The organism is Mycobacteroides chelonae CCUG 47445 (assembly GCF_001632805.1).
GTDB lineage: Bacteria > Actinomycetota > Actinomycetes > Mycobacteriales > Mycobacteriaceae > Mycobacterium > Mycobacterium chelonae.
In genome coordinates this window covers 2,356,915-2,471,282 of record NZ_CP007220.1, presented here as the reverse complement: position 1 = coordinate 2,471,282, position 114,368 = coordinate 2,356,915, and the positions used below count along the sequence as shown (strand labels likewise).

The window sequence follows — 114,368 nt, the reverse complement described above, 5'->3', positions numbered from 1 at the left end:
TCCAGCGATGTGACTACTCGATCACCCGAACCAGGTAGGGGGCCATGTCGTTGAACCGTACCTGCGACACCTGCACCGCGGGTTCGGACGCCTCCAGCATGAGGTTGTTCCCCAGGAACATGGTCACGCTCTGGCTGCCGTTGGGGCCGTAGAAGATGAGATCCCCCGGAAGTGCCTGGGACGGAGCGATTTTCCGGCCAGCGTTGTACTGATCACCAGACCGGCGCGGAAGCTTGATGCCCGCGGCGGCGTAGGAGTACACCATCAGCCCCGAGGCGTCGAAACCGGGAACCCTGGGCGTAGGCGCGGCCACCGGAGCGGGAATCAATCCCAGCAGGCTCGTGGTCGCCTCCGGCGCGGCAGGCGTGGTGTCGGTACTGGTGGTCGGGCCGTCGGTGTTACCGCCCCCATACGTGAACGGCACGCCGCGTTGAGACAGGCCCCTGGCGATCACCGCGTTGACGAGCTTCTGGGCGTCGGCCGGACTTTTGTGGACGTCGGCCGAGGCCAAGCCCGGGGTGGCGAAGAGCAGGGCAATGCCGAGCATGACGGCGTGTGTGCGTTTCATTCGATTGTCGCTTCTCTCCGGCCGCGAATTCTCTACGCGCGGGTGGTTCCCTCCGGCCGGCGATGACCACCAAGATCCTTTGTACCTCCGCATCCCCTTCTAATCCCAATTAGGTTCTGCGACATAGCCAATGAGTTGTCGTAACGTAACCGAACGGTGATACGCGACGGGGCTTCGGCGCACGTCAACCCTTACGCTCAACGTTTCTTGAGCGCGGTTGGCCCGCCGGTCGTAGGCTGGCGCCATGACCGACCACGACCGCCTTGCCACCCGCCGCGAAATCGCCGACGCACTCACCAGCGCGTTCGAACGGCGTCACGAAGTGCTTGACCTGATTGTGGAAGCCGATGACCGAAAGAGCGCGATCGACGCGATAGCCGCACTATTGGGAACCTCGCATCTGGGCGGTGAGGCGGTCATGGGGATGTCGTTCGATCATCTGACCAAGGATGAGCGCCGCAAGAACGCAGCCGAGCTCGAGGATCTCAACAGCCAGCTCACCTTCACACTCATGGAGCGGCCCGCGAGCTCGGGAGACAGCCTCGAACTGCGCCCGTTCTCCGGGAAGGCCGATGCCGACATCTTCGCCGCACGTACCGAAGAGATCGGCCAGGCCGGCGACGGGTCCGGCGCCCCGGCCGGGGGTGTAGACGACGAGTTGAGAGCAGCTCTCGCGCGCATCGACGACGAGGAGGCGGCCTGGTTCGTCGCCGTCGAAGGGCCCAGCAAGGTCGGCATCGTCTTTGGTGAGCTGGTCGACGGTGAGGTGAACGTGCGGATCTGGGTCCATCCCGACCACCGCAAGAAGGGTTACGGCACCGCGGCTTTGCGAAAGTCCCGATCGGTGATGGCCGCCTACTTCCCCGCCGTACCCATGGTGGTACGTGCACCCGGCGCCTCCACGCATTAGAAGCGCGACAGATTTAGTGCTCATCAAGAGCATTGATCAATGTGCTTGATGCACTGATGAATTGGTGTGAATTTGCCGGACGACACGCCGCCCCTCCACAGCGCTTCGGGCGGTAGAACATTGGCGAGGTCCGCTACTGTTAGCGCGGTATGAGCACATACGAGGAATCTCCGATGGGCATTCTGGTGTCTCAGATCTACCGGGTGCTGTGGTCACGCGCTTCGGTGATCGTGCGCGACTTCGGCGTCACTGTTCCGCAGATGGAGTGCCTGGCCGTGCTCTCCGCACAGCCGGGGATCTCCAATGTTGAGATCGCCGCAGAGCTTCGAATCACCCCCCAGGCGGTAAGCCTGGTCCAGCGGTCGCTGGAGGAGGCAGGTCTTGTGCATCGTTCGCGACGGCAGGCGGACGCGAGAGTGCTGACCACCGAGTTGACCGCCAAGGGACGAAAGCTCTTCGAGCGCGCCGACGCCACGCTGCGCGAGGATGACGACGAGATTCTGGCCAATATGACGGACAAGGACCGAGCCCAGCTGCGCAGGCTGCTCGGCGGAGTGATCGAGACGATGTCGGCACGGTAGTTCGCCCCCTCCGCGTGCAAAAGTGCTCAGTGTCAACACTATTGACGACGTTTGACCATCATTGATGGCGTCTTTGCGCTGGTTGAACGGGTTCTGAACTCTTTACAACTCTTTTGCGGATTTCTTGGACTCATTCCAGATAATTCAGGCATACTGCCGTTGTGGCCTTCACACCGGACGAGTACGCGGCACTGCTGCGGACCGCCGATCTGCGCGTGACGCGGCCCCGAGTCGCCGTGCTTGAGGCCGTCGAAGCGAACCCGCACGCCGATACCGAGACCGTCTTCGGTGCGGTGCGGGCGGGTCTGCCCGAGGTGTCCCGACAGGCTGTTTACGACGTCTTGGCGGCCCTGACATCGGCCGGCCTGCTGCGCAAGATTCAGCCTTCCGGCTCCGTCGCCCGGTACGAATCTCGGGTCGGCGACAACCACCACCACGCCGTATGCCGCTCGTGCGGTGTCATCGCGGATATCGACTGCGCCATCGGTGCAGCGCCCTGTCTCACCCCGTCCGACTACAACGGATTCGTCCTCGAGGAGGCCGAGGTCATCTATTGGGGCCTATGCCCCGACTGTGCAGCACACGCTGCGTCCACACGAATTTCGGGATCACACACGTGATCACAGCCCATATCACCCCCTCCCGAAAGGATCGCTGTGCCTGAAGAACACCCGCCCATCGCTGAGGCGAACAATCAGCCCTCGAACGGTTGCCCCGTGGCCGGTGGTCGCCTGAACTACCCCGTCGAGGGTGGTAACGCCAACCGCGAATGGTGGCCAACCCAGCTCAACCTGGGCATTCTGAAGAAGAACCCGCCCGCCGCGAACCCACTTGGTGAGAGCTTCGATTACGCCAAAGCCGTACAGACAATCGATGTCGACGAGCTCAAAAAGGATGTCGAGACGGTCCTGACCGACTCGCAGGACTGGTGGCCTGCCGACTTCGGCAATTACGGCCCGATGTTCATCCGCATGTCCTGGCATGCTGCGGGCACCTACCGCGTCGCCGACGGTCGGGGCGGTGCGGGCGCTGGCATGCAGCGCTTCGCCCCGCTGAACAGCTGGCCCGATAACGTGCTGCTGGATCGCGCGCGGCGCCTGTTGTGGCCGGTCAAGAAGAAGTACGGAAACGCCCTGTCCTGGGCCGACCTCATCGTCTTTGCCGGCAACCACGCCATGGACACCATGGGGTTCAAGACCTTTGGGTTCGCATTCGGACGCGAAGACCGCTGGGAGCCCGAGCAGGACGTCTACTGGGGCCCCGAGCACACCTGGTTGGGCGATGAACGCTACACCGGGGACCGTGACCTGGAGAACCCGCTTGCCGCCGTGCAGATGGGTCTGATCTACGTCAATCCCGAAGGCCCCAACGGCAATCCGGATCCATTGGCCGCCGCGATCGATATCCGTGAGACATTCGGCCGGATGGCGATGAACGACGAGGAGACGGCGGCGCTGATCGTGGGTGGTCACACCTTCGGCAAGACACACGGTGCGGGCGATGCCGGGCTTGTCGGGCCGGTTCCCGAGGATGCGCCGCTGGAGCAGATGGGTATCGGCTGGAAGAGCTCATTCGGCTCCGGCAAGGGCAACGACGCGATCGGCAGTGGTCTGGAGGTGACCTGGACCCACACACCGACCAAGTGGGACAACAGCTTCCTGGAGATTCTTTACGGCAACGACTGGGAGCTGACCAAGAGCCCCGCGGGTGCGCATCAGTGGAAGCCCAAGGAGGGCGGCTGGGCCAACTCGGTACCCATGGCGCAGGGCGCGGGTAAGACGCATCCATCGATGCTCACCACCGACCTGTCGATGCGCTTCGATCCGATCTACGAGGCGATCACCAGACGCTGGCTCGATCACCCCGAGGAACTGGCCGACGCCTACGCAAAGGCCTGGTACAAACTGATCCATCGCGATCTCGGGCCGCTGTCCCGCTACCTCGGGCCATTGGTGCCGAAGCAAACCCTGCTCTGGCAGGACGTCATTCCCGCCTCGGATACCAATATCGGGGACGCTGACATCGCCGAGCTGAAGGCGCAGCTTCTCGCCTCCGGCCTTACCGTGCCGCAGCTGGTGTCGACCGCATGGAAGGCCGCGGCGTCGTACCGCAACAGCGACAAGCGCGGCGGCGCCAATGGCGGACGTATCCGGTTGCAACCGCAGGCCGGCTGGGAGTCCAACGAGCCCGATGAACTCGCCCAGGTGATCCGCACGCTCGAAGGCATCCAGGAGTCGTTCAACGCCGGCGCCAAGAAGGTCTCGTTCGCCGACCTTGTCGTACTCGGTGGAGCTGCCGCCGTCGAGAAGGCGGCCAAGGACGCCGGATTCAATATCACCGTGCCGTTCACTCCCGGCCGCGGCGATGCGACGCAGGAACAGACCGACGTCGATTCGTTCTCCTACCTGGAGCCGGCAGCCGATGGGTTCCGCAACTACCTGGGCAAGGGTGCGCAGATTCCGGCCGAGTACAAGCTGATCGACAAGGCCAACTTGCTGGCGCTGTCCCCGCCGGAACTGGCAGTCCTGGTGGGTGGCTTGCGCGTGCTGGGCGCGAACTACCAAGGTTCCGAGCTCGGTGTGCTGACCGACAAGCCCGGGATATTGACCAATGACTTCTTTGTCAACCTGGTCGATATGGGCACCGAGTGGACGCCGTCCTCGGCCGACGACGGTACGTATGTGGGTACCGATCGCGGCACCGGTGCGGCGAAGTGGACTGCCAGCCGGGTTGATCTGGTGTTCGGCGCGAACTCCGAACTACGAGCTCTCGCAGAGGTTTACGCACAGGACGACGCCAAGGAGAAGTTCGTCAAGGACTTCGTCGCGGCATGGGTCAAGGTGTCGAACGCGGACCGCTTCGACGTCCGCTGATACCCGCCACACGTGGATGGCCGGCTCCTTCGGGGGCCGGCCATCGCGTTATCGCCATAACTAGTCGGCGTCTTTCGTTCGCGCGGTCAGCGGCACTCCGGCTTCCTCGAAGATCTCCTCGATGGCAGCCCAATCCTTCTTCCCCACCGCGGACTTGATGCGTGTCGCGTCCTGCAGAACGAACCGGAACGGCTCGTCGTCAGGCGTGCCGAATCCACCCCGGAGGCAATCGACGAGAGCATCGAGATTGCTGCCGAAGTAGCCGCCCGGCCCATTCACCGCGCGCCCGAGTTCGGTGAAGAAGTCCGCCCGGGTACGGACGTGGGAGCCTTCGACGACATAGGTCTTCATGCGCCTTCAACCTCACAGAATGACTGGTAGTGATCGCCCGTGTAATAGACGTGTGGAGGATCGTTCAGTGGATTGCCACCGGTGATGATCCGCCGAGTGCCACGCGTCTTACTCCCCGGAGTTCGGACCGTGTACTCGTGGTAGTACCCGCGGGGCTCCGAGGGCAGGACCCTCTCGCGGTTCTGGAACACGACACCATCATTACGCGGATACGGGAACGGCCCGCCGGCATGGATCAGGTGCACCGTTCCGGAAGCCTCCGACGGCAGTTCGGACAAGTTGCACTCGGCGATGGTGGCACGAGCCGGCGAAGGCTCGGTACAACCGATGAGTGCCAGCGCGAGGACCGCGGCACCCACCACACGCAAACGCGGCGACATGCTTCGACGGTACTGCACGCCGTGGCCGCAACTTCGGTCGGCGACTCGGTTACCGCGATCTTCCGCGGAGCACCGCTAATTCGGTGCGCGCCGATGCGCGTTCGGCCCGCACCAGTGCGGCTTGTTCGTCGGCGGGGTCGGCGAACAGGAACGAGCCGGTGCCGGGTGCGCCGGCCGATCCGAGCTTGTTCATGCGCTGTGGCACTGCGGCGCCCTGGTATTCCAGGGGGATGGCGTGGCCGTGCTCGTCGACACCGGCCAGTGGCTGGTGCAGCTCGATGTATTCACCGTGCGGCAGTCGCTTGATGATGCCGGTCTCGATGCCGTGTTCGAGTACTGCGCGGTCGCTGCGTTGCAGGCCGATGGCCCAGCGGTAGGCCAGGTAGTACACGACGATCGGCAAGATGACCATGCCGATACGGCCGATCCACGTCGTCGCATTCAGCGAGATATGGAACTTCAACGCGATGATGTCGTTGATGCACGACAGTGTGAGCAATATGTAGAGCGAAAAGCCAGCTGCCCCAATGGCAGTGCGGACCGGCGCATCACGCGGACGCTGCAGCAGATTGTGATGCGCATCGTCGCCGGTGAAGCGTCTCTCGATGAATGGCCAGGCCACGATCACCACGAACGCGAGCATGATGCCCAACACTCCCCACAGCACGGCGGGGACCGTATGGCCGAAGATGTACAGCTCCCAATCCGGGACGAGCCGCAGCAGGCCGTCCGTCCACATCAGGTAGATGTCGGGCGGTGATCCGGCCGCTACCTGCGATGGCTTGTAGGGGCCCAGCAGCCATACCGGGTTGATTTGCAACAGCCCGCCCATAAGCGCGAGAACCGCCGTGACGATGGCAAAGAATGCACCAGATTTCAGGGCGAACACCGGAACAATCCTTACCCCAACAACATTGGCCTCGGTGCGCCGTGGTCCCGGAAACTGCGTGTGCTTCTGGTACCACACAAGTGCCAGGTGCACCCCGATGAGTGCGATCATGATGGCGGGAACAAGCAGGACATGCAGAACGTAAAGTCTTGGCAGCACGATATTTCCGGGGAAGTCGCCGCCGAACAACGCCCAATGCATCCAGGTACCGACAATCGGCAGTGACATCATGCCCTGCGTGACCACACGAAGCCCGGTGCCGGACAACAGATCATCGGGTAACGAATAGCCCGCGAATCCCTCTGCCATGGCCAGGATCAGCAGTAGCGATCCGATGACCCAGTTGGCCTCACGCGGACGGCGGAATGCCCCCGTGAAAAAGATGCGGGCCAGGTGTACGACGATCGAGGCCGCGAACATCAGTGCCGCCCAATGATGGACCTGGCGCACGAACAGGCCACCTCGAACCTCGAAGCTCAGATTCAACGAGCTTTCATAGGCCTTGGACATCTGCATACCGCGTAGCGGCTGGTAGACGCCATTGTAGGTGACCTCGGCCATCGAGGGGTCGAAGAACAAGGCCAGATAGATACCCGAAATCAGCAGCACCACAAAGCTGTAGAGCGCGATCTCCCCCAGCAGGAATGACCAGTGCGTCGGGAAGACCTTGTTCATCTGTCTTCGCAAGCCCGATGACGCGTGGTAGCGCGAGTCGATCGCATTGGCAAGCTCCGTTGCTTGACCCATAGCTGCTCCCTTGGGAAGAGACTTTGTGCCTACTACGGAGAGTAGTACGAAATTACTACTAGCGGTAGTAGTAATCGAGGGTCCACGGCACTCGGCGATTCCTAATAGAGCAGTTGCTCTGTTACTGTCTGTCGTGTGCCGCGCCCGCGTATCCATTCCATCGACGATCTGCTCGATGCGACTGAGCGAATCGCGGTCGATGAGGGACCATCTGCCGTGACCGTCCGGGCGGTTTCCCTGGCTACCGGGACCTCCAATGGCGCCATCTACCACGCCTTCGGGTCACGCGGCGCGATGGTCGGGCAAGCCTGGCTGCGTGCCGCGGAGAGATTCCTCGATATGCAGCGGCAAGCCGTGGATCTCGCGCTAGCGGCGGGTGAGCCTATGCACGTCGCCGCGGTGAATGCGGTCGTCGCGGCGGCCGACACCCCTGCCGCCTTCGCCGAACGCTTCCCCGCGTCCTCGCGGCTCGTGCTTGGGGTGCGGCGCGAGGATCTTCTGAGATCCGACGTACCTGAGGATGTCGCCGGCGCGATGACACGCGTGGACTCCACGCTGGTCGCGTTGTTCATCCGATTGTCGCGCGCCCTATGGGATCGGGAGGACGGCCGCGCGGTTCAAGTCATCGAGGACTGCATCGTGGGATTGCCGACCGGTCTCCTATTGCGAGGGCACCGGCTGCCCGACGCTGCCGCACGTACGCGGCTCGAGGCCGCAGTGCGCGCCATTCTTGCCCTCGATCCACCACCAACGCACCCAAAAGCTAAGGGCGCCAAAATGAAAGGAAAAACACGATGAGCCCCACCCTGGAACTTCAGGACACCATTGCGGTTCTGAACCTCGGCCCGGACGAAAACCGGTTCTCCCCGGATTGGCTCGACACCGTCAACGGGCTCCTCGACGACGCACTAGAGCACGCGAAGCCGTTGATCACCGTGGGGAGCGGGAAGTTCTATTCGAACGGGCTCGACCTGGATTGGCTGATGTCCCACGGCGATCAGACCGACTGGTATGTCGGTCGTATCCACGCGTTGTTCAGTCGAGTCCTCACCCTCCCGCTGCCAACTGTCGCGGCGGTCAACGGTCACGCGTTTGGAGCAGGGGCGATGCTCGCCGTGGCCCACGACTACCGAGTAATGCGATCCGACCGTGGATACCTGTGCTTCCCCGAGGTTGATATCAACATCCCGTTCACCCCCGGTATGGCGAGCCTCATTCAGGCCAAGGTGACCCCGCAGACGGCAGTGACCGCGATGACGACCGGGCACCGATACGGCGGAGAAGCAGCCGTGGCCGCGGGTCTTGCCGACCGGGCCGTGTCCGAGGACCAAGTACTTAGCGTCGCAGTCGATCTGATGAAACCCCTGGAGGGCAAGAACAGCGGGACGCTGGGTGCCATCAAGACGACAATGTTCGCCACGACCACCGCTGCCCTGGCCGCGTGACGCTTTCTTACTGAGGAGGAATGACCGGTGGGCGGCACACGTTGCCCACCGGGTCCCACCACCAACCGTTGTCACAGCTCAACGGGGTTGTCGCTATTGCCGGGCGGCAGGTGTTGGCCACCGGGTCCCACCATCCGTCCGGACAGTTGGGCACGACGGGATCTGCCGAGCTGACGGGCACGATGCCGGACACCGCGGCCAATGGAAATAGCGTTCCAGCAGCGACGATCGTCAGTCGACGAGCGAGCATGTTCATGTGGACCACCTCTGGGTAGTACGGCTCGTGAGAGCCTACCCGGCACGCGACGCGCCAAACCTCGGTGCCAGTACCCGTCGCGCCAGCAGGTCCAGAGCGTATCCGAGCACACCGATCACGAGAATGACCGCCATCACCTGATCGTAGGCCAGCTGGTCGCGTGCGTTGAGAATCTGATAGCCCAAACCCGATCGCACGCCTAACATTTCGGCCGGTACAAGCACTACCCATGCGATACCGAGTGCCACCCGCGCACCGGTCTGAATGTGGCCCCGCACGGCCGGAAGTATCACCGTGGTGAGGAGCTCGATGCGGGTGGCATGAAACGACCGCGCCACGTCCAGGTACCCGGGCGCTATGCCATGCACGCCGGCCGTGGTGTTGATGAGGATCGGCCAGACGGCCGCCGCGGCGATGAGAAAGATGACCGGTTGACTGCCGATACCGAACACGGCCACCGCGATGGGCGTCCAGGACAGCGGTGAAATCATCCGCAGAAACTGGACCACCGGACGTGTGGCACGTTCTGCGGTAGTGCTCACGCCGAGCAGCAGGCCCGCTGGGATGCCGATCACGGCGGCAAGACTGAGCCCGATGAGCAATCGCCACAGGCTGGTTCCGATATCGGGCAGTAAGACTCCACGGTTCAACAGTTCGATGGCCGCGGGCAGCGCTTTGTCTGGGGCCGTCTGCCTCAGCAGTGAATGGGGTTGGCTGAGTAGCGAACTGGCAACCCACCACAGGACAACACTCACCGCAATGGCCAGCGCCGGAGGCCAGATCTTGGTGAACAGCCGCGGTTTCCGCGGTGCCCCGGCACTGTCGCGGACGATCGAGGGAGTGTGCTCAAGGGTGCTCACAGCGCCTGTACCTGTTCTGTTCGGGTGAAATCGGCAGTGATTCCGAAAGCTTCGGGTCCGCCATGGGTCGCGATCGCCGCGCGCACAAAGGTGTCGTCCACCAGATCATCGTGAACCCGCGCAGGGTCCAGCCGGTTGAGGAAACCACGGTCGCCATCAACGACGGTGTCGTGCATCGACTCGACCAAACGCTGCGTGAAACTTCGGTAGGGAAACGGCTGGAAGCCCAGGCGTTGCGGATGCCAATCCGGATGCTTCAGCGGATACGGCGGATTCGGGTAGGTCAACGCCGTCTGCACCGCCGGGATGGGCTGCGGTAGATACTTGCCGGCACCGAGGGCGGATGCCGCCGCCTTTCTGTCGGCATCGATCCACAGCTGGGCGGCCACCACCGCGTCGGTGACACCCTGTACCGCTGACGCGCGGGCGGCGATCACGTCATCGCGCGTGACGAGGACACAGCAGGCATGGTCGCGCCAGACATCGCCGAGAAACGTATGAATCCGTCCGATCTTCTTGATCTGTGCGATGGCGTTGAACGGATCAGCGACCACATATCCCCCGATGGATCGATTCGCCAGCGCCGGCACCATATCTGATGGACTCATCACGACGAGCTCGACGGTCCGTTGGGACCGGGACGCGGCGCTTCGGACGACGGGCCGTAACCCCTGGCCGCGCAACAGCTCTTGCAGCACGATGTTGTGGATCGACCACCAGAATGGAATGGCGACCTGAGTGCCCGCGAGATCCTCCAGATGTTCGATGCCCGGCGCCACGGTGAGTGCCGAACCGTTGGTGTGATTCCACCCGAGCACTCGTACCCCGTGCCCCAGCACCTGGCGGAGCTGGATCGCCATGGGCATCAATAGATGCGCAACATCGATCTGCCGCGCCATGAAGGCCTCAGCCAAGGCGGCCCAGCTGCGAAACAGCACCGGCTTCACGGCGCTGACCGCTCCGTCCGGATGCATGCCCGCAGAATGGGCCAGCAGCAGCGGCGCCGCGTCGGTGATGGGTAGATATCCGATGCGCAATTGGCCGCTGATGTTCGTGACGTCCGACACCGCGGCGCGAATCAACCCGGCGCCACCGAAAAGCCCTGCTGCGGTGGTTATTCCAGCGGCGCCCGCCAGGACGGCGCGGCGCGAGGCGACACTGCTCACTCAGATCCCGTCTCTGTCGATTGGTACTGGGCAAGGATTTCCCGGCGCATCCGATCACGTTCTCCCGCGGTGTGATCGTCAAGCAACCACTGGTGACGCATTCGCCCGTTGTCGCCCAAAAGAATCACCCGGTGCGCGAGTGCCAACGCTTCATCGACGTCATGGGTCACCAGGATCACGGTGACGGCCACCTCGGCGGCCAGCGCCGCCAGCCAGGACTGCAGGTCCGCCCGCGTCACAGGGTCTAGCGCGCTGAAGGGTTCATCGAGGAGCAACAACTTCGGCCGAGTGGCCACCGCACGCAGAATCGACACGCGCTGGGCCTGTCCCCCGGACAGTTGGTCGGGATAGCGCCCGGAGAGCCCTCTGAGCCCGAAATGGTCGACCAGAGCCTGCACGTAGGCATCGTCGAATCCGCTGCGGTGTCGCGCGAATCGCTTGGCGAAGACTATGTTCTCGGCGACGGTCAACCAGGGCATCAGCAAGGCATCTTGGAAAACCACGCCCGTCCGGGGGCGGCGTTCACCGTCCGATGTCCACACGACGGTACCGGTACTGAGGTCTTCCAGACCCGCCAGCACGCGCAACAGGGTGGATTTACCACTTCCACTGGGACCCAGCACGGCCAGGAACTCGCCGGAAGTCACGTGGACATCGACCTCGCGGAGGGCCACCGCTGTCCCGAAATATTTGGTGCCGTTCGTTATTCGTACTGCGTCAGTTCCCACCGCAGCTGTCCTTCCGAGGGCGATTGGATAGGTAGGAAGGCGGCCTCGCGAAACCGCCGGTTCGCCGAGGTTCCCAGTGCGTACCCGGCGCCGCCGGCCATGGTGACCTCCAGCCGAGACGCCTGACCGGCAAGACCGGCGGCGTCGAGCCGCAACCGGAGAAGTTCGGCGGTGCCCGGTTCAGATGGTGCTGCCGCGAACGCGTAGAGACGATCGCGCAGAACGCGATTCCGCTGCGTGAGCTCAACGAGCTCGGTGGCGAACTGTCCGGTGAGCTCGCCACGCGCCGATTCTGCGCCGCGAATCGCGGCACTGCTGACCCCGGCACAGAAGGCTGTCTGGAGCAGGAGAAAGGCTGGGCGGATTCGGGCGACGAAGCCCCGTAAGTCGGTGCTGATCACGTTCTCGGTGGGGACGTGGAGATCATCGAGCTGCAGCGATGTCGAAGCCGTGGCCGTCAATGCCATCAGGTTCGGCGGTCGATCGATGCGTATTCCGTCCGCGTTGACATCGACCACCACTACAAAGGTGGCGCCATCTGCCCCTCGGGCGGGTAGCACCATCAATGAGTCGGGGAATACATTGGAAGCCCATCGAATCGGGCCGGTGATGCGTAGTCCGTCCGGGTGCGTGGTGGCACGCAGCGGCACCTCCCCCAGCCCCGCAACCTGTTTGAGGCCGGCAGCCATCGCGGTGACGCCTGGACGGCGACCCGCTCTCAGCCCGGGCAGGTGCTCGGTGCGCAGGGCTTCTGGAGCCAGACTTACATACTCGATGGTCATGCGATGTGCCCACGCCGAGAAGCCCACAGCCAGACTGCTCGTGGCAACTCGTTCGATAACCCGCACCATGGGCACTAGGTCTGCGCCGGCTAGACCCGCATCGAACAGGCCTTCCGCGCCCAGGGCGGAAATGTCTGTTCGGACATCGGTCTCATTGGAGTCCAGAGCTGATGCCCTGGCTGAAACCGCATCACCGACGCGCTCCAACACTGCCTCGATATCCCTGGTCACGGCGGCTGTCATAGCGAGATATCTCCCAGTCCGTGCAGTCTGTCGACGGGGGTGTCAACGGCCTTGCGCGCACGGAGCACCGCCTCTTCATCAGGAGCGTCGTAGAAGCACAGGCACTTGTCCATGTCTTCACGGACATACGTGCGCAGAAAGCTGACTTCTGGCACATCGGCGTACTTAGGCGCTTTGGCTTTCTTGCGCGCCAGGTACGTCTGCATGTCCAGGTCCGCAGGCAGATCCCATTCCACGAGATATCCGGCAACCGGCCGCACAGACTTCAGCTGGCCAAGATCGGCGCCGACCAGCCGAACCGAGTGCGGTCCGGAGACCGAGTCCACGCGCAGCGCATCGGAGTCCAACCGCGGGGCCTCACCCTGAAACTCGGCGATGACGAAGATCCGGCGGGCCTCACGTGTCACCTGAGCTTCGATCAATTCACCGCCATCGCGATGCACCCGCCCGTCGATCTCCTTGAGCAGTCGTGTGGCATCGGTGCTATCGGCAGGGTCAAGGGCGATTTCGTAGAGATGCAGCGTCACGTCACTGTTCCTAACTTCGGTGGACGACTTCGATATGCGACAACGTGACGGTTCCATGAACAGACAGGTCTGTCTATGAAGGTTCATTGGGTTACCCTGCTTTCATGAGTTCCACGACAGCACCCCCGGACCGCGACGCCGCTTCGGCTACTCGTGTGCTCGCTCCGTCCGACCGACTGCTTCGTACTGCCGCAGATCTCTTTGCGACGCAGGGTATTCGCGCTGTGGGAATTGATCAGATACTGCGCGAGGCAGGGGTTGCCAAGGCGAGTCTGTACAGCAGCTACGGATCAAAGGACGCGCTCATCGTTGCCTACCTCGAAGAATTGGATCAGCGTGATCGCAACCGCTGGAATGCGGCGGTGGCGACGCAACGCAATCCCAAAGCGAAAGTCCTGACGTTCTTCGATCTCGCAACCGCCGCCGCGCAAGCAAGGAATTTCCGCGGCTGTCTGTATGCCAATGCCGCTACCGAGTTCCCCGGAACGGAGTGGGAACCGGTGCGAAGGCATCGTGAGTGGTTCCGCGCGACCGTGGCCGCACTGTTGCGCGAGGCAGGGATATCGCACCCTGACAATCTCACCCGGCAGGTGCAGCTGCTCTACGACGGCGCGTTGACCGCCTCGAAGATTGAGAAATCAGTTGCGCCGATAACGCTGGCGCGCAAACTCACTCGTGAGTTGATCGGCTAGGCGGCAGGATTCTGGTTGGATGGGCTATATGACTGAGGATGTCCGAGTGGTCTCGGCGAGCCGTGTAATAGATGCACCCGCCGCGGTGCTCTTTGAACTCATCGCCGACCCCGCGCGGCAGCGAGAATGGGACGGCAACGAGAACCTTGCCGAGGCGGCCCCGGGCCAACGGGTTCATGCCGTGGGTGACGTGTTCGTGATGACCCTGACCAATACCCACGTCCGGGAAAACCGCATCGTGGAGTTCGACGAGGCGCGCCGGATCGCGTGGCTACCGTCAGAAGTGGGCAAGGAGCCGCCGGGCCATCTCTGGCGATGGGAACTGGAGCCGGTCGGCGATGGCAGCCGCACTCGGGTGACGCACACATATGACTGGACGAATCTCACCGATGAGAACAGACTGCCCCGGGCTCGTCTCACCACGCCGGAACGGCTGCAAGCATCGGTGGACAGACTCGGCGCGCTCGCCGAATCGGGCGCGTAGCCCAGGCTGACACAGCGCCGCATTTGCCCCTTGACCTCAAGTTCACTTGAGATTGAACACTGGGGTGATGACAACGAAGACATCGAATGTGCGCCAGATTCGATCAGACCTGTGGGAGACACGCACGGACAACCCCTTCCCCGGGCTGACCACTCACGCCTACCTGTGGGTCCGCCCCAAAGGAAACGTCTTGTTCTACAGCCCCGCCACCGAGGCGGACTTCGAAGCGATTGCCGAGTTGGGTGGAGTCGCCCACCAGTACCTTTCCCATCAGGACGAGGCAGGCCCCATGCTCGCCGTCGTGAAGCAGCGATTCGGATCGAAACTGCACGCATCCGCCCGCGAGGAAAGTGAGATCAGCACACACACCGACATCGATGTCCCGACTACGCAGCGTCACGTGGACGACAACGGCGTCGAAGTGATTCCCACACCGGGTCATTCCGTCGGCAGCACAAGCTATCTGGTGACGGGTACCGACGGTGAGAGATACCTCTTCACCGGGGACACCATGTTCCCGACCGAGACCGGATCGTGGTCCACCTTCCTGGTCCCAGGCCGGGGGAATACCGACGAGCTGTCAGCGAGCCTGGACCTGCTGGCAGACACCGTCCCGAATGTCGTCATCTCCAGCGCGTATGGCGGGGACACCGCGGTGTACGAGCTCGCGCCGGGCCGGTGGGGACAACTCATCGCACAGGCACGGCAGAGCCTGCAGCGCGACTAAGGGCGTACCGCCTGGGCGAACCCGAAGACTCCGTCGGGATCGTAGGTCGTGGCGATCTGTCGCAGTCGTGGCAGGTTGTCTCCGTAATACGCTGCGGCCCAATCGGGTAAACGCGGATCGATGTAGTTCACGTACGCGGCGGTACCGCAGATCTCACCGAGCCGGTCCCGCGCCTCGTCCACGCGGCGATACGCGGCCGACGGGTCGGCGCCGACACCATGGTAGATCTGGAGGGAGGCGAGCGCCGTTCGATGGGCAAAAGCTGTAGCGGCAGCGGGAATTCGGCTGACTGCACCGCCCAGGCTATCCAGGATGAACGTCAGCCCCGGCGTGCCCACGAGGATCATCTCTATTGCGGCGGTGTCGACTGCGGCGTGCGGGATCATCCGGGAGGATGCCACAAACGCCTCGCGTTGCAGTTGACCGGTACCTGCCCCCTCCCACGACGGATGACACTGGGCCACAGTCAGTGTTGAGCACCCACCCATGAACTTCATGGCGTCGATATAGGTCATGTCGGCGACGAATCGATCGGATGGACTGATGCCGATCGCGGCGCGGAGACCGTCTACGAGTGCCTGTGGATCGTCCGTTTTGGCGATGCAGCCCACGATCCGGCCATGCGGAGTAGCGCCGCCCACGGCGTGCAGCGTCGTCCACAATTCGTCCGGCGCATCGTCCATGAACGCCAGCCACCGGCGCATGATCGTAGCCAGTTCCCCCGGCGCGTAATCGAGCGTGAACACCGTAAGCTCGCTAGCTTCGGCGGTGTCAAAGGTGAACTCCGTTGCAATGCAGAAGTTTCCGCCGCCACCCCCGCGAATGGCCCAGAACAGGTCGGACTCGGATTCCGACGACAGGTCTCGGATCGCACCATCCGCGGTTACCACCCTGGCGGATGCCAGTTGGTCGCAGGTCAGCCCGAACCTGCGAGTGAGAACCCCTACCCCGCCGCCGAGGGTCAATCCCGCGATGCCCACGGTGGGACAGGAACCGCCGGCAAGCATCCGGCCGGCCCCGGACACAGCCGCATAGACATCTATCAGACGCGCCCCCGACCCGATCTTTGCCCGCGTCCCGGTCATCGAGACCGTTGCCATGCGCCCGAGATCGACCACCAGTCCGTCATTCGGAACGCAATAGCCGGCAAAGCTGTGACCACCGCTGCGTGCCGCGATCGGGATCCCAGCACCCGATGCGAACTCCACGCAGCACGCCACATCCTGCTCGGAGGCACAGAAGGCAACCGCAGCTGGATGATTCGTGTCGAAAAGAGGATTGAACGTCCGCGCTGCCGCATCAAACCCGTTCTCGCCACGCACCGTGAGCGTTCCGGATATCCTGCGGCGCAGGTCTTCCCATCCAGAAGCCGCGAGTCGATCCTTGGGGTGTGCCGGTGAGCATCCGGCGATCGACGCGGCGCCGAGCGCCATGATCGCCCCCGCGGACAGCACCGCACGCCTGGTGACCAGCGCAGGAGTTTGCGTGCGATGCGGTTGGGGGTCCAACACTGCTCCTGTCGGTCACGATCGGGTGGATACCCCATCTTGTCGCCTACGGCGGGTACGCGTGCCGCACAACGGTAGATTGGCCCACATGACGGTGAGTTCGGCACCCGACCCGGTCGCCGATATAGCGTTGCGCCCCGCTGGGCCGCAGGTGGGAGCCTTCTTCGACCTGGACGGCACCCTGGTGGCCGGATTCACCCCGACGGCTCACGCCCGTGATCGGATGCGCCGTGGTCAGGCGAGTGTCGGTGAGGTTCTCGGAGTTCTGGAGGCCACCTTCCGGTACAAGCTGGGCCGCATGGAATTCGAGCGTTTGGTGGTGCGCGCCGCCGGATATCTGCGCGGCGACTCGCTGGCCGAGCTCGAAGCCGTCGGCGAACGAATCTTCCACCAGCACAATGCCTCGATGATCTATCCACAGATGTGCGAGCGCGTACGAGCACATCAGGAGCAGGGCCACACCGTGGTACTGAGCTCCTCGGCGCTGACCATTCATGCCGAACCAGTGGCGCGCCACCTCGGAATAACCCACGTGCTGTGCAACCACTTCGACCTCGACGACAACGGACTGCTCACCGGGGGCATCCGCAAGCCCATCGTGTGGGGCCGCAACAAGGCAACCGCGGTCGCGCGCTTCTGCGAGTCCAATAATGTTGACTTGCAACGGAGTTACTTCTATGCCGACGGGGAGGAAGACATCGATCTGATGTCTCTCGTCGGCGAGCCCTGCCCGGTCAACCCGCGTGGCCGGCTCGCCACCATGGCGGCCGAGCAGGGTTGGCCGGTCTTGCGGTTGGACGATCCGAGACCACGCGGGGTGAGCTCGTCGCTACGCGCGATCGCCCGGCTGACTCGCCGATAGGCTTGGTCCATGGCGGGACGTTATGTGGCATTGGGCAGTTCTATGGCGTCGGGGCCGGGCATCCCGCCGCGTGTACCGGGCTCGCCCCGACTTGCCGGGCGGTCGGCACGCAACTATCCGCACCAGATCGCCGAACGCAAGGGATATCAGCTGGTCGATGTCACTTACTCGGGGGCGACCACGGCGCATATCCTGACCGACGCACAGCACGCCGCTGCACCCCAGATCCGCGTACTCGATGGCACCGAGGAGTTGGTGACGATCACGATCGGCGGCAATGACGTCGGTTACGTGCCGTTTCTGATCGCTACCCGCCTACCGCGCATCCTGCGCGCCCTGCCGGTCATCGGAAACGGGTTGGCCGGCATGCTCGACACCGGCAAGCAGGACGCGGCGCTGGCGGTCGTGGGTGATTCCCTGCGCACGGTGGGCGAACAGGTTCGCGCTCGTGCACCGCGCGCACGCGTGATCTTCATCGACTATCTGACGCTGTTGCCGCCCGAAAACGAGCCGGCGCCGCCGTACACCCAAGCCGAGGCCGACAACGGGCGTCGCATCGCCGCCGAACTGGCGGCGGCCACCGCGCACGCGGCCCACGCCGCCGGCTGCGAGATCATCCGCGCATCGGCAGCCAGCACCGGACATCACGCATGGTCACCGCGGCCCTGGACGAACCGCCCCGGATTCCCGTGGCCGGGGCGCCCGGCGCCGCTTCACCCCAACGAGGACGGTATGACCGCGGTGGCCGATCTGGTCGTAGCCCTATTGGACGGCGCGTCTAATCACTGAGGTTGCGGTGTGAGCGGTCCACCGCATTGCGATACTTGACCCGTGCGCACAACTTCCCTGCTGATGATTCCCGTCGTCGCCATGGCGATCGGAGTCGGATTCGCCGGCCCGGCCTCGGCCGTGGCGCCTCCGGCGGATGGGACCTACCGAATGATCGAGGAAGGTGCCGGCGAGGTCTCCTGGACGATGTCCGCGGTGTGTGTGCAGGCATCCGGCACCCGTATCCAGTCCGACTACACCGACCCCACCATCCAGGCCGACGGCTGCACCCTCACCGTCACCAGCGCGACACCCGACATCCTCAAACACAACGACAGACTCCAGAACTACTCCATCCCGGCCAAGCTGGTCGATGACCAATGGACATTCCTGCACGCCCGACCGCAGGGTATGACCTGCCCCGATGGAACCTTCGCCCCCACTCAGGAGAAGTACGTCTTCAACGACGAAACCCTGACCGGAGTGCACACCACCATCCACAGCGCCGTGTGCGGTGGTCAGCCCGGTATGACCAAGAAGCCCTTCAGCCTGCAGTTCGTCAAACCGCTCGACGTACCCGTGGACCGGTTCCCGCAATACTGCGATGGGTTCGCGCACTGCTGGTGACCGGCTAGGGCAGCAGCGGCACCCGCCACAGTGGCACACCTGGGTCAATGACCATCAGGCGCGTCATGGTCAATCGCGTGATAAGCAACGCGCCACGGATCATCACCACGGCCACCGGCAGCTCAGCCAGAACCGCTGTCAGGATCGCCCAGCGCACCTCGCTCGGTCCGGCCGTCATCACGTCGAACCAGGCGTCGCAGATCAAGAGCACACCGGTGGTGAAGGCCGTCAACACAAGTAGCTGCCGGCGCAGCAGGCCAAGTACCGCGGTGCCCAGCATGAATGTCACCAGCAGGATGTCGAAACCCACCCATGTCGCCGTCCATCGCTGCGCCACATAGTTTTCCGGCAGCGTGAACGCAAGGTAGGTGATCCAGGGAATCAGGGCGATCGCGCCGCCGATCATCAAACCGAGTCGCAGTGCACGAAACCTGGCCAGGTTCGGCGGCGCCACCTCGCTGAGCGGGCGTTCCAGCCGCTGAATGAGGTCCCTGCGCTCGGCGGTTGACAGCGCAGCGATCGTCTCATCCGACAGATAACTCTGGGTCATGTCCAGCTTCCTCCCAGGAAACCTCATCACAATGTCAGCGTGCCACCGACTACGCCGACGCCCCCTCCGGCGCCGACCCCTATCCCACAGTTGCCCGCCAACGATTTCCACCAGTACAGCCATGGGATTTCCGCTCTCGGCGGCTGGTTTCCGATCGTCGTTCAGGTGTTGGCGGTCGTGGTCTTGGTGGTGGTCATCGGATGGCGTACCCGACGGTGGCGCCTCCTCTGGGTGCCCGTGAGCGTAGCGGTCGGAGCGTTGGGCGCCGTGGCGGCGTGGATTTACATGAACTCCGAAGGGTTGGCGTCCGATCCGGCGCCTTTCAGACTATGGGTTTGGATCGGTGTCTTCGTCACCTCGGTCGCGATCGCCGTGATCGGCTTCCCCAGTGCGCAATGGTGGCGCCGTGGCGTATCGGTGGTGGCCATTCCGGTGACGCTGCTCGCGGCACTCGTCGCACTCAACACTTGGGTGGGCTACTACCCCACTGTGCAGGCAGCCTGGGGTGCGGTGTCCGCGGGCCCGCTTCCCAACGAGATCGATATGAGTGAACTTGCGGGTCTGCGTAACTCGAAGCCCGACACCGGCAAGCTCGTACAAGTGGACATCCCCGCAGATGCCAGCGGATTCAAACATCGGGGTGAGTACGTCTATCTGCCGCCGGCCTGGTTCGCCGGTGATACCCCGCCAAGGCTGCCGGTAGTGATGATGATCGCCGGCGAGTTCAACACTCCCGCCGACTGGATTCGCACGGGTAACGCCACCCAGATGATCGACGAATACGCCAAGACACACGGCGGGCAGGCGCCGATATTCGTCTTCGTGGACGTCGCGGGAAGTTTCAACAACGACACCGAATGCGTCAACGGGCCGCGCGGTAACGCCGCCGACCATCTGACCGAAGATGTTCGGCCCTATGTGGTTTCGGAGTTCGACGGATCGCCTGATCCGGCCAACTGGGCCGTGGTCGGCTGGTCGATGGGCGGCACCTGCGCTATCGACCTGACTGTCATGCACCCGGATTTGTTCTCCACCTTCGTAGACATCGCCGGCGACCACGGCCCCACCGCCGGAACCAAGCAGCAGACCATTGAGCGGCTGTACGGGGGCGACGCCTCCCGATGGGACGCATTCGACCCGCGCACCGTCATGGCAAAGCACGGGCCGTACACCGGTGTGGCCGGATGGTTCGAGGATGCGATACCACCTGCGGACAGCAAGAAACCCAGTGGCGCAAAGCGGCCCACGGCCGATACACCCACGGGTATCGGTGGGCATGATGACGTGGCCGATGATGACCGAGAGGGTGCCGCGGCAGATCTGTGCGCGGCGGCCCAGCAGGTGCAGATCTCCTGCACCATCCACCAGATGATCAGCGGACACACCTGGCAATTCGCCAGCAGAACGTTTTCCGATGCACTGCCATGGCTGGCGGCGCAGCTGCACACCCCGGGAAGTTCCTAGGCTTTACGACGCACCGAGCCGGGCCCGCAGTGATTCCAAAAGGTCCTGCCACCATTCGCCGTGGCGCCGCAGGAAAAGCCCATCGGGAAACGTATGGCGCGCAACGTGATCCTGAGGCACCGACTCCCAGCCGAGATGTTCCACCGTCACCCGGGTCTCGTCACCAACCGGCTCGAACCTCACCTCGACGGTCGTCATCTGATCGCCGGTAAAACCATCCTGGCGCCAGGTAAATCCCAGCCGACTGCCCGGTTCCCACGTGGTGACCCTGCCGATTTCGAACTCGGTGCCATCCGGATATGACTCGACGAAACGGCCCCCGAGCGCCGGTTCGATCGCGAGAGTTCCCCGTCGTCGCCTGGTGAATCGGAACAGGGTGTTGGGCCGCCACCACATTCCGATGTCATTGACAAACACCTCGAATGCACGTGCCGGCGTAGCGCCCACGCGTAGCGACACCAGTACGCGTGACGTCATCGGCCCGGCTCGCGTTCGACGTGCTCTTTGAAAGCCAAAAGCTGGGTAGCCCAGAGCTTCTCGATCTCGTCGAGCCACCCCTTCAGTTCTGCCATAGGCGCGGGCCGCAGTGTGTAGATGCGTACACGCGCGTCGAACTCCGGGTGCGACTCCTCGACCAGCTCGCTGGCCTTGAGGGTCCGCAGGTGCCTGCTGAGCGCTGCGGGACTCAGGCCAACGGCTTGCGCTATCTCCCCCGCACGACGCGGTTGATCCCGCAGCACCTCAACGATTCTTCGCCGATTGGGATCGGCAAGTGCGGTCAGCGTGCGATCGATGCTCGCGAGTTGCGGCGGGGGCCGGGTCAAACCCAACCCTCGATGTTCAGACCGCTGGCCTTCTCGGCGTCCTCACGCGATACCGCCCGCACCGACTGGCCGAAGGTCCAGACGTGCCCCTCGGGATCCTGAGCGCGGTACACCCGATCGCCGTAGAACTGGTCGGCCGGGCGCATGAGAATTTTCGCGCCGGCGGCCTCTGCCCGCTCACAATGCGTGTCGATATCGCCGTCGATCTGTACGTGGATGGTCTGGGTACACCTACCGCCCACACTCTTTGGGCTGGCGACGCTGGTATCCCACTCGGATCCGACCATGAGGTAACCGTCCCCGAAGCGCATCTCGGAGTGCTCAATCTTGCCGTCGTTGTCGGTGATGACCATGGACCGTTCAAAACCAAAGGCCTTCTCCAGCCAATCGAGCGCTGCCGACGGGTCTTGATAGACGACTGCCGAGGCCAAGCTAGGGCGTGTGCTCATAGTTGATATTTAACGCTTGCGTTGAATATCTGTCAACGGCCGCTTGCAGCGCCGAACGCTTTCCGTGAGCTGGGGGTAGCCCAGCTCACGGAAAGGGACCGTTAGGGGTTGACCTTGGCGACGACGTGCTCGGCGAAGCCCTCCAGGTTCCTGATCTTCGTCTCCAGCGGCTCGGTATCCGGCCCGACGATGTAAGGAATGCGGAAGCCGACGATGACATCGGTGACGCCCTTGTCTTCCAGGCGTTTCACCCCGTCCACGGTGAACCCGTCGACAGAGATGACGTGGACCTCAAAGGGTTTGTCGGCCGTCCCCTCTTCGTCACGGAATTTGTTGAGCTTGGCCAGCAGCTCGTCCAGGTCCTCGGTACCACCGCCATGCATCCAGCCGTCACACCGCGCTGCACGGCGCAGTGCGGCGTCGGCATGTCCACCGATGAGGATCGGGATGGGCTGCGTCGGCGCGGGACACATCTTGGTCTTGGGAATGTCGTAGAACTCGCCGTGGAACTCGAAGTAGTCACCGGTGGTCAGTCCCCGGATGATCTCGATGCATTCGTCCATGCGCTTACCGCGCTTGGCGAAGGGCACGTTCATGAGTTCGTAGTCTTCGGGCCACGGACTGGTACCGACGCCGAGCCCGAGACGGTTACCCGTCAGCGCCGCGATGGACGAGGCCTGCTTGGCCACCAGGGCGGGCGGGCGGATCGGCAGTTTGAGCACGAAGATGTTGAACCGCAACGTCGAGGTCACGGCGCCGAGCGCCGCCGTGAGCGTCAACGCCTCGATGAACGGTTTGTCCTCCAGGAATTCGCGGTTCCCATCGGGCGTGTACGGATACTTCGCATCCGACTCGTAGGGATACGCCAGGCTGTCTGCGATGGTCATACCGTGGTAGCCGGCCGCTTCGGCCGCCTGGGCCAAGGGAACGTAGTACGACGGATCGGTCATGGCCTCGGCGAAGGTGAACCGCATAGCTTCCTCCTAGAGTGCTTGAGAAACACATTGTGCTGTCGGTACTACGCACTCTAGCGGTTGCGAAATCTGAACTCGCATATTGATTTTACGAAGTCAACGAGCCTTCTCGTCTGCGCCCGCGATCACGAAAAACAGTGCGGGGATGAGGATTTCGACGGCGAGCATGACAATCCAAAATGGATGGGGCTGTCCGGAGTCGATCAGTGATGCCACCCGGCCAAGCCCGCCCACCAGCAGACCCGCGGCGAGGAACCTAATGGCAGTGCCGGGAATCGGCGATCGCCGCGCCACCCAGATCCACGCCGCGCCGTAGACGGCGAACAACCCGGAGAAGAAGCGCTCCTGACTGTCGGTGCTCGCGGTGACAGCTCCCCCGCCGATGACGGTTCCCGGGCCCCCAATGAGGTGATAGAGGCCGATGGCCACGCAGATCACGCCGGTCAGAATCGCCAGGTATTTGAGCACTTTGTCCATCTCCGCGCCCTCCGCATCGGCCGTACTTGATAGAACGTTCTAATACGGACCGTACAATGCGATGCAGTCGGATACAAGACTCCCCGAAGGACCCGCCATGCCCGCTGACACACGCGACCGCATCGTCGCCTCCACATGCGAGTTGTTCCGACGGCAGGGCATGACGGGCACTGGCCTCAAGCAGATCGCGCAGAGCGCCGGCGCACCGTTCGGGTCCATCTACCACTTCTTCCCCGGGGGCAAGGTGCAACTGGCGGACGAGGCCATTCGCACCGCCGGGGCCATGTACCGGGATCTGGTGTTGGCGATCTTCGATGACGGTGGTTCGGACCTGCCGACCACTGTTCGGATCGCGTTCGCAGCCGCGGCAGACAATCTCGTCGCAACCGACTACGCCGACGCCTGCCCCATCGCCACCATCGCCCTCGAAGTGGCGAGCACCGACGAGGCGCTCCGCCGCGCCACCGCCGACGTCTTCACGGACTGGATTGACCAGGGGGTCGAACGAATCGCCGGGTCGGGACTGGCGCCCGAGATGTGTCGACGCCTCATGCTGGGATTCATCACCAGCCTGGAAGGAGCATTCGTGCTGAGCCGGGCACTGCGCAGCACCGAGCCTCTACTAGCCGCCGGTGAAACTGTGGCGGCGGCGGTGTCGACCGCCCTCGCCACCGGAAGCCGACTTCCGGAATAAAGCGGACCGCAGTCCGGTTAGCAGGCATAGGAACTCTCACCAGGAGGTTTGCATGCCAGCTATCACTGTGTCGGCGAAGGACGCCCTGACTCTGCCGCGCATCCCCGCTCCCGAGCCTGCCGATACCGAACGGCCGGTGCGGTCCATCACGAGCGGACCGCGCGGGTACGAGGGCGAAGGCTTCCCCGTCGTGCGTGCGTTCGCCGGAGTGTCATCGGCCGAGTTGGATCCGTTCATCCACATGGATCAGATGGGCGAAGTCGAGTATGAGCCCGGCGAGCCGCGCGGGACGGATTGGCACCCTCATCGCGGCTTCGAGACCGTCACTTACATGATCGACGGCAGGTTCGCCCATCAAGACTCCCATGGCGGAGGCGGGCTCATCCACGACGGAGCCACCCAGTGGATGACGGCGGGATCGGGAATCCTACATATCGAAACTCCCCCAGCAGAATTGGTGGAGAGTGGCGGGCTATTCCATGGCATCCAGCTCTGGGTCAATCTGCCGGCGCGGGACAAGTTCCTGACGCCCGCCTACCAGGCCATCGAGGGGGCGCAAACCACACTGGTGAGCTCCCCCGACGGCGGTGCGCTGGTACGCATCATCGCCGGAGACGTCGGGCCCCATCACGGCCCGGGCAGCACACACACGCCGATCACATTGGCACACGCGACGATCCAGCCGGGTGCACAGCTGAATGTGCCCTGGAATCGGGAGTTCAACGCCCTCGTCTACGTTCTCTCCGGACGTGGCACAGTGGGCGCACTAGGGCACCCAATCGAACAGGGACAGCTCGCGGTGCTGGGCCCCGGTGACCGAATCACGGTGCAGGCCAATGCGGAACAAGACGCGAATCGCCCGGCATTGGAGGTGCTGCTACTGGGCGGGCGCCCTATCCGTGAGCGCGTCGTGGCCTATGGACCGTTCGTGATGAACACCAAGGCGGAGCTGATCCAGGCCGTGGAGGACTATCAGGCCGGTCGCTTCGGTGCCATTCCGCCCGATGCCCTGATGCCGCACGTCGTGCGCTGACCGTGATCGCCTACCGCCGGAAGGCCCGGCGGTAGGCACTCGGTGTTGTTGCGGTGACCCTGCGCAGATGTGTCCGCATGGCGGTGACACTGCCGAACCCGCACTGTGCGGCAATGGATTCCATAGTCAGATCGGTGTTCTCGAGCAATTCGCGGGCACGGGTGGCCCGCTGTACGTCGAGCCACCGCTTGGGAGTCGTACCGACTTCCTCGCCGAATCGCCGGTTGAATGTGCGCAGGCTCAAGTGTGCGTGCCGTGCCAGTGTCGATACATCGTCGATCTCGGCGAGACACTCCGATGCCCAGCTCAAGGTCGGACCGAGCCCAGCCGAATCATGAGAAATCCTTGGGGGCGGGATGAATTGGGCCTGGCCACCATCGCGGTGTGGAGCCATGACATTCCACCGCGCCATCTCCGACGCCGCGGCGGCGCCCAGTTCTCGTCGCAGCACATGCAGACACAGGTCCATCCCTGCGGAAAGCCCCGCCGAGGTGAGGATGTCCCCGTCGTCGACGTACAGCGCATCGGGCCGCAGATCGACCTGCGGGTACAGCGTGCGCATGTCCTGGCAGTACTCCCAATGCGTGGTGGCAGGGCGCCCATCCAGCAACCCGGCTGCCGCTAGGACAAACGCACCCAGGCAGATACTTAGGATCACGGCACCGCGTTCGTGTGCGGTCACCAGTGCGGTCAAGACGTCATCCGGTGGCGGATAGTCGTGTGGAGCGCGCGCGGGAACGACGACGACATCGGCGGTTTCCAGCGCATCGATACCGTGTTCCACTTCGAGATTGAAACCATCCGGTGTCCACACGCTGCCCGGGCGATGGCCGCAGGTCACCAGGTCGAAGCCGTCCGGCTGACCGGCACGCCCCGGCCCCCGGCGAAACATCTGCACGGCACATGCCAGGTCGTAGGTGATGACGCCATCGAGCGCCAGTGCCGCCACCGTCTTGGTGCCCATGGCTCACTATGGCATGAATCCGAGTATCTATGGCATTCATGCCACTGGCCTGCGGCGGCATACCCGCCTTGACTGAAGCCCATGACGACCGAATTGGATTGGCATTGGGCCACTCAGACCAGCGGGGAGATCTCGTCGGCGCAGCGGCGGGCACTGTTGGGACGCCTGTTTCGCGCGTTGCCCACGATGATCGGCGATGCCATCAAGACGCGCACCGGACGCCGCGGGCAGGGGCGAGTGGAATTCGGATCGATCTCAGTGCCCGATTCCGCGCTTGCCCTTGCCGCCGAGCAGGAGGCACGTGATTCGGTGACCCCGCACGTGCTCGAACACTCTTACCGCACCTACTTCTTCGGTAAGGCACTGGCCGCGCTCGATGGCGTAGCGGTCGATGACGAGCTCGTGTACGTGGCGAGTCTGCTGCACGATCTACAACTCGAACATCCCACGCCCGGCCGGTGCTTCGCCGTCGTAGGTGGCGAGCGTGCCGCGCAGTTCGTCCGGGATCAAGGCGTGCCGGAAGCCCGCGCGGAGGCCGTCGGCGCAGCGATCGCCGCGCACATCACTCTCGGCGCCAGCGACAACCTCGCAGATCCGGGCGGATTCGTCTCCGCCGGCGCAGGAACAGACGTCTTCGGTCTACGGCTCTCCGACCTCGATGCCACGTGGTTGGACGAGCTGCTGCAACGGCACCCTCGGCTGGAGTTCAAGCGGCACATGCTCGCGGCCTGGGCGGCCGAGGGCGCCGCGGTGCCGGCGGGCCGCGCGGCATGGCTGACCCGCTATGCGGCGTTTCCGCTGCTGATCAGGGCGGCTCCCTTCAGCGAGTAGCGCTAGCGCTGCAGCAACCGACGCAACAAATGCAGGGCGACAGTGGTCGCACGCTCACGAATCTGGTTGCGATCTCCCGGGATAACGACGCGAAGGTCGGCCTTATCCCCCGCAGAAGTCTTGACACAGAAACACACCGTGCCCACCGGCTTCTCCGCCGTACCACCGCCCGGGCCTGCCACACCCGTGGTCGACACCGCGATATCAGCGCCCAGTGCCATCAGCGCGCCCTCCGCCATGGCCTCGGCGACCTGGGGTGACACTGCGCCGTGATCTGCCAGTAGCTGCGGATCCACCTGCAGCTGAACGATTTTGACGTCATTGGCGTAACTGATGACCCCGCCCAGGAAGTACTCAGAAGAGCCCGGGACATCGGCGATGCGTGCGCCCAGAAGTCCCGCCGTGCATGACTCCGCCACCGCCAGGCGCCTCCCGTTCAGCAGCCAGGCCACCACTTCATCGACGGTCGAGCCATCAGTAGAGAACAGTGCCGCTCCATGCCGGGCCTGGATGAACTCATGCAGGCGCGTCCACAATGGGTGCGCATCGACCTCGAAGCGGGTGACCACCTCGACCTCGCTGCGTCGCAGGCAGGTGGTGATCTCCAGCGCGGCAAGGCTTCCCAACTCGCCCTCAGCAAGGCGCAGTGTCTCGGCAATATCCGGCTCGGTGATTCCGTAGAGACGCAGCGTGGTCTGCTCGATGGCGGTGACATCCTCGCCGAGGAGCGCCCGGAGAGGCGCGGCGTCGAGCGCCGACGGCCACATCCGCTGAAGCTCATGCGGCGGCCCGGGCAGGACCACGATGAGAACACCATCTGCACTCATGATCGCTCCCGGCGCGGTGCCCACCGGATCAAGCACCTCGCCCCGGGCCGGGACAAGCGCCTGTTTGGCGATGCCGACGCGCAGTGCTTCCCAGTCGACATTCTCCCAGCGATCCGCGATCGGCCGTAGCCGATTCATGATGGCCGCTTCCAGAATATTGTCGAAAATTAGTGTGGTACCGGCAAATTCAGCTACGGTCGGCAGCGTCATGTCGTCGGCCGTCGGGCCCAAACCGCCGGATGTGACGATGAGATCCACACCCTGGTCGGCGAGAAACCGCAGCTGCGCTGTCAGGTCTTCTCTGCGGTCCCCACACACGCAGATATGTGCCACATCCACGCCCACTTCCCGCAGGTGTTCGGACAGCCATGGACCGTTTGCGTCGGCAACACGCCCGGTGAGGACCTCCGTACCCGTGACGACGATTCCCGCTCGCAACATGTCAGCAGCCTAGGCCGGTAGGTTCGGTGTCATGGATGAGGGCGCCATCATCGAATACATCGTCACAACCTTTCCGGATCTGCAGCACGAGGTGGTGCGGGGCAATTGGTTCTTCTTCCAGAGCACCGAACGTCAGCTGCCGGTTATCACCCTGATGTCGAACGAGGCATTCGATACGTACTCCGACCTTGGACGACCGCACGTCTACCGGCTCAACATCGGCGTCAGCGGTGACACCTTCGTCAAGGTCGTGCCCGGTCAGGACGAAGCGATCGAGCCCGATTACACCGCGTTCGACCAGGTGCTTCCGCATCCCGAGTACGGCGGCGCCAAATGGGTGTGTGTGGTCAATCCGGGTGAGGACACGTTCGCCGAGGTGCTGCGGCCACTGCTGGCCGAGGCGTACGCACGCGGTCGTGACGACTAGTTGTCGCGGACGCTGGCCCACAACTGACGGTTCGTGGATGCATCGCCCAGGGTCGGCAGGGTGCGCCCCTCGTTGCGGAAACCGTGTACGGCGAGAGCCTCGGTCAAGCGCCGATCCTCCTCGCGCACCGCGACGACGATCCGCCTCGTGGGCGAAGGAGTGCTAATCAAGCGTCCCGCAAGATCTGCGATGGTCGCGGTGAGCTCATCCTCGGATACATCAGGACGCGGCCTGCCAATGAGCTCCGTGGTGGAGCTGCCCGGGTCGACAGCGATCTCGACAGATCCCAGAGATGTCCCCGAAACCGCCACCGCGACTGAATTATTCGTATCGGCGGCGATACGCTGTCCGCAGTTGCGCAGTTCGTAGCGCCCGCGCGCCAGCAGATCGCTCCAGGAGGCCGCCGCGCGGCGACCCGATATCCAGTTGGTGATGTTGCCGGAGAAGGCATCTCGCGTGCGGCGTAATGCGGCCACGTTCTCGACGGTGTTGCCCTGAAACCAGATCTGATGATCGGTGGGCTTTCCGTCATACACGCGCAGGCGGCGGCATGTCTGCAGCTTCGACCAGCCCACCGACTGGGCAAGTCGCTGCACCGCGATGTTCTCCACCGCAAGCGGTGCCACCGCGTGCGGAACATGGGGATCGGCCTCGAATCCAGCGATGATGAGCGATGCCTGTGCCCACCTGGTGACGCTATGTGGAACACCGGCGGTCCATGTTGATACCTCGGTGCCCCCCGTCCGCGGATGTCGTCCCGCCATGGCCAAGTGGCCGACGACGTGTTCGCGGCCTCCATCGAGATGTACGAGCAGATACGAGACCCAGCCACGCGCGGCATCGGAGAGGGCCTGCTTCCAGGTGTGAATCCACATGTAGGGCGAATGCGCTGTCGACCACGGCATATCCGGATGGCCGAACGCCGGTGCCAGCCGCTTTTCGTAGCGCAGGTTGGTTTCTCGCCACGATGAGCCATCGGAGAGCCGCGGAGTGCGCAGCATGACCGTCATACCGTCGATTTCAACCGGACCCAGGGATGTCGGAGTGGGTCGATCGCTTGCGAGCACCCCGGCAGGGTAGCGCACCCAGGCGCAGGCGTATGGCGATTAATCAGCAACTGCGAGAAGACGATTCCCGAGTACACCGTGTCTATTTAGGATGCGGGCCCGCCAACAGAGTCCACATACGCCGCGCGGCACCATCGTCCCCCAAGGTTGGCGGCGCCTCACCCTCATCGACAAAACCACGGCGGGCGAGCTGGTCAGCAAGCGTGCTATCCCCGCCGCCGACGGCAATGACCGTCCGGCGCGATCCCTCGGGGCCAGCGGCGACATGGCTTGCGAGTGCCGACAGCGCGCATGCGCCGGCATCGCGGGACACCCACTGCTCGAATCGTGGCACCAATTCCGTCGTGGACGTGCCGACGTCGACATAGACGTCAATCAAACCGGCGGTGCGCTCAGCCACCGCCACCCGGAACTGCCCGCGACCAGCCGGGGCGATATGCACCACTTCCCCATGGGTGGTGGAGGTTTCGAGTGAGGACTCAGTCGGTGCGGGCCGCAGTGTGGCACTGATCCGCTGACGGGCGCGAATCGCCGCGAATCGGACCCATGCCGCGAGGTATCCAGCGTCCGGCCTGCGGGACACGGCGGGCGCGAGATGTGTTCTCGTGACGGGAATTTCCGTGAGGCGCTGCCTCACCCAATCTCGGTACTCGGCCGTATTGGCGAGCACCCACATGTGGTGGTCTGAAACCTGCCCGTCGTATTTACGCAGAGCACGACGTGTCTGTAGCTGGGTCCAGCCCATAGATTCACAGAATCTGTTTGCGCGGATGTTCGCTACCGCCACGGGGGCCAACGCGTGTGGAATGGCAGGGTTTCCCTCGAAGGCAGAGAGCACCGTGACCAGCTGCGCCCACCCGCTGACGGCCGAGGGTACGTCGACCGCCCAACTGGAGATCTCGGCGCCCCCGGTTCGCGGATCCGTGCCGGTCATCGAGAAGTGCCCAACGACCCTCTCGGTGCCGTCATCGATCCTTACCAGCAGATATGAGACTCCGCCGGCACGCGCATCGGTAAGCGCCGAACGCCAGGTGTCCACCCAGATAAGGGGTGAATGCGCACTCTCCCAGTCCATGTCGTCACGATTGAACGCCGGTGAAAGCCGCTCGGTGAAAGCCAGCGCGGTCTCCCGCCAGGATGGCCCGTCCGCGAGCCGGGGCGGCCGCAGCAGTACCGTCACCCCGCCGATCGTGACCGGCCCAAGGTCCACGACGGGCCGGACGTCGGATTTGCTAGACACCGCGTCAGGCTACAGGAGAAACGTTCGCTCCGTGAAAGTCGTCAGCTAGCGGGCACGAGAACGAGCGGGACTCGCTTCGCACCGATGAGGCGATGCGACACCGACTGCCCGAGCAACGCATCCAGCGCGGACGCCAACCCTCCCCGGGGGCTACCCAGAATGATCATCATCGCCTCATACTGCTGCGCCACGCCCAGAAGCGCGGCGGCGGCGGGACCCTGCGCGCGGTGGTACTTCCACGCCACTTCCTGGCCCGCAAGCTGTTCGACAGCCTCGGCCTCCGCAGCGGTAACAGCGTTGCCCGCCTGAGTTTCCCAGCTGTCGGTGTCGAGGTCCATCGGCTCGTCGTCCATATCGAGGATGTGCACCACGTGCACGCACGCGCCCAGGCGGCGGGCCATATCGATCCCGAAGCGCAGCGCGGCAGTGCTCGGCGGGTGTCTGTCCCATCCGACTACCACGTGCACGCCTGGCGATTCGGTCATAGTGACATCCTCACGCTATCGACCACGCCAGCGCTAGTCCCGCGCCACAGGCACCGACGGTGCCCAGCAGCGTGCCGAACGTGTTGTACAGGGCGAGTGACCATTCGCGCCGCTCGAGAAGCCTGACCGACTCCACACTCGCGGTGCTGAAGGTCGTATAGCCGCCGCAGAACCCAGTCCCCACGACAGCCAGCAGGGCCGACGACGAATGGTGGAAGATCACTGCGCCCGCCACCACGCCGATAAGGGCCGATCCACTGAGGTTGATGAGGAGCGTCGCCCATGGGAAGCGGAAGGTCCGGCGATGCTTGATGAGGGAATCGACGACGAAGCGCGCTACCGCACCCAAAGCCCCGGCGAGAATCACGGCGATAACCGTCACGCGGAACCTCCCGAGTACCGCCCCAGGACCGCGGCGGCCGCAACTATCCCGGCCATGGCGGCGGCCAGACCGGCCGCGATGCTGACCAGTGCGTACCCCACGCCCAGTCCCGCAAATCCGTTGCGGGCGAGAGTGTTGATCTCCAGGGCGAATGCGCTGTAAGTGGTGAAAGCGCCACAGATGCCCGTGCCCACAAACAACCGGGCGCGTTGGCGCCAACCGCCGTCCGGGCCCAGCAGTGTGAGGGTTTCCAGCAGCGCCCCGAGGACGAACGCTCCGGTCAGGTTGACCGCGAAGGTCCCCCAAGGCCAGGTCGCGCCGGTGGCCGGCCACATCTTCTCGAACCAATATCGCAAGGCTGTTCCACACACGCCGCCGAGAAAAACCCACAGCAGTGCATACGGTCGCAGATGTAGGGGTCGCACGGACTCTTCGCGCTGCGCACCTGTCACATTCGGCCCCATCGTGTTACGACTCATCAACACAGGAACTATCAGCCATCAGTGGCGGTTCGGGACAGGCCCCGGCGAGATCCATCGCGCGTGATGAATATAGCGCGAGACGGGTCAGTACACGTCGCGGACGTACCGTTTCCCGGCGACGAGCTCCTTACGAAACTCAAGAGCCTCTTCGGGCGACATCCGCCCGTGCTTCTGGGCGATGGCCAGTAATGCGCTGTCCACGTCCTTGGCCATCCGGCTGGCGTCTCCACACACGTAGAGATGCGCACCGTCGGCGAGCCACCGCCACATCTGTGCCCCCTGCTCCATCATGCGGTGCTGGACATAGATGCGTTTTTGCTGGTCGCGCGAGAACGCGAGGTCAAGTCGGCGCAGGGAGCCATCACGCAGGAAGCCGTCGAGCTCGTCGCGGTAGTAGAAATGCTGGGTGCGGTGCTGGTCGCCGAAGAACAACCAGTTGGGTCCGGAGTGGCCCAGAGCGCGGCGTTCCTGCAGGAACCCGCGGAATGGGGCGATACCGGTCCCGGGACCGACCATGATCATCGGCGTGTCCGAGGAATCGGGCGGGCGGAAATGCGGCGATTTCTGCAGAAAGATCGGGACGGGCAGCCGCTGTGCACGATCGGCCAGAAAGGTCGATCCCACACCTCCACGGGCCGAACCGTCGGGCCCCTGGAACCGGACGATGGACACCGTCAATGCAATGGATTTCGGGCTGACCAAGGGGCTGGACGAGATCGAGTACTGGCGTGGGGTGAGTCGGATCAGAACCTGTTGCCACTCCTCGATACCGGCACGGACGGGGAACTCGCGCAGCACGTCGAGGGCATTACGGCCCTGTAGCCACCGCTCGCGCGTCGCGGTGTCGGGGCCGCGCAACAGCTTGATGGCCGGTTTGTCGCCGCGCCGCTCGGCGACGAAACGCAGCAGGTCATCGGTGACGCGGCAGATGTCGTAGTGGCTGGCGAGCGCGGTACCCAGGGGCAGCTCGCCCCCGTCGATCGTGATCGGCAACTCCGCATCGAAACCTGTTGCAGTGAGCCAGCGTTGGACATCTTCCTCGCGGTTCGTCGGATAGACGCCGAGAGCATCGCCCACCGAGTAGTCCACATCGTGGCCGGTCAGGTCGAACTCGATGCGCCGTACCTCCTTGCCGGAGCCCGGCGCGGAGAGGACCTCGTTGTGTGACAACGCCGCCAGGATCGGCGCGTCGCGGGTGAAAAGTTCCGGCGCGGCCGTCGGCAGCCCGTCGCTGCGCAATCGTCTGACCGCATCGACGCTGGCGTCGGTGCCATCCCCAATCGCCTCCAGCAGGTCCGCGGTCCACGCCGCGATCAGCGCTCGGTCATTCGCCTCGCCGTCTACCCGGGCCAGTACCGGGGTGGCGCCGAGCTCGTGGAGCCGGGCGTCGAGCGCCTTGGCGTGACCACAGAAATCCGCGTAAGCCCGGTCGCCGAACCCCAGCACCGCATAACGCAGGTGGTTCAAGGACCTGGTCTCTCCGGACAGTGCGGACCAGAATTGCGCGCCGTTATCGGGTGGGCCACCCTCGCCGAAACTACTGGCGATGAGTACGACTGTTCGAACCTCGCCGAGATCGACGGGGGCGCACTCGTCCATCGCGGTGAGTGTGGCGGAGATTCCCGCTGTCGTCAGCAGCCCGTGCACCGAGGTGGCCACGGTCTCGGCGTTGCCGGTTTGCGATGTCCACAGAATTGCTATGTCGCCCAATGCTTGTGCCGGCCTGTCGAGCACCTCGTGAACAACGGTCCGCCCGGTGGGACGCAGCATCACCGCGCTGACCTTGAACTCGGGCTGTAGCGAATCCGGGTCGACTGCGTCGTTGGTCACCGCGTTGATCGCCAGTCCGGGACCCTGCGCGTCGTTCCAGTGAAAGGGCGCAAAGCAGCTGCCGGGCTTGACCCTGTCGCTGATGATCGCCGGGAGTTCCGCGGTGCCGCGCCGCGAGGCGATACCGACGATATCGCCTTCGGTGATGCCGAGTGTGGCGGCATCGCGGGGGTGGATCTCCACGAAAGGGGACGGATGGAGGCGCTCGAGCGTCTTGATGCGACCGGTTTTGGTCAGGGTATGCCAATGATGTTGCAAGCGACCGGTATTCAAGACCATGGGATATCCGTCACCGGGGGTTTCCGCGGGGTCTCGGTGGGCACGGGCGTGGAACACCGCCCGCCGCGACGGGGTGGGGAATGCCAGCCGCGGAATGGTGCCGTCCTCGGCGATATGCAGGCCCTGGCTGACTCCGTCGTTGAGATAGCGAATGGGATTGCGCTCCCCCGAATCTTCGGGTGGACAAGGCCATTGCACGGGTCCTTGACGCAGTCGCGCATAGCTCGCCCCGCGCATGTCGTATCCGGTCCGCGGATTCCAGAATCCGCGGATCTCCTCGAAAATCTCCTCGCTTGACGCGTAGTCGAAACCGTCACCGAATCCCATCGCGAGGGCGACATCGCAAATCAGGCGCCAGTCGGGCTGCGCATCCCCCGGCGGGTCGGCGGCCCGGTTGGTCAGCGTTACCGTGCGCTCCGAGTTGACTGATACGCCATCTGATTCGGCCCACAGCGCGGCAGGCAAGAGCACATCGGCGTATTCATTGGTGGCCGTCGCGAGGAAGGCATCCTGGCTGATCACCAGCTCGGCCCGGCGCAGTCCGTCGATCACATTCTGCCGATTAGCCACCGAGGCAACCGGATTGGTGCAAATGATCCAGCACGCCTTGATATCACCGGCGGCCATCTGGGTAAACATATCCACGGTTCCGGTGCCGAACTCCTCGCGGATGGAACCGGGCGCCAGCCGCCAATGCCGCTCGACGAATTCTCGATCGGCGACGGATTTCACCGAGCGCTGTCCCGGCAACCCCGGGCCCATGTAACCCATTTCCCTGCCGCCCATCGCATTTGGCTGGCCAGTCAGAGAGAACGGTCCGCTACCGGGGCGGCAGATGGCACCGGTAGCCAGATGCAGGTTGCAGATCGCGTTGGTGTTCCAGGTGCCATGAGTGCTCTGGTTGAGGCCCATTGTCCACAACGTCATCCATTCGCGCGCCTCCCCGATCCACCGGGCTGCGGTACGGATATCGTCCTCGGCCAAGCCCGTGATAGCCGCGACAGCCGAAGGCGGATAACCGGCGAGGAACTCCGGCATCCCCGCCCAGCCCTGGGTGTGCTCGGCGATGAACCCGGAGTCGATATCCCCGTTCTCCACAAGCAGATGCAGCAGTCCGTTGAGCAGGGCCAGGTCGGTACCGGGGGTGATCTGCAGGAACAGATCAGCGCGTTCGGCAGTGGCGGTGCGGCGCGGGTCGACCACGATCAGCCGCGCTCCACTGCCGAGCCGATCGGCCATGCGCAGGAACAGAATCGGATGGCAGTCAGCCATGTTCGCACCCATGACGAGGAACAAATCGCTCTGCTCGATATCGGAGTACGACCCGGGCGGCCCGTCGGCTCCCAATGACTGGGTGTATCCGGTTCCCGCACTGGCCATGCAGAGCCGCGAGTTGGACTCGATCTGTGTGGTTCGGATATACCCCTTGGCGAGCTTGTTGGCGAGATACTGCGCCTCCAGGCTCATCTGGCCGGATACGTACAGGGCGATCGCATCGGGTCCATAGGTGTCGAGGATGTGACGTAATCGCCTGCCGGCCTCGGCGGTCGTCGCCGCCAACGGGGCCGGAACCGGCTCCTGCCCTCGCGCGGGACGTATGTGCGCAGTCGTCATACGTCCGTCGGCGGCCATCAGCTGGGCGTGCGTGGCACCCTTGGTGCACAGGCGTCCCTGATTGCTCGGGTGCAAGGCGTCGCCCTCGACGGTGGCGATGGTGACCGGACCCGCCGAACTCCTCTCGGCCCGCACCACAACACCACAGCCGACACCGCAATACGAGCAGGCGGCACGGCGCGCGGTGGGCGGCGCGCTGAGTTCGGTCACCCCGCCATGGTGAGCGAGTCAGATTCCCGAATTCTTCCGCCGAGGTTATCCGGCTGTCACGGCGTCCTCACCGCGCGGATCCACCGAGCGTGAGAACGACATCTCCCCGCAACGCGCCGTTAGAGCGCCGACGGGCGAACTGTTCCACTAGCATCAGCAGCGGGTCGACGCTCGTTTCCTCAGTACGCATACTCGAAGGAGCTAGACATGGTGTTGAACATCATTTGGATGATCATTCTTGGCCTGATCGTTGGCTGGATCGCCCGGTTGATCGTGCCTGGCAAGGAGAACTTCGGCTGGATCGTGACAGCGTTGCTGGGCATTGTCGGTGGTTACGTCGGCGGGACGCTGGGAAGTCTGGTGTTCGCCCCTCACAAGTTCACGGTTACCCCGCCGATCAATCACGCCTTCCTTGGAGCGCTGGTCGGCGCGGTGATTCTGCTGGTCGTCTACAAGTTCATCGCCGGGAAAACCAAAAGCTAGTCGCTGCCCATAGGCGGCACTTCCGGCGACACACAGTGCATCGGTGACGTGCGCCCACGCTGACGGCGTGGGCGCACGGAATCCGACCTTCACCGACACCTACCGTCAGCACTCACCGCGAAGTGGGTGAGCCGAACTCGCCCAAGCGCTAGACCGGAACCCCGGGTGCTGCGGGCGCCGCGGGAGGTGGCGGTGGCAGGGGCTGCCCCGGAGCGGCAGGTTCGGGCGCCGGTGCACCCGGTGCCGCGGGGGCCGCAGGAGCCGGTGGCTGGTTGGGATCGGCAGGCGCGGGCGCAGGCTGGTTCGGGTCCGCAGGCGCGGGCGCAGGCTGGTTGGGATCGGCAGGCTGCCCGGCGGGCGGCGTGGGCGGCGTCGGTGGGGTCCACGGACGAACCGAGTCGGTGAGGGCCTTAGCCACTCCCTTGTCCACCGGGGACGCCGCAGTACCGAGCCAGACGATGAACCAACGATCCTTGCCCTTGCCCACGGCAGCGGCCCAGATCTGACCGGGTTCCTTGGCGGCGTCGTCGAACTTCACCTCGTAGTACGAGGACGCCGCGGGCATGCCCGCTACCTCGAAGTTCTGATCTTCCTGATTGACGCGGTTGCCCGGGTACGGCATGAAGAACTCGCCCATGTCCGACGCGAGCCTGCGTGCGGCCTTCTGGTTGTCAGGCTCGGCGCCCGCGAACAGCTTCAGATCGAGGCGACCCAGCAGAATGCTCCCGTTTGGTGCCGCTGGGTTGGTCAGCAGCGCCGAACCGTATGTCAGCCTGCGCGCGTCCGCTTGGGCCCAGCCTTGGGGCACAACATAACTGAATCCACCCTGGTCATTGTTGACACGCCCGGCATCTGCCGGTGCTCCGGGCGCGGGCGGTGGGGTGGGTGCGGGCGTACCGGGCGGAGGTGACGCCGGAGGCGTCGTCACGGTTGTCGGAGTCTCCGGGTTGGGTGCCGGTTGGCCGGGCGCAGGCGTTGCAGGTGGCGGTGGTACATCGGTGGTCACCAGATTGATTTCCGCCGTGCGTACCGACGTCGGCGACTGATCAGCCGGTCCGGCGACAAGCGTTATCGCCCCTGCCCCCGACAGCGAGGCCACGGCGACGGCAGCTGCCATCACCCGTGCCCGTTGCACCCGCTTGGCGGCCAAAGTTGCCCGTGGTTGCTGCATGCCAATGAACGTACCGTTTTGTCCTGCACGTGCAAGCGTATCCGGCAATCGGCGCGCCCGATTTGGCAAGGGGTTTGGCTGACCAGAAGCAAACATGGGTTTCCTCTCAACGGCTACCGAAATCCCCGTCCCCAGCTACTGCGCCGCCTGAATGACGACCTCGTGAGCCTTCACGGCAAAGTACGCCGACTCCTCGGGTGCCAGCTTTAGCTCTGCCGCGGCGGCCGCGGTGATGTGTGCCGTGAATATCGTGGGCCCCGCGGTTGCCGTTACAACCACGCTGTCGCCATGAGCGCTCAGGGTCGACACGGCCACCGCGATGACGTTGCGCGGGCTGCCGCCCGGCGGGGACAGATGCACGCCCACCGCACGCGGCCCGAACACCGCGACGGCATGCTGCCCCGGCTCGGGACTGCCGGTGCCGGACCACACGCCGTGGATGACGATGCCGTCCGCGTACAGGGCTCCGTCCTCGCCCACGGTGCCGGCGATCAGGTTCACACCCGCGAACCGGGCACCAAACTTGCTGGTCGGACGGGCCAATACGGTCGCGGTATCTCCCAGCTCCGCGATGTGGCCGGAGTCCAGGACCATCACCCGATCGGCGATGGCGACGGCGTCCATGATGTCGTGCGTGACGATCAGAGCGCTCTGGCCGCCGCGGCCCAGCACCCGGCCCAGTAAGGCCCGGATGTCCGGCGCACTCGCGGCGTCGAGGCCGGCCAGCGGCTCGTCGAGCAGCACCAGGTCGGGTTCGGTGGCCAAGGCACGGGCGATCGCCACCCGCTGCGCCTGCCCCCCGGACAGTTCACCCGGCCGACGTGGGGCAAGATCGCGCGCGCCAACCGATTCCAGCCAGCGATCGCGCAGGGCAGGCACCTCGTCACGATGCCGGGCGCGCATCCCGAACTCGACGTTGCGCGCGACCGTCAGGTGCGGGAACAACAAGGCTTCTTGCAGCAGAAGCGCCGTGCGTCGCCGGTGGGTCGGGACGAAAGTGCCTGTGGCACAGTTCGTCAGCACGTGGTCGCCGAGGCCGATCTCACCGGAGTCGGGTCGCAGCAGTCCGGCGATGAGCCCGAGCAATGTGGACTTACCGGCCCCATTGGGGCCGACGATCGCCAAGGTCTCTCCGGGTGCAACGGTGAATACGGCGTGCACACCCCGACCGGAATGCCCGGCGTCGAATCGCAGCTCACTCATCGCCGCCACCCATCGCGACGCCAGGCTCGGGCCCCCACAACAGCCAGCACAACCGCCGCCACCGCAACCAGCAGTAGCGAGAGCGCCACGGCCGATTGCGCATCGGATTCGCGCTGCAGATAGATCTCCAGGGGCAGCGTGCGAGTGACCCCCTGCCGGGATCCCGCGAAGGTCAAGGTGGCCCCGAATTCACCGAGAGAACGCGCGAAGGCCAGCACCGTGCCCGAGACCAGCGCCGGCATCACCAGCGGCAGCGACACCCGCCGCAGCACTGTGGTCGGTGGTGCGCCCAGACTCGCCGCCACATGGTCGTAGCGCTCCCCCGTCGTGGCCAGCGCTCCCTCGAGGCTTATGACGAGAAATGGCAACGACACGAAGGTCTGCGCCAGCACCACCGCGGACGTGGAAAACGCTATCCGGACACCTGCGGCATCCAGGTAGTGGCCGAGCAGCCCGAGCTTGCCGAAGGCGTAGAGCAGTGCGATGCCGCCGACGACCGGCGGCAACACCAGAGGCAACAGAATCAATGGGCGCAGCAACCGGGTGAGCCATACCGGCCCGCGGGCCAGCACGATGGCCAGCGGCACACCCAGCAGCAGGCACAGCGCTGTGCTGGCCACGCATGTCCTGACGCTGAGCAACAGCGCCGCCTGTGAGGCGGGGCTGGTGATCAATGCGGGGAACTGAGGCCAGTCGACCTTCACCACGAGTGCCAGCAGCGGCAGCACGATGAGCACTGCCCCAACGGCCGCCGGCAGATACACCCAGCGCGGCAGACCGGGTGCCGGTGTCACGGCGCAGAGAACCCGGCCGCCGCCAGAATCTTGTGTCCGGCGTCCCCGGTGACCGTTTCGATGAACTGATTCGCGCGTTCGGGATTGCGCGAGTTCGCAGTTACCGCAATGGGATAGGTGTTGACGATCGACCGCGCCTCGGGGAATGCGACGGCGGTGACTTTGTCGCCGGCGGACTTGGCGTCGGTGACGTAGACCAAACCCGCATCCGCCTGCCCCGCGACCACCTTGTTCAACACGTCAGTCACCGAAGACTCTTCACTGACCGGATTCAGTTGCACCCCAGTCTCTTTGGATGCGGTCGCGGTGGCCGCACCACACGGAACCTGCGGTGCGCACACCACCACGTCCAGACCAGGACGCGCGAGGTCACCAAAGGTGGCGATGCCCTTCGGATTCCCGGGGGCGACGACGATCGTGAGCGTGTTGGCCGCGAAGTCGACGGGATTGACCACCGAGTGCGCCTTCCACGCCTTGTCCATGTTGGCCGAGTCCGCGGTGGCAAGCACGTCAGCCTGGGCGCCCTGCGTGAGCTGAGTGACCAAATCCGAGGACCCCGCAAAGGTGAATTCGACGCTCGTGCCCGCGTGGGTGGATTCGAAAGACTTCCCGATTTCGGTGAAGGCCTTGCGCAGCGACGCCGCGGCCAGCACGTGCAACTGGACCGGAGCAGAATCCGAACCCGTCGACGGGGCCGCTGTGCTGCCGTCGGGCGCCGTTCGCGAACCACAGCCGGACATGGTCAGCGAACCCGTAAGGAGTGCTGCGGCGAGAATTTTCCACCCTCTGCTGGTCACCGGCATAACCCTAGCCCCAGCCGACGCGGTACGTGGTGGTCGTGGGTATTGCTACCGTCCAGTAATATTGGCGCTCAAACCCGTGCGACCCGGCCACGAAATCCGGGGTATGAGGTCCGGGTTGTGTCACGATCAAGCTGATCAGGCCTGGCAACAGGAGCGGATCGGTAAGGCTTGCAGGAAGGTAAGGAAGGTACCGCCATGGACGTACTGGTAACCGGAGCGGTTAACGAGGTCGGCCGGGCGGTGGCTGCGGAATTCCGCAACGCCGGCCATCGGGTGGTCATCACCGGCCCCAACGCCGACGAGCTGGAAATCGCCGCCAAGGAGCTCGAGGTCGACGCCATCGTGTGCGATAACTCCGACCCGGACAGCCTGGAAGAGAACGTCGAACTGTTCCCCCAGCACCTCGACGCCATCGTGAACATCCCGAACCCCGTCTGGAGCGAGCCCGGCCCGCATCTGGGCACCCTCACCGATACCGGCGAGGCGTGGCTGTCTCGCTACGAGTCCAGCGTGCTGACCGCTGTGCTGACGGTGCAGTCCATCGGCGATCATCTGCGTTCCGGCGCGGCCATCGTCAATCTGTGCACGCTGGGCAGCCGGGACCGATCGGGCGCTACGACTGCCGCCAAGGCCGCACTGTCGGCGTGGACCGCCGAGCAGGCCGAGCGAATGGGCACCCGCGGGATCACCATCAACACCATCGCTCCCGGGCAGTCGGCCGACGCCAACTACGACGGCCTTGACCGCACCGAGGATGCCCAAGAGCTGGTCAGCGCCGAGATCGCACGGTTGGCGTTGTTCCTCACCAGCCCGCAGGCGCGTCACATCACCGGCCAAACCCTGCATGTCAGCCGCGGAGTTCCCGCCGGCGTCAGCTGACACAGCTGGAGTGCACTCCAGCTGTAGATCGCCGAATTGCATTGCGAGGCAAGACCGTACGTAGTGCCATCGCAGCAGTTCGAGCGTAGGCTCGATCGGGTGACCATTCGGCTTGGCTATCAGATCCCCAATTTCTCCTACGGCACCGGCGTCGCCGAGCTCTTTCCCACCGTCGTCAGACAGGCACGCGAGGCGGAGGCGTCGGGTTTCGACACGGTTTTCCTGATGGATCACTTCTATCAGCTGCCCATGATCGGCACCCCCGATCAGCCGATGCTCGAGGCATACACAGCCCTGGGCGCGCTGGCCAGTGCCACCAGCACCATTCAGCTCTCCACGCTGGTCACCGGCAACACCTACCGAAACCCGAGCCTGCTTGCGAAGGCCGTAACCACGCTCGACGTCGTCAGCGGCGGCCGCGCCATCCTGGGCATCGGCGCGGGGTGGTTCGAACTGGAACACCAGCAACTCGGGTTCGAGTTCGGCACGTTCACCGACCGCTTCGAGCGGCTGAGCGAGGCCCTGGAGATCATCGCCCCGATGTTGCGCGGTGAGCGGCCCACCTTCGAGGGCAAGTACTACCGCACCGAGACCGCCATGAACGAGCCCCGGATCCGGCCGAACATTCCGATCATGATCGGCGGCAGCGGTGAGAAGAAGACCTTCGGGCTGGCCGTGAAGTATGCCGATCACCTGAACCTGCTCAGCTCGCTGGACGAGATCCCGCACAAACTGTCGGTGCTGCGACAGCGTTGCGAGGAAGCAGGGCGTGACCCATCCACCCTGGAGACCTCGGCGTTCTTCTCGGTGTTCATCGACGACAACTCGGCAACAGCCTGGAAACTCGCTGGTGAGCAACTACGCAAGAATGGCATCGATCTGGAAACCCTCCCCGAGGAGGCCCGTGCGCAGGTTCTCGGACGCACCCTCGTGGGCAGCCCCGAGGAGATCGCCGAACAGGTGCAGACCCGAGTTCTCGATCAGGGAATCGACGCTGTCACGCTCAACGCGACCGCCAACGGGCATGTGCCCGGCGTAGTGGAGCTGATCGGCAACACTCTTCGCCCGCTGTTCAAGGACTAGTCGGCCGGATTCGCCCTCCATCGCGCAATCCTTCGGCAGGATGTGCGATATGGGTGCTCCATTCAGCTTGCAGCCCGCCGCGACGGCCGTGGCGGCGCTTCTTCCGGGGGTGTCGGATGAGGCGCTGGACGGCTCGACTCCGTGTACCGAACTCACGGTCCGTGCCCTGCTGAATCACCTGATGGGTTTGTCGGTGGCCTTCCAATACGTCGTCCGCCCCGAGGAGGCCGCCGCTCTCGGCATCGACCTTTCGGGCCCGTCGTTCACCGAGGACCTCGATCCGCAGTGGCGGACGTTGCTCCCGCAACGGCTCGCGGATCTGGTGGCAACCTGGGCTCAGCCCCGGTCATGGGTCGGCGAGTCGACCATCGCGGGCTCGGTCATGCCCAATGACCAGGTGGCGATGGTGGTCCTGGACGAGTTGGTGCTGCACGGATGGGATTTGGCGGCGGCCACCGGGCAGCCGTTTGACCTGCCCGAGGGCACCGATCCGGGTTTGTATGGATTCATCAGGGCGCTGGCCTCCGACGACGGGATTCCCGGTTTGTTCGGCCCGCAGCAGCCGGTTCCCACGAGTGCCCCGCAGTTCGATCACATGCTCGCCATGTCGGGACGTGATCCAGGCTGGCGCCCGCAGGGTGTGTGAGATATTTCGCTAAACTAACTGACGCGACGTACAGGGAAATCCCGACTACGGTTGGGGTGTTGCACCAAGTGTCAGACAAGGTGAATAACCCCAGTTGAGACACCATTCGACGAGGAGTGATCGATGAGCACGACACCAGACGCCGCCACCGGCGCGGCGCCTGTCGAGGCCAATCCGAAGCCCAAGATCAAGGACGCGCTGACGCCCAAGCACCGAGTCGTGATTATCGGGTCGGGATTCGGCGGTCTCACGGCCGCCAAGACGCTCAAACGTGCCAACGTCGATGTCACGCTGATCGCGCGCACCACTCATCACTTGTTCCAGCCGCTGCTGTACCAAGTGGCCACCGGGATCATCTCCGAAGGAGAGATCGCTCCCCCGACGCGGCAGATCTTGAAGGACCAGGACAACGCCCAGGTCGTTCTCGGCGATGTGACGAGCATCGACCTGGAGAATCAGGTGGTCCACTCCTCGCTGCTGGGACACGACTACTCCACGCCCTACGACAGCCTGATCGTCGCCGCCGGTGCGGGTCAGTCGTACTTCGGAAACGACCACTTCGCCGAGTGGGCGCCGGGCATGAAGTCCATTGACGACGCTCTCGAGCTGCGCGGTCGCATTCTGGGTGCCTTCGAACAGGCCGAGCGCTCCAGCGATCCCGTCCGGCGCCGCAAGCTCATGACCTTCACCGTGGTGGGTGCCGGTCCGACCGGCGTCGAAATGGCCGGGCAGATCGCCGAACTGGCCAACGAGACCCTCAAGGGCACCTTCCGGCACATCGACCCGACCGATGCGCGGGTCATCCTGCTCGATGCCGCGACAGCTGTGCTGCCGCCCTTCGGCCCGAAGCTGGGAGAGAAGGCACGCAAGCGCCTGGAGAAGCTCGGCGTTGAAATCCAGTTGGGCGCCATGGTCACCGACGTGGACCGCAATGGCCTGACCGTCAAGCATTCCGACGGCACCGTGGAGCGCATCGAATCCTGGTGCAAGGTGTGGTCTGCGGGCGTGTCCGCGAGCCCCCTGGGTAAGAACCTGGCCGAGCAGTCGGGTGTCGAACTGGACCGCGCGGGACGTGTGAAGGTCGGCCCGGACCTGTCGATTCCGGGCCACCCCAACGTCTTTGTGGTCGGCGACATGATGGCGGTCGACGGCGTACCCGGTGTCGCCCAGGGCGCCATCCAGGGTGGGCGCTACGCCGCCAAGCAGATCAAGGCCGAGTTGAAGGGGCGTAGCGCCGAGGAACGCCCGCCGTTCAAGTTCTTCGACAAGGGCTCGATGGCCACGGTGTCGCGGTACAACGCGGTCGTCAAAATCGGCAAGCTCGAATTCAGCGGATTCATCGCGTGGCTGAGCTGGCTGGCGCTGCACCTGGTCTACCTCGTCGGGTTCAAAAACCGCCTGGTGACGCTCATCCTGTGGTCCATCGCCTTCGTGACGCGCTCACGCGGCCAGATGGCGATCACCGAACAGCAGGCCTGGGCGCGAACACGCTTGGATCAGCTCGAAGAGCTGGTCGCCGAAAAGAACGGCGACGAGGGACGGGTTGCGGAGCCCGAAGAGGAAAAAGCAGCCAGCTAGTTCCGATCGATCAGTCGGACGGTAGACGCTGTCCCTGCCACGTGAGCAGGGTGGCGTCGCCGGCGAGGCGCAGCACCGTGGCGTCGGCCGGAGTTGGTGGCATGGAATCTGTTTCGGGATAGCGTAATTCACTGATCAGAGCCAGCGGGCGACCCAGTTCGTCGTCGGTTACCGATCCCGCCCCGAGTTCGATGCGGTGGCGCAGCAGGGGGCGATTGTCGATATCCGCCTCGAGCTCACCGCTCCAGAATCCGGATGACTCCCCTGCCCTGCCGATCTGCACACGTTCCCGCAGCCGCACGCTCGCATCGCCCGATCCGTGAACCGTGACATGAGAATGGTGGACGGCGTTGGCCGCCACGATGGTTGGCGCCGGGTCGAGGTCAAGCTCGCCGGCCACCGAGCAGCTCCACGCTGTCGAGGACCGCAGGGTGTTCCGGCCGGGCAGGGCCACCGCTGCCGCCACCGACCGCACGCGCAACAACACCCCGTCGCCAACCTCGATACGCACCGAAATCTCGTCGCCGCCCAGGGGGCTGGCGGCCACTCCGACGAGATGCACGGTATCGGCATCGGTGAGCCTGCCCTGCAGGCTGCCCGAACAGCGTATCCGTGGGAGACGGCCCTTCACCGCGATGATCTCGACGTCAGTGCGCATGGTCCAGGTGGCTCCGGACCCACGCCAACACCTCGGTGGCCGTCGGGTCTTCGGTCAACGAGATCATCGCAGTTGGCCGTCCTTCCCGTACGGCTGCCGCATCCCGTGCCATCACGCCCAGATCGGCGCCCACCATGGGAGCGAGGTCGGTCTTGTTGATGACCAGCAGATCCGAGAAGGTCACGCCGGGACCGCCTTTGCGCGGCACCTTGTCACCGCCGGCGACGTCGACGACGAAGATCTGCACGTCGATCAGACCTGAGGAAAACGTGGCGGTGAGATTGTCGCCACCCGACTCGACGAGGATGAGGTCAAGTGGATCATTGGTGGCGATGAGATCCTCGATGGCGTCCAGGTTCGCGGTGATGTCGTCGCGGATCGCGGTGTGCGGGCAGCCACCGGTTTGCACGGCGGTGATGCGCTCGTCGGGCAGCACCGCGTGGCGGCGCAGGAAGTCGGCATCCTCCGTCGTGTAGATGTCGTTGGTGAGCACCGCCACCGAAATCTCGTCGCGCAGCGTGCGACACAGCGCGGCGACCAGCGCAGTCTTGCCCGACCCCACGGGTCCACCGATCCCGATGCGCAGCGGCTCACCCGGCTGGCGCACCCGGCGGGGCCTGTCGATGTGTTGATGGGGCTGACCGTCGAGGAGATGCGGTGGCATGTTGATCCAATCGTGGTTGTGCGTGAAAACCGAGAACCCTAAAACTACGAAACAAAAAGCGGACGTTCACGTGTGAGATGACGCTCTGCGAGCACATCCAGCAGCGGGTCGGACAGGCATGCCAGATCGGCGGCAGCCAAGGTCGCGGTCTCCTCGCACAGGCCCGCCATGGCCAAGGTACCCACCGCCACCTCTGTGGGGTCTAACGCCAACAGCCGCTGGCCTGCGGTGGCGGACCCGGTCAGCGTGGTGTACACGACGACGAGGGCGATATCGCGGCCCGACAAACCTGTTGCCGCGCCGATGACGCCGTAGACCACGGCCAGATGCGGCTGGCGGCCGCGCGCACGCCAGTCGATGTGCGGCCAGGCGCTCCCGGCCAGGCGCTTGAGCCCCCGCCCCTGGGCGCGGGAAGCGTCCCGCGCCGCCTGCGAGGGCGTCCGCGCGTCCGTTTCGGCATCCGCACGCTCCGGATCCAGCCGTCCCGACGTGATGGCGGCGGCAATAGATGCCGCGACCAGTCCGTGAGTCCGAATACGCCGCCGCAGATAGGCATTCAAGGTCACACCGTCTCGCACCAGACCCTGGGCTATGGCCTCCTCCACCCCACCGGAGTGCACATGGGAACCGGTGGGCAACCGGGAATCAGCCAGCGACAGCAGTAGTGCCGTCGTCGCGGAAGTATCGATGCCACCCATCAGAACAGGAAATATCGTTGCGCCATGGGCAGTTCGGTGGCCGGCTGTTCCTGCCAGACCTCGCCGTCAATACGTACGGTGAAGGTATCGGGATCGACTCGGATGTCCGGCATCGCGTCATTCAGCGGCAGATCGGCCTTGCCGCGATGGCGCACATCGCGGGTGGGAACCAGCCTGCGCCGCAACGCGAGCCGGGCCGCCAGATCATCCTCGATAGCCGTCGGCGAGACAAAGTGCACGGCCAAACCGGGTGCCACGTTGGGCATGGCGCCGAACATGGGCCGTGGCAGCACGGGTTGCGGGGTGGGAATAGAAGCGTTGGCATCGCCCATGGCAGCCCACGCGATGGCGCCGCCCTTGATGACGACATGTGGCCGGACCCCGAAGAAGGCCGGTTCCCACAGCACCAGATCGGCCAGCTTGCCGACCTCTACCGAGCCCAATTCATGATCGATGCCGTGCGTGATCGCCGGACAGATCGTGTATTTCGCGACATACCGGCGGACGCGGTTGTTGTCGTTGCCGCCTGCCCCGGACGGGTCCCCCTCCAGCGCGCCCCGGCGCTTCTTCATGACATGCGCGGTCTGCCAGGTGCGCATCACCACTTCGCCGATGCGCCCCATGGCCTGACTGTCACTGCCAATCATCGAGATGGCGCCGATATCGTGCAGCAGATCCTCGGCAGCGATCGTGGACGGACGAATCCGGCTCTCGGCGAAGGCAAGATCCTCCGGCACCGCGGCGTTGAGATGGTGGCAGACCATGAGCATGTCCAGATGCTCGTCCAGGGTGTTGACGGTGTGCGGGCGCGTGGGATTGGTGGAGCTTGGCATCACGTTCGGGTGACTGGCCACGGTGATGATGTCGGGAGCATGGCCGCCCCCGGCGCCCTCTGTATGGTAAGCGTGTATCGCGCGCCCGGCGATCGCCTCCAGAGTGCCCTCGACAAAACCTGTTTCGTTGAGGGTGTCCGAATGCAGAGCGACCTGGACATCGGCCTCGTCGGCGACACGCAGGCACGCGTCGATCACCGCGGGTGTGGTGCCCCAGTCCTCATGAAGTTTGAAACCCGCTGCGCCACCGCGTAATTGTTCCCACATGGATTCGGGGTTGACGGTGTTGCCCTTGCCCAGCAGCAGCACGTTCACCGGCCACCTGTCGAGCGCCTGCAGCATGCGCCCCAGGTGCCATGCTCCGGGAGTGACTGTGGTGGCCTTGCTGCCCTCAGCGGGGCCGGTGCCCCCGCCGATCATCGTGGTGATGCCGCCGCCGATGGCCTCTTCGACCAATTGGGGACAGATGAAGTGGACGTGGCAATCGATGCCGCCCGCGGTGACGATCCGGTCATTGCCGGCGATGATCTCGGTGGACGGGCCGACGATCAGTTGGGGGTGAACCCCATCCATGATGTCCGGATTACCCGCCTTGCCGATGCCGACAATGCGTCCGTCCCGAATGCCGATGTCGGCCTTGATGATTCCCCAGTGATCGATGATGACAGCGCCCGTGATGACGGTGTCCGGCGCTCCCCCGGCGCGGGTGAGGCGGCTCTGCCCCATCGACTCGCGCAGCACCTTGCCACCGCCGAAGACTGCCTCCTCGCCCGCCAAACCGGGCCCACCACATCGATCTTCGGTGATCTCGATAAGCAAATCGGTATCCGCCAAGCGGATGCGATCACCCGTTGTCGGCCCGTACAGCTTGGCGTAGTGCTCCCGCGAGAGCCGGGTCATGCGGGTTCACCGCCGTCCAGGTGTCCCGGAGCGTCGAGCGTCAGTCCGTGTACTTCTCGGCGCCCACGCAGGGGAACCAGTCGGACCTTCTGCGCCACACCGGGTTCGAAGCGAACCGCGGTACCCGCAGGAATGTGCAGGCGGTGTCCGTGCGCGGCCTCACGATCGAAGTCAAGCGCCGGGTTCGACTGCGGGAAATGTACGTGACTGCCCACCTGCACGGGGCGGTCACCGGTGTTGACGACATCGAGCTCGATGACGGTCGCTCCCGCGTTGAGTTCGATATCGTCTGATGCGAACAGGTATTCGCCAGGAATCATGTGGCTCATCCGATCGGGTGGTGCACAGTGACGAGCTTGGTGCCGTCGGGAAAGGTTGCCTCCACCTGGACGTCCGGGATCATCTCGGGGACGCCGTCCATCACGTCATCGCGCCCCAGCACCTCGCGGCCGCTGGCCATCAATTCCGAGACGGTGCGACCATCACGCGCACCCTCGAGGAGATGATCGGTGATGATGGCGATTGCTTCTGGGTGGTTGAGGCGCAGGCCTCGGGATTGGCGTCGTCGCGCCAATTCCGCCGCATAGGAAATGAGCAGCCGTTCCTGCTCGTGCGGGGTCAATCGCATAAGGGGCGATCCTGCCATGATCCGGGCTGCCTGGCACTTTCACGGCCGTTGCGCAGACAGCGGACGGTTTTGCCCTGCGGTCGAGATGGTGAGTGCGAGAATCCACGGAGCTTGTGGGGTGTGGAGTCGATCAGGAGGGTGCGCGATGCGGTACGGGATGACGTTGTGGTGCGTGGTGTCGGCCGGAGTGCTGATATCAGGGTGCGGTCAGCCCAGCGAGGGGATAAAGCCGGTGTCGGCGCCGACCACCACCTCGGCGGATATGCCCATGACCGCGGGCACCTCAGCCCCCGCGTCCATCCCCACGACCACAAAAGCGCCTCCACCGCCGCCCCTGGTGGTCACCCCGGAGAAGATCGACTCGATCCTGGGCTCACGTTCGGATGTCGGAAAGATTCTGGGAACCACGCTCGAGTACGACGACAACACATCGACACCGCCGACCGATGCCGTAGGCGGCGCACCGGACTGCGCCAACCTGGACAACCCGCGGGCCAGCCAATTGGGATCCGAATGGACGACCTACCGCTGGAACTATTACCGCGAGACCAAGGACACCACCGCGTACATCGTGAGCCAGGTGGCCGTCCTCTATCCGTCCCGCGAGGAGGCCGCCGCGGCTTTCGCACACGCGTTTCCCAAGTCCGCAGCGAGAACATGCGCCAACGCGGAAATCTCCAAGCAGGATCAGAAGTGGAAGATCAGCAACATCGCGGAAATCAGTGATGGCGCGGCGAAATGGACCCAACTGCAGATCACACAGACCGCGACGTGGCACTGCTTCTTCGACTTCCGCAACAAGAACAACGTGCTCTTCGGGACGTACCTATGCCAGTACGGTGACGGCGTACCCGGTGTGACGACCATTACCGACCGGATCGCGGCGTGGATCCCGCAGTGAAAGGAATCGCTGTGACCAGCAAATCGGTGTACGGAAAGACTGCCGTCGCGGTGTGCGCCGCCGCCGTCCTGACGGGATGCTCAATTTTCGGAGGTGGCCAGCACCCTGCGACGTCCGGGCCGTCGGCGACCCCCGGCGCATCGAAGACGTCGACAACGACGTCGGTGGATGCGATCAGTCCCGACAGAGCCAACTCGATCATCGTCTCCAAAAAGGACGTGTCCGAGCTGGTCGGCTCCACCCTCGAATACGAGGGCAAGTCCTCGAATCCGCGATCGTCGTCGCCGATCGACGGCAGGCAATCGTGCCAGGCGCTGATGGTGCCACTGACCGTCGACGTCGGCGACAAGTGGACTACCTACCGCGACGTCTGGTATCGGGAGGGCAAGGACACGTTCACGCACTCGGTCACTCAGCGGGTGTTGCTCTACTCGTCGAAAGACGATGCGCGGGAGAACTATTCGAAGGAGTTCCCCGGCGATGTCCGCAGTTGCTCGGGTGAGGAACTGAAGGTCGACACGGCGACCTGGCGCGTGTCTGTCCGCGAGGCATCCGACGACCGCGCCCAGTGGGTGCTCGATGAGATCGCCGATGGGCGCCCGTCGGGATGGCGCTGCATGCTGGAGGCCCGCATCATCGAAAATCTGCTGCTCTCGGCGACAGTCTGTCAGGTGGCCAATGGTGGTCCGGCGCTGCGCGCGATCGTGGACAGGATGGTTACCGCCACCCAGCCGAAGTAAGAAATCGCTCGTGGCGCTCGTGTAACACTGGGCGCCAGCGATCCGATGTAGCCATGATTTGGGTCGATACGGGTCTGAAATCGGCAGGGAGGGACTTGGATGCGTCACGTGTTGGCTGTCGGATGGCTTGGCCTGGCAGCGATGCTCGCGGTGAGTTGTGGAACGGAGACCGGGGGCATCAAGCCGATACCGGTCGGTGCCACCGAGACATCGGCACCGGCCGATCATGGGCAGGACGGGGCGATCGCGAGCCCCAAGTCCAGCGCTCCACCGGTCACCACCTCGCTCGAACCACCGGCACCGGTGATCGTCACGCCCGACAAGGCGGAATCGATCATCATCTCCGCCGACGATGTGGGCAGGCTGGTCGGATCGCCGCTGACGTACGAGTTCAAGTCCACTCGGCCCAGCGATGCCTCCGCGACCGGCAAGTGTCAGGCACTCACCGGGCTGCGCAGCGAGAGCCTTGGTGATGAGTGGACCACCTACCGAGGTTCACGTCTGCAGGAAACACAGGACCGGTATGACCACATCGTGTGGCAAGCGGTCGTGTTGTTCCCTGATGCGAAGGCCGCGGCGAACCAGCTTCAGACGGCTTATCCCCCGTCGCTCGCGTCCTGCGCGGACTCGCGTCAGACCGAGGGCGATATCGAATGGCGGATCGGTCAATTCTCGAACGACGGCACCAGTGTGAAGTGGGTGCGCCAGGAGCTCAAGGACGGAAAACCCGCGGGGTGGCGGTGTTTCTACGACTACCGGGTCAAGAACAACGCGCTCTTCGGGAGCCTGTTGTGCCAGAACGGCAACGGCACCCCGATAGTCACCGCGATCGTCGACCGCATGGCCGAATGGATTCCGGCATGACCACGACGAAGAACACGGCAGGGGGCCCGATGACAGGCATAACGGCGCGGACGGTGCTGTGCGCGACGGCAATCGCCGCGCTAGCGCTGTCCGGGTGTTCCGGCCAGCGGGAGGCCGCCGGTACGTCAACGGCCGCCACCACGACGGCCTCACGCTCGGTAAACACGCCGGCTCCGGCTCCCGTGAGCAGCGGACCAGCGGGGCTCACGGGGTGGCCCGGCCAGGACAAGATCACCGAGGAAGCCATGGTGTCGGCGTTGTTCACCAACGAGGAGATTTCCAAGGTGTTCGACGCCGAAGTCGCCAAGACCAACAAGCGGGAAAAGCCCTTCACGGCCACGGAGTCTGATGACGCGAGTTGCAATGTGACGCAGGGACTCACCGTGGAGTCGGTGGGTAAGGAGTACGAGACGTTCCGCGGCACCGAGATGCTGCTCGGCGACGCCGAGAGCCCGGATGCCCAGGTCTACCAGGGCATCGCGGCGTACAAGGACAAGGACTCCGCGCAGGCGCAGTTCTCTACGGCAGCTGACGAGATCACGGAGTGTGACGGAAAGACGTACAACTTCACCGATCCCGGCGGGCGCAAGGTGCCGGTGGCGGTGTCTGTCTCGTTGTCGAACGACAAGAAGGTGAATTGGGCCCTCACATACGGGCCCAGTAAGTATCGCTGCTTCGTGTCGTACAACGGTGTCGCGAATCTGATTGTGCAGACGCAGGTTTGTGCACGAAGCAATTCAAAGCAGCTGGTGCAGAAGATGGCCGACAGGATTGTCGACAAACTGCAGCTGAGCTGACGAGCTACCCGGATCCAGTGGGGACTGGGTCCGGGCGGGGGGACGAGGATGGCGGCCCGACCATCGGGGGGCCGGCCGACATCCCTCGAAGATGAGCTCGGGTGGGCGTACGGGGGTTGCGCCCACCCGAGTCTCACAGATTCTGTAGGCGGACCTGCCCGCGTGCGATTGTGCGGTTCTGATCATCGGCGATGGTGACAAGCCACAACTGCTGACGACGGCCCCGATGTATCGGCGTGGATGTCGCGGTGAGCGTGCCGGTCGAGATGGCGCGCAGGAAATCGGTGTTGTTGTTGACGCCGACCACCGCACTCTCCTCCCCCAGCACGTTGGCACGCCAGACGTACGCGGACACGCTCGCGACGCTTTCCACCACCGAGCAGTAGACGCCACCGTGCACGATCCCATTGGGTTGCAACAGGTTTTCGGTGACCGTCAGGGTGGCGGACACCCCCTCGGGTGTCAGCGAGGTGTATTCGAGCCCTACGAGCTTGTCGAAGGGCGCGGTGGGCATCTGGCTGAGGTGCTCCGGCGTGTCTGGCATTCGATGTTCATATCAGTGCCGGATCCGATAACGAAGAAGTGCCCCACCTGCCAAGGCAGGTGGGGCACTTCCTTCGAGTGGACCGGGGGTCTCTGCAGCCCTCAGGACTCCGGCGCGGTCCGGGTGTCTGGTCGCGCGGTAGCGCGTTCGACGTTTCTAAGGATAGGCAAGGCTGCCCTAAATTGCAAGGGCCTTGTGGCGAACCGGCAATCCGAGTGTCATGAAGCGGTCCAGGATCGCCTGTCCGCGCCGCATTCCGTCGGTCTCGCTGGAGCGGGCCAGCAGCGGAACATGAGTCGCCGCACCCACCACGGTTGAGCCCACCAGTTGCCACATCTGGCCGATTTCCATTGTTCCGGAACTGATCTGAGACAGGCGCGTGAACAAAGGCGCCAGGGCGCGATGGCATCGGTGCGCCGTCCACGCGGCAAGTGCGTCCTCGCCGGGGAACACCACAACCTGCTCCCGGTCCCGGTCCGGGTCATTGGACAACACCCGCAGCGTCGGGTCCACCACACCTGCCCAGTCGATGCAGCCTTCGGAATCGAAGTACACCCACAAGTTGCCCAGGCCCGGATCCCATGCGCGTCCCTCCAGGACGACCAGGGCGACCAATCGGCCGACCACGGTATGCACAAGCGCGTCCGCGAGTTGATGGACGGCGACCGCATCGCTACCGGTCTCTTCAATGGCGCGGGCGTACATCCGCTCGAGACGGTCGGTGTTCAGAGCCCGCGCCAGCGGCCACCATCGGCGCCGGCCGACATCGGACATGACGGCGACACCATAGGCCCGAGGGCACTCGGGATACAGCTCGCGAAGCCGGGCGCTCGATTCGTGCAGCGGCAGTGATTGGCGGATAGACATGCCGGCGATCAGCGGATCGTCGGCGATGAGGCTCCTCGTCGAAGAGCATCGATCAATGGCCAGTGTCACAGTTGGCAGCCTCCCTTCACGTAGACAAGATAGGTAAGCCTAACCACATGTAGGATGACATCGCCAGGTGCGGGTGTTGTGACTGCCCTCACCAAAGCTCCTGATCATCGGGCAGTGTTCACGATTTCGGCCCACATGGTGAGACCGGATCACGCGCTGGAACAAAGACCGAGTTCTAGATCGTTGGCTGTCAGAAGTAGTACGACTGGATGTAGTACGGCATTGCGTCGGAGGTGAACGTAGAATGTTCGGAATGGCACGCCTGGGCGAACTTGAACGCGCGGTGATGGACCATCTCTGGTCGTCCCCCGAGCCCCAGACTGTGCGCCAAGTCCACGAGGCATTGTCGGCGCGGCGTGACCTCGCCTATACGACCGTGATGACCGTGTTGCAGCGTCTCGCGAAAAAAGATCTGGTGGTGCAGCACCGCGACGATCGCGCGCACCGCTACGCACCCGTGCATGGCCGCGACGAGCTTGTCGCGGGCCTGATGGTGGATGCGTTGGCGCAGGCCAACAACTCTGGTGCCCGTGAGGCCGCGTTGGTGCACTTCGTGGAGCGCGTCGGCCCCGATGAGGCCGATGCACTGCGTCGCGCACTGGCCGAGCTCGAAGCGAAAGATCCATCTGCTGGCGGTCGCCCCACTGCGTAAGGGACACTAGTTATGTGTCCGCCCTGGCGTTCGCGATACTCGCGCTGCTGCTGACCGGTCCCGTACCGGCGTTGCTTGCGCGTGCGCGCTGGCCGTACCGCGCGCCACGTGCCGCGATGGTGCTGTGGCAGGCCATTGCCGCAGCCGCCGTTCTCTCCGCATTCAGTTCCGGGCTGGCGATCGCGAGCAGACTTCTCGTCCCTGGCCCCGATGGTCATCCGACCGCCACGATCACCGGTGAAATCGACCGCCTTGGTTGGGGTTTGTGGCTGCTCTACGTCACGGTGTTCGCGATCACGATCCTTATCGGTGTCCGGCTCATGGTGTCGGTGATCCGAGTCGGGGTACGCACCCGCCGTCGGCGTGCCCGCCACCGCGCCATCGTTGATCTGCTGGACCACAAGCGGTACTGCGAGAACTGGCGCGGCGGCTACGACATCCATCGTCGGCGCGACCACGACCTGCGGGTGTTAGAAGTCGACGAGCCCTTGGCCTATTGCTTGCCGGGGGTGCGCAGCCGGGTGGTCGTCAGCGAGGGAACTCTGAGCACGCTGGGGCACAACGAGGTGACCGCGATCGTCGCGCACGAGCGTGCACACCTGCGCGCGCGCCATGACCTGGTGCTGGAAGCCTTCACCGCGGTCCACGACGCCTTCCCCGTCATCGTGCGCAGCAAGAATGCGCTGGAGGCGGTCAAGCTGCTGGTCGAGCTGCTCGCCGACGATGCCGCGGTGCGGACGGCCGGGCCGACTCCCCTGGCCCGCGCGCTCGTCGCGTGCGCCGGTGGACCGACCCCGGTCGGCGCAATGGCCGCCGGCGGCCCGACGACACTCATCCGCGTCCGCCGCCTGGGCGGGGACGGAAACAGCCTGCTGTTGTCGTGCAGCGCCTATACCGCCGCTGCCGCCATCCTCGTGGTGCCGACGCTGGCTGTGGTGATCCCGTGGTTCACCGAACTTCAGCGCCTGTTCAGCAAGTAACCTCCGAGTAGGTGACCCGCGCTCGCGGGCCGATTGTGACTACGCGAGAATCCGTGGAGCACAACACGTCAACGAAAGGATGTGCTGGTGACGGCTGCAGACGGCTCGGCGCAGGGTAAAGCTCAGATCGGCGTGACGGGCCTGGCCGTCATGGGTTCGAATATCGCGCGGAACTTCGCACGACACGGATACACCGTCGCTCTGCACAACCGATCGGTCGCCAAGACCGACGCATTGCTCGCCGAGCACGGATCCGAGGGCAGCTTCGTCCGTAGCGAGAGCATCGAGGAGTTCATCGCAGCGCTGGAGCGCCCGCGCCGCGTGCTCATCATGGTCAAGGCCGGCGATCCGACCGATGCGGTGATCAATGAGCTCGCCGACGCCATGGAGCAGGGCGACATCATCATCGACGGCGGCAATTCCCTATACACCGACACCATCCGCCGGGAGAAGGCCATGGCCGATCGCGGCTTGCACTTCGTCGGTGCGGGTATCTCCGGTGGCGAAGAGGGTGCGCTGAACGGTCCCTCAATCATGCCGGGCGGCCCGAAGAAGTCGTACGAATCCCTCGGCCCGCTGCTGGAGGAGATCTCCGCGCACGTCGACGGTGTGCCCTGCTGTACCCACATCGGCCCCGATGGCTCCGGCCATTTCGTGAAGATGGTGCACAACGGCATCGAATACTCGGACATGCAGCTGATCGGCGAGGCCTACCAGCTGCTGCGCGACGGCCTCGGCATGAGTGCACCGGATATCGCTGACGTCTTTACAGAATGGAACAAGGGCGAGCTGGAGAGCTACCTGATTGAGATCACCGCAGAGGTGCTCAAGCAGGTTGATGCGAAGACCGGCAAGCCCCTCGTCGATGTCATCGTCGATGCCGCCGAACAGAAGGGCACCGGCCGCTGGACCGTGAAGTCGGCCCTGGACCTCGGCGTGCCCGTCACCGGTATCGCCGAGGCGGTTTTCGCGCGCGCACTGTCCGGTTCCCGCCCCCAGCGCGCCGCCGCCGCCGGGTTCGCCTCCGGAGCATTGGGCGAGAAGCCAAGTGATGCAAAGCAGTTCGTCGAAGACGTACGCCAAGCGTTGTACGCGTCCAAGATCGTGGCGTACGCGCAGGGCTTCAATCAGATTGCCGCGGGTAGCGCCGAGTACGGCTGGAACGTCAACCCCGGCGACCTGGCCACCATTTGGCGGGGTGGCTGCATCATCCGCGCGCAGTTCCTCAATCGCGTCAAGGACGCCTTCGCCGACGAGCCCGACCTGGCCACGCTGATCGCCGCGCCGTACTTCCGGGCAGCCGTCGAAAACGGCATCGATAGTTGGCGTCGCGTCGTGGTGGCGGCGACGCAGTTGGGAATTCCGGTTCCCGGCTTCGCCTCGTCGCTGTCGTACTACGACGGTCTGCGCACCGATCGTCTGCCAGCGGCCCTCACTCAGGCGCAGCGGGACTTCTTCGGCGCGCACACCTATGAGCGTGTCGACTCCGACGGCAAGTTCCACACCCTCTGGAGCGGTGACCGCGGCGAGGTAGAAGCCTAAGCAGGGCACAGAAAGAGAGCGATACTGTGCGGTTTCTAGACGGGCAGCGGCCACCTTATGACCTCACCTACGACGATGTGTTCGTGGTGCCGAACCACTCGGATGTCACCTCACGGTTCGATGTCGACCTGACGACCGCCGACGGCACCGGCACCACGATCCCGATCGTGGTGGCCAACATGACGGCGGTGGCGGGGCGACGGATGGCCGAGACCGTCGCTCGCCGTGGCGGAATCACCGTGCTGCCGCAGGACCTTCCGGTGGAAGCGGTCGCACAGACCGTCGAGTTCATCAAGAGCCGTGATCTGGTCTACGACACGCCTGTGACGCTGGCTCCGGACGATTCGGCGGGTGAGGCGGTCGCCCTGATCCACAAGCGCTCGCACGGGGCCGCGGTGGTGCTCAACGACGGCAAGCCACGTGGGCTCGTCACCGAGGCCGCATGTACCGGCATCGACAGGTTCACCCGCGTACGCGACATCGCAACCACCGACTTCGTCGCGGTACCCACGGGAACCGATCCGCGGGCGATCTTCGACCGCCTGGCCGAGGCTCACGTGCCGGTGGCGGTGCTGACGCGTCCGGACGGAACCATGGCGGGGATCCTCACCCGAACCGGGGCGATCCGGGCGGGTTTGTACACGCCGGCCGTGGACGCGAGCGGACGCCTCCGGGTTGCCGGTGCCGTCGGCATCAACGGCGATGTCCGTGCCAAGGCGACCGCCCTGGCGCAGGCCGGGGTGGATCTGCTGGTCATCGACACCGCACATGGACATCAGCAGAAGATGATCGAGGTGCTGGCGTCGGTCGCGGAACTGTCGCTGGGTGTGCCGATCGCGGCGGGCAATGTGGTGTCCGCCCAGGGCACCCGAGATCTGATCGCGGCCGGAGCCGACATCGTGAAGGTGGGCGTGGGCCCGGGCGCCATGTGCACCACTCGGATGATGACCGGGGTGGGTCGTCCGCAGTTGTCGGCTGTCATCGAATGTGCGGCGGCGGCAAGGGAACTCGGTGCTCATGTGTGGGCCGACGGCGGGGTTCGGCATCCCCGGGATGTCGCGCTGGCACTCGCCGCGGGTGCCGCCAACGTGATGATTGGTTCCTGGTTCGCGGGCACTCACGAATCACCCGGGGATCTGCAGCACTCGGCCAGCGGCCGGCGCTACAAGGACAGCTTCGGGATGGCGTCCAAACGCGCCGTGGCCGCCCGCACCGCCGGGGACAGCGCCTTTGACCAGGCCCGCAAAAGCCTCTTCGAAGAGGGCATCTCCACGTCGCGGATCGAATTGGACCCGCAACGGCCCGGTGTCGAGGACCTCATCGACCACATCATCTCGGGGGTGCGCAGCACCTGCACCTATGTCGGGGCACGCACGCTGGCCGAGCTGCACGAACGGGTGGTTCTGGGTGTCCAGTCCGCCGCCGGATTTGCCGAGGGACGCCCGCTTCCCGAAGGTTGGTGACCGTCCTCCCTGTTGGTTGAGTACCTGCGGGCCATCTGCACCGTTACCATGAGCCTCACGATGGTCACACCGTGTGATCACTCAACCTAAGGGGCCAGCCAGCGGTGACGCTCTTATTCACCGGGCTGAGCTTGCTTGCGTTCGTGGCGCTGACCGCGGGGACGGCACTGTTCGTGGCGGCCGAGTTCTCCCTGACCGCGCTGGAACGAAGCTCCATCGAGGCGCGAGCCAAGACCGGTGACGGCCGGGACAGGTTGGTCAAACGGGCACACAGCACGTTGTCATTCCAGCTGTCCGGTGCACAGCTCGGCATCACCATCACCACGCTTGTCACCGGGTATTTGGCCGAACCGGTGATCGCACGGCTGCTCACGCAGGCGATCGGATACACCGGGGTGGCTGTCAGCAGCGCCGTATCGCTGGCGCTGGCACTGATCCTCGCCACCTCGATATCGATGATTTTCGGTGAGCTCGTGCCCAAGAACTTCGCGCTGGCACGTCCCACCTGGACCTCACGCGCCACGGCGGGCCCCATGGTGCTGTTCTCGGCAGTGTTCGCCTTCGCGATCCGGGCATTGAATGGCATCGCCAACTGGGTGCTGCGACGCATGGGCATTGAACCCGCCGAAGAGCTGCGCTCGGCGCGCTCGCCCCAGGAGCTGGGTTCGTTGGTGCGTACCTCGGCCCGTAGCGGTGCACTGGATGAGACCACGGCGGTGCTGGTGGACCGCTCGTTGCGATTCGGGAGCCGTACCGCCGAGGAACTCATGACCCCGCGCACCGAGATCGAATCGCTCGAAGCGACGGACACCGTTGCCGACTTGGTCGCCATCGCCGTGGACACCGGCTTCTCACGGTTCCCGATCACCGAAGGCGACCTGGACGCGACGATCGGCATCGTGCACGTAAAGCAGATCTTCGAAGTGCCACGGGACCAGCGCGCCACGACCACGCTGGCCAGTTTGGCCCGGCCCGTCGCGGTAGTACCCTCCACCCTCGACGGCGATGCCGTGATGGAGCAGGTGCGGGCCAACGGCATGCAAACCGCGCTGGTGGTTGACGAGTACGGCGGCACCGCCGGGCTGGTGACGGTCGAGGACATGATCGAAGAGATCGTGGGTGATGTCCGGGACGAGCACGATGACGCCACCCCCGACGTGGTGTCCTCCGGCGGCGGCTGGGTGGTGTCGGGTCTGCTGCGGATCGACGAGGTAGCCGCCGCGACCGGCTACCGCGCCCCCGAAGGCGAGTACGAGACGATCGGCGGCCTGGTGCTGCAAGAGCTCGGTCACATCCCGACGGTCGGCGAGACCGTCGAGTTGTCCGCGGTGGTGCCGGACCATCCGTTCGCTGAGCTGCCCCGGTGGCGGGCCCGGGTGGCAAGCATGGATGGTCGCCGCATCGACCAGATCGAGCTTGTCGAGCTGACCGACGCCGACGGTCGGGGGGAATGACCACGATGGGCAGCGACATACTTGGCGTACTCCTCACCGCCGCACTGCTTTTGGCGAACGCTTTCTTCGTCGGGGCCGAGTTCGCCCTCATCTCCGCTCGCCGGGACCGCCTCGAGGCACTGGCGGAGGCGGGCAAGAAACGCGCCGTGACGGTGATGATGGCCGGCCAGAACTTGTCTCTGATGCTCGCCGGCGCCCAGCTCGGCATCACGATCTGTTCAATCCTGTTGGGCCGCATCGGAGAACCGGCCGTAGCGCATCTTCTGGAACGACCATTCGAGCTGCTGGGTGCGCCGCCTGCTCTCACGCACACCATCGCATTCGTCGTCTCACTGTCCATCGTGGTGCTGTTGCACGTGCTACTCGGCGAAATGGTGCCCAAGAACATCGCGATCGCGGGGCCAGAATCCGCGGCCATGTTGCTGATTCCGCCGTACCTGGTCTACATCCGGCTGGCACGGCCATTGATCGCCTTCTACAACTGGTGCGCCAACACCGCGTTGCGGCTGGTCAAGGTCCCGGTGAAGGACGAGCTCGAGGTCACCGTGTCCACCGTGGAGCTTTCCGAGATGATCGCGGAGTCGCTGTCCGAGGGGCTTCTCGACGAAGAGGAACACACCCGGTTGCGCCGCGCGCTACAGATCCAGCACCGGGTGGTCGCGGACGTGGTGGTGCCCGCTAACCAGATTCGGGCGATCGCGGTATCGGGTTCGGCGCAGGCGCCCTCGGTGACCGCCGTGGAGCGTGCGGTGGCGGAAACTGGTTACTCACGTTTTCCAGTTATCGGGCCCCACGGGGATTACCTCGGCTATCTGCACATAAAGGACGTCCTGACCATGGGTGACGATCCGGAGGCGATCGTCGACCCCGCGTTCATTCGACCGCTCCCACGTCTACACGGCTCGGTTCCACTGCCGGAAGCGCTCTCGACGCTACGGCGCAGCAACAGTCATCTGGCACTCATGTCGACCACCGACGGCAGCGTAGTGGGCCTCGTCACACTCGAGGATCTGGTGGAGGATCTCGTCGGCACTGTGCGTGACGGAACTCACCGCATATAGAGGGGTTTCGGGGTACATGGCTACCAGTGAGTAGGATCAATGTTCACCGAATCGCAAGAGCATCCGGTCCCAGACCCCCTAACAACACAGAGGAGTTGCGATGAGTGATCGCGTCGATGTGGGCAACCTTCGCGTGGCGCGGGTGCTGTACGACTTCATCACCAACGAGGCCCTTCCGGGCACCGGTGTGGATGCCGACGCTTTCTGGGCCGGGGTCGACAAAGTAGTCACCGATTTGGCTCCGCGGAACCGCGAGCTTCTCGACCGTCGGGACGACCTGCAAACTCAGATCGATCGCTGGCACCGGCAGCGTGCCATCGAGCCGCTGGACCAGTCGGCGTACCGGGAGTTCCTCACCGAGATCGGGTACCTGGTCCCCGAGCCCGAAGATTTCACCATCACCACCGCCAATGTGGACGACGAGATCACCACGACTGCCGGGCCGCAGCTGGTGGTTCCGATCCTGAACGCGCGCTTCGCGCTCAACGCCGCCAACGCGCGCTGGGGCTCCCTCTACGACGCGCTGTACGGCACCGATGTCATCTCCGAAGCCGATGGCGCCGAGAAAGAGGCCGTCGGCACAGGTGGGTACAACAAGATCCGCGGCGACAAGGTCATCGCCTACGCCCGCGACGTGCTCGACGGCGCGGCCCCGCTGGCGGGCGGCTCCTGGAAGGACGCCGTCGGCCTGAAGATCGACGACGGTCAGCTGCTCATCGAGCTGGGTGACGAGCTCTCGGTGGGTCTGCGGAACCCCGATCAGTTCGTCGGCTACACCGGCAAGCTGGGCAAGCCGCAATGGTCGGTGCTGCTCATCAACCATGGCCTGCACATCGAGGTCCTCATCGACCCCGACTCCCCCATCGGATCCACCGACAAGGCCGGCATCAAGGATGTCGTGCTGGAGTCGGCGATCACCACGATCATGGATTTCGAGGACTCCGTGGCTGCCGTGGACGCCGAAGACAAGGTGCTCGGGTACCGAAACTGGCTGGGACTCAACAGGGGCGATCTGTCCGAGGATGTTTCCAAGGGCGGCAAGACGTTCACCCGGGTGCTCAACGAGGACCGCGTGTTCAACGCCCCGGACGGCAAGGGCGAGCTGACCCTGCCGGGCCGCAGCTTGCTGTTCGTCCGCAACGTCGGCCATCTGATGACCAATGACGCCATCGTGGATGCCGCAGGCAACGAGATGCCTGAGGGCATCCAGGATGCGTTGTTCACCAGCCTGATCGCGATCCACGGTCTTCGTTCCGGCAAGAAGAACGGTCCGCTGAAGAACAGCCGCACCGGGTCCATCTACATCGTGAAGCCCAAGATGCACGGGCCCGAGGAAGTGGCCTTCACCGCCGAGCTGTTTGGCCGCGTCGAAGAGGTGCTCGGACTCCCGCACGCCACTCTCAAGGTCGGCATCATGGACGAGGAGCGTCGCACCACCGTCAACCTCAAGGCCGCCATCAAGGCCGCCTCGGATCGGGTGGTCTTCATCAACACCGGCTTCCTGGATCGCACCGGCGATGAGATCCACACCTCCATGGAAGCAGGCCCGATGTGCCGCAAGGCCGTCATGAAGTCGCAGCCGTGGATCCTGGCATACGAGGACCACAACGTCGACACCGGCCTGGGCGCCGGTCTGGCGGGTAAGGCGCAGATCGGTAAGGGCATGTGGGCCATGCCCGACCTGATGGCGGACATGGTTGCGCAGAAGATCGCGCAGCCCCGCGCGGGAGCCACCACCGCCTGGGTGCCGTCCCCCACTGCCGCGACGCTGCACGCGCTGCACTATCACCAGGTCGACGTCAAGGCTGTGGACCAGGAGCTCGCCGGTAAGCACCGCGCCGAACTGGAGTCCCTGCTCACCATTCCGTTGGCCGAGTCGCGTCATGACTGGACCGCGGAGGACATCCGCGAGGAAATCGACAACAACTGCCAGTCCATCCTGGGCTACGTGGTCCGCTGGATCGATCAGGGAGTCGGCTGTTCCAAGGTTCCGGACATCCACGACGTGGCGCTCATGGAAGACCGGGCAACCTTGCGTATCTCCAGCCAGCTGCTGGCCAACTGGTTGCGTCACGACGTCATCACCGACGCCGACGTGGTCGAGGGGCTCAAGCGGATGGCACCGGTCGTCGATCGGCAGAACGCCGGTGACAAGGACTACCGCCCGATGGCTCCGGACTTCGACAGCAACATCGCCTTCGAGGCCGCCAAGGAGCTGATCCTTGAGGGTAAGGATCAGCCGAACGGATACACCGAGCCGATCCTGCACCGGCGTCGCCGCGAGTACAAGGCCGCAACGGCCAAGTAGCGGACGGCTTGGCTGACGTGCCTGGACCTCGCCGAGGGTCGTTGCCGTCCCGGTCTGTTGAGTGTCGGTTTGGCTGCGGTTTGGTGTCGCGTGCCGTAGTTCACGGGGTCTGAGACAGTAGACTCGGGCCCACGCACAGCAGGGCTCTCATGCAGCCGCTGGACAAGTACTTAGACACGATCAGAAGGGTCGCGACAACACATGGGCAGGCACAGCGCATCTGGGTCAGGTAGCCCAAACGATCGCGACGACAACGATGGTTGGGGTGCTGACGCGGCGCCGGATTACGCATCGGGCTCCGGCCCTGAGAACTCCGGCTCCGAGTTCGACACGGGTAGCTGGCAGCGGTCGCATCGCAGCGGCGGCAGCAACTGGGGTGTCAGCAAGGGGCTGATCGGAGCCCTCGCGGCCGTACTGGTGGTTGCCGTGTCTATCGGACTGTGGTGGTACTTCGACCGGCGGACCACCGACAACCAGGCAGAGGCATCCGCTACCTGTGTGCACGGCGACAACGCCATCGCCGTGGTCGCCGACCCGTCGATCGCGGACCGCATCGGTGAGCTGTCCGAACGGTTCAACAAAAAGCACGAGGTGATCGGCGACTACTGCTTCACGGTGTCGGTGCGCCCGGCGGATACGACCAACGTGATCAAGGGGCTGACGGGTCAGTGGCCCGCCGAGCTCGGGGATCAGCCGGCCTTATGGATCCCGGGCAGCTCGATCTCCTCGGCACGTCTGAAGGCCGCCTCCAAGACAAACATCGTCAATGACAGCCGGTCGCTGGTCAGCACACCCGTGGTCATCGCGACGACACCGCGGCTGCGTCAGGCCATTCCCAACGACAAGAGCTGGGCGGATGTGCCTGCGCTGCAGAATGTTCCGAACTCGCTCGATGGGGTCGGTCTGCCCGGTTGGGGTTCGTTGCGGTTGGTGTTGCCGTCGAGCGGCAATGGCGATGCGGCGCAGCTCGCCGCCGAGGCGGTAGCCGCTGCCAGCGTTCGCCCTGGCGACTCGCCCGAGCTCGGCGCGGGCGCGGCCGCATCGTTGACCGCCGCGGCTCCCAAGCTTCCCGCGAACAATTTGTCCGACGCCATCGGCGCACTACTGGACGGCGGCGAACAACCCGGTGCCGCCGTGCACGCGGTGGTGACCACCGAACAGCAGCTCTATGCCCGTACTCGCAGCAACGGCGATGCCAAGAAGGTCATTGCCGCGTGGCAGCCTGCCGGGGCGACGCCGATCGCCGACTACCCCACCGTTCAACTCGACGGGCCGTGGCTCTCCGAGGAACAGCACACCGCGGCAAGCCAATTCGCGCGTTTCCTGGGCGACAAGGACCAGCTCAAGGATTTGGCGGCCGCTGGTTTCCGTGCCGAGGGCGCGGACCTGCCCAGCAGCGATGTGGTGAGTTTCACGAAGATCGACAAGCCGCTGAGCATCGAGGACAAGGTCCGGGTCGCGCTCGCCGATGGCACCTCAACGGGCGCCGGGGCCACCACGATCATGCTGGATTCCTCGTTGTCTTCCGAAGCGGTGAAGCTGTCCGATGTGACCGGGGCGCTTGCCAACCGCGTACGCGCCCTTGCCCCGAGCTCGGGAGTCGGGCTGTGGACGTATGACGGACGGGAAGGCAACACCGTGGTACGGCTGGGTACCGCCTCCGACGACGTCGAGGGCGTGCCCAGATCGCAGAGTGTCGCCGACGCGTTGACGGCGCTGCAGCCGACCTCCAACGGCGCGGTGGCGTTCACCACGTTACGCAACGTCTACCAGGAAGCGGTCAATAGCTTCCGCCCCAACCAGGTCAACTCGGTGCTGATCGTGGCAGGCCGCTCCCATACCGATCAGAGCCTGGACAGTGCCGGCCTCATAGACACGATCAACCGTCAGAAAGATCCGGCGCGGCCGGTTCGGATCAACGTGATCGACTTCGGTAACGACTCCGATCAGCAGACCTGGCAGGCGTTAGCTCAGCAGACCGGCGGCGCCTACCAGAACCTGGCGACCTCGAACAGCCCCGAGCTGGCCGGAGCCATCACCCGCTTCGTGTCTTAACGTCATCCCTGGCGAGCAGGCCCCCGCCGTGGCGGGGGCCTGCTTCGCTAGAAATCGCTACTGGGCGAAGGCCTCGATCGGTGGGCAGGAGCACACCAGGTTGCGGTCACCGTACGCACCATCGATCCGGCGCACCGGTGGCCACACCTTGGGGCGGAAGCCCTTCCCCAGCGGATATGCGGCTTCGGACCGGCTGTAGGGGTGGTGCCACTCGTCGGCAGTGAGGGATTCGGCGGTGTGCGGCGCCCCGCGCAGCGGGTTGTCCTCCACCGGCCACAGCCCGGAGCCGACCTTGTCGATCTCGGCCTTAATCGCGATCATCGCCTCGCAGAAGGCGTCCACCTCGGCCAGGCTCTCACTTTCGGTGGGCTCCACCATGAGTGTGCCGGCCACCGGGAAGCTCATCGTTGGCGCGTGGAAACCGTAGTCGGCCAGGCGCTTAGCCACATCGTCGACGGTAACGCCGGTGTTCTTGGTGATCTCCCGCAGGTCCAGGATGCACTCGTGGGCCACCATGCCGTTATCGCCGGTGTAGAGCACCGGGTAGTACTCGTCGAGGCGGCGCGCCAGGTAGTTGGCCGAGGCGATCGCCGTGAGCGATGCGGCCCGCAGGCCGTCGGGCCCCATCATCCTGATGTAGGCCCAGGTGATCGGCAGGATCGATGCCGAACCGTAGGGCGCCGCCGAAACCGGCGGGCCAGAGGGCAGTTCCGCGGCGTACGGGTGTCCCGGCAGGTACTGCGCGAGGTGGCTGCGCACCGCGACAGGGCCGACACCTGGCCCGCCGCCGCCGTGCGGGATGCAGAACGTCTTGTGCAGGTTCAGATGACTCACATCACCGCCGAAGTGCCCGGGGCGGGCAAGTCCGACAAGGGCATTCAGGTTCGCACCGTCCACGTACACCTGTCCCCCGGCATCGTGCACGGCCGCGCAGATGTCGGCGATGTCGTGCTCGTAGACACCGTGGGTGGACGGGTAGGTGATCATGATCGCCGAGAGCGCGCTGGCATTCGCCGCGATCTTGGTGCGAAGGTCGTCCAGGTCTACGTCGCCGTTCTCGCGGCAGGCCACCACGACGACCCGCATGCCGGCCAGCGCGGCCGAGGCGGCGTTGGTGCCGTGGGCACTCGACGGGATCAGGCAGACGTCGCGGGCGCTCTCGCCGCGGTCGATGTGGTACTGCCGGATGGCCAGCAGACCCGCGTATTCGCCCTGGGATCCCGCATTGGGTTGCAAGCTCACGCTGTCATAGCCGGTGATATCGGCCAGCCAGCCCTCGAGGTCGGCGATCAGCGTGCGCAGGCCGCGGGAGTCACTTGCCGGGGCGAATGGGTGTTGTGCGGCGAACTGCGGCCAGGTGATGGGTTCCATCTCGGCGGCGGCGTTGAGTTTCATGGTGCACGAACCGAGCGGAATCATGCTGCGGTCCAACGCAATATCCTTGTCGGATAGGGCACGCAGGTAGCGCATCATCTCGGTTTCGCTGTGGTAGCGGTTGAACGCCGGGTGCGTCAGGTAATCGGAGGCGCGGGACGCGATGTCCGAGGTGTCGGATGTTCCGCCACCGAAATCGGTTCCGAACGCCCGCAGCACCGAGACCAGGTGCGGCAGCGTGGTCGCCTCATCGCAGGCGATCGAGACGTGGTCGCCGTCGGGACTCCAGATGTTGACACCCTCGGCCTTGGCGGCGGCCTGGATCTCGATGGCTTTGCCGGGAACGTGCACCAAAACGGTGTCGAAGAACTGGTCGTGCACCACGGTATGGCCACCACGAGTCAGACCGGAGGCCAACAGCTGTGCGTTGCGGTGCACCCGGGTGGCGATGGCGCGCAAGCCTTCCGGGCCGTGGTAGCTCGCGTACATGGCGGCCATCACGGCCAGCAGCACCTGCGCGGTACAGATATTGCTGGTGGCCTTGTCACGGCGGATGTGCTGTTCGCGGGTCTGCAACGAGAGCCGGTAGGCGGGTGCGCCATCGGCATCCACCGACACTCCGACGAGGCGTCCGGGCAGCTGCCGGGCATGGGCGGTGTGCACGGCCAGGTAACCGGCGTGCGGTCCACCGAATCCCATCGGCACGCCGAAGCGTTGCGTGGTGCCGAAGGCGACGTCGGCACCGATGTCGCCGGGCGGGGCGATCAGGGTCAGGGCCAGCAAGTCGGCGCCCACCGCTACCAGTGCGCCGCGCTGATGCGCCTCGGAGACGAGCGCCGACCAGTCGCGTACCACTCCGGAGGCACCGGGCAGCTGCACGATGACTCCGAAGAACTCGCCATCAGGCAATCCCTGGGCGAGATCGGCGGTCACCACCTCGATGCCGAGTGGTTGAGCGCGGGTGTCGATCACGGCGGCAGTCTGCGCGTACACATCGGCGTCGACGATCAGACGGTTGGACTTGGACTTCACGGCGCGGTGCATCAGTGTCATCGCCTCGGCGGCGGCGGTGCCCTCGTCGAGCATCGAGGCATTCGCGATGTCCAGGCCGGTGAGCTCGGAGACCATGGTCTGGAAGTTCAGCAGCGCTTCCAGGCGCCCCTGACTGATCTCCGGCTGGTACGGCGTGTAGGCCGTGTACCAGGCCGGATTCTCCAGGATATGCCGACGCAGCACGGGCGGGGTGAGCGTGTCGAAGTAGCCCTGCCCGATCATCGATACGGCAATCGTGTTGTGGCTGGCCAGTTTCCGCAGCGCATCGAGAGCTTCGTGCTCGGATGCCGCTGCCGGGAGCGCGGCCAGGCCGGTGGCCAGGCCGCCGTGCAGCTCATCCAGGATGCTGGCCGGAACCGCCTTCTCGGCGAGCTCGTCGAGGCTGGCCACACCGATGGTGGCGAGCATGGTGTCGATATCGGCGGCGGTGGGACCGATATGGCGATCGGCGAAAGACATGACACTCCCGAAGGGCCGAGTCGCGCGGCGGGCACACGACAGCATCTCCCCTCCCTCTGTCATCGACCCGGTGCGGGCGCCTGAGAGATTCGGTCGTCTCACCGGGCTGATACCCGGACGAGAGCCTTTCCCCGTCGGCGGGTGATCCGCTCACAAGATCGGATCACCGCTTTTCAGAGGCATCGGGGCCGAGAGCGGTTCGGGGGCCTGAGAGATTGACGGAGAGGTGTTGCTCCTTCGGCGGCCATGACTGGCGGTCATGACACTCTCCCGCCCACGGGCGATGCCTGACCAGCTTACGCGAGTTAACCCACGGGTCCAGACAGCCGAGTCGGTAGGGACGAATCAGCCGATCTTGCGGGCACGATCCTTGCGGCGGGAGGCCAGCTCGTCCTCGGGCGCCTCGATGGTCTCGCCACCGTCGGCGCGCTCCCCCGGGAACTCGGCGATGGCACCGGTCAGTTCGCGCATGGCACCGCTGACCGCGATGCCGAACACACCTTGTCCGCCCTGGAGCAGGTCGACGACCTCTTCGGCCGACGTGCATTCGTAGACGGTGGTGCCATCGGAGAACAGTGTGATGTTGGCGAGATCCTCGACTCCGCGCTGACGCAGGTGTTCGACGGCAACCCGGATGTTCTGCAGCGAAATCCCGGTGTCCAGCAGACGCTTGACGATCTTGAGAACCAGGATGTCCTTGAACGAGTACAGGCGCTGACTGCCGGAACCGGCGGCGCCCCGGATCGAGGGAACCACGAGCGAGGTGCGGGCCCAGTAGTCCAGCTGGCGGTAGGTGATGCCAGCAACCTGGCAGGCACTGGGTCCGCGGTAGCCGACGAGTTGGTCGGGAACGGAGTCATCCGGGAAAAGACCCGGCTGGACAGGCCCGGTAGACGCGGAGTCGACGGAACCGTTGGCGCCGTTGTCCAATGTCATCTCCAGCTGCCCCTGCTGCGGCTCTTCAACCACTTCTGCTCCCTCTCGCGATCGCTTCTCCGGCTACCGTCCTGTGGTTCTCAGTTCGCCGGTAGTGCGTTCGTCCAAGCACGAATCCTCCGAGCATACGCCCTTTGCGCTGCCCCGTGCCGGCCGCTGAGTCAAATTATGGCCCCCGTGAAATCACGGTCAATGCGACGCGCCCGGGCCGTGACTGTAAAGGTCAGGTTGAGACTTACTCGTTACTTAAGGCCCTGTTACGGGCCTTCGGTGGCCTTGAAGTCGTCGGGCGACACGCTGTCGAGGAACTCCTTGAACTTCTCCACCTCGTCTTCTCGCAGCGCTCCGCCGGAATCCTCATCGTCCTCGTCGGGAATGATCAAGCCTGCCTCGGCCAGCACGGCTTCCTCGACGTAGATCGGAACTCCCACGCGTAGCGCGATTGCCACCGAATCCGATGGGCGCGCTGACACCCGGATGTCGCTGTCGAAAACCAGGTCCGCGTAGAACGTCCCCTCCTGAAGATCCACGATCCGCACCTCCTTGAGCGAATGCCCAAGGGCGGCAATGAGATCACGGATCAGGTCATGGGTGAGTGGCCGCGCCGGTTCTACCCCCTGTTGCTCCAGGGCGATGGCCGCGGCCTCGGACTGACCGATCCATATCGGCAGGTAACGATCGCCGGCAGACTCCCGCAGCAACAACACCGGCTGGTTCTGGGGCTGTTCCACGCGGATTCCCACGACTCGAACTTCGCTCATCGTGCCTCCAACACCAGTACTTCTGTCGTACCGCGAGTCTAGTCCTCAGCGATCGAGGACGCCGCGCACCGCGGACTTGATCATCGCGCCGTGGAGCGCGATCGACAACGCCGCCACCTCCCGGATCAGGTCATCGGCGCGGTCGCGGGCTCCTGCCTTATTGGCTTTGACGGTTGGGCCCACAATTTGGGCGATGAGATCGGTCTCTCGATCGACCGCGGAGCGGAACGTGCGCAGATGCCGCGGCTCAACGCCGTAATCGGCCAGCTCAGCGGCGCACTGAACGATCAGGACCGTGTACTCGTCGAAGAAACCGCCCGGGCCTGCAGTGATGATCCCCGCCTTGATGAGCGAGGTCAGCAGCACCTCGTCCGCACCGGAACGCGACAGCAGGTCCTCACGGCTGAGCCGCGTGGGACGGGTAGATGGGATTCCTTGACGGGCAACACTGTTGGTGCTGTCGCCATCGGTGATGGCAAAGAGACGAGGGCCGCCGGTGAAACCCGCCACATCGGGCAGCGCACCGTCGGGCTGCGCGTCAAGCTGCTCCTTGATCACCTTCAGCGGCAGGTAGTGGTCACGCTGCGCGGTGAGGATGAACCGGAGCCGCTCGGCGTCATAGGCCGAAAACCGGCGATACCCCGACGCGCTACGCGACGGGGTAACCAGTCCCTCTGATTCGAGGAATCGAATCTTCGAGATCGTGACGTCCGGAAACTCCGGACGCAACAGGTCGAGTACCGACCCGATCGACATTCCGGTGAGAGCCGGCCGGTCGGGAGCTGTCACTGGCCACCCGGGGCGGTGTCATCGCCTGCCGACTTCGGCCCGGTCAGGAAGACCAGACGGAACTTTCCGATCTGCACTTCGTCGCCGTTGGCGAGCACCGCTGAATCCACCGGCTCGCGGTTGACATAGGTGCCGTTGAGGCTGCCCACGTCGACTACCTGGAATTCATCACTGTCAAGCCGGAATTCAGCGTGACGACGGCTCACCGTGACGTCATCGAGAAAAATGTCGCTGTCGGGGTGCCGTCCGGCCGACGTGGTTGCTTGATCGAGCAGAAAGCGCGATCCCGCGTTGGGTCCACGCTTGACCACCAACAGAGCCGAACCGGCGGGCAATCCCTCGACACCCGACACATCGTTACCGGCCTGCGCGGGCGCTTCCAGCTCGGTGGCGAAATCGGCGCGGAACACCGAGGTCGTCTCCGCGGTGACCTCGCCTGACGTGTCGTCCTTGTCGTTATCGGTCACCATCGCTCCTTCTTCCTCGCCCCTGGAGGATTCGATTGTCAGTGCGGATCACGCCCGAGCATGACGCCCTTCGCGACCCTCATCGCCGCTCATTTCCGACCGTACCGTCTGACTGCCCGTAACGGGCCACCTCTGCCGTATCCGCCAGTGGTCCACCCGAAATTGTGGTCATCGGACTGGTTGGAGAACTGGTGCCCTCCTAATCGGTGGCGTCACCATATCCCGATGCGTCTAAGAGGTCATTAAGAGCCGCGTCGAGATCGGCCTCGCTGGCGACCTCAAGATCGACCAACCAGCCCTCGCCGTACGGATCGGAATTGACCAGCTGCGGATTGGAATCCAAATCGCCATTCGCGGCAACAACTTTCGCGGTAATCGGTGCGAAAAGGTCCGAAACCGACTTGGTGGATTCCACCTCGCCGAACGTCGAGCCGGCACTCAGGTCCGAGCCCACATCCGGCAGCTGAACAAACACCACATCGCCGAGCTGCGACTGTGCGTAGTCGGTGATTCCGATACGCACGGTGCGCTCACCGGTGCGCCGCACCCATTCGTGTTCCTCGGTGTAGTGCAGGTCGGCAGGAATTTCGGTCACGGTGAATCATCCTTGCTCTTGGTCAGTGGTCTGCGTGGTCGGTGGCCTGGGGGGCTACTTGCCGGGCTGAGCGTATTGGCGCGGTTTCGGTTCTCGCAAGGTGGTGATGTCTACGCGTGCCGGCTGGTCGATAGTAACGCCGCCGCCAACCCGCGAGACGGTGTCGACGGCACCGCCCGGAATGTTCATCGCCGCCGCGAGGGTCGGCGGATCGCCTATCGCCAGAACCGAATACGGAGGTGTCAGGAGCACGCCGTCGACGATGAGCTGTCCCGGGGCCCCGGTGACCCAGGAATCGGCCCCGATGCGCACCGACTGACCGCCGGACTTGATCTCGATGGCCTCGGCGCCGGCCGCCCGCAGCTCGTTGATGATGTCCAATAGGGCTTCTGCGCCCATGCCCTGCCCCGGATCGTCGATGGTGAGGATCACACCGGGACCGGTGGCTCCGACTGTCCCCGCCATGATGGACAGCGCGGACAGTCGGGCCTTCGCGTCGTTGATCACGGCCTGGTTGCCGGTTCCGCTGGCGCGCATCGTGATAAGACTCTGCTGCAGATCCGCGATCTCCTTGTTCAGGTTGGCATCGCGCTGTTGCAAGGAGTCCAGCAGCACCAGCAGGTCGGCGGGTCGCGCGGTGTCCAGGCCATCGCCGGATTCGGTTTGGCGGACCTGGGTGGTGATCGCCAGGCCCAGCAGCGCGCACAGCGCCACGCCCAGCACTCCAAAGATGACCTGAGTACGCGTCGGTGGACGGCGCGTTTTGGGCATCTCGTGCTTGCCGGGGTGCGGTTCGGGTCGTGAATCCGGCTGCGCATCGGTCATCGGCTTATGCCCCAAACAACCTGCGCCGCAGGGCGGCTGCGTTTCCGAAGATCCGGATACCGAGAACGACGATGATGGCAGTGGACAGCTGCGTACCCACCCCAAGCTGGTCGCCCACGAACACGATCAACGCCGCTACCAGCACGTTGAACACGAAGGAGACCACGAACACCTTCGAGTCGAAAATCTGGTCCAGGTAGGCCCGAGCGCCGCCGAAAAGCGCGTCGAGTGCGGCGACCACCGCGATCGGCAAGTATGGGGCGACCGCGTCGGGCACGTTCGGGTGAAACACCAGCCCCAAAACCACGCCGATCGCCAGCGCGACTATGCCGATCATCGTTTACTTCCTCTCCTGTTCACCGTCCGGGTCACTTCACCGGCCTCCTGCTGGAATTTCCTTGGCGTACTTGACGTCCCGATTAACCGCGGGAGCCAGCTGAACATTCTCCTGGGTACCCAGGGTGAGTCTGATGCCGTAAGACTTCTGCAGAAGCCGCATCCTGGCCATTCCCGGGCTGCGCTCGAATGAGGATTTCATGGTGTTCGCGGGGCCGACGGCGACTATCCGGTACGGCGAGCTGATGGGCTGGTTGTCCACCAGGATCGCTCCCCCGGCCTGACGCATCGTGACATTCGGGCCTATGCGGACATCCGATACCGAAATCGCTTCTGCACCACTGTTCCACAGCGAGTTCACGACGAGCTGCATGTCGCGGTCGAGGATGACCTGCTGACTACGCGGGATGCGTTCCTTCGAGACGTCCGAGAGGTCACCTGCACTGCCTGGGTCGGCCAGCGTGACGATCAGCGCCGGTCCGCGAACCTCGGTGCTCGCCGCCGCAAGACCCAAGTGGTCCAATCGATTCAGCAGTTCCTTGCCCTGCTCGTTGCCTTCCAGCTGACTGCGCCGGGCGCCGGCCACCTCTGCCGCCAGCTGGTCTCGCGTCGACTCCAGAGCTCCGGAGTCGCGCTGTTCACTGCGGATACTCGCCAGCAGTCCCTGCTTTTCCTGCATGACGCCCGGCGCGATACGGGTGGTCTGGGCGATCGCCGCCGCGAAGACCGCGGCAATGGCGACGGCAGCGACTGCCTGCCAACTCCATTCAGCCAGGCGTGAACGCGGTGCGGCACCGTCTCGGCGTGCTGCGGCCGCCTCGGCGTATCCGGCGTCCAGGTGATCGGAGAGCAGGGTGCGCAGCAGCGACGGCACCGGGTTGCGCTTGGGCCGGTTCGCGCTGTGGTGGCCCAGACCCTCCTCGGGTTCGAAACCACCCATGAGATGCGGCCCGTTGCCGTGTATGGGGTCCTCGGCACTCATATCAGGTGCTGACCTTCGGCAGCTGCCGGACCACCATCACGATCTGGGCGACGTAGAGCACGAAAGTCCACAGATACATGCCCAGACCCCAAATCAGGAATGCCCACCCACAGGGACCGATTATCCTGCCCCACAACGAGTCCCATTCACCGACGAGAATCAGCGGAAATGCCGACATCAGCGCGAAGGTCGCGGCCTTGCCGATGTACATGACCGGCAGCGCCTCGATTCCGCGACTGCGCACGATGGGCAGTCCGAGCGTGAGGATGAGGTCGCGGGCCAGCAGGGTGAGGACGATCCACCACGGCACGATGTCCCGGATGGCGAAGGCGATCGGTGTGGTCACCATGTACAGCCGGTCGGCAGCCGGGTCCAGGAGCGTGCCCAGGTGCGACGACTGGTTCATCAGCCGCGCTATCTTGCCGTCAGCCCAGTCGGTGAAGCCGCTGAGCATCAGAATGGCGACGGCCCAGCCGTCGGCGTGTTTGACCAACAGCAGATACAGAAACAGCGGGATAAAGGCCAGCCGAATAACGCTCAGCACGTTGGGGACCGTCAGTATCCGGTCGTCTCCGGAGGGCGGTTCGGCGGTTCCCATCCGGCCACCCTCTCATATTCGCGAAGGTATACCCCGCGCAAATAGACGGTCTGTCGTCAGCTGAAGACGCCAGGCAGGTTCAAGATCGACAGGCTGTCGTTCTTGCGCGGGTCGTCGTGAATCATGTACGTCCACGTAGACGTCGGCCGGGCAAGCTTCGACAGATCCAATCCCTGTTCCTCGTCAACCAGATTCGCGGTGTCGAAGGTCTGCTGTGCCGCTTCCACGGCGTCAGCGGCCAGCGATGCGAAGGCGTCGACGGCGAGCCGGTGGAATTCGTCGATCGGGTTCTGCCGCCCGAGCGCACGCAGGTGGATGCTCTCGCGCACATCGGAGAGGTACGCCAGGTGGTCAGCCCAGCCCCGGTCGAGGTGGTACAGCATGATCTCCCGTGAGATCCGCCCCAGGCGTTCTTCGGAAAGCTCCTCGGCCAGCTCGTCGTAACGCTCAGCCGAGCGCTCCTGAAGCTCCTTGCGGGCGGTGTCGGTGCGCAGCAGGGTGTCGCGGCGCTCGGAGATGATGGCGCGCTGCTGGGCGATCAGCTGGTTGTACCGCCACGTGTTGGCGTGCAGGTCGAGCATCGCACCCTCGGCGACGCGCTGGGCATGGTCGATGAGCCCACCGGCCTTGGTGCTGACAATCTGCCCATTCTCATCTGTCCCGGTGGGCAGCTTGGCCGAATCCAGATATGCGACAACGACCTCGTCCTCCCAGCTGGAGAAGAAGACCGACGACCCGGGGTCACCCTGGCGTCCAGCACGTCCGCGCAGCTGGTTGTCGAGTCGTTCGGTGCGATGGCGCCCGGTGCCCACAACGTGCAGTCCGCCCGCTTCGACGACGGCGTCGTAGTCGGTCTCGTCGGAGCCGCCCAGGCGGATATCGGTACCGCGGCCGGCCATCTGTGTGGAGACCGTGACCGCCTTGAGCGCACCGGCCTCGGCGATGACGCGGGCTTCCTCGGCATCGTTCTTGGCGTTCAGCACGACAGCCGGAACCCCCGCACGCACCAAACGGTGATGCAGTGCCTCGGATTCGGCGACATCGTGCGTGCCCACCAGCACCGGCTGCCCGGTGGCATGGATCTCGGCGATATGCGCGACGATCGCGTCGTTCTTACTCGCCTCGGTGATGTACACGCGGTCGGGCTGATCTTCGCGAATGTTGGGGGTGTTGGGCGGGATCGGCGAGACACCCAGCTTGTAGAACTGCCGCAGCTGCTCACCGGCCGCCAGGGCGGTGCCGGTCATTCCGCTGACACGCGGGTAGCGGTTGATGAGTGCCTGCACGGTGATGGTGTCGAGAACCTCACCGGTGTCGGTGGTTTCGATTCCCTCCTTGGCTTCGACAGCTGCCTGCAGGCCATCGGGCCAGCGCTGCAGCGTGGCGATGCGTCCACGCGAGGAGTTGATGAGGTGCACGGCGCCATCACGCACGATGTAGTGCACGTCGCGCTCCAGGAGCACATGTGCGTGCAGGGCCACATTGACCTCGGTGAGGGTGGTCCCGACGTGGTGCTCGGAATACAGGTCGATGTTCCCCAGCTGCTTTTCCAGCTTCCGGGCTCCGGTATCGGTCAGGAAGATGTTGCGACGGTCGTTATCGGCCTCGTAGTCCTCGCCTGCGATCAGCTCACGGACCGCCTCGATGACCTCAGAGCTCGGCGCTTCACGGTGGCTGGTTCCAGCCAGCACCAGCGGCACCAGAGCCTCGTCGACGAGCACCGAGTCGGCCTCGTCGACGACGGCGACATCGGGGCTCGGCGAGACCAGGGCATCGACATCGATCGCCAGCTGGTCGCGCAGCACGTCGAAACCGATCTCGTTGACCGACCCGTAGGTGACGTCACAGGCGTAGGCCTCACGGCGTTCGTCAGCGGTGGATTCCTCGGTGATCCAGCCCACCGTCAGCCCCAGGCGCTCCAGGAACGGTCCCATCCACTCGGCATCACGACGGGCCAGGTAGTCGTTGACCGAGATGACGTGCACACTGCGTCCGCCCAGCGCGTAGCCGGCGGCGGTGATCGCACCGGTCAGAGTCTTACCCTCACCGGTGGCCATCTCGATGACGTCGCCGTCGAGCATGCGCAGGGCGCCCAGCAGCTGAACATCGAACGGGCGCTCGTCAATGGTCCGTTCGGCGGCCTCACGCACGATCGCCAGGAACTGGCCGATGTCCTTGGATTCGATGCCCTCAGACAGGTCGAGTTTCTTGGCCGCCTTGGTGAGTTGTTCGTCGGTGAGGTCCTTGGCCTTCTCGTCGTACTTCTTCGAGGCATCCACGAGCTCCAGCGACTGGCTCTGGTTCTTATCGGTAGCGGCACCGAGGAGCTTCCAGAACTTCCCGGTGAACCGTGAGGCGGTGTTCGACTTGCGCACATGCACACGGTACGTCAGGGAGCTAGGAGCGCCTTTCGCGACGATCGTTAAGCCCAGTGAGTGCCTTCAGGCGAATTCCACGATCACCGAATCAGTGACGGCGCGGAATCCGAGTTTGCGATAGATGGAGTTGGAGGTGGGGTTGGCCAGATCGGTGGTGAGCACAATCTCCCGCGCACCTGCTTGACGCGCCCATTCGCAGGCCGCCGCGGTCACGGCGCTGCCGTAGCCGTGGCCCCGGTGCGGCGGTGGCGTGTAGACGGGGCCTACTCGCGACACCCCTTCGATGGGGGCCCGGACGCCTGCCATCGCGACAGGGACCCCGCCATGGTCCCAACACAGGTAGACGTCCCCCAATCGGTAGGAGCCAATCAGCCAGCGCCGCGCTTCGTCGGCGGGCTTGTCGACGCCAAAGGTTTCCCTGCTGTATTCGATGCTCCACGGCACCAACGACTCGATCTCCTCTGCGGCGACCAGCAAGGGCTCGCCCACCGCGCGCGGCGTTACGAGATCTGCCAGGCGGTAGAGCCGCTCGTCAGTGGTGCCGCAGGCCGTGGCGCCGGTCCTCGACAACCAGGCGTCGGCCACCGCCAACGTCACCGCACGCGACCCCCGCACCGAAGGCAGCGGTATCGCGTTGTCGGCCAGCAGGTTCACCGCGGCAGTGATCCCAGCCGCGGGAATGGCATTGCAGACGAGCCCCTGGCTGGTCCCCAGGGCCGCTCCCACCAGATGACCCAGATCGGTAAAGGTCATCAGTGCCGCCGGGGGATCGGAATCCGGCTGCCGCAGGCGCGCCGCCAGATGGAGCTCAAAGGTGTACAGCACGGGATCGGCGGAGTACAGCGGCCCGGCCAGGGCCCAGTACTGCGCCAGATCCGCGTGAAGGTGCGCCCGCATCGCCTCAGCCTGATACATCGGCCACGTGGTGTCGAGCGATATCGGTAGCTGCCGAAAGTGATGCTGCTCTTACCGTTCCGGCTGTCTACAGGTCGACGACAAGCTCTCCGCTGCCGGAGCGATCAGCGCAGCGCGATACGCACGGCAGCATGCAGCCCGCTTCACGTTCGGGCCCGGTGAGCAAGGTGTCATGGTGCTCTACCGCACCATCGATGACCGTCACTTCACATGTCCCGCAAAAGCCCTGTTTGCACGAGTACGCCGCGTGAGGGTTGTGCCGCAGAATCGCCGACAACGCGCTCTCCTCTGCCGACACACTGATTCGCTCGCCGGTGCGGGCAAGGACAACGGTGAAGGGTGCCCCGTCCACGACCGGCGGTGCAGAGAACCTCTCGTAGTGCAGCTCCACGTCTGGGCGATCAAGCAGCGCGGTGCGCAGCAGCTCCAGCATCGGGATTGGACCACAGCAGTAAACGGCCGTCGCACCGGGAATGTCGCCGAGCAGGTCGACCGCGGAGGGAAGGCCGTGTTCGTCATCGGTACGCACGGTGATCTTGTCTCCGAAAACGCCAAGCTCATTGAGAAATGGAATCGAATCCCTGCTGCGCCCCGTGTAGACCATCGACCAGTCCAGGCCGAGGCGCTGGGCGGTCATGAGCATGGGCAGGATCGGCGTGATACCAATACCGCCTGCTACGAAACGCAGGCGGCGAGCGGCTGACCCGAAGCCAGGGACGGCCATGGGCAAGCCATTTCGTGGTCCTTTGACCCGCAGGAGGCTGCCCTCATGCAAGGTGTCATGCACCTCGATCGAGCCCCCGCCGCCATCTGGCACCCGGCGCACCGCGATCCGGTAGCTGTCACGGACCGCAGGGTCACCGCAGAGGGAGTACTCGCGCATCCGCCCCGATTCCAGGAGAAGGTCGAGATGCGCGCCGGCGGTCCATGGTTCGAGCTCACCACCGTCGGGCGCAGTCAGAGTCAGTGCGACCACGTTCTCGTCGTGGGCAACGACGTCGCGGCGGGCGACCTTCAACGTTTGTATCCGATTGACTTCGGGAGGTTCGGCTTGCGTAGAAAACGGCGCGAGGAGACTGAAGGACGCCCCGAGTATTTCGCGTACTCCACGGGCGGCCAACAGCAATGGATCGCGCACGAATCTGCCGCGGACACTGGGCGGCACCTTCGAGATCTCCGCGTCCAGCGGCAGGAACGGCGAGCTATGAGATCGCCGCGATGTGAGGTCGGTGTTCACAAGGCGGCACTCCGTGCGCCCGGCGAGGAAGCCAGGTACGCAACGGCCTGTGCCGTCGAACCGACCTCTTCCGGAAGGAAGCTGGGCCGGAAGTAAGTGAATGTCGCCGAGAACAAAGACCAAAGTCCGGGCAGGAGCCCGCGGCGTGCGGCCTTGAAGTACTCGATCCAGAATCGTGGATAGGAGTAATTGACCGTTGGATCTTCCCGCAGGATAAGAAAGATCCCGCGGGTGAGCACCGGGATCAGACCGACTGCGACCAGCGCCATGGCACGGCTGCGCTGCAAGTAGCTGGTGCTGAAGTAATTCGCGACATCATGGGCCACGTTGCGGTGTTCCATCTCCTCCGCACCGTGCCAGCGCAAGACGTCCGTCATCGCCGGGTCGGCGTTGTGCTCGACCCAGGTGGCGTTCAGCGCGAAGTCGCCAAGCACTGCCGTGTAGTGCTCGGCAGCGGCAATAAGCCATAGTCGCTGAATGAGGTGGTTGTAGCGCGCACGTGCCGACCGTGATCGCAGGGGCCCCAGCGCTTTTCGGAACAAGTATTCAGACTGACGCAGGTAGGGCCCGGTATTGATGCCGTGAGCCTCTAGGAATTCACCGACTGCACGGTCATGAACTTCAGCATGCATAGCTTCCTGGCCCACGAAACCGCGCATCTCGCGGGCGAGCTTCTCATCCTTTACATAAGGCAATGCCTCAGCAAATGTAGCGCAGAACCATCTCTCGGCCTCCGGCACCAAGATGTGTAGAACACTGAGCACATTGGAAGCAACGGGCTCATTGGGAATCCAATGCAACGGCGTATCACTCAAGTCGAATGAGACATCTCTCGCGCGTATCTCGATGTCCTGAGGTTCATGGACCGCCGTCATCAGAAACCGCCTCTCACCGCTGAAAAAGCGCCTACGAGTGATATCTTTCACTCGAATTGAACGAAAAGTAACATGGCGGCGACTAGCGGATCTACGGCTTGCCGGTCACATGACGTGACCGTATGTGTGCCATGTCACATCGATGTCGAGTGCTCACTGCACGGCGAACCAGCGTGAAGCCTCAGCAATATTACTGCGCGGTCAGGTGTGGCTCAGATGACAACCTGCCGTGACCTCGCATGGGCGAGGCCACGGCAGGCCATAAGACACGACTACCCCGCGAGCAGTCCCTTGGCGATGTGGGTGATCTGAACTTCATTGCTGCCGGCGTAGATCATGAGCGACTTGGCATCACGCGCCAGCTGTTCGACGCGATACTCGGTCATGTAGCCATTGCCGCCGAAGAGCTGCACGGCATCCATCGCCACATCGGTGGCGGCCTCAGAGCAATAGAGTTTGATAGCCGAGGCCTCCGCCAGGGACGGCGTCTTGTTCTCCGAGAGGCTCTCGATGGCGTGAAACAGCATGTTCCGCACGTTGAGCCGGGCCACTTCCATCTTGGCCAGCTTGAGCTGGATCAGTTGGAATTGGGCGATTTCCTTGCCCCACAGGGTGCGTGTCTTGGCGTAGTCCAGCGAGAGCCGCAGGCACTCCTCGATGACTCCGAGTGCGAGCGCCGCCACGCCGATACGTTCCATCGAGAAGTTGGCGCGGGCGCTGTCGCGGCCGTCGCCCTGATCGTTGGCTTCGGATTCACCGAGGAGCCGGTCCTTGCCCAGACGGACGTTCTCGAAGAACAACTGGCCGGTGCGGGAACTGTGAATACCCATCTTGCGGAAGGGTTTCGACTGCGTAAAGCCCTCCATGCCCTTGTCGAGAACGAAGGTCAGTACCGTGCGGTCTCGCTTGTCGACCGAAGGGTCCTTCTCATCCAGCTTGGCGTAGACGACGATCACATCGGCATCGGGCCCGTTCGTGATAAAGGTCTTCTGGCCGTTGAGGATGTAGTCCTCCCCGTCGCGGGTGACATACGTCTTCATGCCGCCGAATGCGTCCGAGCCCGAGTCGGGTTCGGTGATGGCCCACGCACCCACCTTCTCGTAGGTGACCAGCTCCGGCAGCCAGCGCTCCATCTGTGCGGCCGTGCCGCGGGAGGCGATGGTCGGGACGGTCAGGCCCATGCTCACGCCCATCCCTGTCACCAAACCCATACAGACACGCGAGATTTCGCTGGTGAGCACGAAACCCATACCGGCCGACCCGCCCGCGAGCCCCATGACTCCCCCGCCGTCGGACTTCTTGGAGTCCTCTAGCGGCTGACCGGCCGCCAGTGCGGCCTCCCGGGCCTTTTTCTTCTCGATCTGCTTCTGCAGCGCCTCTTTGGCAAGAGCGTCGATGCCGAAGGTTGCGAACATCTTTCGGATGATGGGGTACGGCTCCATCTCGCCGGACTCCAGCGCATCGACGTGAGGCCTGACCTCCTTGTCGATGAACTGGCGAACGGCGTCACGCACCGCAAGGTCAATGGGTGACCAGTCGAGCATGTCTCCTGCTTTCTCCTGTGAAAGTGATCGACGTCGGCAGACTCGGTTAGCCGAGTTCCTTGGCCAGCAACTCCTTGAGGCGGGCGACGGAGTTTTCGAGCTCTTCTTGCACGGCCTTGTCGATCGCCGTGCCGATTGCCCCGGTGAGCATCTGTCCGGTGAAGGACGAGTCCACGTTCACCCGGGTGTTGTCAGCATCGATTTCCTCGACACTCGACTTGATGATGGCCTCGACTCCGGCCATACCGGTCCCGCCCAGCTTGAAGGCGCCCTTCTTCGCGGACAGCACCTCGTCTGCCGGGGTGAACTCCTGCACGGTCCACTCGACCGTGTTGGCCATGCCCATGAGGGTGACGATTTCGGAGAACTTGGTGCCGACCTTGATGTCCTCGATCGCCGGGACGTCGCCCTTGAATCCGGTGTGGATGGTCATCCACTCGTCGTATTTGTTGAGGTCCGGCAACACCGACCAGAGCTTGTCGATGCTGTACGGGAGGTCGATGCTGGAGTGCAGCTCGGACATGGGCGGAAGACTCCTTTGTCAATGGTCTGGCACGGATTGGTACCAGCGGTTCCGAACGTAACATACATACCCTCGTGTATGTAAGATGCAATTACCGCTGATCTCGCACCTCCAGCCGACTAAATGCAGGTGTACTGCCGTCAAATACCGACAGACCTGTGGGCGGATGAGCCCGATTCGGCGGCTACCCGGCAGTAGCTCGGCGCACGTTACATACAACTGTGCTCGTATGTATTACAGTGGCGCTCATGACCACCCCCGAGGGCGCGGGCAACGACGCGGCGCCCCTCGCCACTGGACTGTCCGAGAGCGGGATACAACAGCCCGACCTCCCCGAATCTACCTCGGAATTCGTCGCGGCAACGGCGAATTCGCAACCGGCCAGGGGGGCGATCGATATCGAGATCACCCGCCCGCGGGTCACGTTGCATCCGCCCCCGCTAAGAGTGGAGGTCGGACGCGTCGGCATCGCCGCGTCCCGACTGGCCAGCTCGGGAGCCCGACTGCTGGTGCGGCCCCGTCGCGGGAAGTCGCTGGAGGTGCGCGCGGCACACGAGCTGCGCCGGACCTTCGCCCTGATGGGCCCCACCTACGTGAAGCTGGGGCAGCTCATCGCCTCCTCACCCGGCGTCTTTCCCGAGGCGCTGTCCAACGAATTCCGCACTCTGCTCGACAGAGTTCCGCCGGCATCATCCGAACTGATCCACCAGACCGTACGGGAGCAGTTAGGCGCCGATCCGGCAACGATATTCGCAACATTCGACGAGCACCCCTTCGCCTCTGCGTCCATAGCCCAGGTGCACCACGCCACCTTGAAGACAGGTGAACGGGTGGTGGTGAAGATACAGCGGCCGAAGATCCGCACCCGATTGGCCGCCGACATCCGAATCTGGGGCCGGCTGGCGCGGGTCGTCGTGAAAACCGATCTGGGCCGCGCCACCAATGCGACCGAGATCATCGAGGATTTCGAGCAGAACCTCAATGAGGAGCTGGATTTCGCGGCCGAGGGCCACGCCATGGAGCAGTGGATCGCCAGTTTGGCCGACACCGAGTACGGCGATAAGGTGCGAGTCCCCAAGGTGTTCTGGCAATACAGCACCGAACGGGTACTCACGATGGAGTACGTCGAGGGAATCCGCATCGACAACGTCACCGAACTCGCCGCGGCCGGTTTCGACGGGGTCGGATTGGTCAAGGCCATCGTCTACTCACTGTTCGAGACGGGATTTCACAAGGGGCTCTTTCATGGAGACCTACATGCGGGCAATCTCTTGGTGGATTCCAACGGCCGAATCGTCTTCCTGGACTTCGGGATCGTTGGCCGTATCGACGAACGCAGCCGCAAGATCTTCACCGAGATCATGGTCGATCTGTTCGTCAAGAACGATCATGCGGCAGTGGCCCGCGGCATCTACAAACTCGGCGCCATCGGCGATCGAGGCAAGCCGGCCGATTCCACAACTGCCGCCAAGACCATCTCCGATTTCACCAATCCCCTACAGCAATCCAAGCTTTCGGCGATCTCCTACGGTCAGCTGGGTAAGCAGCTGGCGATGATGGCCAAGGAATACGACGTGCGGCTCCCGCGCGAGCTGGTACTGATCTCCAAGCAGCTGCTGTATGTGGAGCGCTACATGAAGCTGCTGGCGCCCGACTGGGCCATTCTCTCGGATCCATCCTTCATCGGATATTTCGGGAACATGGTGATCCAGGCCGAGCAGTCACGCATGGAGGAAGCAGCGGCGCGCGAGTCCAGCGCTAGTCGGAAAGACTGAGCTTCCCGGTGTCGATGGTGCGTAACGCGGAATCCAGTGGCGCACCGACCGTTGGCGACTCGACGATATTCAGCAGCATCGACTTGGCGCGCGCCCAGCGTTGATCACGAGCTTCCTGCGGTGCGGTCATGCTGTTGACCAAGATCCCACGAACGGCGTCCATGGCGGTGAGCGTGATGTTGCGAATGACTCGCAGCTCTTCGTCGGTCTGACTCACCGATTGACCCAGCGTCGAGAACTGCTGCATCACAATAAATTCGAACTGGTCCATCTGAGCCGATAGTTCAGGATCGGTTCGCGCGGCAATCCATAGCTCCATGGTGGCGATGAACATCGACCCCTGGTGCATTCGCCAGAGTGCATCCAGACAACGGCTGACGAAGTCGGTTCCACTCTCACTGTCCAGCGCTATCAGCTCGGAAAGAATCTCCTGGCCTTGTTTGAACGCCAAGTGCCGCACCGATTCTCCGAGAAGCTCGGATTTCGACTGAAAATGGTGCACAAGTGCACCACGGGTGACGCCGGCGCGTTGCGCCACGCGCGTGGTGGTGGTGCCCGCGTATCCATACTTGACCAGGCAATCCACCGTGGCGTCCAGGAGCCTGCTGCGCATGGCGGCGCTGCGTTCTTCCTGGGTGCGTCGCCCGGCACGATGATCGCGGGTAGCAGGCCGTGCTGGGCTTCCGGCGGTGCGTGTCATTCTCCGACCTCGTCCTTGATTTCTTCGCGGGCCTGTTGATACTCCGATATCAAGGTGCCGAAGTAGGTGAGTATTTCCGGGTCCCCCACCGGCTGCCAGTCCGGCGCAAGCAGTTTGGTGTACCGCTCGACATAGAGCAGCTGCTTGCCCACCAGGATGAATTCCTTGGGGAGGATAGCGTCATGCTCGCGCCCCAACGCGGTGAGCTGCCGGCCGATCGTGCCGTAAGAGATCTTGCCCAATGAGGTACCCATAGGACGGGTGACCTTCCGGAGCGACTCGGCGACCTTGGCCGGGTCGGCGCCGGGATCGATGGCCCCCAATTTGATCAGGGTGCGCGCGGCCGCCTCGTCATCGGGCTCGATGATGAGCGCACCGATCAACTCGCGGAGTGTCTTGCGGGTGCGCTGATCGAGGCGGCCGACGATTCCGAAGTCCAGGAACACGATTCGCCCTTGCGGGTCCACCATCAGGTTTCCTGCATGCAAATCGCCATGAAAGGTGCCCGCGGCGAACGCCGAATCGAAAAGGGTCAGCATGAGGGTCTTGACCACCTCGGGGCCGTCGAAGCCGGCCGCACGGATCTCATCCGCGTTGTCGATCCGGACGCCCTCGACGTACTCCATGGTGAGCACCTTGTCGGTACACAGCTCCGAATAGAGTTGCGGTACTCGCACCTTCGGCGCGTACTTGGAGCCCGCGAGGCCGGCGGTCCAGTCCCGCATGGCCTGGGCTTCCAGAGTGAAGTCGAGCTCTTCGGCGAGATTCGCCTCAAAGTCCTGCATCACCTCGTAGATGTTCGACATGCGGCCCATCTCGGTGAGTTCCAGGCCCCGGGCGATCTGTTTGAGGATCTGCAGATCGGCCGCGAGTCTGGTGCGGATCGCGGGGCGCTGGATCTTGACGACGACTGCGGTGCCGTCCTTCAGTGTCGCCTTGTGCACCTGGGCGATGGACGCCGAGGCAAAGGGAACCTCATCGAAGGACCCGAACACGTCCTCGGGTGGGGCGCCGAGCTCGTCGGTGAGCATGGAACGAATGGTCTGCGGGTTCGCCGGTGGTACCTGATCGAGCAGCGACCGAAACTCCGCGGAGAGGTCCTCGGGGAACATCCCCGGCGATGACGCGATGAGCTGGCCAAACTTGACGTAGGCGGGGCCGAGCTCGGCAAATGAACGACGCATTTCCTTGGCGACCACCTGACGCAGGTCGCGTTCGGTGGGGCGTTGGCTCAGGATGCGCGATCCGGCCTTCAGGAGCTGACCGGCCGTGGCGGCCAGCCGATCGAACTGAATCTCGGCGGAAACCGGATCAAGCTTCCGGGGTCTCCGGGGCTGATCGGATGAATCGCTCATCGCGACTCCCTTCGTCCTCGTCACCTACGTCGATGAGACATTACCGACAATCCGGTATGTATGTTAATCGAACGCCGGGAGTATCCGGGGATGACCAGGGAAGGAAGCCCTACCGGTGCAGCGCGCGTTCGACTTGGGCGATCCGATCGTCGGCGAAATCCAGCACAATCTTCGTGGGGTAGAGCGCGACCTTCAGTACGCGGATGAGCGGATTGACGACGTCGATGAGGGTCTCGAGGCTCGTCATCGTGTTAGCCAGGGTCGTGGTGGTCTCGGCCAGATTGTTCAACGTGAGGTTCAGCGAGTCCAGGGAGTCGTCGAGCCGCTCCAGGCTGGAGTCCAGGTGGTCGAGCATCGAACCCACCCGATCGGTGAGGTCGTGCACCTCAACAGCCATCGATTCGATATGTCCGACGGTGCCATCGATGTTCAGTGCGACGTTGGCCAGCTTGCGGATCTTACGGGCCGGCGCGGGCCGGTTCCCGTTGCTGGTATAGACCTCCGCCATTGGAGTCACCTTTCCGTTGCGCCCAGCCTAGGCGACATGTCGATGGTCACCCACCGGCTATCCCATGGGACGACCATTTGATGCACGTTTGTGACCGGCCTCACATAGCGTGCCAGATCGGATTAGCCGGTGGATACCCCTGCTGACGCGTGCGAACCCGCGCGCCGGCCGAAGAACGACGCTTCGCCAAGCCGGGTTCCGCTGCTGTAGCCCTTCCCGTCTTGAGCAATGTTCGAAGCGCTGGCGCCCGCCGCATAGAGCCCCGATATCGGCTCCCCGGATTCGGCGAGCACGCGTCCGTCGACATCCGCGCGAAGCCCACCCAGCGTGAATCCCGCATAGATCGCCTTACCCAGGGTCAGATCGAACGCACCCCACGGACCGGTTCCCTGCGCGGCAAGGTATTTCGGGTACTTATGGAAGTCGGGGTCCTCTCCCCTGGCGGCATGTTCGTTGTACCGCTGCAAGGCCTTCTCGAGGTTTCCCGCCGGGATGCCCAGCGCCGCTTCCATTTCCGCGACGGTCTCCCAGCCATCGATGAACGGCGTCAACGGCAGGGTCGGTCGATCCATGTGCTCGGAGTCGACGATCAAGTAGGCGGCACTGTCGGGCTGATCCATCACGAACCCAGAGGTGCGGGAATGGTAGGAGTCTTCGGCGACGAATCGTTCACCGTTCTTGTTGACGATGATTCCGGTGAGCAATCCCGACGGCGGGTACACCGGAGCAGTCACGAAGATCTGGTTCATGTTGCAGGTGCCCGCACCCGCGGACACCCCGAGTCTGATGCCGAGACCGTCGTCGTAGGTACTGCCGAGCACGAAGGGTTTCTCGGCGAGCTTGGGGGTGTACTCGGCCACCATGGCGGGGTTCATGACGAATCCGCCCGCCGCGATGATCACTGACTTCGCGCGTATCGCACCGGTTTCCGCGAAACGTTTCCACGTGGCGCCCACGACCGCACCCTCCTCGTCGAGGATGAGCGCCGTGGCGCCTGTCTCATAGCGGATGGGTACACCGAGCTCGTCGGCACGCCGTGCGAGCAGGTCCACGACCATGCCCGCACCGCCGGTGTCGCCGGGCTTGGGCACCTTGTGTCCGCGTGGCGCCGGAACGGCCTGATCGCGGTACGGCCACACCAGCTCGTTGCCCGTGAACATCAACCCTTCGGTGTTGGGCTGGATGACCGCCTTCTCCGGATAGAAGCTGCGTTCGAATTGAAAGCCCAGCGCCTCAAGCCAATTGAAATGATCGACGCTTCCGTCGCAGTACAGACGGATCTTCTCCGGATCAGGATCCGGCGATACCGCCATGAGGTATTTGTACATTTCGTCGGCGCTGTCGGCGTGTCCGGTGGCCTCCTGAACCGCGGTGCCGCCGCCGAGGTAGAAATGCCCGCCCGCCATGGCAGTGGTCCCGCCCGCAGAGGCGGCACGCTCAAGCGCGAGTACGCGTGCGCCCGCCTCGGCGGCCGAGACGGCGGCACATCCGCCTCCCATGCCGAATCCGATGACCAGTACATCTACCTCGTCAGACCACTCCGTGACGTCCTGGACCGCTACGGTTTCCGGTATCGCTGCGCTCATGCCTGCTCACTCTTGATGTAGTCGTAGAACGCCCGGATTTCGGACGGGACATGGGCCAGTTCCATGTACGGCAACGCGGCCTCAGGTGCCGAGAGGTAGGCAAAGCGCATACCGCCGGGCATCACACCGTCTTGGACCACTGCCATGCCGCGTGCCGTGGCCTGTTGGACCGCAGCGTCGATGTCGGGCGGTTCCATGCATACGTGGTGCAGCCCCGGGGGATGTTGTTCCAGAAACTCCGAATAGATGCTTACACCGCTGACCGGGCGGATCAGTTCGAGTTGCATGTCGTCGAGGTAGCTCAGCGCGATGGTCGCGGTGAAGTCGGCCGGTGCACCGCGATAGGTGCATGAGTCGGGGCCGAAGTGCACATCTGGAATTCGTGTCCATTTCTTGACCCCGAATACGGCACTGAGCATGCTTTCCGTGGCATCGAGATCATCAGTAACCCAAGCAATTTGGGTGACGCGTCCAAATCCAGAAACATCCGGCGGCATTGCCGATGTGGTCATGGGCCGATAGTAGCGTCCGCTGTGGCGCCGGCCACTTCAGCCCGCGGTATAGGCCTGCGTGGTGCGATCAGCCATGCCTCGGGCCTGCGCTGGGTCCATGCCGGAGGCGACGGCCGCCTCGTACCACCGTTCGCTGGAGCCGGCCATGAATGCGCGCCCCTCATCGCCGGCCGCCCAGGCCGCTCCCTCTTCGGGAGTGATCCGATCCTCCGGTGACGCGAGGTATCCGGCCAGGCCGAGAATCCCGGAGTCCCAACCGACTCCGACGGCGCCCGGACCGAACTGCAGCCAGTGTTCGTCGTCGTCGCAGATATCGGAGATGTGTTCCAGGGTGAAGGTGGCCCGGTCGCCGGACTCGGGGGTGATCGTCACCTCGATCCAGCTGGTGGCGCCCATGGCTTCCCAGGACGCGCTGAACGAATGCGGTGCGTCGCAGGTGAGCACGGTTCCAGATGCGTTGCCCTCCAATGAGTAATGGCCTCCGACGCGCAAGTCTCCGGTGATCGGCAGGAACCATCGCGGGATGCGTTCGGAATTGGTACAGGCATCCCATAGGTCTTCGGCGCTGGTTTCGTAGGTCTGACTGACCGTCACAACGCGCGCCTCTCGGGCCTGGAATGTCCTGGTGCCGACCGCGCGGCGGACAGCGTTGAGCTGATGCTGAACATCGATCACGAGATGTTCTCCTTGTCGTTTCGGGGGCTTGCGGATGCGCGGTGCCGCTTACCGCGGGAGATCTCGGTGGCCAGCGCATCCAAATGCGGAGTCCAGTTGCGGCGAAAGGTGTCGAGCCAGCGGTCCACTTCCCGTAGCGGCGCGACGTCCAGGCTGTAGAGCCGTCGGGTTCCTTCGTTGCGTACCGTTGCGAACCCGTTGTCGCGCAGCACCTTCAGATGCTGTGACACGGCAGGCTGGCTTATCGCGAACTCCGACCGGATCACCTCGGTAACGGCACCGGAGGACATCTCCCCCGCGTGGATCAGCTCCACAATGCGCCGACGCACCGAGTCCCCGAGTATGTCGAAGGCGTGCACGCGCCCATAATAAAAGTTTCTACTTATATAAGTCAATAATTAAATACTAGTCCCAGGTCAGCGGATCGAGCTGCAGGTAGAACTCCAACCGGTCAAGGTCTGCACGTGTCCCGTAGGCGTCCAGGAACCGCGCACGGGCGGTGGCCGCTCGTGCATCCTCTGGCCAGGTCTCCCGCGAATTGGCGAAGAGCAATGCGAGATCCGCGTGCCGATCCGCCACTCCGAGCCTGCCGAGGTCGATGAATCCGGCGACCGAAAAGCCTTCTGGAGCGATGACGATATTCGGCAGACACAAGTCGCCGTGGCACACCGCCAGGTCGCCGGCCTCCTGGGCCAGGCGCTCCGGTACGTCGGCTGCGACACGCGCCAGGAGCTCCGCGGCGGGAACATCACGGTCCCCATCGGGCAGAAAGTCCGGATTGACAGCATCGCGGGCCACCACATCATGCGCGAGCGCCATCATCGCGTCCAGATTCCGCGTGAATGGGCACTGTGCCGTCGGCAGTGCGTGCAGTCGGCGCACTGCCTCGGCGATGGCGGGCCACGCCCTGTCCAGATCGTCCGCGTCCAGCTGATCGGCGGGCGTGCCCAGAACGGCCGAGGTGATCAACACGGGGCCGCTGGGCCCCGGTGTCCATTCAAGGACGTTCGGGCCCGGGACATCCCGAGTGCTAAGCCATTCGATGCGATCTCGCTCGGCCTCAAGGTCGGCACCGCCCGTTTTCGCGTAGCGCGTGCGGTCGGCCGACCGGTAGACCAAGGCGCCGGACTCCCCTGTTGTGACAGGTTCCCAGGCCGAGAGGTCGATCAAACGCCCGTCCAGGCCGAATCGAGCCGGTGCGCGACGTCGATGGTGCGTGCCGCCATGGCCTTGGGGTTATCGACCTCGTCGGCGACATATTTGGCGATGAACCGGCTGATCAGCTGATCGACGCCCGCCAAGATGCGCAACAGCTCACCGCGGATGGTGTTTGAGGACACGTCGACGGTGATGTCTGACGGGCCAGGTGGTGCGACGTCGATGATCAGCTGTAGCGGCGCGGCGGCGCGGGCGGTCGCCTTCAGGTTGATGTTGCCCGCGACATTGAATCGGCTCTTGTCGAGCTTCAGGTCGATCAACAGGTCGATGGCCAACGGCACCTGAATGTCGAAGGTGATGGTCTCCCCGGCGTTCCGGGTGACGATCGGGTCCAGAATCTGGACCTTTGCAGTGACCTTGGCGATCTTTCCGGGCCCTTGAGCCATGGGGCCGACCTCGAACGGTTCGCCGGCGATCGACGCGACCGCCGCCCGTACGCGGGCCTCGCTGACGGCTATCTCGAAGAACGCCCTGCCGAATTCCTCATACGAGAGGTATTGGTGGCCACTCGCCTCGCTATCCATAGTGAGAGATACGGTCTCATGGACGGGGCCGGAAGTGTGAACTGTCGGAGTGTCTGTGTGTCAGAAACCCCGAATCTGCACCAACCGATGCAACCGTCGCATCAGCAGCAAACATGTGACGATCATTACGCGCCATGTAGGTGGCTAGATGACGCATTTGCGGCTATGCGCAGCCCTCAAACAGGCCATCGATGCAAGCAACTGCTGGTCGAGCCGGGGCTGATGCGCCTCAACCGCTCTTGCTCTTCGCAAGAGTATCGCTGGTGATTGCCCGGCGGACATTAGCCCTTCGTACTTCGATCGTGCGGCCAAACTCCTGCATGAGCAAGGGGTTCCGGTGCACCAGCGTCTCGACCTGCTCGCGTTCGATCTGCACAATAGCGACTTCGCCAACGGCATACGCGCAACCGATCACGGGTTGACGGGTGAGCGTGCTCTGCCCAAGAAAGGAACCTTCATAGAGAGTGCCGACCGATATCTCCGCACCATCCGCGGCGACCGCTGTGAGACGTACGCAGCCCGCAACGATGAACAGCATGTGCACGTCAACGCTGAACTGTCGAATGCGAGATCAGCGCCTGCTGGTCGTACAGGCTTATCCGCAATGTTGGTGCAACCACAGTATGTATCGCATCTGCGACTCGTTCAGGTGTGGAGAAGGTCTCTGCGGCGTGATCGAGGTGAAGTCCTTCCCGGCGAGCGGCATACCAGATCCAGCGCAGGAAGGTCGCCTTCGCCTCACCATCATCGTCAGGGTGGTGCCGGTTTCAGCCCAGAACTCAGCGGGCGACTTTCCATCGATAGCGACTAAACCCTTTGGGCACAAAGAAGTGAGCACGGAATCGCAGTACATTAACCACTATCCCCGTCGAGCATGTCGGCGGCGGTCCGCACCGCACTGGCTGCTTTCCGCTTGCCCGCGCTACCGCTGTTTGATACTGATGAGAAGATGACGACTCAACGCGCGTTCATCACTGGCGCAAATGGATTCGTGGGCCGCGCACTCTCGCGGCACCTTCGCACCCTGGGTTGGGAAGTCCGCGGTGTCGATCTGGCGGCAGACCCCGCACACGACGTCCGCGCCGGAGACATCAACGTTGAGGGGCCGTGGCTAGCCGACGCCGCGGCCGCGGATGCGATCTTCCACACCGCAGCAATAGTGTCGAACACCGCAGCAGCCGACGCGGCCTGGCGCATCAATGTGCTTGGGACGAAAAAGGTTATCGATGCCACGTCGCCTGGGGCCGTGTTCGTACACCTATCGTCGGTTCGGGCGTTCTCGGACATCGACTTCCCCGATATGGTCACCGAAGATCATCCTGTCCGAACCGACGGGAACACGTACGTTGACACCAAAATCGCAAGCGAACAAGTGGTACTACAGGCGCACGCGGCCCACCGGATAGACGCGCGGATCGTACGCCCCGGTGATATCTACGGGCCCGGATCCCGGCCATGGACGCTGCTGCCGTTGGCGATGATCCGCAGTAACCAATTCGTGTTGCCGGCGATGGGCAAGGGGATCTTTTCGCCGATCTACATCGATGACGTCATCGAAGGCATCACGCGCGTGGCTACACGCGACGCGGCAAGCGGCCAGATCTTCACAATCTCCGGAGGAGTTGGGGTCGCATGCGCACAGTTCTTCGGTCACTACTACCGCATGCTCGGTAAGCGCGGACCCTTGGTGCTACCCACCACCGCTGCAGTCGGCTTGGCCAGAGCGAAGACGTCCATTCTCGCGCTGTCAGGCAGGACGACTGAAGCCAACGCCGCCTCCGTGCGATACCTCACCAGGACCGGAACCTACTCGATTGCCAAAGCGCAGAGCATTCTGGAGTTCAGGCCTCAGTTCAGCCTCGAATCCGGCATGCAAGCGACCCAAGCCTGGTTGCAGGGCCAAGGGCTCCTCGGATGACAAAAACCACCTGTAAACAGGTGGTTTTATTGTCGGGCTGACAGGATTTGAACCTGCGACCACTTGACCCCCAGTCAAGTGCGCTACCAAGCTGCGCCACAGCCCGCCGCCGCTATGAGCAGCAGACGGAAGCCTACCGTAGGTCTGGCAAGATCCTGAACTCGGATTCCGGTCAATGAACCCGGATTCCTGAAATCACTTGTGTCACAACAAAATCATCGGCAACATTGGTCGGTTGGTTGTCGGAGTGGCGTCGTATCATTCGAACATGAGTTCGATAATGGATGTGGAGGCGGGCCAGGTCCTCGCGGAGCTCGCCGGCGCCCTCGACGCATTGTCGGAACTGGATCCGCAGACTCTCACACAGGGTGACCGTCTCGCCGTCCTACGCGAGGTCGAGGCCTTCGTGCGCCGGATTCCCGCCGCGACCCACGGGCTTGTCAATGACCTTGTGGCCTATCATGTTCCGGGCATGTTCGGTGGCGCTAGTCCGCCCGATACCCTCGCGGATGCGCTTCGGATCACCCGCTCCGACGCCCGACGACGCATCCGGGACGCCGCGGAACTCGCTCCAAGGGTCGCGCTCAGCGGTGACCGGATCGAGCCGGTGCTCGCGGGCACCGCCATCGCGCAGCAGGCGGGCACCGCCGGGCATGACCACATCGCGGTTATCCGCCAGTTCTGGGACCGACTCCCCCGCGCCGTCGATGCAGTGTCACGGGCAGCCGCTGAGAGGCAGCTCGCGGAGCTGGCGGGAACGCTGCGGCCCGACGAGCTCCGCAAGGCCGCGGACAGGCTCCTGGCCTATCTCGATCCCGACGGGAGCTTCACCGGCGACGCCGACCGTGCTCGACGGCGAGGGTTCAGAATGGGGCGTCAGGGTATTGACCTCATGACGCCCGGGGAATTCGACCTCGACCCCGAGCTGCGTTCCTATCTCGACGCGATCTTCGCCAAGTACGCAGCACCGGGCATGTGCAACCCCGATGATGAAACACCTTGCGTAGGTGACGATTCAGACGCAGATGCGGCGCGGCGGGATAGCCGATCCGTTGCACAACGCCAGCATGATGCACTCAAGGCGATCTGTCGGTCCGTGTTGTCATCGGGTGAACTGGGTCGTCATCGCGGATTGCCGGTGACCGCGGTGGTCACCGCAACACTGCGTGAGCTCGAAGCGGCTTCGGGTAACGCGGTGACCGGCGGAGGCTCACTCGTGCCGATCACCGATCTGATCCGGATGGCCAGTCACGCCCATCATTATCTGGCCATCTTCGATGACGACGGTCGTGCGTTGCATCTGGGGCGGGCGAAACGGATCGCCACCGAGGACCAGCGGATCGTGTTGACCGCCAAGGATCGTGGCTGTACCTACCCGGGCTGCGATCAACCCGCGTATCACTGCCAGGTACACCACATGGACGAGTGGGCCTACGGCGGCAGTACCGATATCGACTCCCTCACCCTGGGCTGCGAAGGGCATCACAAGCTACTGGGAGCCGCGGACCAGCACTGGAGAGCAGTGCGCGGTCTGGACGGTCGTACCTGGTGGATCCCACCCGCGCATGTCGACCCGGCGCGCTCGCCACGTATCAATTGGTTCCACCATCCGGACGGCTACCTGCGGGAGTAGAACGACATCGGCCCCGCCGGGGGTTAACCCGACGGGGCCAATGGGGCCAAGAGGCTTAGTTCGAGCCGCTTGCGTGAGCCGGTGTGATTACTCCGGGATGGTCAGAACCTGACCCGGCTGAATCAGATCGGGGTTGGCAACGCCGCTCGCGTCGGCAATCTTCTGGTACTGGTTGCCGTCGCCGTAGAAGCGCTCGGCGATGGCCCACAGGGTGTCACCCGACACGACCGTGTAGGTGCGGGGCTCCGGGGCAGGAGCGGGCTCCTCCACGGCGGCCGGAGCAACCTCAACCGACTCGGCCGGAGCGACCGGGGTGTCGGTCTGGGTGCCCGAGGACCACACGGAGTCGGCGCCTGCGTAGAGCACCAGGTTGCGGTCGTCCTGCAGAACCAGCTTCACGTCGGAACGGCCTTCGGTGTTGCTGCTCCACAGCGCGCCGCCACCGTTGTCGTAGACCACGAAGTTTCCGTCGCTCTGCACCTCTGCGCGGCCAGCGCTGTGTCCGCTGGTGTCGGAGGCCCACACGGGGCTACCGCCATCGGCCAGAACCAGGTTGCCGTCATCCTGCAGAGTCAGGGTGTACGCGCCGTTGTTCGAGGTGAGGCTCTGTCCCGAATCCAGCTTCTGACCCTGGGTAAGTGTGTCCGCCACTGTGTTGCGCCTTTCGTAGGTGGTTTTGCTACCGCCGCAGGATGGTAGACGGTCAAACCAGACTAGGTCGGCAAACCGAAAAAGTGGGCGATTCGGATCGGTTAGATCTCAACATGGGCGCGAATATTGGGTGAACGGAGCCTGAGAGCGCAATGTGCACAGGGTCCTTTAGCTTGTGCCCGTTGCTATCTCGCCGCCAGTTAGCGCTTGGGCCCGCGCTTCTCGCGTACTCGCACATTCACCCTGATGGGAGTGCCTTCGAAGCCGAAACTTTCGCGCAACCGACGTTCGAGGAATCGGCGGTACCCCGCCTCGAGGAAACCGGTGGTAAATAGCACGAAGGTGGGTGGCCGCGAGGTGGCCTGAGTGGCGAACAACACACGTGGCTGCTTCCCGCCGCGGACCGGCGGCGGCGTCGCGGCAACCACTTCCTTGACCCAGGTATTGAGCTGACCGGTAGAGATACGCGAGTCCCAGGACTGCAGTGCAGACTCCAGCGCGGGCACCAGCTTCTGGATGGCCCGCCCGCTCTTGGCCGAGATATTCACGCGCTGCGCCCAATTGAGCTGCGCAAGCTGAAGGTCTACTTCACGTTCAAGGAGATCGCGGCGATCCTCGTCCACCAGGTCCCACTTGTTGAACGCCAGTACCAATGCGCGCCCGGATTCGACCACCATCGACAGCACCCGCTGGTCCTGTTCGGTGATGGGCTGGGACGCGTCCAGAAGCACGATCGCTACCTCGGCGGCCTCGATGGCTCCATGGGTGCGCAGCGAGGCGTAGTACTCATGACCCGAGGCCTGGCCAACCTTACGGCGCAAACCAGCCGTATCGACGAAACGCCAAGTCTTGCCGCCGAGTTCGATCAAGGTATCCACTGGGTCCACGGTGGTTCCGGCAGTATCGTGCACCACCGACCGCTCGTCCCCGGACAGCTTGTTCAGAAGAGAGCTCTTGCCCACGTTGGGTTTTCCGACGAGAGCCACACGCCGCGGTCCGCCCTCCCCCGATCCCCGCGCTGACACCTGGGGCAGATCGGCGACCACACGGTCGAGTAGATCCGCGACCCCACGCCCGTGCATGGCGCTGATGGCGATGGGCTCACCCAACCCCAGCGACCATAGTGTTGCGGCATCGGCCTCGGCACGGTCGCTATCAACCTTGTTGGCCGCCAGGAAAACTGGCTTGCCCGAGCGGCGCAGCAGCTTCGCCGCGTCTTCGTCGGTCGAGGTGGGACCCACCGTCGCATCGACCACCAGAATGATCAGATCCGCGGTCGCCATCGCATGCCGCGCCTGTTCGGCCACGAGCTGTTGCAGGCCGGTCGCATCGGCCTCCCAACCACCCGTGTCCTGCACGGTGAATCGGCGATCCAGCCATTCGGCCGGGTACGAGACGCGGTCCCTGGTCACCCCGGGGATGTCCTGCACGACCGCTTCGCGCCGCCCGATGATGCGGTTCACCAACGTCGACTTGCCGACATTCGGGCGACCGACCACCGCCACCACCGCGGGCGGGGCGCTCGGCTCCTCGGTTTCCTCGACTCCATCGAATTCGTCGAGTTCCCACTCGCTTTCATCGACCCATGTGCCGTCGGTCATCGGGATGCCCCTGCCTTTGCGCGAACGAGGTCCAGCAGGTGGGCCACCACCTCATCCTGTGTCATGTCGCTGGTGTCGACCTCTATCGCGTCCTGCGCCGGACGCAACGGCGACACCGCCCGGGTCGAGTCCAGATGATCGCGGCGTTGCACGTCGGCGAGCACGCGCTCGTACTCATCGGCCCCGCCGCCCGAGACGTTCTGTGCGTTACGGCGCTGGGCCCTGGCCTGTGCCGATGCGGTGAGATAGATCTTCACGTCGGCCTCGGGCAGCACGACGGTACCGATATCGCGGCCCTCCACCACCACGGCGCCGCCGCTGCCCTCGGCCAGCTCACGCTGCCGTCGTACCAACCGCTCGCGCACCTCCGGAACCGCGGACACCGCGGAGACCGCGCCAGTCACTTCGGTCCCCCGTATGGGAGTCGACACGTCCTCTCCGGCGAGTAGAGCCGTCTGCACATCCGGATCGGACCCAACCGACATGGGCACCTCACCGGTGGCCGCAGCGATGGCCGCCGGATCGGTGAGGTCGACGCCGGCGCGCAGCACCCAGAGCGTCACGATGCGGTACATGGCGCCGGTATCCAAATAGGCTGCGCCGAGCTGTCGAGCCAATTCCTTGGCAACCGAGGACTTTCCGGTGCCCGATGGACCGTCGATGGCCACCACGACGCGTGTCACAGACCTACCGCCTTATACAGCGAGCCGATCTCATCGCGGCCCAGGGCGCGCAGGCTTCCCGGACGTTGATTACCCAGCGTCACATCGCCAATCTTGGTGCGCACCAATTCCACTACGGGATGCCCCACGGCGTCCAGCATCCGGCGCACGATGCGATTGCGCCCCTCGTGCAGGGTCAGCTGGATCATGGTCTGGCCGTCAGTGGTGCCGAGGAATTTGAAATCGTCGACCTTGGCGGGGCCGTCGGCGAGTTCCACACCGTCGCGCAGCTGTCTGCCAAGACTGCGCGGTATGTTTCCGGCGACCGTGGCGATGTAGGTCTTGGGCACCTCGTAGGACGGGTGCATGAGGCGGTGCGTCAGCTCCCCGTCATTGGTCAGCAGGATCAGTCCCACGGTTTCGGCATCGAGACGGCCGACATTGCGGACGCCCTGGTTGCTGCGCACCCGCTCTTCGATCAACTTCCCGATGCACGGGCGGCCACGGTCGTCCGACATGGTCGAGAGCATCCCGTAGGGCTTGTTGAGTGCCAGATACACCAGCTCGGAGTTCATGATCACCCGCGCACCGTCGACGCGAACCACGTTGACGGCGGGATCGATTCGCCGGCCCTGCTCGGTGACGATCTCGCCATCCACCTCCACGCGACCGTCGAAAATCATCCGCTCAGCGACCCGGCGTGACGCAATTCCTGCTTGCGACAACACCTTCTGTAGCCGAATTCCTTCTTCGCTCATCGTTCAGTCCTGATCAACAGTAAAGGCGGGCGCGGCACCTGATCCAGCGCCGTCGGTCGGCGTCCGGTCGAGCCGCGCAAACCTCGGCTCGTCGCCAAGGTTCTCGGATAGGTCATCGATCACGTCGATATCGGGAAGAAGCGGTGCGATATCGGGAAGATCCGACAGTGACGTCAGCCCGAGCCGCTCCAGGAACAGCTCGGTGGTGCGGAACATCACGGCGCCGGAATCGTCATCGGTGCCGGCTTCGGCGATCAACCCGCGCATCAGCAGTGTCCGCATGACGGCATCGACATTCACACCGCGGACGGCACTGACGCGAGATCGCGTCACCGGTTGCCGGTAGGCCACCACGGCAAGGGTCTCCAGCGCCGCTCGAGTCAACTTCGAACGTGCACCGTCCAGCAGCAGCTTCTCCACGTAGGGGGCGTACTGGGCGCGGGTGTACATGCGCCAGCCGTCCGCGGTCTCGCGCAGGTCGATACCGCTGGTGCGGTCGGTCAGGATCTCGGAAATCCGTTGCAGCGCTTCGGCTACACGATCCAGCGGCTGCGCGACGACGGTAGCCACCGCTGCCGCACTGATGGGTGTGTCCACCACCAGCAGCAGCGCTTCGAGAGTGCTACCGAGTTCCTCATCGGTCATCGGGACGAACTCGTCCGATTCCTCCAGGATGGGTTCTGCTGAGGGGTCGAGCTCGGTGGACTCCTCCGACCCCTCAACAGAGGTCGTCTGCTCACTCATGTGTAGTCCACTGCCTTTTCTAGATCATCCTGCGCCGGGCGCTCACCGGTCCATGAAACTTGGAGCGGTCCAAGCGGTTCGGATTGCTCGAATAGTACCGCCTTGGAGCGGTAGAGCTCGAGGACGCCCAGGAAACGGGCCACGATCTCAATGGGTGCCGTGCACTCGGCCACCAACTCGGTGAAGGTCATCCATTGCCCCGCACCGCGTTCGGCCAGCAGTTCAACCATCCGTTTGGCGTGCTCAGGCACCGAAACGCGGGGAATATGCAGATGGCTAAGACCCACCGTCGGCACCGGTCGGGGCGTAAACGCACCGGCCGCGAGCTGGGCGAATTGGTCGCCATCGAGTCCCAGGTGCACCGGCGGCAACAACTCGCTGAACCGCTCCTCCAACGCCACCGCACGCGGATATGAACGCAGCGCGGCGGCCTCCAGTTCGGCAAACATCTCCGCCACGTGCTTGAAGGCCCGGTACTGCAGCAGCCGCGCGAACAGCAGGTCCCGGATCTCCAGGAGGGCCAGATCGTCGGCGTCGTCCACCTGACCCGAGGGCAGCAGCCGCGCCGCCTTGAGGTCCAGCAGTGTGGCCGCCACGACCAGGAAAGCGGTGACCTCGTCCAGGCTGTAGGTATCGCCCAGCGACTTGGTGTACGCGATGAACTCGTCGGTCACCTGGTGCAGCGACACCTCGGTGACATCGAGTCGATGCTGCGAAATCAGTTGCAGCAGAAGGTCGAACGGACCCTCGAAGTTTGTGAGGCGAATCCGGAAACCGTGTGTTTCGGGAGCAGCCTCTTCCAGGGCCGCGGACTCGGGCGCCACGGGTTCCGCTGAGGTCTCGACCGGATGAGACACAGCCAGCTCTTCCGGTACCTCAACCGTCACGATTCGAACCGGTCGATTACCTCGCGAGCCAACGAGATATACGCCTGGGCACCGGAGGATTTGGGCGCCCACGTGGTGATGGGCTCTCCCGCCACACTGGTCTCCGGGAAGCGGACGGTGCGGGTGATCACGGTGTGGAAGACCTGATCGCCGAATACCTCGATGACCCGGGCCATCACCTCGCGCGCGTGCAAGGTACGGGCATCGAACATGGTGATGACGATTCCGGACACCGACAGCTTCGGGTTGAGCCGGTCGCGCACCTTGGCGACGGTGTCGGTGAGCAGCGCCAGCCCGCGCAGCGAGAAGAACGCGCATTCCATCGGGATGACGACACCCTCGGAGCAGGCCAGTGCGTTCACCGTCAGCAGACCCAGCGACGGCTGGCAGTCGATGAGCACGTAGTCGTAGCGGTCGAGCACCGGGTGCAGCGCACGGGCCAGCGAGTGTTCCCGACCCACCTCGTTGACCAGCTGAATCTCGGCCGCGGACAAGTCGATATTGCTGGGAATCAGGTCCAGGCCGTCGACCCGGGTGCGCATGAGGACATCGTCCACCGATACCCGCGGCTCGACCAGCAGGTTGTGCACCGTGGTCTCCAGCTCGTGGTGCGCGATGCCCAGACCGGCTGACAGCGCCCCCTGCGGGTCCAGGTCCACCAGCAGGACGCGTCGGCCGTACCCGGCCAGCGCGGCGCCCAGATTGATGGTCGACGTGGTCTTACCCACCCCGCCCTTCTGATTGCACATCGCGATGACCTTGGCCGGTCCATGGCTGGTCAGCGGCTTTGGTTCGGGAATGTCTTTGTGCGGACGACCGGTCAGGTCAAGGTCGCCGTCTTCGGCGGGAAAGTCGGAGTCAAGACTGGAGTCCGTCACGCCACCTCCCGGTCATCTGTTCGACCCTCTTCGCACGAGCGGCTCATCGAAGGCATTCGCGCAAGTCTAGTGGGGTTGTGGCTTGCGGTAGCGGCAACCCGCGCATGGAGTCGGCACTATCGGGCGCGGGGATGCGCACCAGCCCATACTTCGCGCAGCGAACTGACCGTGACCAGCGTGTAGATCTGTGTCGTCGTCACCGAGGCATGGCCGAGCAGCTCCTGCACGACGCGAACGTCGGCACCGCCTTCCAGGAGGTGCGTCGCAAAGGAGTGCCGCAGTGTGTGCGGTGATACGGCCGCGCTGATCTTGGCGCGTTCGGCGGCATCGGCAAGTACCTGCCAGGCGCTTTGACGTGAGAGCCGCCCGCCCCTCGAGTTCAGGAAGAGCGCAGGCACGCCCCCGCGCCCTCGCCGTGCCAGGTCCGGACGTCCGCGCACCAGGTACGCCTGGAGCGCTTCCACCGCGGGGCGCCCCACGGGCACCAGCCGTTGCTTGCCGCCCTTGCCCCAGAGCAATGCCGAGCGGGCCTGAACATCCACATCGTCGACATCGAGCCCCACCGCCTCGGAGATCCGCGCGCCGGTCGAATACAGCAGTTCCAGCAGTGCACGGTTCCGCAGATCGAGCGGGCCGTCCGTGACGGCTCCGCCCGCGGCGGCCAACAGGGCCTCGACTTGGTCGACGGTGAGACTCTTGGGCAGCCGCCGGTTGGGCGTCGGCGGTTTGACGGCGCGTGCTACATCCGTCGGTACCAGCCCTTCGATGGCCGCGAACCGGTGCAGCCCACGCACGGCGATCAACGCGCGGGCCGCCGAGGACGCGGAAAGTTCGGGGACGCCGTGCTCGGGGTCACCCCGGCGCAGCGTCACCACGAAATCGCTGACATCGGGTTCGGACACATCGGCGAGCCGATCGATCTTGCGGTCGGCGAGATGCTGCTGATAGCGGCGCAGATCGCGACGGTACGAGCTCAGTGTGTTCGCGGCGACGCCGCGTTCCACGTCGAGGTGATCCAGGTAGGACTGGATCTCACCGTCTAAGAGCCGGACCGCCACCGTCACATTCGGGCCTTACGTTCCGCGAACGCTGTGGGCCGGTCCGGCCAGGGGGCGTCCGAGGCGCGGGTGTGGTGACCGGTCAGGGCCACATGTGCGGCCAGAATGCCCGCCGCGGCAATAGCATTCACGATTTCACCGGCGAGCACCATGGACACCGCCTCATCCAGCGGTACCCAGTGCACCGTCATATCGGCCTCTTCGTCATGACTTTCGCCGCGGCCCGGATGTGACAGCCCGGTGGCCAGAAAGACCCTGACCACCTCGTCGGTGAACCCGGGTGAGGCGGCGGCGTCCACGAGTACCCGCCAGGTGGTGGCCTCGACACCTGCCTCTTCCTGCAGCTCACGGGCGGCGGCCAGTTGGGTGTCCTCCCCCGCGATGTCCAGCAGGCCGGCGGGCAGTTCCCATAGCCGGTGCCCGAGCGGATGGCGGTACTGATGCACCAGCGCGACCCGCCCGACCTCATCCACCGCGGCGACCGCGACGGCCCCGTAGTGCTCGACAACCTCGCGGATCGCGCTTCCGCCACCGGGCATCGCGACACGGTCGCGGCGCAGCGCCAGAATGCCGCCCATGTACATGGGCTCGGACTCCAGGGTGACGAACTCGTGGCGCTCGCCCTCCCCGGAGGCCCCGCTACTCACTGTCAGGATCCAACGGAAGACGCTCGGCCGCTTTGTATTCCATTGCTGCGCGGATGAACGCGACGAACAGGGGATGTGGACGGGTGGGACGGCTCTTGAGTTCGGGGTGGGCCTGGGTGGCGACCGCGAACGGATGGACGTCCCTCGGGTACTCGACGAACTCCACCAGGTGCCCGTCCGGTGATGTGCCGGAGAACCGCAGGCCGCTTTCGGTGATCTTGTCCCGGTAGGGGTTGTTCACCTCGTAGCGATGCCGGTGCCGCTCGGATACCTCGGTCGTTCCGTACGCCTCGGCGACGATCGAATCGGCTTCCAGGATCGCGGGGTAGGCACCCAGGCGCATCGTTCCGCCCAGATCCGCCTCACCGGCGACTGCCCGCACCTGATCGGCCATGGTCGCGATCACCGGGCTCGGGGTGTCGGGATCGAACTCGGCCGAGTTGGCGTCGGCCAGACCCGCCGAGCGGGCCGCCTCGATCACCATGCACTGCAACCCCAGACACAGGCCCAGCATCGGGATACGGCGCTTGCGGGCGTAGCGGATGGCGCCGAGCTTGCCCTCGATGCCCCGGATGCCGAAACCGCCGGGGATCAGCACGCCGTCTACATCGCCGAGCGCGGACTGCGCACCGGCCTCGGTCTCGCAGTCATCCGAAGGCACCCACTTGATGTCGACCTTCGTGCGGTGCCGGAACCCTCCGGCACGCAATGCCTCGGTGACCGACAGATACGCGTCGGGCAGATCGATGTACTTACCCACCAAGGCGATTCGTACGGTTTCGCTGGGCTCGTGGACGCGCTGCAGCAGATCGCCCCACTCGGTCCAATCGACGTCGCGGAAGGGCAGGTTCAGCCGGCGCACCACATAAGCGTCAAGTTCCTCGCGGTGCAGCACCTTCGGGATGTCATAGATGGACGGGGCGTCCGGCGTGGAGATGACACCGTCGACGTCGACGTCGCACATGAGCGCGATTTTGTTCTTGAGCGGCTCGGGCACCTCCCGGTCGCAGCGCAGAATGAGCGCGTCGGGGGTGATACCGATGCTGCGCAGCGCGGCGACCGAGTGCTGCGTCGGCTTGGTCTTGAGCTCGCCGGACGGCTTCAAGTACGGCACCAGGGACACATGCAGGAAGAAGACGTTGTCGCGGCCGACGTCGTGCCGGATCTGGCGCGCGGCCTCCAGGAACGGCTGCGACTCGATGTCGCCGACCGTGCCGCCGATCTCGGTGATGACGATGTCGGGCCGCTGCCCCTTTTCGTTGGGTTCGGCCATGGCCAGAATCCGGCTCTTGATCTCATCGGTGATGTGCGGGATTACCTGCACGGTGTCGCCGAGGTACTCGCCACGTCGCTCTTTGGCGATGACGGACGAATAAACCTGCCCCGTAGTGACATTCGCCGACCCGGACAAGTCGCGGTCCAGGAAGCGCTCATAGTGCCCGACATCGAGATCGGTCTCAGCACCATCCTCGGTCACGAAAACCTCGCCATGCTGGAACGGGTTCATGGTGCCCGGATCCACGTTCAGGTACGGGTCGAGCTTCTGCATGGTCACTTGCAAACCACGTGACGTGAGAAGTTGCCCGAGGCTGGAGGCGGTCAGTCCCTTGCCCAGCGAGGAGGCCACACCGCCGCTGACGAAGAGGTGCCTGGTGGCGGATTGAGGATGCTTGCGTAGACCTGCCAACTTGGCTCCCGTGACGACTGCGCAGGGCAATTCTGACTAGCTCGGGGCCCTGCTGACCCACGGAACCTCACCCTAACAAACACGCCGACAACCCGCGCTGAACACGCCGTGCGGTGTGGGCTAGATCCCCTTTTCGGGTCTTCTACGGCACCGTGATGGAGGTAGCTCCCGGCCCCAGTCCATACCGGCCCGAGCGGCCGTCGGACTGTTCCCGCAGCGCCAGGACGGTGGTGATACGGCCCGAGGCCATCTCGATATCGTCGACGGTGCTCGCCGCGGAGGCCATGGAGCTGTCGGCCCGGGTGACGGCAATCGCCGCGATGCCGTCGGCCGACCCGCTGCGTCCGGCGAGCACGGTGCCGGAACCGCGCCGATCCAGTGCGGCGGCGAATCGCGCGACGGTGGAACCCTTGTTTCCGGCGTCGTTGGGCAGCGCTCCCCCGGTCACGATCACCGCGAGGTTCCCCGCCGACACCTGTCCGTCCGTGTAGGTGATGAACCCGCTCTGACGCAGTGCCGACAGTGCGATGTCGCGCTGCTCATCGGTCACCGGTGGTGCCGGATCTTTCGGGACCTGCAGCACGATGCCCACCAGGTCACCCGCCTGCGACCCCTGATCGACGATGTCGGTACGCAGTGTGGTGCCGGCGGGCAGGATCGACGAGTTCACGATGGTGCGCAGTCGTTCGCCTTGATTGGCATCGGTGAATTGATCGGTCAACCCGATCCGGCCCGATACCGATCCGCCCGCGGCGGCGATCAGCTGTGCGATGCCGTCGACATCGGCGCGATCGGCCTCCGGGGTGGTGATCAGCACGACCTTGCGATCGCCCAGGGCGCCAGAGACCATTCGAGGCGCCATGGTGGCATCGAAGTTGCTTGCCGCGTTGAGTTTCTCATTGAGGGCATTCTTGTCCTGATTCAGGTCCTCAATCTGCCGCTGCTGGGTGCGCTTGTCGTCGCGCAGACCGGACAGCAGGGTGTCGTTGAGCAGACCGGAACCGAGTATGACGCCCACCGCGAGTGCGAGGAAAACCGCAGCGAGGGATATTGCGTGCTGGCGCAGGGTAATCACGGGTAGCTCAGCTGACCAGGTTCTGCACCCAGACCGTCAACCGGTTCCAATAGGCGAGCAGCCATTCCGCGGCGCTGTCGCCCGCGCTGGTGACCCACAGCATGGTGATCACGGCAACCAGCACCGCGAGGATCAGCAAGGCAATGGCCCCGCCGGAGAACCGGTTGCGGTACAGCGTTGCAACGGCTTTGGAGTCGACGAGCTTGGCGCCGACCTTCAGCCGGGTCAGGAATGTCGACGGATTGGATTGCTGCCGTTCACGATCGAAGAACTCCTCGATCGATGCGGTGTGGCCCACGGTGACGATCAACGATGCTCCGTGATGATCGGCCAGCAGGAGCGCCAAGTCCGCCGCCGAACCCGCGGCCGGGAAGGTGACCGCGCCGACTCCCAGGTCCTGGATGCGCTCGAGCCCGGCGGCATGTCCGTCGGCATCGGCGGGAAGCACCACCTGCGCACCGGATTTCAGGACATCGTTGCTCATGAACAACGGGTCGCCCACCACGATGAGCGGCCGGTACCCGGCCTTGCGCAGGATGTCCGCGCCGCCCCCGACTCCGATGAGAACCGGCTGGTACTCCTTGATGAAAGGCTTGAGGTTCTTCAGGTCATACACCGCACCCGCGCCGTCGGACACCACGATGACGTGCCGGTTGCGCAGGTCGACATCAACGTCCGGGATGCCGATGCCGTCGATCAGCAACGGGCTCTCGCTGCGGATGAATTCGATGGTGTTGCCGGAGAAGGCCTCCAGGTGCGCGACCAATCCGGTCTTCGCCTCGGTCATCAGGTCGTGCACGTCCGCATCGGTGCGCGGAGTTCCCGCGATCAGACGGCGATCGCCGTTGTAGATGCCGCCGTTGTGCACCCGAACCGTGGAGCCGTCCTTGACCTTTTTGAAGACCTCGGGTCCGATGCTGTCGATAAGGATGATGCCATTGGCGACGAGCACCTCGGGTCCCAGATTCGGGTACCGGCCGGAGATCGACGGCGAAGCGTTGACGACGGCGCTCACGCGGGCGTCGACCAGAGCATCGGCCGTGATGCGATCCAGATCGAGGATGTCGATGATGGCGATATCACCCGGATTGAGGCGTTGCAGCAGCCTGTTGATGTCCCTGTCGGTACGCACTGTTCCGACGATGCCGGGCCTGGAGCTGCTGCTTCGCGTGAGCATCGTGGTCAAGTTCATGAAGGTGATCATGACGCGACGGGCCGTCGAGCCTGTGGAGGCGCGCCGTAACACCTGTCACATTAGTCACTCCAGTACCGCTGATTTTCCGCGGGTCGTGCCCTGTGATTGTTTGCGAAAAGGGGCCTTAGCCCCGCTCGGAGCGGGCCGCGTCGAGCAGCTCGCGGGCATGCGCCCGGCCAGTGTCGGAGTCGCCGAGACCGGCGAGCATGCGGGCCAGTTCGGCGACCCGGTCCTCATCATCCAGACGGCGCACACCGCTGCCTTTGCTGTTCACCCGGTCAACCGTGAGGTGGATATCGGCGAAGGCCGCGACCTGCGGCAGGTGCGTTACCACGATCACCTGATGCGTGTGGGCCAGCTTGGCCAACCGTCGACCGATCTGCACGGCCGCACGGCCACCTACCCCGGCATCGACCTCGTCGAACACCATCGTGGTTCCGGCGGTCGAGGCGGCCAGCACCACCTCGAGGGCCAGCATCACGCGCGAGAGCTCACCCCCGGATGCGCTCTTGGCCAGCGGCAGTAACGGGTTATCGCGATGGGCGGCGAATCCGAATTCGACGGCGTCGGTACCCGCCGATCCCGCGTGCACGATCTGCCCTGACGGCAGCGCCAACGGCGCCGAGTCATCGGCCCGGGCCGCGATGGGCTCCACTGCGATGGTGAACACGGCACGGTCCATCGCCAGGCCCGCCAGCTCGGCGGTGACGGCCTTACCGAGCGCCTTCGCGGCCTTCGCGCGGGCCTTGCTCAGAGCCATTGCCGCGACAGCCAGTTCACCGGCGAGCCGATCCACGCGGGCAGCGATGGCGTTAAGCGTTTCCTCGGAGGTGTCGACCTCGGCCAGCCTGCCGCGCGCCTCCTGCGCCCAGGCGATCACCCCGCCCAGGTCGGCGGCGTACTTGCGGGTCAACGTACGCAGTAGCCCCTGGCGTGCCAGCTTCTCTTCGAGTGTGCTTGCATCGCTGGGCAATTCGTCGGTGAACGCGGTCAACTCGCGAGCGACGTCGCTGACCACCGCAAGCGCCTCTGCCAATTGTGGCGCCAGGGCCTGCAGGGCCGCGTCATCGGTGGCTTCCAACAGCACCTTGGCCTTCGCGATGCGGTCGATCGCCGAATCCGAATCGTCGTCGCCGCCCTCCGAGTCCGCGCCCGCCAACGCACCACGTGCCGAACCGGCCGCATCGCGCAGCGCATCGAGTTCGGACAGGCGATGGATGTCGGCGGTGAGCTGATCGTCCTCACCCGGCTTGGGATCGACGGTGTCGATCTCGTTGAGCGCGAACCCGAGTCGATCGGCCTCCTGCGCGAGCTCACGCGCCCGGTTGGTGCGGTCGATCAGGTCGCGCCGCGCGGTGAGCCACTCCTCGCGCAGCTTGCGATAGGTGGTGAGCAGCGCCTCGATGCTGCCTGGCCCTTCCGAGGCGAACCTGTCCAGCGCGGCAAGCTGCTGCTCCGGGCGCATCAGCCGCAGCTGGTCGTTCTGCCCGTGCACCGTGAGCAGTCCTGCGGTGAAGCTGGCCAGCGATTTGGCGGGCACACTGCGCCCACCCAGATATGCGCGCGAACGCCCGTCGGAGGTCACCGAACGCGCGGCGATCACGCTACCGTCGTCATCCCGTTGCGCCCCTGAGGAATCCAGGATCTCGGTAACGTCGGCGGGCTCGGCGCCCAGCGGATCGGTCGTGAGAAACCGGCCCTCCACCACGGCGCGGTCGGCGCCCGCCCGCACCCGATTAGCGTCGGCGCGGGCACCACCGAGCAGATGCAGACTCGTGACCACCATGGTTTTGCCGGCTCCGGTCTCGCCGGTCAGCACGGTCAGCCCACTGTCGAACTCCGCGGTCGCAACGGGTATCGCGCCAAGGGACTCGATGCGAATCTCGGTGAGCACGATTACCTTCCCCGCCAGCCCTTGACGGGCAACTGGAACTTGCGGACGATCCGGTCCGCAAAAGGCTTGCTGTCCAAGCGTGCCCACAGCACCGGCTGATGGCCGCGCACCACTTCGACGCGTCCTCCCGGCGGCACCCTGATTTCTCGACGGCCATCACAGAAGAGCAGCGCGTCATGCCCATCGGCCTCGATCTCGACGGCGACGGTGGACGCGGGACTGATCACCATGGGCCGGGCGAACAAGGCGTGAGCGTTGTTGGGCACCACGAGGATTGCGTCCAGATCCGGCCACACGACAGGTCCGCCCGCCGAGAAGGCGTAGGCCGTTGAGCCGGTCGGCGTCGAGACCAGCACTCCGTCGCATCCGAAGGCGGAGACCGGACGGGCATCCACCTCCAGCACCACGCCGAGCACACCCAGTCGCGGGCCCTTTTCGATACTGACCTCGTTGAGCGCCCAGCCACGCTCGACGACCTCGCCGCCAATGCGAACCAGGACGTCCAGCGTCATTCGGGTCTCGACGCGGTAGGTGCCCTCAACCACATGGGTGAGCACGGCCTCGAGCGCCTCGGCCTCGACCTCGGCGAGAAACCCGATGCGGCCCAGGTTGACTCCGAGCACCGGCGCGGTTGCACTACGTGCCAGATCCGCGGCCCGTAGAAAAGTGCCGTCCCCGCCCAGTACCAGCACCAGTTCGCACCCGGTGGCGGCGCTCTCGTCTGCGTCGACAACCTCGACATCGACACCAAGGGAGCGGAATTCGGTGGGGTCCAAATGCACAGGGCCACGATCGATGGCCTCAGCGGACAACACCCGCAAGGCGATACCGTTCTCCCCCAGCGTTTTCGCGACACGCTGGGCAGTCTCGGTAACCTCGTCGCGTCCGGTGTGCGCGACGAGCAGAATCTTGCGTTCGGTCATTACTGGGGTCCCCTCGATACTGCATCGGCGACGGCTGATTCGATATCCAGGCCGGAATCTGTGTTCCGCAGCCATAGAAAGTATTCGACGTTTCCGGACGGCCCGGGAAGCGGGCTCGCCGTCACGCCCGCGGCATGCCAACCCTGCCTCTGCGCGCGACGGGCGACAGAGACCACGGCATCGGCGCGCAGTTGCGGGTCACGCACCACTCCTCCCGCGCCGACGAGTTCCTTACCTACCTCGAACTGGGGTTTGACCATCGGTAAGATATCGGCATCGTCTGTGGCACAGGCGATCAGCGCATCAAGCACCAATCCGAGCGATATGAAGGACAAGTCGGCCACGATCAGTTGAGCCGGTCCACCGATCAGTTCCGGTGTCAGGGCGCGCACATTGGTGCGGTCCAGCACGGTAACCCGATCGTCGGACTGCAGGGCCCAGGCCAGTTGCCCATACCCGACGTCGGCGGCGACAACTTCACGAGCACCCGTACGCAACAACACCTCGGTGAAGCCGCCCGTCGAGGCGCCGGCATCCAGGCAGCGCTTGTCCTCTACGGAAAGTCCCTGTGGGCCAAAGACGTCAAGCGCCCCGAGGAGTTTGTGAGCACCGCGCGAGACCCACTTGTCCTCGGCCTCCCCCTGCACCACAAGCGAAGCCGTCGCGGGCACGGCTGTTGCGGCTTTCGCGGCGGGTATGCCGTCGATACGCACACGTCCCGCGTCGATAAGTTCAGCCGCCTGCTGACGCGACCGCGCGAGCCCGCGGCGCACCAACTCGGCGTCGACCCTGGCGTGCCGGGCCATGGCTATCCCTGCTCCGCGGATTCCAGCGCTCGGACCAACACGTCATGTGCCTGCTCCAGGACCTGGGCTTGGGTTTCGAGATCCAGCTCGGCGTCGGTTTCGCCCAGGCCGGCAGGCGGGTCGAGCTGACCCAGCAGCGCCTGCACCTGGGACCTGACCTCATCGGGGTCAGGTCCAGCAGCGTGACGGGCGACATCGTTCGGGGTGGTCATCGCGCTCAAGGCTAATGGATCGCCCCCGAGCGGCAGGGGCGACGACACACTATCCGGCAGAAAGCCCCTGCAAGGCTCGTTCCGCCAGGTCATCCGTGGACACGATGGGCCTGATCGCCGGGGCGGAGCCTGTTGCCCACACCGCGGCCGCCAGTGCCTGTGCCAGCGACAGCGGTGTTCCGGCGTCGTCGACAGCGCCGACCGACACCTGGCCGGTATCCACCGTTACGCGCCATGACGGCTTCGGCTCGATACGTACTTCGGTCTGCGGGAGGTGCAATGCACCCAGATCGGTCCCCAGGAAGGTGGGTCGGAGCGAGGTGTGCGCCCAGATCGCATCGACGGCACTGTTTACGCCGGTGAGCACCATGAGGCTGGGTAAGTCCGCGGCATTGGCTCCGGAGATGTCGGTATCGAGGCGGTCGCCGACGACGAGCGGGCGCGCGAAGCTGCCACGCGCCAGTGCGTCCTCGATGAGTGCGCGTCCCGGCTTGCCCGCCACGATCGGATCGGCGTCGGTGGCGGTGCGCAGCGCGGCGACCATGGACCCGTTTCCGGGCAGCAGACCGCGTTCGGTCGGCAGCGTCGCGTCGACATTGGCCGCCACCCAATAGGCGCCTGCCCGAATCGCGAGTGCCGCCTCGGCAAGGGTGGTCCAGCAGGTGTCCGGTGAGTGCCCCTGGACGACTGCACGTGGCGCCGCATCGAAGCTCCGCACCGGGGTGAGGCCAACGGCCGCAACCTCGGCGGCCAGCGCCTCGGTGCCGACCACGAGTACCGCATCGTCGCGCTCGAGTGCCTCGGCGAGCAGTCTCGCCGCACTCTGGGCGCTGGTGACAACGTCGCCGGGGGTCGCCGTGAAGCCCAGGGAGGTGAGATGTTCGGCGACCTCGGGCGCGGACCGGCTGGCGTTGTTGGTGACGTATAGCTGCCGCGCATCGCCGGCAGCTGACAACGCGGCGATGGCGTTCGGTGTGGGTTCGGCGCCCCGGAACACCGTGCCGTCGAGATCCAGAAGCAAGCAGTCGTAGGCGCCGGCAAGTGTGTCAGGCAAGTTCGGCTGCCCGATCCTCGGCGTCCGTATGGCCTTCGACATCGGCGTTAGCCGCGTGCAGGAACCATTGCACTGCTTCGGGTTTGCGATCCAGGGCCAGGAGGATATCGGCGTAGGCGTAGAACAGTCGCGCCGCGACCACGCCGACGCGCTTCGGATCGGGTGCGGGAGTCGACAGCACCGCCAACGCCTGATCAAGCTGTCCCATGTCGGCGCGCGCTCCGGCGGTCACAATGCGCAATTCGTCGGCGGCATCGCCGGTGAGCGCCTTGGCCTCATCTCCGCGGGCAAGTTCGAGGGCACGTTCGGGCCGTCCCACTCCCCGTTCGCAATCGGCGATGAGGGCCAGCAGTGGTGAGCGGGTGCCCATGCGCTTGGCCGCACGCAGTTCGGACAACGCCAGCGCCCAGTCTCCGCAGTGATAGGCGGCGATACCGAGCGCTTCGCGGACGCCCGCAATGCGGGCCGCACGGCTCTTGGCGGCCTTGGCGTGCTCGAGCGCCGCTTCCGGGTCTTCGTCGAGCAGGTTGCCCGCCACGACCAGATGCCGGGCCACCGTGTCGGCGGTGTTCTTATCGAGGCTGAGCAGCTCGGCACGGACATCGGGCGCAAGCTGCTTGGCCTCGACCTCGTCAGGAATCTGCGGGCCGAAGTTTCGTGGCGCCTGGCGCTCATCCGTGCGCCGGGGCCCGGATCCTTGATTGCGCTGCGGACGATCGCCGCTGCGCTCATCCGACCGGCGCGGACGTGCCGCACCGCCACCGCGATCATCGCGCCGCGCGCCTGAATCGCGCGCGGGGCGACTCGGGCCTTGCTTTCTGGGCCCCTGCTGCCTGGGTCCTCGCTGGTCCACGGGCACCTCCTTTACAGCGCGAGTATGCCGGTAACAGGCCCTTCGCCGGAAATTCGGTGGCGATCCACGTGACCCATTACGCAGACTTAACGCCATGTCCGCTGGTCTTCGCGCAAGCGGCTCATCCATGGGCCATGTGCAGCTCGATGCCATCGGCTATCACCTCCCGGACGGCCGAGCGCTTCTCCACGATGTCAGCCTCCGGGTCGGCGAAGGCAGCAAAACCGCGCTGATCGGCCCCAACGGGGCCGGAAAGACGACGTTGTTGCGCATCATCTCCGGCGACACCGATCCGCATGACGGGGCCGTCACCCGGGGCGGGCAGCTCGGGGTGATGCGGCAGTTCATCGGTTCCGTTCGTGACGACTCAACCGTCCGCGATCTGCTGCTGTCGGTGGCACCGGATCGCATCAGGGTGGCCGCCGAACGTTTGGACCGCGCCGAGCTGGCGCTCATGGAGCGTGACAGCGAACGCGACCAGTTCACGTATGCGCAGGCGCTGGCCGACTGGTCCGATGTGGGCGGGTATGAATTCGAGACCGAATGTGACGTACATACCACCGCAGCCTTGGGAATTCCGTTCGAGCTGGCCAGATTTCGCGGGGTCAACACGCTGTCGGGCGGGCAGCAGAAACGTCTGGTGCTCGAATCCCTGCTGCACGGTCCACACCAGGTCCTGCTGCTGGACGAGCCCGACAACTATCTGGATGTCCCGGCCAAACGCTGGCTTGAGCGCACACTCGCGGAGTCGCCCAAGACCGTGCTGTTTGTCAGTCACGATCGCGAGCTGATCAATCACGCGGCCAGCCAGGTCGCCACCTTGGAACCCACCCGGGCCGGGTCCACGCTGTGGGTGCACCCGGGGTCGTTCGCCACCTATCATCAGGCTCGGGCGGACCGTAACGCCAAGCTCGCCGAGTTGCGTCGCCGCTGGGACGAACAGCGTTCGGCGCTAAGCGATCTGGTGCTGATGTACCGGCAGAAGGCGGCGTACAACTCCGGTATGGCCAGCCGGTTGCAAGCGGCCGAGACCCGGCTGCGCCGATTCGATGAGGCAGGGTCACCCGAAGCGGTTCCACTGCGCCAGAACGTCCGCATGCGTCTTACCGGCGGCCGCACCGCCAAACGTGCCGTGATCGCGGAGAGACTCGAATTGAGTGGTCTGACAAAGCCATTCGACGTCGAACTGTGGTATGGCGATCGGGTCGCGGTCCTGGGAGGTAACGGCACCGGCAAGTCGCATTTCCTGCGGCTGCTGGCGTGCGGGGGCAGCGACCCCGAGCCGGATCAGTTGCCGGTGGGCGACATGATTCCCGAAGCCGTGCGCCACGACGGACGACTACGGCTGGGCGCACGGGTACGTCCCGGCTGGTTCGCGCAGACGCACCATCACGAGGGGCTGATGGAACGGACGCTGCTGGAAATCCTGCATCACGGGGATGAACGGCGCGCCGGGCACGGTCGCGAGCAGGCCTCGCGGATCCTGGACCGTTACGGGCTCGCACCGTCGGCTGAGCAGGCGTTCGGCTCACTTTCGGGTGGACAACAGGGCCGGTTTCAGATTCTGCTGCTGGAGTTGATGGGGTCGACATTGCTGCTGCTCGACGAGCCGACCGACAACCTGGACCTGCATTCGGCGGAGGCGCTGGAAGATGCGTTGGCAGCCTTCGACGGCACGGTCATCGCCGTCACCCACGATCGATGGTTCGCGCGGACCTTCACTCGCTTCCTCGTCTTCGGCGTGGACGGCAAGGTGAAGGAATCGGTTGAACCCCAATGGGTGTAGTGGAATCTACGACTCGCGTACCCGCTGCACCCCGGCGATGTTGCGTTTTCCGCGGCGAAGTACCAGCCAACCGCCGGTGAGGTAGTCACCGGAGGTTGGCGTCCAGTCCT

At 64.5% G+C, this 114,368-nt stretch carries 118 protein-coding genes, 1 tRNA gene, 2 pseudogenes and 2 riboswitches (1 of these 123 running past the window's edge); of the genes and pseudogenes, 38 read left to right on the top strand and 83 right to left on the bottom strand.

What is annotated here, in order from left to right; genetic code table 11:
* Positions 1-13 precede the first annotated feature (13 nt).
* Positions 14-568: an NlpC/P60 family peptidoglycan-binding protein RipD gene (ripD, locus tag BB28_RS12130; protein ID WP_064393464.1), complete on the bottom strand. Its 555-nt coding sequence runs from the start codon at positions 566-568 to the stop codon at positions 14-16.
* 244 nt (positions 569-812) lie between these two features.
* On the opposite strand from ripD, the gene BB28_RS12125 reads away from it, so the two are divergent.
* From BB28_RS12125 to katG, 4 genes are all read left to right on the top strand, one after another.
* Positions 813-1,478 carry a GNAT family N-acetyltransferase gene (locus tag BB28_RS12125; RefSeq protein ID WP_064393463.1) on the top strand — a complete coding sequence of 222 codons (666 nt, stop codon included), beginning with the start codon at positions 813-815 and terminating at the stop codon, positions 1,476-1,478.
* Positions 1,479-1,651: 173 nt separating this feature from the next.
* Positions 1,652-2,059, top strand: coding sequence for a MarR family winged helix-turn-helix transcriptional regulator (locus BB28_RS12120; RefSeq protein WP_030097898.1), 408 nt, complete (start codon positions 1,652-1,654; stop codon positions 2,057-2,059).
* A 161-nt stretch (positions 2,060-2,220) separates the two neighbouring features.
* Positions 2,221-2,679: a Fur family transcriptional regulator gene (locus tag BB28_RS12115; protein WP_064393462.1), complete on the top strand. Its 459-nt coding sequence runs from the start codon at positions 2,221-2,223 to the stop codon at positions 2,677-2,679.
* 36 nt (positions 2,680-2,715) lie between these two features.
* The gene (katG, locus tag BB28_RS12110) at positions 2,716-4,932 is read left to right on the top strand and encodes a catalase/peroxidase HPI (RefSeq protein WP_064393461.1); all 2,217 of its coding nucleotides are present in this window, start codon (positions 2,716-2,718) and stop codon (positions 4,930-4,932) included.
* A gap of 60 nt (positions 4,933-4,992) precedes the next feature.
* Here katG and BB28_RS12105 read toward each other — a convergent pair whose 3' ends face one another.
* The 3 genes from BB28_RS12105 to qcrB are packed head-to-tail and all read right to left on the bottom strand — an operon-like array spanning position 4,993 to position 7,299.
* The gene (locus tag BB28_RS12105; RefSeq protein WP_046253696.1) at positions 4,993-5,283 is read right to left on the bottom strand and encodes a barstar family protein; all 291 of its coding nucleotides are present in this window, start codon (positions 5,281-5,283) and stop codon (positions 4,993-4,995) included.
* A complete protein-coding gene (locus tag BB28_RS12100; RefSeq protein ID WP_046253695.1) occupies positions 5,280-5,663 on the bottom strand; it encodes a guanyl-specific ribonuclease in 384 nt (127 codons plus the stop codon). The genes BB28_RS12105 and BB28_RS12100 overlap by 4 nt, the downstream gene beginning before the upstream one ends.
* Positions 5,664-5,712: 49 nt before the next feature.
* On the bottom strand, positions 5,713-7,299 hold the full coding sequence (gene qcrB / locus BB28_RS12095) for a cytochrome bc1 complex cytochrome b subunit (protein ID WP_046253694.1): 1,587 nt from the start codon (positions 7,297-7,299) through the stop codon (positions 5,713-5,715).
* A gap of 135 nt (positions 7,300-7,434) precedes the next feature.
* On the opposite strand from qcrB, the gene BB28_RS12090 reads away from it, so the two are divergent.
* Together BB28_RS12090 and BB28_RS12085 are read left to right on the top strand one after the other, a co-directional pair.
* Positions 7,435-8,097 (top strand): TetR family transcriptional regulator, encoded by a 663-nt coding sequence (locus BB28_RS12090; protein ID WP_046253693.1) that lies wholly within the window; start codon positions 7,435-7,437, stop codon positions 8,095-8,097.
* Positions 8,094-8,744, top strand: a complete 651-nt coding sequence (locus BB28_RS12085; protein ID WP_046253692.1) for an enoyl-CoA hydratase/isomerase family protein — start codon at positions 8,094-8,096, stop codon at positions 8,742-8,744. Before BB28_RS12090 ends, BB28_RS12085 begins: the two co-directional genes overlap by 4 nt.
* A gap of 7 nt (positions 8,745-8,751) precedes the next feature.
* Here the strand turns inward: BB28_RS12085 and BB28_RS24570 are convergent, their stop codons facing one another.
* The 6 genes from BB28_RS24570 to BB28_RS12060 are packed head-to-tail and all read right to left on the bottom strand — an operon-like array spanning position 8,752 to position 13,306.
* Positions 8,752-9,000 carry a hypothetical protein gene (locus BB28_RS24570; protein WP_075874243.1) on the bottom strand — a complete coding sequence of 83 codons (249 nt, stop codon included), beginning with the start codon at positions 8,998-9,000 and terminating at the stop codon, positions 8,752-8,754.
* A gap of 35 nt (positions 9,001-9,035) precedes the next feature.
* Positions 9,036-9,833: an ABC transporter permease gene (locus BB28_RS12080; protein ID WP_046255776.1), complete on the bottom strand. Its 798-nt coding sequence runs from the start codon at positions 9,831-9,833 to the stop codon at positions 9,036-9,038.
* A gap of 23 nt (positions 9,834-9,856) precedes the next feature.
* Positions 9,857-11,026, bottom strand: a complete 1,170-nt coding sequence (locus tag BB28_RS12075; RefSeq protein WP_046253691.1) for an ABC transporter substrate-binding protein — start codon at positions 11,024-11,026, stop codon at positions 9,857-9,859.
* On the bottom strand, positions 11,023-11,754 hold the full coding sequence (locus tag BB28_RS12070) for an ABC transporter ATP-binding protein (RefSeq protein ID WP_046255775.1): 732 nt from the start codon (positions 11,752-11,754) through the stop codon (positions 11,023-11,025). The genes BB28_RS12075 and BB28_RS12070 overlap by 4 nt, the downstream gene beginning before the upstream one ends.
* Positions 11,730-12,779, bottom strand: coding sequence for an acyl-CoA dehydrogenase family protein (locus BB28_RS12065; protein ID WP_046253690.1), 1,050 nt, complete (start codon positions 12,777-12,779; stop codon positions 11,730-11,732). The genes BB28_RS12070 and BB28_RS12065 overlap by 25 nt, the downstream gene beginning before the upstream one ends.
* A complete protein-coding gene (locus BB28_RS12060; RefSeq protein WP_046253689.1) occupies positions 12,776-13,306 on the bottom strand; it encodes a DUF4242 domain-containing protein in 531 nt (176 codons plus the stop codon). The genes BB28_RS12065 and BB28_RS12060 overlap by 4 nt, the downstream gene beginning before the upstream one ends.
* A 104-nt stretch (positions 13,307-13,410) precedes the next feature.
* On the opposite strand from BB28_RS12060, the gene BB28_RS12055 reads away from it, so the two are divergent.
* The 3 genes from BB28_RS12055 (at position 13,411) to BB28_RS12045 (ending at position 15,209) form a co-directional block, all read left to right on the top strand.
* The gene (locus BB28_RS12055; RefSeq protein WP_046253688.1) at positions 13,411-13,998 is read left to right on the top strand and encodes a TetR/AcrR family transcriptional regulator; all 588 of its coding nucleotides are present in this window, start codon (positions 13,411-13,413) and stop codon (positions 13,996-13,998) included.
* Between the two features lie 28 nt (positions 13,999-14,026).
* A complete protein-coding gene (locus BB28_RS12050) occupies positions 14,027-14,482 on the top strand; it encodes an SRPBCC family protein (protein ID WP_046255774.1) in 456 nt (151 codons plus the stop codon).
* A gap of 67 nt (positions 14,483-14,549) precedes the next feature.
* A complete protein-coding gene (locus BB28_RS12045; RefSeq protein ID WP_046253687.1) occupies positions 14,550-15,209 on the top strand; it encodes an MBL fold metallo-hydrolase in 660 nt (219 codons plus the stop codon).
* Here the strand turns inward: BB28_RS12045 and BB28_RS12040 are convergent.
* A complete protein-coding gene (locus tag BB28_RS12040) occupies positions 15,206-16,720 on the bottom strand; it encodes an FAD-binding oxidoreductase (RefSeq protein WP_225422025.1) in 1,515 nt (504 codons plus the stop codon). The genes BB28_RS12045 and BB28_RS12040 overlap by 4 nt on opposite strands.
* A gap of 85 nt (positions 16,721-16,805) precedes the next feature.
* Between BB28_RS12040 and BB28_RS12035 the strand changes: the two genes are divergently transcribed.
* Genes BB28_RS12035 through BB28_RS12025 form a run of 3 tightly spaced genes read left to right on the top strand, consistent with a single transcriptional unit; the run spans position 16,806 to position 18,974 of the window.
* Complete coding sequence (locus BB28_RS12035; RefSeq protein WP_046253686.1) at positions 16,806-17,579, top strand: HAD family hydrolase; 774 nt, start codon at positions 16,806-16,808, stop codon at positions 17,577-17,579.
* A gap of 9 nt (positions 17,580-17,588) precedes the next feature.
* Positions 17,589-18,368, top strand: a complete 780-nt coding sequence (locus BB28_RS12030; protein WP_046253685.1) for an SGNH/GDSL hydrolase family protein — start codon at positions 17,589-17,591, stop codon at positions 18,366-18,368.
* A gap of 42 nt (positions 18,369-18,410) precedes the next feature.
* The gene (locus BB28_RS12025) at positions 18,411-18,974 is read left to right on the top strand and encodes a hypothetical protein (RefSeq protein WP_052740217.1); all 564 of its coding nucleotides are present in this window, start codon (positions 18,411-18,413) and stop codon (positions 18,972-18,974) included.
* A gap of 4 nt (positions 18,975-18,978) precedes the next feature.
* On the opposite strand, the gene BB28_RS12020 is transcribed toward BB28_RS12025, so the two are convergent.
* Positions 18,979-19,524 (bottom strand): hypothetical protein, encoded by a 546-nt coding sequence (locus tag BB28_RS12020; protein WP_046253683.1) that lies wholly within the window; start codon positions 19,522-19,524, stop codon positions 18,979-18,981.
* A gap of 39 nt (positions 19,525-19,563) precedes the next feature.
* Between BB28_RS12020 and BB28_RS12015 the strand changes: the two genes are divergently transcribed.
* Complete coding sequence (locus tag BB28_RS12015; protein ID WP_109550669.1) at positions 19,564-20,988, top strand: alpha/beta hydrolase; 1,425 nt, start codon at positions 19,564-19,566, stop codon at positions 20,986-20,988.
* A 3-nt stretch (positions 20,989-20,991) separates the two neighbouring features.
* On the opposite strand, the gene BB28_RS12010 is transcribed toward BB28_RS12015, so the two are convergent.
* The 5 genes from BB28_RS12010 to BB28_RS11990 all read right to left on the bottom strand — a co-directional run bounded on the left by BB28_RS12010 (position 20,992) and on the right by BB28_RS11990 (position 23,712).
* A complete protein-coding gene (locus tag BB28_RS12010) occupies positions 20,992-21,465 on the bottom strand; it encodes an SRPBCC domain-containing protein (protein ID WP_046253682.1) in 474 nt (157 codons plus the stop codon).
* Complete coding sequence (locus tag BB28_RS12005) at positions 21,462-21,812, bottom strand: ArsR/SmtB family transcription factor (protein ID WP_046253681.1); 351 nt, start codon at positions 21,810-21,812, stop codon at positions 21,462-21,464. The genes BB28_RS12010 and BB28_RS12005 overlap by 4 nt, the downstream gene beginning before the upstream one ends.
* Complete coding sequence (locus BB28_RS12000) at positions 21,809-22,261, bottom strand: VOC family protein (RefSeq protein ID WP_046253680.1); 453 nt, start codon at positions 22,259-22,261, stop codon at positions 21,809-21,811. Before BB28_RS12000 ends, BB28_RS12005 begins: the two co-directional genes overlap by 4 nt.
* 101 nt (positions 22,262-22,362) lie before the next feature.
* Positions 22,363-23,235, bottom strand: a complete 873-nt coding sequence (locus tag BB28_RS11995; RefSeq protein WP_046253679.1) for a TIGR03619 family F420-dependent LLM class oxidoreductase — start codon at positions 23,233-23,235, stop codon at positions 22,363-22,365.
* A gap of 96 nt (positions 23,236-23,331) precedes the next feature.
* Positions 23,332-23,712 (bottom strand): DUF4345 domain-containing protein, encoded by a 381-nt coding sequence (locus BB28_RS11990; protein ID WP_046253678.1) that lies wholly within the window; start codon positions 23,710-23,712, stop codon positions 23,332-23,334.
* 97 nt (positions 23,713-23,809) lie between these two features.
* On the opposite strand from BB28_RS11990, the gene BB28_RS11985 reads away from it, so the two are divergent.
* Together BB28_RS11985 and BB28_RS11980 are read left to right on the top strand one after the other, a co-directional pair.
* Positions 23,810-24,406: a TetR/AcrR family transcriptional regulator gene (locus tag BB28_RS11985; protein ID WP_046253677.1), complete on the top strand. Its 597-nt coding sequence runs from the start codon at positions 23,810-23,812 to the stop codon at positions 24,404-24,406.
* Positions 24,407-24,458: 52 nt separating this feature from the next.
* Positions 24,459-25,439 (top strand): pirin family protein, encoded by a 981-nt coding sequence (locus tag BB28_RS11980; protein WP_046253676.1) that lies wholly within the window; start codon positions 24,459-24,461, stop codon positions 25,437-25,439.
* A gap of 10 nt (positions 25,440-25,449) precedes the next feature.
* Here BB28_RS11980 and BB28_RS11975 read toward each other — a convergent pair whose 3' ends face one another.
* Positions 25,450-26,403 carry a GlxA family transcriptional regulator gene (locus BB28_RS11975; RefSeq protein ID WP_046253675.1) on the bottom strand — a complete coding sequence of 318 codons (954 nt, stop codon included), beginning with the start codon at positions 26,401-26,403 and terminating at the stop codon, positions 25,450-25,452.
* A gap of 29 nt (positions 26,404-26,432) precedes the next feature.
* Between BB28_RS11975 and BB28_RS11970 the strand changes: the two are divergent.
* A pseudogene (locus BB28_RS11970) lies at positions 26,433-27,234 on the top strand (HD domain-containing protein).
* A gap of 2 nt (positions 27,235-27,236) precedes the next feature.
* Here the strand turns inward: BB28_RS11970 and BB28_RS11965 are convergent.
* Positions 27,237-28,502, bottom strand: coding sequence for a competence/damage-inducible protein A (locus BB28_RS11965; protein WP_046253673.1), 1,266 nt, complete (start codon positions 28,500-28,502; stop codon positions 27,237-27,239).
* Positions 28,503-28,533: 31 nt separating this feature from the next.
* Between BB28_RS11965 and BB28_RS11960 the strand changes: the two genes are divergently transcribed.
* The gene (locus BB28_RS11960) at positions 28,534-28,929 is read left to right on the top strand and encodes a DUF6194 family protein (RefSeq protein ID WP_046253672.1); all 396 of its coding nucleotides are present in this window, start codon (positions 28,534-28,536) and stop codon (positions 28,927-28,929) included.
* Here the strand turns inward: BB28_RS11960 and BB28_RS11955 are convergent.
* The 6 genes from BB28_RS11955 to BB28_RS11930 all read right to left on the bottom strand — a co-directional run bounded on the left by BB28_RS11955 (position 28,926) and on the right by BB28_RS11930 (position 36,518).
* Positions 28,926-29,996, bottom strand: a complete 1,071-nt coding sequence (locus BB28_RS11955; RefSeq protein WP_126315396.1) for a GNAT family N-acetyltransferase — start codon at positions 29,994-29,996, stop codon at positions 28,926-28,928. The two genes, BB28_RS11960 and BB28_RS11955, sit on opposite strands and share 4 nt — an antisense overlap.
* Positions 29,997-30,078: 82 nt before the next feature.
* A complete protein-coding gene (locus BB28_RS11950) occupies positions 30,079-31,236 on the bottom strand; it encodes a GNAT family N-acetyltransferase (RefSeq protein ID WP_081252256.1) in 1,158 nt (385 codons plus the stop codon).
* 41 nt (positions 31,237-31,277) lie between these two features.
* Entirely contained in the window at positions 31,278-31,721 is a 444-nt protein-coding gene (locus BB28_RS11945; RefSeq protein WP_046253668.1) for a universal stress protein, read from the bottom strand.
* A gap of 10 nt (positions 31,722-31,731) precedes the next feature.
* A complete protein-coding gene (locus BB28_RS11940; RefSeq protein ID WP_046253667.1) occupies positions 31,732-32,103 on the bottom strand; it encodes a fluoride efflux transporter FluC in 372 nt (123 codons plus the stop codon).
* Positions 32,100-32,567: a fluoride efflux transporter FluC gene (locus tag BB28_RS11935; protein ID WP_081252255.1), complete on the bottom strand. Its 468-nt coding sequence runs from the start codon at positions 32,565-32,567 to the stop codon at positions 32,100-32,102. The genes BB28_RS11940 and BB28_RS11935 overlap by 4 nt, the downstream gene beginning before the upstream one ends.
* 13 nt (positions 32,568-32,580) lie before the next feature.
* A riboswitch (Fluoride riboswitch) is annotated at positions 32,581-32,653 on the bottom strand.
* Between the two features lie 16 nt (positions 32,654-32,669).
* Positions 32,670-36,518: a bifunctional nitrate reductase/sulfite reductase flavoprotein subunit alpha gene (locus BB28_RS11930; RefSeq protein WP_075874241.1), complete on the bottom strand. Its 3,849-nt coding sequence runs from the start codon at positions 36,516-36,518 to the stop codon at positions 32,670-32,672.
* 207 nt (positions 36,519-36,725) lie between these two features.
* Between BB28_RS11930 and BB28_RS11925 the strand changes: the two genes are divergently transcribed.
* On the top strand, positions 36,726-37,001 hold the full coding sequence (locus tag BB28_RS11925; RefSeq protein ID WP_030097937.1) for a GlsB/YeaQ/YmgE family stress response membrane protein: 276 nt from the start codon (positions 36,726-36,728) through the stop codon (positions 36,999-37,001).
* A gap of 148 nt (positions 37,002-37,149) precedes the next feature.
* Here BB28_RS11925 and BB28_RS11920 read toward each other — a convergent pair whose 3' ends face one another.
* The 4 genes from BB28_RS11920 to modA all read right to left on the bottom strand — a co-directional run bounded on the left by BB28_RS11920 (position 37,150) and on the right by modA (position 40,972).
* Positions 37,150-38,172, bottom strand: a complete 1,023-nt coding sequence (locus BB28_RS11920; protein WP_046253666.1) for an APA family fibronectin-binding glycoprotein — start codon at positions 38,170-38,172, stop codon at positions 37,150-37,152.
* 135 nt (positions 38,173-38,307) lie between these two features.
* Positions 38,308-39,375 carry a sulfate/molybdate ABC transporter ATP-binding protein gene (locus BB28_RS11915; RefSeq protein WP_046255769.1) on the bottom strand — a complete coding sequence of 356 codons (1,068 nt, stop codon included), beginning with the start codon at positions 39,373-39,375 and terminating at the stop codon, positions 38,308-38,310.
* Positions 39,372-40,169, bottom strand: a complete 798-nt coding sequence (locus BB28_RS11910) for an ABC transporter permease (RefSeq protein ID WP_046253665.1) — start codon at positions 40,167-40,169, stop codon at positions 39,372-39,374. The genes BB28_RS11915 and BB28_RS11910 overlap by 4 nt, the downstream gene beginning before the upstream one ends.
* On the bottom strand, positions 40,166-40,972 hold the full coding sequence (modA, locus tag BB28_RS11905) for a molybdate ABC transporter substrate-binding protein (RefSeq protein ID WP_046253664.1): 807 nt from the start codon (positions 40,970-40,972) through the stop codon (positions 40,166-40,168). The genes BB28_RS11910 and modA overlap by 4 nt, the downstream gene beginning before the upstream one ends.
* Before the next feature lie 195 nt (positions 40,973-41,167).
* Between modA and BB28_RS11900 the strand changes: the two genes are divergently transcribed.
* The 4 genes from BB28_RS11900 to BB28_RS11885 all read left to right on the top strand — a co-directional run bounded on the left by BB28_RS11900 (position 41,168) and on the right by BB28_RS11885 (position 45,158).
* On the top strand, positions 41,168-41,851 hold the full coding sequence (locus tag BB28_RS11900; protein ID WP_046253663.1) for an SDR family oxidoreductase: 684 nt from the start codon (positions 41,168-41,170) through the stop codon (positions 41,849-41,851).
* Positions 41,852-41,950: 99 nt separating this feature from the next.
* Positions 41,951-42,934: an LLM class F420-dependent oxidoreductase gene (locus BB28_RS11895; protein WP_046255768.1), complete on the top strand. Its 984-nt coding sequence runs from the start codon at positions 41,951-41,953 to the stop codon at positions 42,932-42,934.
* Positions 42,935-42,983: 49 nt separating this feature from the next.
* Positions 42,984-43,580 carry a TIGR03086 family metal-binding protein gene (locus BB28_RS11890; protein ID WP_046253662.1) on the top strand — a complete coding sequence of 199 codons (597 nt, stop codon included), beginning with the start codon at positions 42,984-42,986 and terminating at the stop codon, positions 43,578-43,580.
* A 123-nt stretch (positions 43,581-43,703) separates the two neighbouring features.
* Positions 43,704-45,158: an NAD(P)/FAD-dependent oxidoreductase gene (locus BB28_RS11885; RefSeq protein ID WP_109550668.1), complete on the top strand. Its 1,455-nt coding sequence runs from the start codon at positions 43,704-43,706 to the stop codon at positions 45,156-45,158.
* A 10-nt stretch (positions 45,159-45,168) separates the two neighbouring features.
* On the opposite strand, the gene BB28_RS11880 is transcribed toward BB28_RS11885, so the two are convergent.
* Genes BB28_RS11880 through BB28_RS11855 form a run of 6 tightly spaced genes read right to left on the bottom strand, consistent with a single transcriptional unit; the run spans position 45,169 to position 49,539 of the window.
* Complete coding sequence (locus BB28_RS11880; protein WP_046253661.1) at positions 45,169-45,816, bottom strand: urease accessory protein UreD; 648 nt, start codon at positions 45,814-45,816, stop codon at positions 45,169-45,171.
* On the bottom strand, positions 45,806-46,480 hold the full coding sequence (gene ureG / locus BB28_RS11875) for an urease accessory protein UreG (RefSeq protein ID WP_030097947.1): 675 nt from the start codon (positions 46,478-46,480) through the stop codon (positions 45,806-45,808). Before ureG ends, BB28_RS11880 begins: the two co-directional genes overlap by 11 nt.
* A gap of 44 nt (positions 46,481-46,524) precedes the next feature.
* Positions 46,525-47,169 carry an urease accessory protein UreF gene (locus BB28_RS11870; RefSeq protein WP_081252378.1) on the bottom strand — a complete coding sequence of 215 codons (645 nt, stop codon included), beginning with the start codon at positions 47,167-47,169 and terminating at the stop codon, positions 46,525-46,527.
* 8 nt (positions 47,170-47,177) lie between these two features.
* Entirely contained in the window at positions 47,178-48,911 is a 1,734-nt protein-coding gene (locus tag BB28_RS11865; RefSeq protein WP_046253659.1) for an urease subunit alpha, read from the bottom strand.
* Positions 48,908-49,231, bottom strand: a complete 324-nt coding sequence (locus BB28_RS11860; protein ID WP_046253658.1) for an urease subunit beta — start codon at positions 49,229-49,231, stop codon at positions 48,908-48,910. The genes BB28_RS11865 and BB28_RS11860 overlap by 4 nt, the downstream gene beginning before the upstream one ends.
* A gap of 5 nt (positions 49,232-49,236) precedes the next feature.
* The gene (locus BB28_RS11855; RefSeq protein ID WP_030097951.1) at positions 49,237-49,539 is read right to left on the bottom strand and encodes an urease subunit gamma; all 303 of its coding nucleotides are present in this window, start codon (positions 49,537-49,539) and stop codon (positions 49,237-49,239) included.
* A gap of 145 nt (positions 49,540-49,684) precedes the next feature.
* On the opposite strand from BB28_RS11855, the gene BB28_RS11850 reads away from it, so the two are divergent.
* The 4 genes from BB28_RS11850 to BB28_RS11835 all read left to right on the top strand — a co-directional run bounded on the left by BB28_RS11850 (position 49,685) and on the right by BB28_RS11835 (position 52,841).
* Positions 49,685-50,440 carry a sensor domain-containing protein gene (locus tag BB28_RS11850; protein WP_046253657.1) on the top strand — a complete coding sequence of 252 codons (756 nt, stop codon included), beginning with the start codon at positions 49,685-49,687 and terminating at the stop codon, positions 50,438-50,440.
* An 11-nt stretch (positions 50,441-50,451) separates the two neighbouring features.
* Positions 50,452-51,180, top strand: a complete 729-nt coding sequence (locus tag BB28_RS11845; protein ID WP_046255766.1) for a sensor domain-containing protein — start codon at positions 50,452-50,454, stop codon at positions 51,178-51,180.
* A 99-nt stretch (positions 51,181-51,279) separates the two neighbouring features.
* A complete protein-coding gene (locus tag BB28_RS11840; RefSeq protein ID WP_030097954.1) occupies positions 51,280-52,044 on the top strand; it encodes a sensor domain-containing protein in 765 nt (254 codons plus the stop codon).
* A complete protein-coding gene (locus tag BB28_RS11835) occupies positions 52,041-52,841 on the top strand; it encodes a sensor domain-containing protein (RefSeq protein WP_046255765.1) in 801 nt (266 codons plus the stop codon). The genes BB28_RS11840 and BB28_RS11835 overlap by 4 nt, the downstream gene beginning before the upstream one ends.
* 133 nt (positions 52,842-52,974) lie before the next feature.
* Here the strand turns inward: BB28_RS11835 and BB28_RS11830 are convergent, their stop codons facing one another.
* The gene (locus BB28_RS11830) at positions 52,975-53,385 is read right to left on the bottom strand and encodes a PaaI family thioesterase (RefSeq protein WP_030097956.1); all 411 of its coding nucleotides are present in this window, start codon (positions 53,383-53,385) and stop codon (positions 52,975-52,977) included.
* Between the two features lie 177 nt (positions 53,386-53,562).
* Positions 53,563-54,321 carry a hypothetical protein gene (locus BB28_RS11825; RefSeq protein WP_046253656.1) on the bottom strand — a complete coding sequence of 253 codons (759 nt, stop codon included), beginning with the start codon at positions 54,319-54,321 and terminating at the stop codon, positions 53,563-53,565.
* A 244-nt stretch (positions 54,322-54,565) separates the two neighbouring features.
* On the opposite strand from BB28_RS11825, the gene BB28_RS11820 reads away from it, so the two are divergent.
* The 8 genes from BB28_RS11820 (at position 54,566) to BB28_RS11785 (ending at position 65,836) form a co-directional block, all read left to right on the top strand.
* Positions 54,566-54,973, top strand: a complete 408-nt coding sequence (locus BB28_RS11820; RefSeq protein WP_030097958.1) for a BlaI/MecI/CopY family transcriptional regulator — start codon at positions 54,566-54,568, stop codon at positions 54,971-54,973.
* 14 nt (positions 54,974-54,987) lie between these two features.
* Positions 54,988-55,953 (top strand): M56 family metallopeptidase, encoded by a 966-nt coding sequence (locus tag BB28_RS11815; RefSeq protein WP_046253655.1) that lies wholly within the window; start codon positions 54,988-54,990, stop codon positions 55,951-55,953.
* 87 nt (positions 55,954-56,040) lie between these two features.
* Positions 56,041-57,495 carry an NADP-dependent phosphogluconate dehydrogenase gene (gndA, locus tag BB28_RS11810; RefSeq protein ID WP_046255764.1) on the top strand — a complete coding sequence of 485 codons (1,455 nt, stop codon included), beginning with the start codon at positions 56,041-56,043 and terminating at the stop codon, positions 57,493-57,495.
* Positions 57,496-57,521: 26 nt separating this feature from the next.
* A complete protein-coding gene (locus BB28_RS11805) occupies positions 57,522-58,958 on the top strand; it encodes a GuaB1 family IMP dehydrogenase-related protein (protein WP_046253654.1) in 1,437 nt (478 codons plus the stop codon).
* A gap of 104 nt (positions 58,959-59,062) precedes the next feature.
* On the top strand, positions 59,063-60,412 hold the full coding sequence (locus BB28_RS11800; RefSeq protein WP_046253653.1) for a hemolysin family protein: 1,350 nt from the start codon (positions 59,063-59,065) through the stop codon (positions 60,410-60,412).
* Between the two features lie 5 nt (positions 60,413-60,417).
* Positions 60,418-61,473, top strand: coding sequence for a hemolysin family protein (locus BB28_RS11795; protein WP_030097963.1), 1,056 nt, complete (start codon positions 60,418-60,420; stop codon positions 61,471-61,473).
* A gap of 100 nt (positions 61,474-61,573) precedes the next feature.
* Positions 61,574-63,781 (top strand): malate synthase G, encoded by a 2,208-nt coding sequence (locus BB28_RS11790; RefSeq protein ID WP_046253652.1) that lies wholly within the window; start codon positions 61,574-61,576, stop codon positions 63,779-63,781.
* A 201-nt stretch (positions 63,782-63,982) separates the two neighbouring features.
* Complete coding sequence (locus BB28_RS11785; RefSeq protein ID WP_046253651.1) at positions 63,983-65,836, top strand: vWA domain-containing protein; 1,854 nt, start codon at positions 63,983-63,985, stop codon at positions 65,834-65,836.
* 57 nt (positions 65,837-65,893) lie between these two features.
* Here the strand turns inward: BB28_RS11785 and gcvP are convergent, their stop codons facing one another.
* The 16 genes from gcvP to BB28_RS11705 form a co-directional block, all read right to left on the bottom strand.
* Complete coding sequence (gcvP, locus tag BB28_RS11780) at positions 65,894-68,722, bottom strand: aminomethyl-transferring glycine dehydrogenase (RefSeq protein ID WP_046253650.1); 2,829 nt, start codon at positions 68,720-68,722, stop codon at positions 65,894-65,896.
* Between the two features lie 185 nt (positions 68,723-68,907).
* Positions 68,908-69,005, bottom strand: a riboswitch (glycine riboswitch).
* A 62-nt stretch (positions 69,006-69,067) separates the two neighbouring features.
* Positions 69,068-69,691, bottom strand: a complete 624-nt coding sequence (locus tag BB28_RS11775; protein ID WP_046253649.1) for a MerR family transcriptional regulator — start codon at positions 69,689-69,691, stop codon at positions 69,068-69,070.
* 224 nt (positions 69,692-69,915) lie between these two features.
* Positions 69,916-70,419: a bifunctional nuclease family protein gene (locus tag BB28_RS11770; protein WP_030097968.1), complete on the bottom strand. Its 504-nt coding sequence runs from the start codon at positions 70,417-70,419 to the stop codon at positions 69,916-69,918.
* A 45-nt stretch (positions 70,420-70,464) separates the two neighbouring features.
* The gene (gene ftsR / locus BB28_RS11765; protein WP_064393459.1) at positions 70,465-71,208 is read right to left on the bottom strand and encodes a transcriptional regulator FtsR; all 744 of its coding nucleotides are present in this window, start codon (positions 71,206-71,208) and stop codon (positions 70,465-70,467) included.
* Positions 71,205-71,678, bottom strand: coding sequence for a glycogen accumulation regulator GarA (garA, locus tag BB28_RS11760; protein ID WP_030097970.1), 474 nt, complete (start codon positions 71,676-71,678; stop codon positions 71,205-71,207). Before garA ends, ftsR begins: the two co-directional genes overlap by 4 nt.
* Positions 71,679-71,874: 196 nt before the next feature.
* Positions 71,875-72,270, bottom strand: a complete 396-nt coding sequence (gene gcvH, locus BB28_RS11755; protein WP_030097971.1) for a glycine cleavage system protein GcvH — start codon at positions 72,268-72,270, stop codon at positions 71,875-71,877.
* Positions 72,271-72,324: 54 nt separating this feature from the next.
* Positions 72,325-73,095, bottom strand: a complete 771-nt coding sequence (locus BB28_RS11750) for a DUF881 domain-containing protein (protein ID WP_046253647.1) — start codon at positions 73,093-73,095, stop codon at positions 72,325-72,327.
* 4 nt (positions 73,096-73,099) lie between these two features.
* Positions 73,100-73,432: a small basic family protein gene (locus BB28_RS11745; RefSeq protein ID WP_005058551.1), complete on the bottom strand. Its 333-nt coding sequence runs from the start codon at positions 73,430-73,432 to the stop codon at positions 73,100-73,102.
* Between the two features lie 36 nt (positions 73,433-73,468).
* Positions 73,469-74,413 carry a DUF881 domain-containing protein gene (locus BB28_RS11740; RefSeq protein ID WP_046253646.1) on the bottom strand — a complete coding sequence of 315 codons (945 nt, stop codon included), beginning with the start codon at positions 74,411-74,413 and terminating at the stop codon, positions 73,469-73,471.
* A gap of 1 nt (position 74,414) precedes the next feature.
* A complete protein-coding gene (locus BB28_RS11735) occupies positions 74,415-75,011 on the bottom strand; it encodes a CDP-alcohol phosphatidyltransferase family protein (protein WP_046253645.1) in 597 nt (198 codons plus the stop codon).
* 56 nt (positions 75,012-75,067) lie between these two features.
* The gene (gene secA2, locus BB28_RS11730; protein WP_162269700.1) at positions 75,068-77,392 is read right to left on the bottom strand and encodes an accessory Sec system translocase SecA2; all 2,325 of its coding nucleotides are present in this window, start codon (positions 77,390-77,392) and stop codon (positions 75,068-75,070) included.
* 60 nt (positions 77,393-77,452) lie between these two features.
* Complete coding sequence (locus tag BB28_RS11725; RefSeq protein ID WP_046255762.1) at positions 77,453-78,286, bottom strand: GNAT family N-acetyltransferase; 834 nt, start codon at positions 78,284-78,286, stop codon at positions 77,453-77,455.
* An 85-nt stretch (positions 78,287-78,371) separates the two neighbouring features.
* The gene (locus tag BB28_RS11720; RefSeq protein ID WP_046253644.1) at positions 78,372-79,541 is read right to left on the bottom strand and encodes a PDR/VanB family oxidoreductase; all 1,170 of its coding nucleotides are present in this window, start codon (positions 79,539-79,541) and stop codon (positions 78,372-78,374) included.
* The gene (locus tag BB28_RS11715; RefSeq protein ID WP_046253643.1) at positions 79,538-80,416 is read right to left on the bottom strand and encodes a metal-dependent hydrolase; all 879 of its coding nucleotides are present in this window, start codon (positions 80,414-80,416) and stop codon (positions 79,538-79,540) included. Before BB28_RS11715 ends, BB28_RS11720 begins: the two co-directional genes overlap by 4 nt.
* A gap of 272 nt (positions 80,417-80,688) precedes the next feature.
* Positions 80,689-81,960: an acyl-CoA dehydrogenase family protein gene (locus tag BB28_RS11710; protein WP_046253642.1), complete on the bottom strand. Its 1,272-nt coding sequence runs from the start codon at positions 81,958-81,960 to the stop codon at positions 80,689-80,691.
* Positions 81,961-82,006: 46 nt separating this feature from the next.
* Positions 82,007-82,483 (bottom strand): type II toxin-antitoxin system Rv0910 family toxin, encoded by a 477-nt coding sequence (locus tag BB28_RS11705; protein ID WP_030097979.1) that lies wholly within the window; start codon positions 82,481-82,483, stop codon positions 82,007-82,009.
* A gap of 248 nt (positions 82,484-82,731) precedes the next feature.
* On the opposite strand from BB28_RS11705, the gene BB28_RS11700 reads away from it, so the two are divergent.
* Entirely contained in the window at positions 82,732-84,258 is a 1,527-nt protein-coding gene (locus tag BB28_RS11700) for an ABC1 kinase family protein (RefSeq protein ID WP_081252376.1), read from the top strand.
* Here the strand turns inward: BB28_RS11700 and BB28_RS11695 are convergent.
* From BB28_RS11695 to BB28_RS11650, 10 genes are all read right to left on the bottom strand, one after another.
* On the bottom strand, positions 84,242-84,871 hold the full coding sequence (locus BB28_RS11695) for a TetR/AcrR family transcriptional regulator (protein WP_030097981.1): 630 nt from the start codon (positions 84,869-84,871) through the stop codon (positions 84,242-84,244). The two genes, BB28_RS11700 and BB28_RS11695, sit on opposite strands and share 17 nt — an antisense overlap.
* Positions 84,872-84,954: 83 nt before the next feature.
* Positions 84,955-86,313, bottom strand: coding sequence for an ABC1 kinase family protein (locus BB28_RS11690; protein WP_046253641.1), 1,359 nt, complete (start codon positions 86,311-86,313; stop codon positions 84,955-84,957).
* Between the two features lie 109 nt (positions 86,314-86,422).
* On the bottom strand, positions 86,423-86,821 hold the full coding sequence (locus tag BB28_RS11685) for a hypothetical protein (protein WP_030097983.1): 399 nt from the start codon (positions 86,819-86,821) through the stop codon (positions 86,423-86,425).
* A gap of 122 nt (positions 86,822-86,943) precedes the next feature.
* Entirely contained in the window at positions 86,944-88,407 is a 1,464-nt protein-coding gene (locus tag BB28_RS11680) for an FAD-binding protein (RefSeq protein WP_046253640.1), read from the bottom strand.
* A complete protein-coding gene (locus BB28_RS11675) occupies positions 88,404-88,919 on the bottom strand; it encodes a VOC family protein (protein WP_046253639.1) in 516 nt (171 codons plus the stop codon). The genes BB28_RS11680 and BB28_RS11675 overlap by 4 nt, the downstream gene beginning before the upstream one ends.
* 36 nt (positions 88,920-88,955) lie before the next feature.
* A complete protein-coding gene (locus tag BB28_RS11670; protein WP_046253638.1) occupies positions 88,956-89,594 on the bottom strand; it encodes an SRPBCC family protein in 639 nt (212 codons plus the stop codon).
* Complete coding sequence (locus BB28_RS11665; protein WP_046253637.1) at positions 89,591-89,953, bottom strand: ArsR/SmtB family transcription factor; 363 nt, start codon at positions 89,951-89,953, stop codon at positions 89,591-89,593. The genes BB28_RS11670 and BB28_RS11665 overlap by 4 nt, the downstream gene beginning before the upstream one ends.
* A gap of 46 nt (positions 89,954-89,999) precedes the next feature.
* Entirely contained in the window at positions 90,000-90,776 is a 777-nt protein-coding gene (locus BB28_RS11660; protein ID WP_046253636.1) for an APH(3'') family aminoglycoside O-phosphotransferase, read from the bottom strand.
* Positions 90,761-91,336, bottom strand: coding sequence for a hypothetical protein (locus BB28_RS11655; protein WP_046253635.1), 576 nt, complete (start codon positions 91,334-91,336; stop codon positions 90,761-90,763). Before BB28_RS11655 ends, BB28_RS11660 begins: the two co-directional genes overlap by 16 nt.
* A gap of 229 nt (positions 91,337-91,565) precedes the next feature.
* Positions 91,566-91,874, bottom strand: coding sequence for a cyclic nucleotide-binding domain-containing protein (locus BB28_RS11650; RefSeq protein ID WP_052740216.1), 309 nt, complete (start codon positions 91,872-91,874; stop codon positions 91,566-91,568).
* Between the two features lie 411 nt (positions 91,875-92,285).
* Here BB28_RS11650 and BB28_RS11645 point away from each other — a divergent pair, with 411 nt between their 5' ends.
* The gene (locus BB28_RS11645) at positions 92,286-93,254 is read left to right on the top strand and encodes an NAD-dependent epimerase/dehydratase family protein (RefSeq protein WP_046255760.1); all 969 of its coding nucleotides are present in this window, start codon (positions 92,286-92,288) and stop codon (positions 93,252-93,254) included.
* Between the two features lie 32 nt (positions 93,255-93,286).
* Here the strand turns inward: BB28_RS11645 and BB28_RS11640 are convergent.
* Positions 93,287-93,360, bottom strand: a tRNA-Pro gene (locus BB28_RS11640).
* Between the two features lie 162 nt (positions 93,361-93,522).
* On the opposite strand from BB28_RS11640, the gene BB28_RS11635 reads away from it, so the two are divergent.
* Positions 93,523-94,887, top strand: coding sequence for an HNH endonuclease signature motif containing protein (locus BB28_RS11635; protein WP_046255759.1), 1,365 nt, complete (start codon positions 93,523-93,525; stop codon positions 94,885-94,887).
* A gap of 87 nt (positions 94,888-94,974) precedes the next feature.
* Here BB28_RS11635 and BB28_RS11630 read toward each other — a convergent pair whose 3' ends face one another.
* From BB28_RS11630 to BB28_RS11545, 18 genes and pseudogenes are all read right to left on the bottom strand, one after another.
* The gene (locus tag BB28_RS11630) at positions 94,975-95,538 is read right to left on the bottom strand and encodes a LysM peptidoglycan-binding domain-containing protein (protein ID WP_046253634.1); all 564 of its coding nucleotides are present in this window, start codon (positions 95,536-95,538) and stop codon (positions 94,975-94,977) included.
* 200 nt (positions 95,539-95,738) lie between these two features.
* The gene (der, locus tag BB28_RS11625) at positions 95,739-97,139 is read right to left on the bottom strand and encodes a ribosome biogenesis GTPase Der (protein WP_030098010.1); all 1,401 of its coding nucleotides are present in this window, start codon (positions 97,137-97,139) and stop codon (positions 95,739-95,741) included.
* Positions 97,136-97,810: a (d)CMP kinase gene (cmk, locus tag BB28_RS11620; RefSeq protein ID WP_109550714.1), complete on the bottom strand. Its 675-nt coding sequence runs from the start codon at positions 97,808-97,810 to the stop codon at positions 97,136-97,138. Before cmk ends, der begins: the two co-directional genes overlap by 4 nt.
* An 8-nt stretch (positions 97,811-97,818) precedes the next feature.
* The gene (locus BB28_RS11615) at positions 97,819-98,559 is read right to left on the bottom strand and encodes a pseudouridine synthase (protein WP_046253632.1); all 741 of its coding nucleotides are present in this window, start codon (positions 98,557-98,559) and stop codon (positions 97,819-97,821) included.
* A 3-nt stretch (positions 98,560-98,562) separates the two neighbouring features.
* Positions 98,563-99,303 carry an SMC-Scp complex subunit ScpB gene (gene scpB, locus BB28_RS11610; protein ID WP_046253631.1) on the bottom strand — a complete coding sequence of 247 codons (741 nt, stop codon included), beginning with the start codon at positions 99,301-99,303 and terminating at the stop codon, positions 98,563-98,565.
* Positions 99,300-100,166, bottom strand: a complete 867-nt coding sequence (locus tag BB28_RS11605) for a segregation and condensation protein A (RefSeq protein WP_419894525.1) — start codon at positions 100,164-100,166, stop codon at positions 99,300-99,302. Before BB28_RS11605 ends, scpB begins: the two co-directional genes overlap by 4 nt.
* A 20-nt stretch (positions 100,167-100,186) precedes the next feature.
* On the bottom strand, positions 100,187-101,068 hold the full coding sequence (locus BB28_RS11600) for a ParA family protein (RefSeq protein ID WP_030098015.1): 882 nt from the start codon (positions 101,066-101,068) through the stop codon (positions 100,187-100,189).
* A 116-nt stretch (positions 101,069-101,184) separates the two neighbouring features.
* Positions 101,185-102,132: a site-specific tyrosine recombinase XerD gene (gene xerD, locus BB28_RS11595; RefSeq protein ID WP_046253629.1), complete on the bottom strand. Its 948-nt coding sequence runs from the start codon at positions 102,130-102,132 to the stop codon at positions 101,185-101,187.
* Positions 102,129-102,773: an NUDIX domain-containing protein gene (locus BB28_RS11590; protein ID WP_081252254.1), complete on the bottom strand. Its 645-nt coding sequence runs from the start codon at positions 102,771-102,773 to the stop codon at positions 102,129-102,131. Before BB28_RS11590 ends, xerD begins: the two co-directional genes overlap by 4 nt.
* Before the next feature lie 7 nt (positions 102,774-102,780).
* Positions 102,781-104,460: pseudogene (locus tag BB28_RS11585) on the bottom strand (CTP synthase); the annotation flags it as partial.
* Between the two features lie 142 nt (positions 104,461-104,602).
* On the bottom strand, positions 104,603-105,535 hold the full coding sequence (locus BB28_RS11580; RefSeq protein ID WP_046253627.1) for a copper transporter: 933 nt from the start codon (positions 105,533-105,535) through the stop codon (positions 104,603-104,605).
* A 7-nt stretch (positions 105,536-105,542) separates the two neighbouring features.
* Positions 105,543-106,727 (bottom strand): putative cytokinetic ring protein SteA, encoded by a 1,185-nt coding sequence (gene steA, locus BB28_RS11575; protein ID WP_046255757.1) that lies wholly within the window; start codon positions 106,725-106,727, stop codon positions 105,543-105,545.
* 127 nt (positions 106,728-106,854) lie between these two features.
* A complete protein-coding gene (recN, locus tag BB28_RS11570; RefSeq protein WP_046253626.1) occupies positions 106,855-108,624 on the bottom strand; it encodes a DNA repair protein RecN in 1,770 nt (589 codons plus the stop codon).
* A gap of 2 nt (positions 108,625-108,626) precedes the next feature.
* Positions 108,627-109,547 carry an NAD kinase gene (locus tag BB28_RS11565; RefSeq protein WP_046253625.1) on the bottom strand — a complete coding sequence of 307 codons (921 nt, stop codon included), beginning with the start codon at positions 109,545-109,547 and terminating at the stop codon, positions 108,627-108,629.
* Positions 109,547-110,353 carry a TlyA family RNA methyltransferase gene (locus BB28_RS11560; protein ID WP_046253624.1) on the bottom strand — a complete coding sequence of 269 codons (807 nt, stop codon included), beginning with the start codon at positions 110,351-110,353 and terminating at the stop codon, positions 109,547-109,549. Before BB28_RS11560 ends, BB28_RS11565 begins: the two co-directional genes overlap by 1 nt.
* A 2-nt stretch (positions 110,354-110,355) precedes the next feature.
* Positions 110,356-110,565, bottom strand: a complete 210-nt coding sequence (locus tag BB28_RS11555) for a hypothetical protein (protein ID WP_030098024.1) — start codon at positions 110,563-110,565, stop codon at positions 110,356-110,358.
* 49 nt (positions 110,566-110,614) lie between these two features.
* Complete coding sequence (locus tag BB28_RS11550; RefSeq protein WP_081252253.1) at positions 110,615-111,619, bottom strand: HAD-IIA family hydrolase; 1,005 nt, start codon at positions 111,617-111,619, stop codon at positions 110,615-110,617.
* Positions 111,612-112,259, bottom strand: a complete 648-nt coding sequence (locus BB28_RS11545; RefSeq protein WP_030098026.1) for a hypothetical protein — start codon at positions 112,257-112,259, stop codon at positions 111,612-111,614. Before BB28_RS11545 ends, BB28_RS11550 begins: the two co-directional genes overlap by 8 nt.
* Positions 112,260-112,599: 340 nt before the next feature.
* Between BB28_RS11545 and BB28_RS11540 the strand changes: the two genes are divergently transcribed.
* Positions 112,600-114,258: an ABC-F family ATP-binding cassette domain-containing protein gene (locus BB28_RS11540; RefSeq protein ID WP_046253622.1), complete on the top strand. Its 1,659-nt coding sequence runs from the start codon at positions 112,600-112,602 to the stop codon at positions 114,256-114,258.
* 6 nt (positions 114,259-114,264) lie between these two features.
* On the opposite strand, the gene tyrS is transcribed toward BB28_RS11540, so the two are convergent.
* Positions 114,265-114,368 carry the 3' portion of a tyrosine--tRNA ligase gene (tyrS, locus tag BB28_RS11535; protein ID WP_046253621.1) on the bottom strand. Its footprint extends 1,198 nt past the window's final position, so 104 of the gene's 1,302 nt are visible here — the last part of the coding sequence; its start codon lies off the right edge, out of view; it ends in the stop codon at positions 114,265-114,267.

Coding starts and splice junctions, on each gene's coding strand:
- scpB (WP_046253631.1), bottom strand. CDS start 99,303: ATGAGTGAGCAGACGACCTCTGTTGAGGGGTCGGAGGAGTCCACCGAG.
- BB28_RS11655 (WP_046253635.1), bottom strand. CDS start 91,336: ATGGATAGCGAGGCGAGTGGCCACCAATACCTCTCGTATGAGGAATTC.
- BB28_RS11700 (WP_081252376.1), top strand. CDS start 82,732: ATGACCACCCCCGAGGGCGCGGGCAACGACGCGGCGCCCCTCGCCACT.
- BB28_RS11965 (WP_046253673.1), bottom strand. CDS start 28,502: ATGTTGCGAGCGGGAATCGTCGTCACGGGTACGGAGGTCCTCACCGGG.
- qcrB (WP_046253694.1), bottom strand. CDS start 7,299: ATGGGTCAAGCAACGGAGCTTGCCAATGCGATCGACTCGCGCTACCAC.
- BB28_RS11885 (WP_109550668.1), top strand. CDS start 43,704: ATGAGCACGACACCAGACGCCGCCACCGGCGCGGCGCCTGTCGAGGCC.
- BB28_RS11795 (WP_030097963.1), top strand. CDS start 60,418: ATGGGCAGCGACATACTTGGCGTACTCCTCACCGCCGCACTGCTTTTG.
- BB28_RS11855 (WP_030097951.1), bottom strand. CDS start 49,539: ATGCGATTGACCCCGCACGAGCAGGAACGGCTGCTCATTTCCTATGCG.
- ureG (WP_030097947.1), bottom strand. CDS start 46,480: ATGCCACCGCATCTCCTCGACGGTCAGCCCCATCAACACATCGACAGG.
- BB28_RS11555 (WP_030098024.1), bottom strand. CDS start 110,565: ATGACCACCCCGAACGATGTCGCCCGTCACGCTGCTGGACCTGACCCC.
- BB28_RS11850 (WP_046253657.1), top strand. CDS start 49,685: ATGCGGTACGGGATGACGTTGTGGTGCGTGGTGTCGGCCGGAGTGCTG.
- BB28_RS11880 (WP_046253661.1), bottom strand. CDS start 45,816: ATGCGCACTGACGTCGAGATCATCGCGGTGAAGGGCCGTCTCCCACGG.
- BB28_RS11960 (WP_046253672.1), top strand. CDS start 28,534: ATGGATGAGGGCGCCATCATCGAATACATCGTCACAACCTTTCCGGAT.
- BB28_RS11715 (WP_046253643.1), bottom strand. CDS start 80,416: ATGACGGCGGTCCATGAACCTCAGGACATCGAGATACGCGCGAGAGAT.
- BB28_RS11675 (WP_046253639.1), bottom strand. CDS start 88,919: ATGACCACATCGGCAATGCCGCCGGATGTTTCTGGATTTGGACGCGTC.
- BB28_RS11975 (WP_046253675.1), bottom strand. CDS start 26,403: ATGGGCACCAAGACGGTGGCGGCACTGGCGCTCGATGGCGTCATCACC.
- BB28_RS12045 (WP_046253687.1), top strand. CDS start 14,550: ATGACAACGAAGACATCGAATGTGCGCCAGATTCGATCAGACCTGTGG.
- BB28_RS11985 (WP_046253677.1), top strand. CDS start 23,810: ATGCCCGCTGACACACGCGACCGCATCGTCGCCTCCACATGCGAGTTG.
- BB28_RS11565 (WP_046253625.1), bottom strand. CDS start 109,547: ATGACCGAACGCAAGATTCTGCTCGTCGCGCACACCGGACGCGACGAG.
- BB28_RS11705 (WP_030097979.1), bottom strand. CDS start 82,483: ATGTCCGAGCTGCACTCCAGCATCGACCTCCCGTACAGCATCGACAAG.
- modA (WP_046253664.1), bottom strand. CDS start 40,972: ATGCCGGTGACCAGCAGAGGGTGGAAAATTCTCGCCGCAGCACTCCTT.
- BB28_RS11830 (WP_030097956.1), bottom strand. CDS start 53,385: ATGCCAGACACGCCGGAGCACCTCAGCCAGATGCCCACCGCGCCCTTC.
- BB28_RS11925 (WP_030097937.1), top strand. CDS start 36,726: ATGGTGTTGAACATCATTTGGATGATCATTCTTGGCCTGATCGTTGGC.
- BB28_RS12120 (WP_030097898.1), top strand. CDS start 1,652: ATGGGCATTCTGGTGTCTCAGATCTACCGGGTGCTGTGGTCACGCGCT.
- BB28_RS11770 (WP_030097968.1), bottom strand. CDS start 70,419: ATGAGCGAAGTTCGAGTCGTGGGAATCCGCGTGGAACAGCCCCAGAAC.
- BB28_RS11735 (WP_046253645.1), bottom strand. CDS start 75,011: ATGGGAACCGCCGAACCGCCCTCCGGAGACGACCGGATACTGACGGTC.
- BB28_RS11945 (WP_046253668.1), bottom strand. CDS start 31,721: ATGACCGAATCGCCAGGCGTGCACGTGGTAGTCGGATGGGACAGACAC.
- BB28_RS11790 (WP_046253652.1), top strand. CDS start 61,574: ATGAGTGATCGCGTCGATGTGGGCAACCTTCGCGTGGCGCGGGTGCTG.
- BB28_RS11990 (WP_046253678.1), bottom strand. CDS start 23,712: ATGGACAAAGTGCTCAAATACCTGGCGATTCTGACCGGCGTGATCTGC.
- steA (WP_046255757.1), bottom strand. CDS start 106,727: ATGAACTTGACCACGATGCTCACGCGAAGCAGCAGCTCCAGGCCCGGC.
- BB28_RS11685 (WP_030097983.1), bottom strand. CDS start 86,821: ATGGCGGAGGTCTATACCAGCAACGGGAACCGGCCCGCGCCGGCCCGT.
- BB28_RS11690 (WP_046253641.1), bottom strand. CDS start 86,313: ATGAGCGATTCATCCGATCAGCCCCGGAGACCCCGGAAGCTTGATCCG.
- BB28_RS11995 (WP_046253679.1), bottom strand. CDS start 23,235: ATGCGGTTCACCTTCGCCGAGGCCATGACCGATCCGTCGTACTACGTT.
- BB28_RS11680 (WP_046253640.1), bottom strand. CDS start 88,407: ATGAGCGCAGCGATACCGGAAACCGTAGCGGTCCAGGACGTCACGGAG.
- der (WP_030098010.1), bottom strand. CDS start 97,139: ATGACCGACGGCACATGGGTCGATGAAAGCGAGTGGGAACTCGACGAA.
- BB28_RS11560 (WP_046253624.1), bottom strand. CDS start 110,353: ATGGCCCGGCACGCCAGGGTCGACGCCGAGTTGGTGCGCCGCGGGCTC.
- BB28_RS11835 (WP_046255765.1), top strand. CDS start 52,041: ATGACCACGACGAAGAACACGGCAGGGGGCCCGATGACAGGCATAACG.
- ripD (WP_064393464.1), bottom strand. CDS start 568: ATGAAACGCACACACGCCGTCATGCTCGGCATTGCCCTGCTCTTCGCC.
- BB28_RS12020 (WP_046253683.1), bottom strand. CDS start 19,524: ATGACCCAGAGTTATCTGTCGGATGAGACGATCGCTGCGCTGTCAACC.
- BB28_RS11900 (WP_046253663.1), top strand. CDS start 41,168: ATGGACGTACTGGTAACCGGAGCGGTTAACGAGGTCGGCCGGGCGGTG.
- BB28_RS11710 (WP_046253642.1), bottom strand. CDS start 81,960: ATGCTCGACTGGTCACCCATTGACCTTGCGGTGCGTGACGCCGTTCGC.
- BB28_RS11920 (WP_046253666.1), bottom strand. CDS start 38,172: ATGCAGCAACCACGGGCAACTTTGGCCGCCAAGCGGGTGCAACGGGCA.
- BB28_RS11745 (WP_005058551.1), bottom strand. CDS start 73,432: ATGATCGGCATAGTCGCGCTGGCGATCGGCGTGGTTTTGGGGCTGGTG.
- BB28_RS24570 (WP_075874243.1), bottom strand. CDS start 9,000: ATGAACATGCTCGCTCGTCGACTGACGATCGTCGCTGCTGGAACGCTA.
- BB28_RS11980 (WP_046253676.1), top strand. CDS start 24,459: ATGCCAGCTATCACTGTGTCGGCGAAGGACGCCCTGACTCTGCCGCGC.
- BB28_RS12000 (WP_046253680.1), bottom strand. CDS start 22,261: ATGAGCACACGCCCTAGCTTGGCCTCGGCAGTCGTCTATCAAGACCCG.
- BB28_RS11860 (WP_046253658.1), bottom strand. CDS start 49,231: ATGATTCCTGGCGAATACCTGTTCGCATCAGACGATATCGAACTCAAC.
- BB28_RS12055 (WP_046253688.1), top strand. CDS start 13,411: ATGAGTTCCACGACAGCACCCCCGGACCGCGACGCCGCTTCGGCTACT.
- BB28_RS11915 (WP_046255769.1), bottom strand. CDS start 39,375: ATGAGTGAGCTGCGATTCGACGCCGGGCATTCCGGTCGGGGTGTGCAC.
- BB28_RS12065 (WP_046253690.1), bottom strand. CDS start 12,779: ATGACAGCCGCCGTGACCAGGGATATCGAGGCAGTGTTGGAGCGCGTC.
- garA (WP_030097970.1), bottom strand. CDS start 71,678: ATGGTGACCGATAACGACAAGGACGACACGTCAGGCGAGGTCACCGCG.
- BB28_RS12085 (WP_046253692.1), top strand. CDS start 8,094: ATGAGCCCCACCCTGGAACTTCAGGACACCATTGCGGTTCTGAACCTC.
- BB28_RS12105 (WP_046253696.1), bottom strand. CDS start 5,283: ATGAAGACCTATGTCGTCGAAGGCTCCCACGTCCGTACCCGGGCGGAC.
- BB28_RS11645 (WP_046255760.1), top strand. CDS start 92,286: ATGACGACTCAACGCGCGTTCATCACTGGCGCAAATGGATTCGTGGGC.
- BB28_RS11750 (WP_046253647.1), bottom strand. CDS start 73,095: ATGACCGATGCGCAGCCGGATTCACGACCCGAACCGCACCCCGGCAAG.
- BB28_RS11935 (WP_081252255.1), bottom strand. CDS start 32,567: ATGGGGCCGAATGTGACAGGTGCGCAGCGCGAAGAGTCCGTGCGACCC.
- gcvP (WP_046253650.1), bottom strand. CDS start 68,722: ATGTCTTTCGCCGATCGCCATATCGGTCCCACCGCCGCCGATATCGAC.
- BB28_RS12050 (WP_046255774.1), top strand. CDS start 14,027: ATGACTGAGGATGTCCGAGTGGTCTCGGCGAGCCGTGTAATAGATGCA.
- BB28_RS12010 (WP_046253682.1), bottom strand. CDS start 21,465: ATGACGTCACGCGTACTGGTGTCGCTACGCGTGGGCGCTACGCCGGCA.
- BB28_RS11785 (WP_046253651.1), top strand. CDS start 63,983: ATGGGCAGGCACAGCGCATCTGGGTCAGGTAGCCCAAACGATCGCGAC.
- BB28_RS11540 (WP_046253622.1), top strand. CDS start 112,600: ATGGGCCATGTGCAGCTCGATGCCATCGGCTATCACCTCCCGGACGGC.
- BB28_RS11840 (WP_030097954.1), top strand. CDS start 51,280: ATGCGTCACGTGTTGGCTGTCGGATGGCTTGGCCTGGCAGCGATGCTC.
- BB28_RS12030 (WP_046253685.1), top strand. CDS start 17,589: ATGGCGGGACGTTATGTGGCATTGGGCAGTTCTATGGCGTCGGGGCCG.
- BB28_RS12125 (WP_064393463.1), top strand. CDS start 813: ATGACCGACCACGACCGCCTTGCCACCCGCCGCGAAATCGCCGACGCA.
- BB28_RS11740 (WP_046253646.1), bottom strand. CDS start 74,413: ATGAGTGCCGAGGACCCCATACACGGCAACGGGCCGCATCTCATGGGT.
- BB28_RS11695 (WP_030097981.1), bottom strand. CDS start 84,871: ATGCGCAGCAGGCTCCTGGACGCCACGGTGGATTGCCTGGTCAAGTAT.
- BB28_RS11890 (WP_046253662.1), top strand. CDS start 42,984: ATGGGTGCTCCATTCAGCTTGCAGCCCGCCGCGACGGCCGTGGCGGCG.
- BB28_RS11725 (WP_046255762.1), bottom strand. CDS start 78,286: ATGCGGGCGCACCTTCACGCGGATCTGGCGCAGTACTGGGCCCTGGCC.
- BB28_RS11650 (WP_052740216.1), bottom strand. CDS start 91,874: ATGCTGTTCATCGTTGCGGGCTGCGTACGTCTCACAGCGGTCGCCGCG.
- BB28_RS12035 (WP_046253686.1), top strand. CDS start 16,806: ATGACGGTGAGTTCGGCACCCGACCCGGTCGCCGATATAGCGTTGCGC.
- BB28_RS11615 (WP_046253632.1), bottom strand. CDS start 98,559: ATGAGCGAAGAAGGAATTCGGCTACAGAAGGTGTTGTCGCAAGCAGGA.
- BB28_RS12100 (WP_046253695.1), bottom strand. CDS start 5,663: ATGTCGCCGCGTTTGCGTGTGGTGGGTGCCGCGGTCCTCGCGCTGGCA.
- BB28_RS11820 (WP_030097958.1), top strand. CDS start 54,566: ATGTTCGGAATGGCACGCCTGGGCGAACTTGAACGCGCGGTGATGGAC.
- BB28_RS11635 (WP_046255759.1), top strand. CDS start 93,523: ATGAGTTCGATAATGGATGTGGAGGCGGGCCAGGTCCTCGCGGAGCTC.
- BB28_RS11865 (WP_046253659.1), bottom strand. CDS start 48,911: ATGACCCGGCTCTCGCGGGAGCACTACGCCAAGCTGTACGGGCCGACA.